Genomic DNA, 86651 nt, shown 5'->3' on the forward strand with positions numbered 1-86651 from the left:
GGGATGATCCGCATCATGGATGTCGACACCGTGTCGCCAGGCTTGAACGGGCCCGGGACCTTGTTGCTTACCGGCTTCACGCTTTGCAGGAACGCCGCGATGGCCATGGCATCGTCCGCTGTGAGATGCGCAAAAGCAGGCCAGGGCATAATCGGCGCCAGGGTGCGGCCGTCCGGCCGCTGGCCAGTCTGGATCGCAGCGACGATCTGCTCCGGGGTCCAGCTGCCGATGCCGGTCTCCCTGTCGGGCGTGATGTTTCGACCGGGAAAGACACCGACGCCAGGTATCTCAAAGCCCACATCCGAGCCGCCAAGAAAGCGCGACATATCGGGTTTGCCGAAGAAGTAGCCGGGCGTGTGGCAGTCGTTGCAGCCGGCGATCGTGACCAGGTACTCGCCACGCGCGACCTGCGCGTCGTCGGCCACGGCGACGTATGATGGAAGGGCGACGACCGAGGCCGTGAGCAATGCGAGACGAACTGACGCTGGAAACATGGTTTTCTCCCTTGGTTGTTCTTGGCTTCTCCTATGACCTTTGTCGTGCTCCCGTCGGGGGCTGCCGTTACGCAGCCCGGCCAGCCGATTGCGGCGCACCTGATCCGCTCTACGTTGCGCCTTACGGTTTGCGGCCGATCACGGCGCCGTTCGCGGCGGGAGCATCGAACCAGACCGTCTCGACGTGCCTGAATCCGGCTTCCTCGAGCCACGCCGAATACTCGGCCGGGGTGTAGTTTCGTCCTTCCGTCTCGATCAGCATGTTGAGGCTCATCAGCGCGGCCAGCGCCGGGCCGGTCTTTTCATCATTGACGAGAAGCTCGCTGATGACGACCGCGCCGCCGCTTGGCAAAGCCTCGAAGGATCGGCGCAGCAGGGCGCGATTCTTCGCCTCGTCCCAATCGTGCATGATCATCGACAGGAGATGCACGTCGTGATCCCCGGGAAGCTGTTCGAAGAAATTGCCGTCCGCGGTCTCGATGCGGTCGGTCAAGCCGGCCTCGGCGATCTTTCCCGCGGCGATCGCGGCGACATGCGGCAAGTCGAACACGGTCGCACGCAGCGCCCCATATTGTTTGCAAAGCTCGATGTCGTACGCGCCCGAGCCGCCGCCGATGTCCAGGAGGCGGCGGAAATGACTGAGATCCACGGCTTCGCCGAGCTTGCGCGCGGTCATCGTGGAAAGCGAATGCATCGCCTCCCAGAAAAGCGCCAGCATCGTAGGATCCTCGCCCTCGAACATCGAGGATTGCACTGCCGGATCCCATGTGGTTGGCCGGTTCGTGCGCAGCGCCTCTGCAAGCCTTCCCCAGCCCGCATAGAGTCGCTTGTCGGCCATCTGCACGAAGCCACCGAAGTAATACGGCTTACCGTTCACGAGATAAGTTTCGCTTAAGGGCGTGTTGCGATAGCGGCCGTCCGTTTTCTCCAGGAGCCCAAGTGCAGCGCAGCCGGTCAACAGCATCTCGGCCGGTCGTTGATGCAGGCCGAGCGCTTCCGCCAAACCGGCAACCGTGACGGCGGCGCCGCTCGCAAGGCGGCTGAAGAGGTCCAACTCGTGCGCGGCGGCCAGAGTCTTGAAGGCCCAGAAACCGGTCGAAAGCGCCATCAGTGGGACAGCGGAAGGAAGCTCTTGCTTGGTGACGATTGGTCGGTCGGCCGCGCGCAGCCCTGTCTCGCCCGGGATCGAACCGGGCTGGTGGGCAAGTGTTGTCGTGCGCGTAGCAGAGCGCTGATGGTTGGGCATGGCACTCTCCCCAAATGTTGACGATTGGTCCGCAGCTTCCGAGCCGCGCGGTGATCTCGACGGCGCGGGTTTCGAAAATGCCGCCGATCGAATGGTCCACCAGCACGCGGCGGCGGCCTTGTGCTCGCAAGGCCGCGCCGATGGGGCGCAATAGGGTCAGCCCTGGCGACCGGCGTAGGATCGGCCCCGTGGTCCGGCAGATCGATGGCATGGACCCGAATGTCCCTCAACAGCTCGGGGGACAAATCCGCGATTGCCCGACCTCTTGAGACGGATAATTGCCAAGTCTTGAGGGCCGCGACTGTGGTTTTCGGCACAGACCAAGGTAGTCGCACGCTCGACGGGTGATGGATTCGAGTCTCCGCTCGAGGCATTTCAGCCTCCCATAGCCGGCCATCCGCTTCTTCCCTTGCCGCCGAAGCAATGGTAAGGAGGCTAGAGGACCGATAGAAGTGCCAATTCATGGATTCTTGGCCAGTCCAATTCCAATTGGCATGACGACACTTGCAAGGCGCTACCGCTAAGCCAGCGCAGGACGCAGGAGGACTGGTGGCAGGCTGAATTCCAGTGCCTGCGTCAGACCAATTCCAGTTGCTGAACAATGACCGCCTTTCACATAAGCCTGGTCGGGCGCAAGAATCTCAGCGGCGAGATTTATCGTCAGATACGGCGCGCCGTTCTGGATCGACGGCTGCGGCCCGGCGACCCTCTGCCGCCTGGCCGCGAACTGGCGCGGACGCTTGCCGTGTCGCGTGCCACCGTGACCGTGGTTTATGAACGGCTCGCCGCGGAAGGGTTCGTGACATCCCGGCAGGGGTCTGGGACGTTCATCAGCGAATTGGTCGTGCCGGCCGGGCGAGAAAAGACCGGACGCCGATCTACCGGCGTGCTCCAGCCACGCCAGATCTGGGAGGCGATAGCCCCACCACCCGCATTCGAGCCGGTTCGGTTCGACTTTCACGCCGGGTTTTGCGATGCTTCGCTGTTTCCGCACGGGGCGTGGCGGCGGTCGGTGGTTTGGGCGCTGCGTTCGGGCGAAGCGACCGCCGGCACTTACGAGCATCCCGCCGGACATCACGATCTCAGGGTCGCAATCGCCAGGCACATAGGCATCTCCCGAGGGATCGGGGCGGCTGCGGACGACATCATTGTCACAAACGGTACGCAGCAGGCACTGGATGTCCTGGCCCGCGTCCTGCTGGCACCGGGCGATGCAATTGCCATTGAAGATCCGGGCTACGGTCCTCCGAGGCATTTGTTCAAGGCCTTGGGTATTCGTGTGGTCGGTGTACCGGTGGATCGCCAGGGCCTGGTCGTTGATGCGCTACCGCGCGGAGTCCGAGCCGTGTATGTCACGCCGTCTCATCAATTTCCGCTTTCGGTGACGATGACGCTGCCGCGCCGGCAGGCGCTGCTGGCCTGGGCCGAGCGAAATAACGCGGCCATCATCGAAGACGACTACGACAGCGAGTTCCGTTTCGGAGGCCGTCCCCTCGAGCCGTTGCAGACGCTCGACGCAAAAGGCCGGGTCATCTACGTCGGCTCCTTCTCGAAGACAATGCTGCCGACGCTTCGGCTGGGCTTCATATTGACGCCGCCATCGCTGCGAGCGGCCGTGCACAAAGCGAAATTCGTCAGCGACTGGCATTCATCGACCCCGGCGCAAGCAGCGCTCGCGCGTTTCATCGATGAGGGCGCCTTTGCGCGTCACATCCGTCGGGTGAACGCGATCTACCGGGAACGGCACCAGATCATCGCGGACGCCATCGCCAATGATTTTGCCGGGCATCTCGAGCTCATCCCATCGACAACGGGGCTCCATCTCACCGCTCTTGCCCGGAAAATGTCGGCGGACCGGATCGCCGAGGTCGCCCGCCGCGCAGCCGATCGCAGCGTCGCCGTCCAGATCCTGTCACGGTTCGCCGTGAACGCCATACCGCGAGCCGGCATCATGCTGGGGTATGGCGCCATTCCGACGCCCCGCATCGAAGAAGGGTTGCATTTGCTGCGCGCCTGTTTCGACAGTGAACCGCCCTGACCTTCGATTTATCTACGCCACGCGTGGTTGAGCTGGCCTGGGTTTGGCCACGGTGGCGAGTACGATGCCGGTGACGATGAAGGCCGCGCCGACCAGATCGTAATCGTGCAAGCCCTCGCCGAGCAGCAGATAGGCTAACACAGCGACGAACACCGTCTGCAGGTAGAGCAGCATGCTCGCTCGGCTCGCGCCGAGCGTTTCCACGCTTTTGTTGTAGAGATAGTACATCAAGGCGCCGCCCGGACCTGCCAGATAGGCGAGCGCGAGAATGCTGTGGACGTCCATGGCGGAGCGTTCGTCGTTGAACAATTCCCACACATGGAACGGCAAGGCGACCAGCGCACCAGCGCCGAGCAGCAGCACGACCATCGGCAGGAGTTCGATGCCGAATTTGGCACGGCGCAAAAGCACGGTGTACAGGCCCCAGCAGAACGCGCTGCCGACGATCCACAGCTCGCCGGCGTTGAACTTGAGTTGCAGCAGCGCCGTCAGGTTGCCGTGGGCAACGATGAAAATCATCCCGGCGAGCGCAACCAGCGCGCCTAGCGACTTCCACAGCCCGAGCGGCTCGCCAAGCACGAAACGGGCGAGCACCATCGTCATGACAGGCGACAGCGCCATGATGATGCCGGCCGTGGTGGCGTCGGTGTCGTTGAGGCCATGGTAGATCATACCTTGGCACAGGGTGAGGCCGATCGCCCCCACCGCGACGACCTCCACGACGCGCGTTCGCAACAGTCCGATCATCGCGTCGTGATGACGGTGCACGATCGGCAGCAGGATGGCGCAGGCAAGCGTCAGCCGCCAGAAGCAGAGGCCCCAGGGTGGCATTTCAGGCGCCACCCATTTGGCCGCGATATAGACGCCAGCCGAAAGCAGCCAGCACAGGACGGCGGCCGGATAGCCGGTCACGGAGGGCACGACCTCGGGTTGCGCGACGTGATGCGCTATCGGCATTGCCTGCATGTCATGCCCTCCCCTTCGATGACGTCGGCCCCATGCGACAATATAGCCTGCGCGGTTGGGTCGTGCATCCGTTTTGAAGGGCGAAAGGAATCCGCACTCGACCGCACGCCTGATACAGGCCCTGTTCCGATCGTGGGGCGCCCGGTGCTCGCTCCCATCCAGGCGCGGTCGAAATGTGAGCGACAGATAGAACCAGTGCACAATTGCGATAAGATGTTTCACCATTTCCGGTTTTCGAGGTCCAATGTCTGAAGTGGACTGGCTCAGCCATCTCTTGCAAATCATCACCGTTACCGGCCAGCTCGAGGTCCGCTGCGCCTACGGTGCGCCGTGGCGCATTGCCTGGAGCAAGGCTGCCGCAAACGAAATTCCCTACCATGTCATCGTCAGGGGCCGGGCCATTTTGGAGGATCCGGACACGAGAGCAGCAAGGGAGCTGGTGAGTGGAGATATTGTGCTGCTGCCTCACGGCGCGGCGCATGTGCTGCACGACGGCAGCGGGCAAATACCAATCCCTACCCAGCAACGGCGGGGGGCTGCCGGATGGATGCTGAGCGAGAATGATGGCCAGGGCGAGCAACTGGATCTGCTGTGTGGGCGATTTTTTATCGCACCACCCCATGATCGGCTGGTCCGCAACTACCTGCCTGCGGATCTGGTGGCGCGGTCCAAGGACGGCGATGAAGAAAACGGCATCGGCTCCGCCTCCAGCCAACTGGCCGGCCTGGTGACGCTGATGCGAATGGAGTCCGCCGGAGACAGAGCCGGAGGACGCGCCATTCTCAACGCGCTTTCTTCGGCCCTGTTCACACTGGTACTGCGCGCGGCGAGCCAATCCGGGAAAGCCCCCGAAGGCTTGTTGGCCCTGGCCGGCAATCCCCGGCTTGCTCCAGCCATTTCCGCGATGTTCGCCGATGCGGCACGGCCCTGGAAACTGCCCGATCTGGCCGAATTGTGCGGGATGTCGCGCGCTACGTTCATGCGCCAGTTCCAGGACAAGCTGGGTCGCTCCGCGCTCGATTTGTTGACCGATCTCCGCATGAGCCTGGCCGCCAACGAGTTGAAGAAGCCGGCGATCAGCACCGAGGCCGTGGCCGAGACCGTCGGGTATCAATCCGTTTCGGCGTTCCGGCGTGTTTTCGCCGAAAGGACGGGGATGACGCCGGGGGAGTGGCGGCGACTGGCGCACAAGGGCGAGTAAGACGCGCGGTCCGGAATCGAGAAAGCGCAATTTGATCCTTTCGCGCATCACATTGAGCTAATTCAGCCTCGAAATAATCATTCTTCCCCGTAGATTAGGCTCCGCAATCACTTGATAAGGGAGCCATCCAATGAACTGCCTCGCCACCACCGGACCCGCAACCCGCGTAGCCGCCCAGATCTTCGCGCAAACCGGGAAGAGCGAAAACGCTTTCGCGACGAATGCCGTCATCGAAACGATCCTAAGCCGCAGCGCCGCCAAGTACTACGATCCCGCTGCCACCCTGAGCGACGACCAAATCCGCGACCTGGTGCGTATCGGCACGTCCGCGCCAACCTCCTTCCACCTGCAGAACTGGCGCTTCATCGCCGTACGCTCGCCGGAAGCCAAGGCACGGCTGCGCCCGATCGCCTGGAATCAGCCGGCGATCACCGATGCGGCCATGACCTTCATCATCATCGGCAGGCTGGCCGATGCCAGCACCGTCCCAGCCCGCCTGGCGCCCGTGGTGGAGGCCGGCATCATGCCGGCGCACCTGGTGCCGGAATGGGAGATCCCCGCTCGCGGTTTGTATGACGATCAGCCGCGGCGCCAGCGCGACGAGGCGGTACGCTCCGCGACCTTTGGCACCGCGGCGATCATCTACACGGCCCGGTCGCTGGGCCTGGGTTCGACGCCGATGATCGGTTTCGACGCCGAGGCCGTGCACCGCGAGTTCGGCCTGGCCGAAGACGAAGTGCCGGTGATGCTGCTGACCGTCGGCCCGGAGCGAGCCGGCAACTGGCCGCAGAAGCCGCGCATGCCGGTGGCCGATGTCCTGGACTTTGCATAATCCCCAGCAACTCCAGATCTTACGGAGACAAGGATGGCAAGAACTGCCGCTCTCGTGGAAGGCGCCGCGCCAATGGCTGATTGCGTGAGAGATCGAAGACCTTCCACGCCCGTAAATTACCCCGAACCAACAAATGTCTGAGGAGACAATTCCCATGAAAGCGATCGTAGTGACGGACCAGGCTGCAGGAACGGCCGGGATGAAGGTGGTGCAGCGGCCCGAGCCGCAGGCGGCGATAAACGATGTCGTCGTCGAGATCCATGCGTCGGGGTTCGTCCCGACCGAGCTGACGTGGCCCTCGACCTGGACCGATCGCGTCGACGGCGACCGGACGCCATCGATCCCCGGGCACGAGCTGGCCGGGGTGGTCACCGCCCTGGGCTACGGTACGACGGGACTGTCGGTGGGCCAGCGGGTGTTCGGCCTCGCCGACTGGTATCGCGACGGCACCCTGGCGGAGTATATCGCTATCGAGGCCCGCAACCTCGCGCCATTGCCGGGCGATGTCGACTTCACGGTGGGCGCTAGCCTGCCGATCTCGGGCCTGACCGCGTGGCAGGGACTGTTTCAGCACGGCCGTCTTCAGGCGGGGCAGAGCGTCCTTGCGCATGGCGCGGCCGGCGCCGTCGGGTCGATGGTGACGCAGCTCGCACGAGAGGCCGGCGCCTACGTCATTGGCACCGGACGCTCTGCCGACCGCCAGAAGGCGCTCGACTTCGGCGCAAACGAATTCGTCGACCTCGAGAACGACGCCCTCGAAGACGTGCGCGGCGTCGATCTGGTGTTCGATGTCATCGGCGGCGACATCCAGAAGCGGTCCGCGGCGCTGATCCGAGCCGGAGGCACGATGGTGACTGTCGTCGGCCCGGCCGAGGCGAGGCCCGTGGATGGCCTGGCGGTCGACTTCGTCGTCGAAGCCGATCGTGCCCAGCTGAGCGAGATCGTCCAGCGGGTGCGGAACGGACGGCTGCGGACGAACATCGGCAAAGTCGCTCCTCTCGACGAGGCGATCGCCGCCTTCAACTCGACCGAGCGACGCGCGGGGAAAACGGTCATCCGCGTTCGCCCGTGAGGTCTTGGGGGAGAGAGGGACGGTTCCTCTCTCCCCGATTTCGTCCAGACGGGCGGCCCCGGATAGGTTGCGAGCAGCGATATCTCATGTCGGCCCCGCCGGTTTCGGTGTCGCATTCTGTTGGCCCGCCGGGCCGCCGACCGGCAGACATACCCAGAATGTTGATTTCGAGGCGGGACGAAGATGTTCGTCCCGCTATTCGAGATACGGCGCCAGTACATCTTCGATCCATTTCATGAATGCGCGGACGCGGCGCGACAGATTGCTGCGATGTGCTACGACGAAGGACACGGGGATCGCCCGGCGACGCAAATCGGGCATGATCTCCACCAGCGCTCCACTCTTCAAGTATTGGCCAATCCCCAGAAGCGGCGCTTGAATCAGGCCAAGGCCGGCGACGGCGGCAGCGTCGTAGGTCTGCGCGCTGTTGACGTGTAGCGCGCCTGGCAACTGACGCGTCGAGTAGCCGTCGCCGTCCGGATATTCCCATCCATGCGGTCTCGCGCCCAGCATCGTCGAAAAATGAATTGTCCGATGTTCCTGGCGCTGGAGGTCGTCCAGCGACCGAGGGACGCCATAGCGCGCCAGATAAGCGGGACTGGCGGCGTTGACCATGCGCAACAGGCCCAGCGGGCGGGCAATCAGCGTCTCGTCTCCGATGGGACCAAGTCGCAAGACGCAGTCAAACCCCTCTTGAACCAGATCGACTTGCCGGTCGGTACTCGACACCTCCAGCTCCAACTCGGGGTGAGCCGCCATGAACTCCGGCAAGGCCGGCACGATCGTCGTGCGCGCCACTTCGGTCGGAAGATCGACCCGTAAGCGCCCGCGAAGCGCCACGCGATCGCCGGCGAACATCGAGTGCAGATCATCGACTTCAGCCAGCAGATCGCGGGCACGGGCATGAAACGCGCGCCCGTCCTCCGTCAGGCGCACGCTGCGCGTGGTGCGGTGCAGGAGCCTGGCACCGACGTCTTCTTCCAGCTTCCGGACCGCCGTCGAGGCCCTCCCCTTCTGGATGCCCAGGCTATCGGCCGCGCGGGTGAAGCTGCCCATTTCCGCTACCGTTATGAAAATGAGGACGTGCTCGAGATTCTGCATTTTCGTACCTCTATTGTTTTTTATAAAGAGAACAGTTGGTTCATTTTCTCGGTGTTTATCACACTCAGGAGGCACAGTAAGTTTCGGATATGGGATCTCCCCATCGGAGAACGACAAGTGTCCGAAACCATGAACCCGCGTCAGGCAGCCGAAACCGTGACCTTGCATCGCGCCCTGTGGGCCGGCCGGATCATGAGCGCGTTTGTCGTTATCGCTCTGGTGGCAGACGGCACCATTCAGCTTTTCGCGCCGGCACAGATCGCGGGCATGTTGCAGGAAACCGGGTTCACGATGGACCTGACCCGTGTCGTGGGGCCGATCATACTCGCCTGCGCCATTCTTTACGCCATTCCGGCCACCGCCGTCCTCGGCGCGATCCTGGTGACGGGCTTTCTGGGCGGTGCCATCTGCGCCCACGTCCGCATTGGTGAGTTGGGATCGCCGCCGGAGATCATTTCCCTGTTTCTGGGCGCGCTGGCGTGGGGCGGCCTCTATCTGCGCGATCCCCGAGTCCGGGCCATTCTACCGCTCATCCATTGAACCAACCGGGGCAGTGCCCTGTCCCTCGACATCAGGAGAAAACACATGTTTCTAGTACTGGGAATCACGGGAAAAGTTGGCGGCGCAACGGCAGAACATCTGTTGGCGCACCGCAAGGATGTACGCGCGCTCGTCCGCAATCGCGAGAAGGCGGCCAACTGGGCGAACAAGGGCGTGGAGCTGGTGGAGGGCGATTGGAATGATCCGGCAGCCATCGAGCAAGCGCTCGGAGGCGTCGAAGGCGCGTTCGTCATGTTGCCCCCTGTCTGGGCGCCCTCGCCCGATTACAAGGAAGCAAAGGGCGTGATTGCAAACTATGTCGAGGCGCTTACCAAGGCAGCGCCGCCGCGCGTGGTTGCGCTTTCGTCGATGGGCGCGAACCGAACCAGCGGGCACGGGGTGATCACGGCCCTGTCGCTTCTGGAGCAAGGTCTTCGCGACCTGAAATCGCCAATCGCATTTGTGCGCGCCGGCGGGTTCTTCGAAAACTTCCTCTACGGCTTGCAGGTCGCGCAGGGCGGAACGCTACCGGTCTACTACAATCCGACAAACCGGAAATCGACCATGGTCGCGACGAACGACATCGGCGCGGAGGTCGCATCCGTTTTGACCGGGCCGGCGTGGTCAGGGCAGCGCGTCATCGAGGTTGGTTCGATGGTCACCGCCGATGACGTCGCGGGGCAGTTGGGTGAAGTCCTCAATCGCGACGTGAAAGCCTTTGCAATCCCGCGTGCACGCTGGGCGGAAGCCTTCGAGCAATTCGGCATCCCCAAGGGCCGCTCCGGACCTGCCGAAGAAATGTTCGAGGCCGTGAACGCGGGATGGATGGACCTCGGCGCCGCGAGTACGGAGCACGTAGCCGGTACGACGCCCGCACGAGATGTGTTCGAGGCTGCACAGAACGCCGCCAAGGCGTAAGTCCGGGAGAGACGGAGACTTCCCGCTTCTGCACCGCACCTCATGTGGTTCAATTTCGCGCATTTGTTTTCGATCTCACTGCTCCCGCTATCCACTGCTTGGATGGCGGTGAGCGAACTGGAGCCGCAGCCCGTAGCCTTTTACGCAGCCGCCTTCTCTCTGGTGAATGCAACCTACATCGGGCTGATCTGGGAGCTGCTCGATCGGCGAAGCAGCGTCAAGATTTCGCCCAAAGTACGCAGGCTCATGCGCGTCCGATCCTTTACGACCTTGGCCCTCTTCGGCGTGGCTGCAATGATTGCGCTGAAGTACCCCCTTGTGGGCTTGGGTCTCTGCATCTGCTGTCTGCTCGGCTATTTGAATCCCGAACCGCCAATGGCTGAAACGCGGCGAAACTGACAAAAGTAGCCTAACTCCGCAGCGTTTTTGCGATTTCACAGCGCTGCTCGCGCATCACACATCAGGGTGTCCCCGTTCCTGCAGCACCCAAGTGTTGCCATCTGGATCCGAGAAGCCCGCGAAGCTGGCATAGTCGCGGTGGTTGGGGTCGAAACCTGGGGCGAACGCCCCACCCCAGCCGTCGATCGGAGCCTTGTGCTTGAGTTCGCTGACTTCGACTCCGCGTTCGAGCAACCGGCTTCGCGCAGTCTCAATATCCGTAACGACAAGATAGATGTTGCGAAGCGACCCTGCGGGCGCGTCCGTAACGCCTCTGCCGAATTGTATTGAGCAGTGGGAGCCAGGCGGCGTGAGCTGGACCACACGGAAGGTGGTGTTCGGCGCATAGTAGACATCGAGCGCAAAGCCGACCCGGTCCACATAAAACCGGAGCGCACGATCGATATCGCTTATCGGCAGTGTGACAACCTCAAGCGATAATGTTCCGAACGCGGCTGTGCCAGACTTCATAGTCCGTCCCCTTCGATTAGCTTACAAATCGATGACTAGATCACGGGTCGGTTGCGAGCAGCAAATGAGAAGGTTGCCGTCGGCCGGCCTTTCAAGCGGTTCAGGCTCATAGGCGATCGCGCCTGATATCAACCCACTTTCGCAGTTGTGACAAACACCGGTTCGGCATGACCACCGGGAGGGAACGTCACAGGCCTCTGCCAGCTCCAGAATGCTCCGGTACACTGAAGGGTTCCAATGGGCGGCTACACCACTTCGAGCGAAGGAGACCAGCGGACCGGCATCGGTGTCGCCTTCCGGCAGATGTGGCGCGCGCCGCTCGCTGGCAACAACACCGGGGTTCAGCGGCTCGCTCCCGTTGAAGATCTCGATACGAACGCGATCCGGGGCGACGCCCGATGCGGCTAGCGCCTCTTTCATGTCTGCCATGAAGTCGACAGGTCCGCAGAGATAGACGTCCGCGTCCTGCGGGATACTGACACTATTGAAGACCAATGATGATAGGTGGCCGGTTGCATCAAAATCGACGCCGAGTCTGTCGACCGGGTCTGGCCTGCTATAGCAGACATAACTGCGACCATGGGGGAGACTGGCCATCAGACGGCGGACTTCGGCTGCAAAAGGATGGTGCCGTCTGTCGCGAGCCGCGTATAGCCAGAGGACCTGCCGCGTGTCCCGGGCTGCCGCCAGCGCGTACAGTATTGCCAGAAGAGGTGTCGCGCCGATGCCTGCGCTGAGCAGTACCACGGGGCTCTGCCCAGGCTGCAATGTAAAGCTTCCGCGCGGCGAGCTTACGTCGACAAGATCGCCTATCCGCACATGATCCCGCAGAAAAAGGCCGGCCGTCCCGTGCGGTTCGATCTTGACGCTGATTCTGTAGCGCTCTTCCGAGAGTGGGCCCGAGAGCGAGTAGCTGCGAAATAGCGCAGCACTGGAACGGGTCGGGCGAAGGCGCAGCACGATATATTGACCAGGTAGAGCGGGCGGGAGCGGCTTTCCATCGGGATGCCGCATCGACAGAGAGACGACGTCCACGGACTCCTGCTCTAGATCAGCCACCGCGAGCGGCTGAAATCCGGGAGCAGCAGGGTGTAACGCGGCTGGCGGAGCGAGCCCGGCATTGCCGCTCTCTACGCCGGTCGATTGGCTGCGCAGCAAAGCCTCAAAAGAACCCCGCCATCCTGGCGAAAGCGCTTTGATCCGCGCCGCGCGCTCCAATTCGACGCGGGGATGTTCCGGTGAATAAAGCAGTGCATTCAGCTCAGCGACGGTTACCCGTTCATTCGCTTCGCCCACCTTGAGGATTTCGTCGCCCGCTCCTACCTCGCCTTCTTGCAGAACTCGGAAGTAGAATCCTGGCCGGCCGCTGGAAGTCAGCAATGCCGGCATTCGGGGCTCGTCCATGCGGATGCCAACCCGGTAGCATGTGACGCGAGGTTGAGTGACCTCGAAAAGCGCGCCTCCAATACGAAATCGATCTCCGATGCAAACTGCATCGTCTGGCAAGCCCTCGACCGTGAAGTTTTCGCCGAACTGACCATAGACGAAGTCGGTCCTGTTCAGGTGCTTCTGCCAGTAGCGATATGATGCGATTTGATAGACGAAGACGGCCCGCTGCTCGCCCCCGTGCCCGGCGAGGTCGCCCTGACCGTCGCCGTCCAAATTCAATCGGCCAACGCGACAACGTCCGGCTACCGGGTTTTTGAAAATGCCGGTGTATACTGTGCGGTCATTCCAAGAGATGTTGCGCGGAAGCCCCACGTTCACGGACAATAGTCGCGCCATGCTCCGCTCCGTTTAATCGCGACCGGTAGCTAGCCGCCGGCAATCATTTCGGGGCCTCCACCAGGTGCCCGCTCCAACTCGGCCACATCGAGATTTCGATCAGGACCGTGAGGGGCGACCGTCTGGCCAGGCTCGAGATGAAGCTGAACGTCGTCGAGGGAGACCGAAACTATGTCCGGCTCAAACGACACAAGGTTGGAAATGCGGCGGACTTCGGGATAGGCGTCGGTGTAGGACCATGCCGCCTGACGAGCGTCGCCAATAGAATAATAGCTGCAGAGCCCTTTGTAGGGACAGAACGTCTGAAGCTTTACCGCTGTGAGGGAGGACTCGTGGATGTCATCACGAGGGACATACCAGCGTGGAGCGAACCCGGATTCGTACAGGCCCAATGGATGCCTGGTATCCGCAACGACGCGGTCGTTGTAGCGGACCACGAGGTGACGAGAACTCTGTCGAATATCTATGCGATGGTATGGGTCGGCAGCATGACCCAGGATTCGTTCGTCTTCTTCATAGAAGGCATCCATGGCGCGCCATGCGAACGCCAATCGTCCCTGGAGTTCTGTTGCATGGGCAGGGAGGTTCGTGTGTTGCCACGCTCCTCTGGCCGCCACGTGTTGCTCGCCTACCCGGACAGTGTACCATGAAGTAGACCCAAGATCAGGATGTTGGGTGATCTGCTCTGTCCGCTCCAACACATGTGCTGAAATGTCGGACTCCGGAAAATAAGCTACCGGGTAGCGGGCGGGTTCAAACAGTAGGAGAACGTCGTCGCTTTCGGCAACCCAAACCCCGCCAAACAATACGCGCATGCGCCGGCGCAGCCGTTCCACATATAACATTCTCTTGGGCAACGCTTCGGGGACGAGAAACCGACCGATGGCTCCCGTCGAGAGAGGACCTTGTTGCCAAGACAGTCCCACTGCTCAGTTCCCGATATCGCGGCAGAGCCGCAAATAGCTATTTGCAACGTAAGTCCGAGAAATTGGTTCCACCACCGATCGCAAACTTCCAGAGCGGCTCGCGCGCTCGGAAATTCGCACCCACTTCGCGGAAGACGGCTAGGCGACTGCAAGCCGGCTGAGGGACGGCCGTTCGCACGCTATATGGGTCGATCAAATCGGCGCGGCGCAGCAGCAATCGGCCATTCAACCACCCCAGCGATTGTCCACTTTGGCAGGCGCATTGCCTATAACCTGCCAGTCCGCTTTCGGCCCCGAAATGCGACATTCACACTCGTCTCGGCAACCGCACCTTCCCGCCCCGCGCTCCCCTCACGCGGTCTTCTGCGTCACCAGCCCCAGTTCCTCGACCATCGCCTGACGCATCAGGAATTTCTGCGGCTTGCCGGTCACCGTCATCGGCAATTCCGTGCGGAAGCGGATGTGACGCGGGATCTTGTAATGCGCGATCTGGCCGGCGCAGAAGGCCTTGATCTCCTGCTCGGTGGCGATCTGGCCGGGCTTGAGCACAATCCAGGCGCAGAGCTCCTCGCCATATTTGGCGTCGGGAACGCCGAACACCTGCACCTCCCTCACCTTGGGGTGTCGATAGAGGAACTCCTCGACCTCGCGCGGATAGACGTTCTCGCCGCCGCGGATGACCATGTCCTTAACCCGGCCGACGATGTTGCAATAGCCCTCGGCGTCGATGGTGGCGAGGTCGCCCGTATGCATCCAGCCGTCGGCATCAATCGCCTCGCGGGTCTTGTCCTCGTCGTCCCAATAGCCCTTCATCACGGAATAGCCGCGTGTGCAGAGTTCGCCCGGCGCACCGACGGCAACGGTCGCGCCATCGGCATCGATGGCCTTGACCTCGACATGGGGATGAACGCGCCCGACGGTCGAGACGCGTTTTTCCAAGGGGTCGTCGACGCTGCTCTGGAAGGAGACCGGGCTGGTCTCGGTCATGCCGTAGGCGATGGTCACTTCGGACATATGCATCAGCGACACCACCTTCTTCATCACCTCGATCGGGCATGGCGAGCCGGCCATGATGCCGGTGCGCAGGGTGGACAGGTCGAAGACGGCGAAATCGGGATGGTCGAGCAGGCCGACGAACATGGTCGGCACGCCGTAGAGGCCGGTGCAGCGTTCCTGCGCCACGGCGTTCAGCGTGGCGCCGGCATCGAAGCCCTCGCCAGGGAACACCATGGTCGCGCCCTTGGTGACGCAGCCCATCGTGCCCATCGACATGCCGAAGCAATGGTAGAGCGGCACGGGAATGCAAAGCCGGTCGTCGACCGTCAACCTGATGGCCGAGGTGACGAAATTGCCGTTGTTGAGGATGTTGTTGTGGGTCAGCGTCGCGCCCTTGGGTGCGCCCGTGGTGCCGCTGGTGAACTGGATGTTGATGGCGTCGTCCGGCTTCAGCCCCTCGGAGATGCGGTCGAGGCTGTCATGCTCGTCGCGCCCCGCCATCGCCAGCACATCGGCGAAATTGAACATGCCGGGCGAGTTCTCCTCGCCCATGCGGATGACGATCCGGAGCGCGGGCAGTTTCTGTGCCCTGAGCTTGCCGGGTGTCGCCATCGCGATCTCCGGCGCCAGCGTCTCGATCATGCCGAGATAATCCGAGGTCTTGAAGCTGGCCGCGGTGACCAGAGCCTTGCAGCCGACCTTGTTCAGCGCATAGTCCAGCTCGGTGAGCCGGTAGGCGGGGTTAATGTTGACCAGGATCAGGCCGATGCGGGCGGTGGCGAATTGCGTCACCAGCCATTCCCAGCGGTTGGGTGACCAGATGCCGACGCGATCGCCCTTTTCGAGCCCCAGCGCCAGGAAACCGGCGGCCAGCGCATCCACCGTGTCGGAAAGCTCGCTCCAGGTGAAGCGCTTATCCTGGCCGACGAAGACGGCGGCATCGAGCGTGCCGTATTTGCCGGCCGTGTCGGAGAACAGTGCGGGAATGGTCTTGTCGAGCAGCGGCACGCCACGCTCGCCCGAGACATGCGCCCTGCCGTCGACGGGCGCGACAAAGACGCTGCCGGCGTACGCGCCGCGTCCGCGCAGATTGGTGGCGTTCTTCAGCTCGTCGAGATTGACCGGCATCGCTCTCTCCTCCCAGGACATCCGAGCCTATCAGCCTGCCGCGATGGTGGAAATCCCGCCGAAGGTAGGGCCAAGGCTTCGAAGACGGGCCGCACCGCCTTCCACGGTCATAAGAATGGCAGGGTCGTGAGAATGGCGCAGAAACGAAAAACCCGCCTCGAAGGGCGGGGGCACAAATCATCACCATAGCGATATTTGTAGCATAGTGGCCGGCACAAAGCAAGAACAAAATTGTCCGCCGCTAGGCACGACGATCGCCGAGGCATGCTGGACAGGCTATCCCTTCACCGAGGCCATGCTGGCCGCTATGTCGCGCAGCATCGCCTCGTCGGCCGTGGAACGCGTCTTTCGCGACGCGACGAGACACGCTTGCGACCGCAGCACGACGCCGTCGGCCAGCACCTTGAGATGGTTGGCGCGCAGCGTCGAGCCGGTGGTGGTGATGTCGACGATGACATCGGCAAGGCCGGCCGCCGGCGCGCCTTCGGTGGCGCCCAGGCTCTCGACGATGCGATAGACCTGGATGCCGTGCTTCTGCGAGAAGAATTGCTGGGTCAGCCGCCAGTATTTGGTGGCGATCCTGAGCCGCCTTCCGTGACGCTGGCGGAAATCGGCGGCGACATCATCGAGGTCGGCCATGGTCTCGACGTCGAGCCAGATGTCGGGCACGGCCACCACGACATCGGCATGGCCGAAGCCGAGACGGGCGACGATTTCGGCGCGCGCCTCCCAGTCGGCGAGGTTCTCGCGCACGAGGTCCTCGCCGGTGATGCCGAGATCGACGGCACCTTGCCCGATCTCGCCCGATATTTCGGAGGCGGACAGAAAAACGACCTCGACATTGTCCATGCCTTCGACGCGGGCGTGATATTTGCGCTCGTCACCGGGCAGGCTGATGGCGAGGCCGGCTTTCGCCAGCACCTCCAGCGCCTGCTCCTTCAACCGGCCCTTGGACGGGATCGCCAGCGTGATCATGGCGCGCGCTCCCGCAATGCCTCGATGCGGTCGAGCCAGACCGAGAAGCCGACGCCGGGGATCGGCGTCTTGGCGCCGAGCAGCGTCAGCAGCCGGTCGTAGCGGCCGCCGCCGGCCAGCGGCCTTTCACCATCTTGCGCCGCGATCTCGAAGACGAGGCCGGTGTAATAATCGAGCGGGCGGCCGAAGGCCGCGTCATAGCGGATCTTTTGCGCCGGCAGGCCATTCGCCTCGACGGCCTTGGCGCGCGCCGCGAACTTTTCCAGCGCGGCTCCCAGCGAAAGCCCGGCGGCACCGGCAAAACTCTCGAGCGCCTGGGCCGCGCCATCGAGCGGCACGTCGATCGCCAGAAAGGTCTTCAGCGCCGCGAAGGCTTCGTTGGACAGCCGCACGCTGCGCAGTTCTGCCTTTTCGATCAGCCGCCGCGCGATATCGGCCGGCGCGCGTCCGGCCGAAGCCGACAGGCCGGCCTGTTCCATGCCGCCGGCTATATGCGCGGAGAGACCGTCCAGATCGCCGTCGAGCACGAGTGCCGCGACCGGGCCGGAGAGCTGGCTGTTGCGCGGCGGATTGGCGAGATCGGCAAGGGCTGCCTCCAGCATCGTCGCCGAGCCGAAGGCGCGGGCGAGCCGCATGCGCCAGCCGCGCGGCAGGCCGAGAGCCGCCAGCACCGCCTCGAAGATGGCCTGGTCGCCGAGCGTGATCGCCAGCGGCTGGCCCGGCAGCGCCAGCGACAGCAGTGCATGCGCGTCGGCCACCGAACGGGCATCGGCAGCGGCCGTGTCGCGGTCGCCGAGATCCTCGATGCCGGCCTGGAAGAACTCGTTGCCGCCTTCGCGGCGCTGGCGGAACACTTCGCCCAGATAGGAGTAGCGACGCGGCGTACCGGCCTGGCTGGCGATATGATCGAGGCAGACGGGAATGGTGAATTCCGGCCGTAGGCAGAGCGTCTGCCCGGTCTCGCTCTCGGTCAGGAAAATGCGGCGGCGCAAATCCTCGCCGGCCATGTCGAGGAAGGGATCGGCCGGCTGCAGCACGGCGACCTCCACCGCATGCGTGTCGCGGGTCGCGAACAGGCCGGCGATGTCGGCCGCGATGGCGGGATAGCGGGAGGTCACAGAGCGCATGGGCGCGAGGCACCCCCCTCTGTCCTGCCGGACATCTCCCCCGCAAGGGGGGAGATCGGCAGCTTCGAGCGCAGCGCCTTTTCTGCCACGACGGAGATTGGCGAAAGCATACGCGACATCCAATCTCCCCCCTTGCGGGGGAGATGGCCGGCAGGCCAGAGGGGGGTGCTCAAGCGCCACCCTTCGCGCGGTCGGCTGCCTGCGCCGCCAGGATCTTCTTCACCTGCGCCACCAGCTCGCTTTCCGCCACCGTGACCTGTGCCGGGCGGGCGGCGCGCCATTCGGCATTATCCGTGATCTCGGCCGACAGGCGCGCGCCTTCGATCAGGTCCTTGATCTGCAATTCGCCCTTGGCGCGCTCGTCGCCGCCCTGGATGATCGCGACCGGACAGCCGCGACGGTCGGCATATTTGAGCTGCGCCTTCATGCCTGCGCCGCCGAGATACATTTCCGAGCGGATGCCTGCGGCGCGCAGTTCGCTGACCATCTTCTGGTAGCGGCCGAGGCTTTCGGTGTCCCTGTCCATGACCAGCACGACGACCGGCGCAATCACGTCGGTGCTGTCGAGCTTGCCGAGGTTCTTCAGCGCCGTCATCAGCCTGGAAACGCCGATGGAAAAACCGGTCGCCGGCACCGGCTCGCCGCGGAAGCGCGACACCAGCCCGTCATAGCGCCCGCCGCCGCCGACCGAACCGAAGCGCACGATCTGGCCATCCTCGTTGGGAATCTCGGCCAGGAGCTCGGCCTCGAAGACCGGGCCGGTGTAATATTCGAGACCACGCACGACGGAGCGGTCCATGGCGACGCGATCTTCGCCGTATCCCGCCGCCCTGACCAGGGCCTCGATGGTCGCGAGTTCGCCAACGCCCTCCTGGTAGACGGCGTTCGCACCGACGCTGGCATCCTGGCCGGCCTGCGCGTTTCGCGCCGTCGCCAGAAGAACCGCCTCGGCTTGCGTATCATTCAGCCCGGCGCCTTTGGCGAAGTCGCCCTCGCCTTCCTTGCCGCCGTCCCAGCGCCCTGGTCCCAAGAGAAGCCGCACGCCTTCCGGCCCGAGCTTGTCGAGCTTGTCGATCGCCCGCAGCACGGTCAGCCGACGACTCGTATTCCCTTCACCTCCGAGGCCGATCGCCTCGAGCACGCCGTCCAGCACCTTGCGGTTGTTGACGCGGATGACGTAGTCGCCGCGCTTGATACCGAGCGCTTCCATCACATCGGCCATCATCATCGCCATCTCGGCGTCGGCCGCGACGCCCGGCGTGCCGATCGTGTCGGCGTCGAACTGCATGAACTGGCGGAAGCGGCCGGGACCGGGCTTCTCGTTGCGGAACACCCAGCCGGAACGGTAGCTGCGATAGGGTTTTGGCAGGCGCTCGAAATTCTCGGCGACGAAACGCGCCGTCGGCGCGGTCAGGTCGTAGCGCAGCGACAGCCACTGGTCGTCGTCGTCCTGGAAGGAGAACACGCCTTCGTTCGGCCGGTCCTGGTCGGGCAGGAATTTTCCGAGCGCATCGGTGTATTCGATCAGGGGCTGGTCGGCGGGCTCGAAACCGTAGAGTTCGTAGACCGAGCGGATCGTCGCCATCATCTTCTCGACGGCGCGGATATCTTCGGCGCTGCGGTCGGCAAAACCGCGCGGCAGCCGCGCTTTCGTCTTTTCCGATTTGTCGGCCATGGATTCGCCCGGTGTTTCGTGTTGCTGAAAACTCAACAGCGTTGCGATTTTCGCAACGGGCGTGTCCTAACCGAACAGGTCCTACCGGGCAAGGCCGGCGGCAGGCGCTGTCTCCATGCATGCGAGAAGGCACGCGGGCGTTCGCCGAAACAAAAACGCACCGAAAATGAAACAATCCCGCCATCGGCGCGGCATCGTGCCGACATAATCGAGGCCGATACAGCGCACCGCAATGGAGGGGTTCGGGACATGATGAGCGCGGTGGAATTTCACGACAACAGGGATGCGGGCGACATGCCGGCACGCCTGCGCGCCGCAGATGTCCATGCTCCCAGCATGATCGGCCAGCCGGCCGGACCGTTCGAGGTACACGCCGATACCGGACCTTCCCTGCGCGACGCATTGGTGACCGGCCTGCTGGTGATCTATCCAACCGTCGCCACCGTGGTCGCGATCGTCGCCGGCCTGTTCCTGGGTAGTGCCAACGGCGCCTGAGGCTATTTCGGCCGTTTGAAAGCCTTCCGCTCCTTCTCGACCTCCTTGCGGCACACACACCCCTGGAGATGATCGTTGACCAGACCCATCGCCTGCATGAAGGCGTAGACCGTGGTCGGGCCGACGAAGGTCCAGCCGCGCTTCTTCAGATCCTTGGAAATGCGGATCGAGACCGCCGTGGTCGGATTGGCGCGCAGATGGGCGAGGTCGACGACCTGCGGCCGTTCCTCCCTGCCGGGTTCGAACTTCCAGAACCAGGCAGCGAGCGAGCCGAATTCATCGGCCATTTCGCGGGCGCGTTTGGCGTTGTTGATGGTCGAGACGATCTTGCCGCGATGGCGGATGATGCCGGCATCGCCGAGCAGGCGCTCGACGTCCTTGTCGGTGAAGGCGGCGACCTTGTCGAAATCGAATCCGGCGAAAGCGGCGCGAAAATTCTCGCGCTTGCGCAGGATGGTCAGCCAGGACAGGCCCGACTGGAAGCCTTCGAGACAGATCTTCTCGAACAGCCGGCGGTCGTCCGCCACCGGGCGGCCCCATTCATGGTCATGATAATGCAGGTAGTCGGGCAGATTGCCGTGCCAGAAGCAGCGCGCGACACCGTCGGGTCCGGCGAGAAGGCCGGTTTTTTCCTTGTCCATGGCGAGAATTCCATTCGTTAACGCGCTGGTTGCGCTGCTTTACCTTGGCTTTACCAGATTCCTGAACGCGGCGGTAACCACACCGAAAGGTTTACCGACAGTTCCGCATTTTACACATTCCGATTCATGTTTCGGTTGCTGTTCCCGCGCCAATGATCGCTGAACCGGGAGGTCGTTTCCACCCGGTTTGTCAGACGATCAAGGTGCTTTCCCGATGAAGAGAGTTTTGTTTCCCGTGCTCGGCGCCGTGGCTGCGTTTGCCGCAGGCGTCACACCTTCCACGGCCGGAGACCGCTATGCCGACAGACCGCCGGTGATGGTGAGCCCCGACCTTTCGGCCCCCTGGGTGCTGCAGCTTGGCCAAGCGCCGGGGATCGTGCGGCAGAACCGGCAGGTCGCGCAGCAGCCGCGCCCGCGTTATGCGCAGCCCGACCGCGTGCAGACGGCAGCCGTGCCGGCCCCGGCCAAGCGCATGGTCGCGCGCCCGCAGATCAATCCGATCTACCTGCCGCAGGAAGTCGCCTATGACGGCTCCCAGAAGCCGGGCACCATCGTCATCGATACGACCCAGAACTTCCTCTATCTGGTCGAAAAGAACGGCAAGGCGCGGCGCTATGGCGTCGGCACCGGCAAGCCGGGCTTCGAATGGTCGGGCACGCACAAGATCACCAACAAGCGGGTCTGGCCGGACTGGCGCCCGCCGGCCGCGATGATCAAGCGCGAGGCCGCCAAGGGGCGCTACCTGCCAACCTACCTGGCCGGCGGCATGGAGAACCCGCTCGGTGCGCGCGCGCTCTATCTCGGCAGTACGGAATATCGCATCCACGGCACCAACCAGCCCTGGACCATCGGCGGCGCCGTGTCGTCGGGCTGCATCCGCATGCGCAACGAGGATGTCGTCGACCTTTATGAACGGGTCGATGTCGGAACCACTGTCGAGGTGATATAATAGTTGCTGCGAATCACCCGATCCGGAAGCGCAGCGCTTCCCGGGATCGGAAGGAATAACGGGGGACGGGCCGTATGGGGATGCGGCCGGTCAGAAAGGGCGGCACGGGAAACCGTGCTGCCCTTTCCGTTTCGGACGAAGCACTGCCGCGCCCGCACGTCGCGCAAAAGGCATGACGGTTCGCATTCGTGCTGCCATTGCCGCTGTTCTTTTGCTATGGCAAGGCAACGCTTACGCCAGAAGAGTCCGATCATGTCACTGTCCGACGACAGCCGCTATCTCAAGGGCGGCCCGGTTGCCCGGCGCATCATCGCCGCCGTGCGCGAGGATGCGGCGATCGCAAGGGCCGAAGGGTTCCCGCCCAAACTGGTGTCGATCACCGTCGGCGATACGGCGGCGGTGGATGTCTATGTACGAAACCAGCGCGCCAAGGCAGAGCTGGCGGACATCGATTTCGACGAACGGCGCTTTCCCGCCACCATCACCGCGGGCGAACTGGAAGCGGCGATCCACGGCCTGAACGCCGATCCGCGCGTTACCGGCATCATCATCCAGCGGCCGGTGCCGGCACATATCCCGATCAGGACGTTGCAGGCGGCGGTGCATCCGCTGAAGGACGTCGAAGGCATGCATCCGGCCTCGATCGGCAACATCGTCTACAACCAGCTCGATCTGGCGCCCTGCACGGCGGCCGCCTCGGTCGAGTTGCTCAAGGAAACCGGCCTCGACCTCAAGGGCCTGGAAGTGGTGATGGTCGGCCACTCCGAGATCGTCGGCAAGCCGATCGCCTTCCTCTTGATGAGCGAAGGCGCGACGGTCACGGTCTGCCACCACATGACGCGCTCGGTCGCCGCGCACGCGCGCCGCGCCGATGCGCTGTTCGTCGCCGTCGGCAAGCCGCGCCTGATCAAGGCCGACATGGTAAAGCCGGGTGCGGCCGTCATCGACATCGGCATCAATTCCGAGACGCTGCCGGACGGTTCCACCCGTATCGTCGGCGACGTCGACACCGACAGCGTGAAGGACGTGGCCTCCTGGATCACTCCGGTGCCGGGCGGCGTCGGTCCGATCACCGTTGCGATCCTGCTGCGCAACACGATGGTGGCGCTCAGCCGCCAGCGCGCGCTCTACGAGGCGACCTACGGCACGATCGACAGGCTGGCGGCCGAATAACGCCGGGCGGCCCCTACTCAGCGGCGATCAGGCCGGGTTCCGCGACACCTTCCGGCCTCGGCCCGCCATAGGCCCAGTCGAGCAGCTTGATCGTATGCACCACCGGCAGCTTCGCGGCAGACGCGATCTGCGTTATGCAGCCGATATTGCCGGTGGCGACGACCGAAGCGCCGGTAGCCTCGATGTTTTTCACCTTGCGGTCGCGCAGCCTGGCCGAAATATCCGGCTGCAGAATGTTGTATGTGCCGGCCGAACCGCAGCACAAATGCCCTTCGCGCGGCTCGCGCACGATGAAACCGGCTTTGGCCAGCAATTCCCTAGGCTGGCGGGTGATCTTCTGGCCGTGCTGCATCGAGCAGGCCGAATGATAGGCGACGACCGTGCCCGGCTTGCGCACCGGTTCGGGCAGGTCGATGGCGGTCAGGTATTCGGTAATGTCCTTGGCCAGCGCGGAGACACGTGCAGCCTTTTCGGCGTAGGCCGGATCGAGCCGCAGCATGAAACCGTAATCCTTGATGGTGGTGCCGCAGCCCGACGCCGTGATGATGATGGCATCGATCCCGCCTTGTTCGATGGCGTGGGTCCAGGCATCGACATTTTGCCTTGCCGAAGCAAGGGCGGCTTGCTCGCGGCCCATGTGATGGACGAGCGCGCCGCAACAGCCCTCGCCCGGCGGCACCACGACCTCGACGCCAAGCCGCGTCAGCAGTGAAATGGTCGTGTCGTTGATGGCGGGATCGAGCACCGATTGCGCGCAACCGGTGAGGATGGCGACGCGGCCCCTCTTCGCCCCCCGCCCGGTATGGGTGCCCGGCGAAGCCATCGGCGATGCTCCCGGGATCGATTCCGGCGCGAGCTTGAGCATTGCGCCAAGCGGCTTCAATGCCGGGATCTTCTCGAACAGGCCGATGAACGGCTTGCCCAGTTTCGCCAATTTGAGCGCGGCGCGAAAACGCCGGGGATAGGGCAGGACGAAGGCCAGCATGGCGCGGGTCAGGCGATCGAGCAGCGGCCGCCTATAGGTCTGCTGGATATGGGCGCGGGCATGGTCGACCAGATGCATGTAATTGACGCCAGACGGGCAGGTGGTCATGCAGGCGAGGCAGGACAGGCAGCGATCGATATGGGTGACGATCTCCTTGTCGGCGGGGCGACCGTTTTCCAGCATGTCCTTGATCAGGTAGATGCGCCCGCGCGGTGAATCGAGTTCGTTGCCCAGCGTCACATAGGTCGGGCAGGTAGCGGTGCAGAAACCGCAATGCACGCATTTGCGCAGAATCTTTTCCGACTCGGCAACATGCGGGTCGGCAAGCTGTGCGGGCGAGAAATTGGTCTGCATCAGGACCTCGACCGGTCAAATTTCCAAATATGAGACCGCCAGAGGCTCAAGCGATCAGCCTCTCGAAGCTCTTTTTCGGCACGGTCACTGGGGTCCATTGCAAAATACGCTCTTCGAGGATTACCCTGCGAATGTTCAATCTCGAGCTCAAACGCGTTCCCTAGAACGACACTTTCCGGGAGATAGCTCCTGTCCTGTGATATGAAGCTATCGGCATCCGTTGAACTAAAATCGACATAGACGCTTTCCCCGGGATTGAGTGCAAAAGGCAATTCCAACGATGTTTCCCGTTTCTCCCAAAGATAGCTCGTCTTAAAAGCTTCAAACCCCCGCGCAGTAAAAATCACAACATATCCTTCATTGGATAATTCACAAATTCCAATCATTATATTATGCACCTCTGTCTTATTTACCGATCTATTACTTATCTTAAATTCTACATGCTCTTCCTCAGCAGCATAGGACCTAGATATCGCAATCTCTAAATATCTTCTTGATCTCTGGAAATTACCTATCTGAATGAAAGCCAAAATAGTGGAAAGCAAAGCTCCATAGATAGCTAAAAGCACCGCGATCATTCTGCCTCCAATGCCGGTATTGCCGGCCCCCCCCTACATCGTGCTGCATCTTAAAGCCCTAGGCCATGCGGCCGGGATTGAGGATGTTCTTGGGGTCGAATTCCTGCTTCAGCCGCTGGCTGAGCGCCGCCAGCGCCGGAGCCTGCGGCTCGAACACCGGCAGGGCGGCGCGGTGCGAAGGAGCCGCGCGCACCAATGTCGCATGGCCCCCGCTATGTTTTCTCAGAAGTCCGCGCAGCAGCGTCGCTTCCGGGTCACCCTCCTCCATGCGCAGCCACACCAGTCCGCCCTGCCAGTCATAGAAGGCGCTGACGGCGGCCTGCATGCGCAGCGTCAAAACCATCTGGTGCGCCTGGGCAGGCGCCATCGAAACACGCCAGACCGGTTTGTCGCTGTTGTCCGCGAAAGGCCTGCAATCGCGCACGTCACGCCACAGGGCAGCCGACGCTTCGCTGGAAATCTCCTCCAGTGGTCCGGCATTTCCGAGCAACGTCTTCAGCGCGGCGATGCGATAGACGACGGAGGGGCCAAAACCTTCCACCCGCAGCAGCGTGGCCGCATCATTGCCGAGCACGCCTGCGGCAACCCGTGCGGCAATCCGCTCCGGCAGGTGCGCGGCGCTCGATACTTCCGCGCTGGAGCCGAGCGCCAGCGCCATCGCCGCGGCGGCCGCATCGTCGAGCAGGCCGCGGACAGCGAGCGTGACCTCGGTCTCGGCCGATGGCAGCACCTTGAAGGTGACGTCGGTGAACACCGCCAGCGTGCCCCAGCTGTTGGCCATTAGCTTGGACAAATCGTACCCGGTGACGTTCTTGACCACGCGGCCGCCGGATTTGAATGCCTCGCCGCGGCCGGACACCACGTTGATGCCCAGGATATGGTCGCGCGCCGCCCCCGCCTTCAGCCGGCGCGGGCCGGAGAGGTTCGCTGCAAGCGCACCACCAAGCGTGCCCTTGCCCGGCTCGCCGCCGAGCAGCGGGCCGTAATCCATCGGCTCGAAAGCGAGTTGCTGGCCGTTTTGCGCCAGCAGCGTCTCGATTTCAGCCAGCGGCGTGCCGGCCTTTGCCGACAGCACCAGTTCGGCTGGTTCATAGAGCGTGACCCCGGCGAGCCTCGACAGGTCGAGCGTGTGCTCGGTCTGCAGCGGACGGCCGATGCCGCGCTTGGAGCCATGGCCGAGGATTTCGAGTGGCGAGCCTTCCGCCGCCGCCCAGGCGACGGTGGAGAGGACTTCGGAAGGGGTGGTGGGAGTGAAGGTGGTCATGGCGCCGATGCGCCATATGCAAATGCGGAAAAGCCGCGTTCCTTCGCGCCCCCCTCTGTCCTGCCGGACATCTCCCCCTCAAGGGGGGAGATTGGATGCCGCGCCGGGTTTCGCCAATCTCCAGCGTTGGCGGAAGGGCGAAGCGACGAAGCTGCCAATCTCCCCCCGTGAGGGGGAGATGTCCGGCAGGACAGAGGGGGGCGTTCAGGCGCTGACATAACCCTCAAAACCTCGGAATGTCCGGAAACGCTAACTCTCCGCGATGCACATGCATGCGCCCCAGCTCCGCGCAGCGGCGCAGTTGCGGGAACACCTTTCCCGGGTTGAGCAGATGATTGGGATCGAAGGCGCATTTGACCCGCATCTGCTGGTCGAGGTCGATCTGGTTGAACATTTCCGGCATCAGGTCGCGTTTCTCGACGCCTACCCCATGCTCGCCGGTCAAGACGCCGCCGACCTTGACGCACAGCCGCAATATGTCGGCGCCGAAACTCTCGGCCTTGTCGAGTTCGCCCGGCACGTTGGCGTCATAGAGGATCAGCGGGTGCAGATTGCCGTCGCCGGCATGGAAGACATTGGCGACGCCGAGCCCGTATTTTTCGGAGAGCTCGCGCATGCCGGCCAGCACGCGCGGCAGTTCCTTGCGCGGGATGGTGCCGTCCATGCAATAATAGTCGGGCGAGATACGGCCGACCGCGGGGAAGGCTGCCTTGCGCCCTGCCCAGAAGCTCAGCCGCTCCTGCTCCGACTGCGAAATGCGGCAGGTGGTCGAACCGTTGCGGATGGCGATCGCCTCGACCGCGGTGATGAGATGATCGACCTCGACGCCCGGCCCGTCGAGCTCGACGATCAGCAGCGCCTCGACATCCAGGGGATATCCGGCATGGACGAAATCCTCCGCCGCGTGGATCGCCGGGCGGTCCATCATCTCCATGCCGCCCGGAATGATGCCGGCGCCGATGATGTCGGCGACGCATTGGCCACCCTGCTCGCTGGTCGGGAAGCCGATCAGCAGCGCACGTGCCGTCTCCGGCTTCTTCAAAATGCGCACGGTGACTTCGGTGACGACGCCCAGCAGGCCTTCGGAGCCGGTCATGACGCCGAGCAGGTCGTAGCCCTCCGCGTCCAGATGCCTGCCGCCGAGCCGCACCACCTCGCCGCTCATCAGCACCATCTCGATGCCGAGCACATTGTTGGCGGTCAGGCCGTATTTGAGGCAGTGCACGCCGCCGGAATTTTCGGCGACATTGCCGCCGATCGAGCAGGCGATCTGGGAAGATGGGTCGGGGGCGTAGTAAAAACCCTCCTGCTCGACGGCGGTGGTGATGCCGAGATTGGTGACGCCCGGCTGGGCGACGACGATGCGATTGGGGAAATCGATCTCGATAATGCGGTTGAAGCGGCTCATGACCAGGAGCACCGCGTCCTCCAGCGGCAGCGCGCCGCCCGACAGCGAGGTGCCGGAGCCGCGCGGCACGACGCGGATGTTGCGGTCATTGCAGTATTTCAGCACGCGCGAAACCTGTGCCACCGTTTCGGGAAGCACCACGACCAATGGCAATTGCCGGTAGGCGGTCAGGCCATCGCTCTCGAAGGCGCGCATTTCGTTGGCCGCGTCGACCACACCCTCGCCCGGCACGATAATGCGCATGTCGGCGACGATCTCGCCGCGCCGGCGCATCGTGGCGTCGTCTGGCTTGGGCATGGCAAGGCCGGACATCGGCAGCCTCATCTCGCGTGACTGGTCAAAATCTTTTACCAGTGAAGGGCGTCGGTTGCAAACCCCGCTTTGACCGAGAGCGGACACGGACGCAACGGACGCCTTCCGTAGCGGCAATCTGCCGCTGGTGCGCTTTATCCTGTGGGAAGTAAAGGCGCGCCTACTCGCCCGGATGTTTCGTCGGCTCGGAATGCATGCGCCGCACCCGCCGCACGCCCCACCAGACCAGCAGGATGGCGAGCGGCACGCACGCCGCCGTGACCACTTCGGGCGCGAAGGCATGGCCGAAGATCGAGGCGCCCTTGGCGACATAGCCGACGAGGCCGACGACATAGTAGGAAACGGCCGCGACCGACAGGCCTTCGACGGTCTGCTGCAGGCGCAGTTGCAACCGGGCGCGATTGTTCATCGAGGCGAGCAGGTCGCGGTTCTGCTTCTCGACCTCGACATCGACCCAGGTGCGCAGCAGCGTGGTGGCGCGCGTCAGCTTGCGCGACAGGTTGGCCTGACGCTCCTCGACCGAACGGCAGGTGCGCATGGCAGGCGCCATGCGCCGCCGCAGGAACCCCGCCCAGGTGTCATATCCCTGTACGGCTTCTTCCTCGAGCGCTTCCAGCCTTTCGCCGACGATGCCGTCATAGGCACGGCTGGCGCCGAAGCGGTAGAGGCTCGACGCCGCGTCGGCTTCCAACTCAGCCGCGAGTTCGGTCAGGTCGGCAAGCAATTTCTGGCTGTCGCGGGTCTCGGCGAGTTTCATCTCCAGCGTGATCTGGGCCAGCCTGTCCTCGATACGGCGGGCGCGACCGGACAAGGCCAGCGCCAACGGCAGGCCGAGCATGGCGAGCGTGCGGTAGGTCTCGATGTCGATCAGCCGCTGCGACAAGGCGCCGGTACTGGCCGGCGTCAGGGCGCGGTCAAGGATCAGCATACGGGTCAGGCCGTCGCCATCCTGGCGGAAATCGGTGACGATTGCTGCATTGCCGCGTTCGACCAGCGAATAGCAGAGGCTGGTCGGATCGAAGCCGGCGATCGACCGCTCGCCCGCCTGCGTCCATTTGCGGATCTCGAGCCGGATGCCTGAAATAACGGTTCCGGGTGGAGAAAATCCGTTGCCGAACGGCGAATCCTCCTGGCCCTTGCCGCCTTCGGCAAGCGGCCCTTCCCACAGATAGGTGGAGAATTCGGTATGCCGCTCCCAGCGCAACGAGCCCTGGCCCCATCTCATGGCGTGATGGCGGGCCTGACGGTCGGGCGCGGCTATGCCGAGCCGGCGCGACAGCTCGGAAAGCACCGAATGATCGACGCCGGCGCCACCCTCGGTCATGAAGGCAAGCTGGATCAGCACACGCGGCTTCTCGACCAGCGGGTGCGGACGGGCATGGACTTCGCCCAGCGCGCCGGGCCGTCCCTCATGCGCCGGAAAGCCGAGCACGCTGCCCTTGGCGCGCGGCTGAAATTCGAGATTGGACGGGTCGTGCGACACGGCTTGTTCCCCGGGTTTCTTTGAACCCTCTTGCAGTTGCGTCCTCTAGAGCCAATAGGCTCCTGACGCAAACAGCAAAGTTTAGCCGAAGACGATATGGGCGCGAGCGGGGAAGCCGACACGCTTCGACCAATTGGATAAATAATTTGACCAATTGGCGACGCTGGCTTTATCTTGCGTGACACCGGTTCAACACTCCCAGGCATGCCGTTGAGCGACATTTTTTCCAGGATCGAGCACTCGCGAACCGCCGACGAGGTGGTGCAGCAGATCGAAAGCCTCGTCCTCGAAGGCGTGCTGCGCACCGGCGACCGGCTGCCTGGCGAGCGCGAGCTGGCACGCCAGTTCGATGTGTCCCGGCCGATCCTGCGCGACGCGCTGAAGGCGCTCGAGGGACGCGGCCTTTTGACGACGCGGCCGGGCGGCGGCACATATGTAGCCGACATCATCGGCCAGCTGTTCACCAAGCCGGTGGCGGACCTGATCTCGACGCATCGCAAGGCGGTGGCCGATTACCTGGAATATCGCCGCGAGGTGGAGGGGATCGCCGCCGAATATGCGGCGCGGCGCGCCACGCCGGAGGACCTGGCCCTGCTCGACCGCATCATGGCACGCATGGACGAAGCGCACCGCACCGGGGATTTCGACGACGAAGCCGAGATCGACGTCGAATTCCATCATGCGATCTGCGAATGCGCGCACAACATCCTGCTCCTGCATACGCTGCGCTCCTGCTACAGGCTGCTGTCGGAAGGCGTGTTCCAGAACCGGTTGCTGGTGTTCACCGTGCCCGGCGCGCGCGATGCGCTGCTAGCCCAGCACCGGGCGATCCACATCGCGGTCAAGGCCGGCGACCCGGCCGGCGCGCGGCAGGCGGCGATGGACCACATGATCTATGTCGAGCGGTCGATGGCGCAAGCCGAGCGCAGCGGCGACTGGCAGCGCGTATCGCGGCTCAGGCTCAGGCAACGCTCTGAAGCCGGCGGTGCCGAACCGGCGCGCAAACGCTCCTGAACGATATCGATCAAGCGGGGACACGATGAGCGACATTCTCACCATTGCCGACCTCAAGGACCTGGCGCGACGGCGCGTGCCCAGGATGTTCTTCGAGTATGCCGATTCCGGCGCATGGACCGAGAGCACCTACCGGGCCAACGAGGACGACTTCCAGAAAATCAAGTTCCGCCAGCGCGTGCTGGTCGACATGAGCAACCGCTCACTGGAATCGACCATGATCGGCGAGAAGGTGGCCATGCCGGTGGCGCTGGCCCCAACCGGCCTGACCGGCATGCAGCATGCCGACGGCGAGATGCTGGCGGCGCAGGCGGCCGAGGAATTCGGCGTGCCGTTCACGCTGTCGACGATGAGCATCTGCTCGATCGAGGATGTCGCGTCGGTGACGAAGAAGCCGTTCTGGTTCCAGCTTTACGTGCTGCGCGATAAGGACTTCGTGCTCGACCTGATCGACCGGGCAAAAGCGGCGAAATGCTCGGCGTTGGTGCTGACGCTCGACCTGCAGATCCTCGGCCAACGGCACAAGGATGTCCGCAACGGACTTTCGGCGCCGCCCAAGATGACGCTGGCCAACATCGCCAACATCGCGGTCCGTCCGCGCTGGTGGATGGGCATGGCCGGCACGAAGCGCCGCACGTTCCGCAACATCGTCGGCCACGCCAAGGGCGTCGGCGACGTGGCTTCGCTGGCGTCATGGACGACGGAGCAGTTCGACCCGCATCTGTCGTGGAAGGATGTCGCCTGGATCAAGGAACGCTGGGGCGGCAAGCTGATCCTGAAAGGCATTCTCGACAAGGAAGACGCATTGATGGCCGCTGAAACGGGCGCCGACGCGATCGTCGTTTCCAACCATGGCGGGCGTCAGTTGGACGGCGCATCCTCGTCGATCATGGCGCTGGAGGAAATCGCGGACGCGGTCGGCGACAGGATCGAGGTGCACATGGATGGCGGCATCCGCTCCGGCCAGGACGTGCTGAAGGCACTGTGCCTCGGCGCCAGGGGCACCTATATCGGCCGGCCGTTTCTCTACGGCCTGGGCGCGCTCGGCAAGGAAGGCGTTACCAAGGCGCTGGAAATCATCCGTAAGGAGATGGACATCACACTGGCCCTGTGCGGAAAACGTCTGGTGACCGACATGGGCAAGGACCAGATCCGGCGCTAGCCAGGTCGGCGACGGCCTGATCACGGAGACAGCGATACGTTGGCAGAACCCGACATTCATTTCCTGGACGCGCGCGGACCGGACGGCATGCGTCTCTACGCAATCGGCGATGTCCATGGCCGGCTCGATTTGCTGGCCGCCATGCATCAGCGGATCGAGAGCGAGCTCGAATGGAAGCCGGCTCGCGACTGGCGCGTCATCCACCTCGGCGACTATGTCGACCGTGGGCCGGACTCCAAGGACGTCGTCGATTTCCTGATCGAGGCGCGCAAACGCGATCCGCGAAACCTGATGCTTGCCGGCAATCACGATCTCGGATTTCTCGATTTTCTCGATACCCCTGACCCGGACGGGCTTTTCATGCGCTATGGCGGGGTCCAGACGGCGCTATCCTACGGTGTGCCCCTCGCGGCCGACGCCGGCTGGTTCGGCAGGATGGAGACGATGAGACGGGGGCATCAGGCTCTGCTCGAAGCAGTACCGCAACACCATATCGATTTCCTGCGTTCGCTACCCTTCTCAATCAGCTTCGGCGACTTCTTCTTCTGCCATGCCGGCATCCGGCCAGGCGTTGCCCTGGAGAACCAGAATCCGCAGGATCTGATCTGGATCCGCGACGTTTTCCACGATCACGCCGGCCTTTTCCCGAAGATCGTGGTGCACGGCCACACGCCCGTTCCCGAGGCGGAGGTCATGGCCAACCGCGTCAATGTCGATACGCTCGCCTGGCAATCAGGCATGCTGAGCGCGCTCGTTGTCGAGGACGCCGACAAACGCATTCTGACAATGACAATAAGGGAAGCTTGAGTGACGCGCGTCGCGGAAACGACGCGAACGGTCCGGCTATTCAGCGCAGCGAAGCGGTGACGCCGTAGCCGTCGACGGCGTTGTGGTTGTTGGCGGCATCGGCCGCATAGATGCCGAGACCGCAAATCACGATGGCGGACATCATGGCAAAGGACAGAAGCGCTGCTTTCACGGACGTCATCTCTTGTTGAGCTTCCTGCATCTGTGCACGAGGCGGTTACCAATGCGTTGAAACCGAAAATACGTCTCAAAGTTTCGACGATTTCGCGCTTCTAGGCACGTTCTGTATCGGCGGTGTGTCGCACGGGCCACACAAAGGTCCGTCGCGGTTGCACCGGTGATGCAGAGCGCGCGCCTTCTAGGATGGCGGGCGTACACAAGCCAAGGACGAAACCGGTTTTCCCCAGGCGGATTCACCGCCGCGTGCCAATTATGCCACGCCCTGGTCCGCAGAGATGATGCTCAGATCGTCGCCACCCATGCGCGGGCGATGGCAAGGCCGGCAGCATCGGCATCCGGTCCGTTACGGGCCATTTCGCCCTCGAGCTTGCCGGCCCAGTCGGGGTGGCGCGCTGCAATGATCGGCGCGAAAGAGGTGCTCCAGTCCTTCACCAGCGGCCGATCGGCCTCGAAGTGGAACTGGAAGCCGTAGACGGCGCGGCCGACGCGGAACGCCTGGTTCTCGGCGACATCATTGCCGGCGAGCCGCACGGCGTTTTCAGGCAGCACGAAGGTGTCGTCGTGCCATTGGAAGATCGGGAACTTTTCCGGAAGCTCGGCCAGCACCGGATCGGCCTTGGCGTCCGGCGTCAGCGAAACGCCGCGCCAGCCGAATTCGTTGGCGCCGCCGATGCGGTTCTCGCCGCCGAAGGCGCGGGCAACCAGCTGGCTGCCGAGGCAGATGCCGAGCACCGCGCGGTTCTTGCCGGCGAAATCGCGGGTCAGTTCGAGCAGCGCCGGAAAATAGGGATATTCCTCATCGGCCAGCGCGTTCTGGCCGCCGCCGAGCACCACCATGGCGTCGTGGCCGTTCGCATCATCCGGCAGCGGATCGCCCTTGTAAGGAAGGCGGATGTCGAGATCGGCACCGGCTTCCGCAAGTGCCGCGCCGACCTGGCCGAGGCCGGTGTTGTCGTAGTTCTGGACCACCAGCACCCGCATCGCAAAACCCTGCTGACGTGAAAACGATGCGACGAGCGATATCATGGCGCCGGCATTTCAGCCAAGATGCGGGCGCGCGGAGAAAACTATGCCACTGCAAAACCGGGTCGATCCGTTCGGCGCTATCCACGCCGTGCCCGAGCGCGGCCTGTTCATGGGCAATCGCGGCATCATCCACGATCCCGAGACCAGGACGCTGTTGAAAAAACGCTGGGCGCTTCACGCCTGGATCATCTGCGTCTGCGACTTCGGCGACGTGCGGCGCGAGCCGATGGGCCGCAACCGGCGACGTGATGATCTATCGGGACCCAAGGCGGGCTGGACGGAACTGTTCTTCCTCGACGAGGTGACGGCGCTGGCGGCGGGCCATCGGCCCTGCTTCTTCTGCCGGCGCGAACGGGCCAGGGATTTTGTGGGTCGCTTCGGCGAAGCCTTCGGCATAACGGAGCCGCGCGCGCCGCAGGTCGACAAGCGGCTGCACAAGGAGCGGCTGGCCGCGGGCGGCAAGCCGCCGGTGGTGGAGGCTGACGAGCTTGCAGGCCTGCCCGACGGCACGATGGTCGAGGGTGGAGGCAATGCCTACGCCTTGCGTCGCGGCAAGGCGCTGCGCTGGTCGTTCGCAGGATATTGCGGAGCGCAGGATTTCAACGACCTCGCTCATCGGTCGCTACGGCTGCTGACGCCGCCGACCACGATCGGGGTGCTGAGGCGAGGCTACGAACCCGTCTGGCATCCTTCCGCCAAGGCTTGACGGCAACCGCCGGCTCGCCCATTCCTCGGCCATGCGCGCCAATTACAAGATGCAACGCCTGTTCGTGCCCGACGATCTCGGGCCGGAGATCGAGTTCGACGCCGGCCACCAGCAGAGCCATTATCTTCTGCATGTGCTGCGGCTTGGCGAGGGCGCCGAGATCCTGTTGTTCAACGGCCGCGACGGCGAATGGTCGGCGGCCATCGCGGCCAAATCCAAGAAGGCGGTGAAGCTGAGGGTGCTGGCGCGGCAACGGCCGCAGCCGCCGCTGCCCGATCTCGTCTATTGCTTCGCGCCGCTGAAGCAAGGCCGGCTCGACTATCTGGTGCAAAAGGCTGTCGAAATGGGCGCCGGCGTGCTGCAGCCGGTCATCACCCAGCACACGCAAGTGGCCAAACCCTCCATCGACCGCTTGCGCGCCAATGTCGTCGAGGCGGCCGAGCAGTGCGGCATACTTGCGGTGCCGCAGGTGCGGGAAGCGGAAAAGTTCGAACGCCTGCTGACCGGCTGGGACACGGAGCGGCGGCTGGTCTTCTGCGACGAGGACGCTTCGACCAACAATCCCCTGCCCGCGCTGCAAGCGGTAAGCGAAAGGAAGCTCGGCCTGCTGGTCGGGCCGGAAGGCGGATTTTCCGATGAGGAGCGCAAGCTGTTGCGCGCTCTGCCTTTCGTTACTGCCATTCCGCTCGGCCCGCGCATCCTGCGCGCCGATACGGCCGCCGTGGCCGCACTGGCGGTGATGCAGGCCACAATCGGCGATTGGTGAGGGTTTCTTCCTCCCCTCTTGTGGAGATGGGAAGAGCCGCATCGTTCAATTCCTGTTGACCTCTGGCTCAGGATTTTTCGCTTGATCGGCTACTGACATTTCGTCCATCTAGCGCCGGCGGTCTTCCGGCCGCCCTGCAGTGCCGCGCGTCGACGCGCAAAGGCCGCTGTAGTACTTTGATTTTGGCGCATATCCCGAAAATCGAGGTCGATTTCGGGATCATAGCGCCGCAGGGGCTTGATGATGGCGCGCGACACAACCGATTTCCGGCCGATCGAAGGCATGGACGAACTCGTCGCGCATCTGGCCGAGGGCAACAAGCCGCGGAACAAGTGGCGCATCGGCACCGAGCACGAGAAATTCCCGTTCTACGTCGACGGCAACGGGCCCGTGCCCTATGGCGGCGAGCGCGGCATACGCGCCATCCTCGAAGGCATGCAGTCAAAGCTCGGCTGGGACCCCATCATCGATGACGGCCGCATCATCGGCCTGGTCGAGCCGACCGGCCAGGGCGCGATTTCGCTGGAGCCCGGCGGCCAATTCGAACTCTCCGGCGCGCCGCTGGAGACGATCCACCAGACCTGCCGCGAGGGCAATGCCCACCTGGCGCAGGTGCGCGAGATCGCCGAGCCGATGGGCATCCGCTTCCTTGGCCTTGGCGGCAGCCCGAAATGGTCGCTGGCCGAGACGCCGAAAATGCCGAAGTCGCGCTACGAGATCATGACGCGCTACATGCCCAAGGTCGGCACCAAGGGCCTCGACATGATGTACCGCACCTGCACGATCCAGGTTAATCTCGACTTCGAGAGCGAGGTGGACATGCGGCGCAAGATGCAGGTGTCGCTGAAGCTGCAGCCGCTGTCGACGGCGCTGTTCGCCAATTCGCCCTTCACGGAAAGCCGGCCGAACGGCTTGCAGAGCTGGCGCGGCGACATCTGGCGCGACACCGACAACCAACGCTCGGGCCTGCTCGAATTCTGCTTCTCGCCCGATTTCGGTTTTGCCGACTATGTCGAATGGGCACTCGACGTGCCGATGTATTTCGTCATCCGCGACGGCCAGTACCACGACATGACGCACGTCACCTTCCGTCAGTTCATGGCCGGGGCCGTCCGCAATGAAATCCCGGACGGATTGCCGACGATGGGCGACTGGGCTAACCATCTGTCGACGCTCTTCCCCGACGTGCGGCTGAAGCGCTTTCTCGAGATGCGCGGCGCCGATGGCGGGCCGTGGCGGCGCATCTGCGCCCTTCCGGCCTTCTGGGTCGGGCTGCTTTATGACGAGGCAGCGCTCGATGCGGCGGAGGCGCTGACCTCGAGCTGGACCTACGGGGAAGTGCTGGCGATGCGCAACGCCGTGCCCGAACAAGGCATTTCGGCGCCGTTCCGCAACGCCACGTTGCGCGACATCGCTCGCGACGTGCTTACCATCTCGCGCATGGGGCTGAAGAACCGCGGCAAGAAGAACCGCGACGGCTATGACGAGACCTCGTTCCTCAACACGCTCGACGAGGTCGTGGCGCGCGGCACCACCAGCGCCGAGGAGATGCTGTCGGCCTACCACACACGCTGGGGCGGCTCGATCGAGCCGGTGTTCATGGAATACGCCTATTGACCCTCGGCTTTGAGGCGGCCGAGCTCCTGCAAAAGCCGCTTCAATCGGCGGTGGAAACGAATTAGGCTTCTCCGGCGGGGATTTCCGGAGGAGAGACCAATGCCTTCCTTGTTCGACATGCTGGCACAAGCTCAGAACGGCAGCGGCATGCAGGCGCTTGCCCAACAATACGGGCTCTCGATGCAGCAGACACAATCTGCGGTGGAGGCGTTGCTGCCTGCCTTTTCGCAAGGACTGAGGCGCAACACCGCCGATCCCTATGGGCTCGGCGCCTTCATGACGGCGATGGCGAGCGGCCAGCACGCCAAGTATTTCGAGGACGCGACCCGGGCCTTCTCGCCGCAAGGCATCAATGAGGGCAACGGCATTCTGGGGCATCTGTTCGGCTCGAAGGATCTGTCGCGCGCGGTTGCCGGCCAGGCGGCGCAAGCGACCGGTATCAGCCAGCAGGTGCTGCAACAGATGTTGCCGGCCCTGGCCTCGATGATGATGGGCGGGCTGTTCAAGCAGACCACCAATCAGTTGGCCGGGGGGCAGATGCAGGCGGCCAGCGGCTTCGGCGCCGCCGGCAGCAATCCGCTGGGCGAGATCATCGAGCAGATGATGCGCCAGGGAGGCGGCCTGGGCGGCGCCCAGGCGCCGGCGCCGCAGCCGAGCCCGCCATCGCAAGACCCGATGGACAACCCGCTTGGCAAGGTGCTGCAGGACATGTTCGGCGGCGGCGTGCCACAGCCGCAAAGCCGATCCCAGCCGCAACCGCAGCAGACACAGAACCCCTTTGGCGACAATCCGCTCGGCAAGGTGCTGCACGACATGTTCGGTGGTGGCGCGCAGCCGCCGCAAGACCAGCCTCAGCCGCAGCAGACCCAGAGCCCCTATGGCGACAGTCCGCTGGGCAAGATCTTCGAGGAGATGCTGCGGCAAGATGGCGGTGTATCAGGCGGCGAGCAGCCGGCGCCGCAGCCCCAAGCTCGGCGGCAGCCCCAGGCGCCGCAGCCGCAGGCCAATCCGAGCGGCAGGCCGACGAACCCGTTCGACGATCTGTTCGGCAAGATGTTCGAGACCGGAGCGCAGCAGCGCGACGACTACCAGAAAGGCATGGAGTCGATTTTCGACCAGTTCAAGCGCGGCATGGATCGGCGGTAGCCGTCGCCCAGGTTTTGGCTTTTGCCTAGTGCAAAAAGAAAGCCCGGTCCTTGGGAGGACCGGGCAGCGTGCAGGCAGGCCGGCGGGGGACCGGCAGGGAGTGGGAAGCCTGCATGAACCTTGGTCGCGCTGACTGATGAAAAGGTTCAGCGAGACCGAAACCCAACCGATCAGGCCACCCTGCGGGCGATGTCCTCGATGGTTTCGACGCGATCGCTGGCGATTTCGCGCAGCATCGCCGTCGGATCGCGGCCAAACGGCACGTCAATGGCGACGTGCAGGTCGGCGCGCGTCAGGCCGATATCGGCAAGCTCGGCGTCCGACATCTCGCCGAGGCGATAGAAGGCACGGCGGTTTTTCCAGGCCTGGTAGACATTGGAGACCGCATTGATCACGCGCGTCGCAACGGCCGGACGCGTGGTGATGCGCGAGGTCTCGGTGGCGAAATCAAACGTAACCATGTCGGTCTCCTTCAGACTCGAATGGGCAAAACCAGGCGATCGGCGCTGGCGACAGCGGCCGTTCCGGCTTCGATTCACATGCCTTCATGTGGACATCAGCAATTTGCCATTGCTCGATTGATTAATCCAACGAATGTTTCTAATCTTAAGCATCAACACTAGTGATGGATCATGCCGATGAAAGCGCCGCTCGATCTCGATCAGTTGCAGACCTTCATCTCGATCGCCGACACTGGCAGTTTCACCCGGGCGGCCGAAGAGGTGCACCGCACCCAGTCGGCGGTGTCGATGCAGATGCGCCGGCTGGAGGAGCGGATCGGCAAGCCGCTGTTCGAAAAGGAGGGGCGCAGCAACCGACTGACGGAGGAAGGGGACAAGCTGCTTTCCTACGCAAGACGTCTGCTCTATCTCAACCGCGAAACGCTGGCCGCCTTCGACGACCGGCGGCTCGAAGGCACCATCCGCATCGGTACGCCGGACGACTACGCCGACCGTTTCCTGCCCGAGATCATGGCGCGCTTCACGCGTTCCAATCCACGCGTCGAACTGACCGTCGTCTGCGAACCGACGCCGGGGCTGGTCGAACACATCAAGCGCGGCAATCTCGACCTGGCGCTGGTGACGCATAACGACGTGCGCGGCCAGTCCGAGGTGGTGCGGCGCGAACCGCTGCTGTGGGTCACCTCGGCCAACCATGCCACGCACGAGCAGGAAACGCTGCCTATGGCCTTTGGCCGGCCAAACTGTATCTGGCGGCGCGCCGCCGTCGACGTGCTTGACCAGCAGAACCGCGACTATCGCATCCTGTTCACCAGCTTTTCCGCAACGGTCATCACCGCCGCGGTGTTGTCGGGCCTGGCGATCTCGGTGCTGCCGGAATGCGCGCTCAGGCCCGGCATGCGGGTGCTGGGCGAGGCCGACGGCTTCGGCGCCCTGCCCGACTGCCGCATCGGCATCATGCGCGGCCAAACCTCGCGGCCGGAGATCGTCGATGCACTGGCCCGGCACATTTCCGAAAGCCTGGACAACATCTCGGTGCCGCTTGGCGAAGAGGCGGGAACGTTCGATTTCGCGGCACTCGCCTTCAGCAAGATGCGGCGAACCAAGCCGAACCAGATCCTGCCGGGCTGGTAAGCGATCAGACGCACCTGAACGCCGACCTGAAAACAGCCAGCTTGACGCCGGCGCGCAACCACCCCCCAATCGGCCGATGAGCGAAGCAGCATCCGAATCACGCAGCAACGCCACCGAATATACGGTGAGCGAAATATCAGGCGCCCTGAAGCGCACGGTCGAGGATGCCTTCGGCAATGTACGGGTGCGCGGTGAAATCTCGGGTTATCGCGGGCCGCACTCCTCCGGCCATGCCTATTTCACGCTGAAGGACGACCGCGCTCGGCTCGACGCCGTGGTGTGGAAAGGCACGATGGGCCGGCTGAAATTCCGCCCCGAAGAAGGAATGGAGGTGATCGCCACCGGCAGGCTCACCACCTATCCCGGCAAATCCAACTACCAGATCGTCATCGACAATCTGGAACCGGCGGGCGCCGGAGCCTTGATGGCGCTGCTGGAGGAGCGCAAGCGCCGGCTGCAGGCCGAAGGCCTGTTCGAGGGGGGCCGCAAGCGGTTGCTGCCCTTCATGCCGCGCGTCATCGGCGTCGTCACCTCGCCGACGGGGGCCGTCATCCGCGACATCATCCACCGGATCAAGGATCGTTTTCCGCTGCATGTGCTCGTCTGGCCGGTGCGGGTGCAAGGCGAAACCGCGGGCGCCGAGGTGACCGCCGCCGTCGCCGGTTTCAACGCGCTGGCAAGGGATGGCACCATCGAGCGCCCGGACCTGCTGATCGTGGCGCGGGGCGGCGGCAGCCTCGAGGACTTGTGGGGCTTCAACGACGAGGCGCTGGCCCGTGCAGTCGCCGCCTCCGCCATTCCGGTGATCTCGGCCGTCGGCCACGAAACCGACTGGACGCTGATCGACCTCGTCGCGGATGTGAGGGCGCCGACGCCGACGGGGGCGGCCGAAATCGCCGTTCCGGTGAAGGCCGACCTCGAAGCGACGCTCGCCAGTCTCGGCGCGCGGCTCAAGGCTGCGGTTTCGCGCAATTTCGAGCGCAAGCGCCAGTCCGTGCGCGCGGCGGCGCGTGCGCTGCCCTCGCCCGATCAGTTGCTGGCGCTGCCACGGCGTCGCCTCGACGAGGCGGCGAACCGGCTCGGGCGCGGCCTCATGGTCTCGACCGAACGAAAGCGCGGACGCTTCCTCGCCCTGAAACTGACGCCGGCAATGCTGTCGCAGCGAATTGCCGAGGCGCGGCGGACCAACGAGCGCAATCTCCTGCGGGCACAGGGTGCGTTGCGCGCGCTGACGAGGGCCCGGCGCGCGGAACTCAATCGCGCCGCCGATCAGTTGCCGAAATGCGCCCGGGCGTCGCTGCAGCGGCTCCGCCAGCAATTGGCGGCGCTGCAGGGCCGCATCACCATAGAGCCCACGGCGCGGCGGCAGCGGACCCAAAGGGATTTCCTGACCGCGCTGACGCGGCGCAGCACGCATGCGGCATCACTGAGGCTGGAGCGGCTGCGCAGTCGCGTCGCCCAGGCCGACCGCTTGCTGGCGACGCTGTCGCACAAGGCCGTGCTGGCACGCGGCTTCGCCCTGGTGAAGGATGCCGACGGCGCCGTCGTCAAGCGTGCGGCGGAATTGTCGGCGGGGATGGCGCTGTCCCTGGAGTTCGCCGACGGGACGGCGGATGCTGTCGCGACCAGCGGCTCGGCGCGGCCACGACCGGCCGCCAAAACCGCGATCAAGGCCAAGGAGCCCGGCAGCCAGGGCTCCCTATTCTGAACCGTGACATGACAGACAATCCGCATCATCACAAAACGCCCTCCGGCAAGCCGCGCGCGCGAAGCTTCGGCATCGGCTTCGACGGCACGCCCGGCCCGTTCAACGCGATCACCGACGTGGCTGGAGTGTCGGTCGGCTATTCCACGCTGATTTCAGGCGACGGCCCGCTCGTCGTGGGCCAGGGACCGGTGCGCACCGGCGTGACCGCGATCCTGCCCAGGCCGCGGGCCGACCTTGCCATACCGGTCTTCGCCGGCATCTTCAGCCAGAACGGCAATGGCGAACTGACCGGCTCGCATATCGTCGAGGAGACCGGCGCCTTCAACTTCCCCATCACCGTCACCAACACGCATTCCTGCGGCGTTTCGCGCGACGGCACGCTGCGCTGGATGAGCAAGGTGCTGCCAGCCGCACTCGACAGCGGCTGGGGACTGCCGGTGGCAGCGGAAACCTATGACGGCTTCCTCAACGACATCAACGGCCACCACGTGACATCAGGGCATGTTGCCGAGGCGCTCGACGGTGCCGCCAGCGGACCGATCGAGGAAGGCAGCGTCGGCGGCGGCACCGGCATGATCGCCTTCGGCTTCAAGGCCGGTTCGGGCACCGCGTCGCGCATCACCGAATGGCAAGGGCGTGCCTATACTGTCGGCGCCTTCGTGCAGGCGAATTTCGGCAAGCGGCGCAATTTCACGCTTCGAGGCCTGTGCGCCGGGCCGGAGCTCGTCGAACCCGCGATCCGCGAAGGCACGCCACGTGCCGAAAAAGGCTCGATCATCGCCGTTATTGCCACCGACGCACCGTTCCTGCCGCATCAGATGAAGCGGCTGGCCCGCCGTGTGCCGCTCGGCGTCGCCATGACCGGCGGCTTCGGCTATCACAGTTCCGGCGACATCTTCCTCGCCTTCTCTACCGCCAATCCCGACGCGGCCCTGGCGCCGCCGGGCCGGATCGCTCGCGCCGAGTTCATCCCCGACAGCGACATCGATCCGTTCTTCGATGCCGTGGTCCAGGGCGTCGAGGAAGCCGTCCTCAATGCGATGGTCGCCAACGAGGACATGACCGGCCGCGACGGCAATTTCGTGCCGGCGCTGCCGAAGGCGTGGCTGAAGGAGAAATTCGGCTGAGACAAATACGCGGACCGAATGGTCCGCGTATTCATACAGGATTGCTCCTGAATTATTCCGCGGCCTTGCTCGCGGCCTGCTGGTGCTCGTCGGCCTCGGCCGCTTCCTCGAGCCGGGAGGCGATGAGTTCCTGGATATCGCCGACTTCTTCCTGGATATCCTCCAGCGGTATGCCGACCTCGGCCGCCTTGGCAGCGCATTCCCTGGCCAGCGTCTCGGCCTGCTTCTCGATCCTGGCGTGGGACTGGCAATGGACTTTTTCGCCAATCCATCCCTGCAAGAATTCGATGGCGTGCTCACTCATATTGCTTTTCCCTGGCGGCGAAGCCGGTTGGTAATCATAAACGTCGGCATCCGGTGAAGGATGCATGTCCCCATTCCAGCCGAGTCGCCACCGGACGGCAAGCCGATGTCGTCCAAGGTCCACAGAGCCAAAGGAAATAGAGGATTGAAGAACATTTTCTGTTTCTGGGGGGGCGGGTATCGTTTGGCGGGAATCCTGTCCCGCCTCGAGAGGCTGCTTCTACTTGCTTCTTACGGTTTTCAGGTCCGTTTGCATCTCAATGGCTGTCACAACAGCTGCCCGATGACGTTACCGTTTCCAGGCACAAGCCATCGAAGCCGCCGCTATATAGTGACATCCCCATGCAATGTCGACTCTCTCCGCCGCCTTGCATGGAAGCCCCGCGAAAGCTGCATAGGTCACCGTGCCGATCAGAAGGTCTCGACCCAGGGCCTGAGCTCGAGTTCCCAGGTCCAGGCGCTGCGGTTCTGGCGATGGATGCCGAGATAGGCCTCGGCGATCGCGTCCGGCGATAGCCGTCGATCTTGCGGGTCGGGAGCCTCTCCCGGCACGGTCGAGGCAATGGCACCATCGATGACGAAATGCGCGACATGGATGTTCTTGGGGGCCAGTTCGCGAGCCATGGATTGCGCCAGTCCACGCAAGCCGAATTTGGGCATCGCGAAACCGGCCGAGCCGGCGAATCCCTTGACGCTTGCCGTCGCGTCGGTGAAGAAGATCGAGCCCGAGCCTTGCAAAAGCAGCCGGTTGGCTGCTTGCTGGCCAACCGGGAAGCCGCCAAAGGCCCCCACCAGCAAGGCCTGCCTGACAGCCTCTGGATCGAGTTCGGCTATCGGGCCGCGGGCGCGTCCGCTGGCATTGAAGACCACGAGCGACAGCGGGCCGGCCTTGTCAGCGACCTCGAACAGGCGCTGCACCGACGCGGCATCGGAGACATCGGTTGCCACGGCTTGGGCGCCGGTCTGCGCCAGCAATGGGTCGAGCTTCTCGATGTTGCGAGCGGCCAGCACGACACGAAAACCTTCCCTTGCGAGAAGGGACGCAAGCGAGGCGCTCAATCCGGATCCCGCTCCGGCAATGACGGCGACATTGGATGTCATGAGCATCTCTCTTTCGCGGTGGTGACTGGATTGGACAGCGTTGCGCCTTCCCAAGTGGAACGCAAGAGAAAGCATTTCCAAGAAAATGGCGTGTCGTCGTGGCGCGCTTCCCAGGCCGCAAAAACTGTTCCCGGCAAAGAAAAATGGCCGGGCGCGAAGACGGCCCGGCCAGAAAGAAGGTCATAACCTTCAGAGGGGAACACCGTTCGGAGGAATGGGAGGAAACCTCGAACGATATTTTTATGTTGAGCCCATTTTCGTGCGCTGGCGACGAATAGAATTCTAAAATTTTGCTGCTCTACAAAAATTTCTACCTGCCGAATGGCTCAGCCTGCCCGGGTCTCGGGCTCAAGCAGATCGGCATAATGACGCCGCGCAACGTCGGGATGGGAGCGCAGCCTGCTCTTCAGCACATTGGTTCCGACATCGCGAAACAGCGGATTGTCGGGATCGCTGGCCGGCCCGCGCGCCTGCGCCGCCAGTTCCTCGGGAAGCTCGAGCAGCGGTACCGTGGCATCGAGCTTGGCGCTGAAGAAGAACGGCACCGAGATGCGTTCGACGCCGGCGGGCGGCGTCACGACGCGATGCACGGTGGCTCTCAAATAGCCGTTCGAGGCGAGCTCCAGCAGCTCGCCGATGTTGACGACGAGCGTTCCGGGAATCGGATCCACGTCCACCCAGCTTCCGTCATAGTCTACCTGCAGGCCCTTGTTGTCGTCCTGGAGCAGCAGCGTCAGGAAGCCGCCATCCTTATGCGCGCCGACGCCCTGGTCGCCGCCGGTCGCTTCGCGGCCGGGGTAGCGCACGATCTTCATGCGATGATTGGGTTCGCCGCCATAGATCGGATCGAAAGCGTCCTCGGCCTGGTCGAGCGACAGCGCGAAGGCCTTGAGCAGACGAATGGCCACGGCCGTCGCCTTCGCCTGCCAGGCCAGCAGCGCCGGCTTCAGCTCCGGCAACGCCGACGGCCACTGGTTCGGCCCCTGCAGCCGCGTCCAAGCAGGAATTCCCGGGCCTTGCGCGATGGGCGGGCGCTCGACGCCGATGTCGAGCTGCTCGCGCCAGTCGGCCTTGCCCTTGGTCAGTTCGCCGCCAGCGCGGGTATAACCGCGGAACTGCGAGGAATTGACCATCTCTATCGACAGCTTGTCGGCTTCCGGCAAGGCAAAGAAACGCCGCGAAGCGGCGAGCGTCTCGCTGATGTCGGCCCATGGGATGCCGTGGCCCGCCAAATAGAAAAAACCGATATCGCGCGAGGCGGAGCGCAGATCCGCCAGAAACGTCCGGCGCTCCGACGCGCCTTGTTCGAGACGGCTCAGATCGAGCACGGGCACTATTCTGGGCATGTCAGCTCCTTTCCGGGTTCTTTCCGGGTGCTGCTTGAAAACTTCGCCCGGAAAACCGGGCCCGTGGATGTGCTGCTCCTTTTCCAGCGGCCGAAGCCGCCATCGATGCCCCAAATCTCACGGAGTTCAGTGCGCCGGGAAAGGAACGATCGGCTTTTCGATGCCGCCGGGACGAACAATTTTTCTATTTGGGCGGGCAGCCTGACGATGAGCGCGATCATTGCGCGAAACAGCGGCGTGTCATTTCAGGCACAGCGCGAAGCTGTCATTGGCCCTTGAACGGCCGCGCGGGAGGCGCGTAACATCGTGGCACTTGAATTTGAGTCTGTTTCATTCGTCCGGGCTAAAGTCCGGATCGGTTTGGATAGGTCCTTGAACACGCAAGCAATCGGCAGCGCGGCGGGGCGCGGCAAATCGTTTGCCCATGTGGCGCAAGCCTCCTGGGGCAAGGGCCCTGGCACCTTGCTGCGTATCATGCGCATGACGCTGCGCCACCCTTGGCAGGTCGCCATCACCATCGTCTCGACCTTCATCGCCGCGACGCTGCAGCTTTTCATTCCGCGCCTGCTGGGACACGCCATCGACCAGGCGCAGGGCGTGGTGGCTGCCGGTGCAAATACCGGGCCGAGCAGGCGCTGTGGAATACGGCGCTGACGCTGCTCGTCGTCAGCATCCTGCGCGGCCAAGGCTGAGCGCTCCTACGGTCAGTTCCGTTCGATGGGGCGGGAAGGGTTCCGGCTGTTCCGGATCACCCTGGCATGAAACAGTCGGTTCCTGACGCATCAGCATCCCGATCCGCAAGGCAGTGAAACTGGGCGAGGACAAACCCACGCTTGTTGCGGCGGAGCAATCCTCTTTGTCTCGGTCCTCAAACGATCAGATCGTCAATTCTGATCGGCAAGTCGCGGATCCGCTTGCCGGTCGCGTGGTAGACAGCGCTGGCGACGGCAGCGGCGGTGCCGACATTGCCGAGTTCGCCCAGGCCCTTCACACCAGCCGGATTGACCTCATGGTCGATCTCCGGAACCAGTATGACGTCAAGGTCCCTGACATCGGCATTCACCGGGACCAGATAATCCTGCAGGTCGCGGTTCACATAGCGGGCATAGCGGGTATCGATCTCGGTCGCCTCATGCAGGGCCTGGCCAATGCCCCAGATCATGCCTCCCATCAGCTGGCTGCGCGCGGTGCGCGTGTTCATGATGCGCCCGGCGGCGAACGCACCGACAATGCGCGGCACACGGATTTCGCGCGTGTAACTGTGGATGTGCACCTCCACGAATTCGGCCCCGAACGCATATTTCACCGAATCCGCGTCGGACTCGCCGCCATGGAATTCCGACTGGCCGGCATAGAGTTTTTTGAGCGCTTCGGGGGTCGAGCCCTTCGGCGCGAATTCGGCATATTCCTCGATGGCGCCTACCTGCATGGCCTTGAATATATCGGCGGTGCTTGCCGACGCCCCGCCCTTGGTGAGGATCCGTCCCTCGTGGAGGTCCAGTTCCTCATTGTGCGAGCCTGCAAGAGGGCCACCCTCCGCGACCGCTGCGGCGAACAATTTCGTGCGCACAGCATCACACGCCTTGAGCACGGCCGAACAGACGCTGGCAGTGGAAATCGAACCTCCCGATACCGGCGCCGGCGGCAAGGCACTGTCGCCCATCTCGACGGCGACCTTGCCGATGTCGACACCGAGACGTTCCGCCGCCATCTGGCCGGCAACGGTTCGCACACCTGTGCCGATTTCATGCGAGCCGCACTGCACGCGCACGTCTCCTTCGGCCGTCAGGCGCACGCGGGCCGCGCATGGCGCGGCCGCGGTCGGGTAGACTGCCGTCGCGCATCCCATGCCGACGAGCCAGTCTCCGTCACGCATCGAGCCGACTTTCGCATCCCGTCTTGTCCAGCCGAAGGCGTCAGCGGCCTGATCGTAGCATTTCATCAGCGACCGGCTGGAGAACGGCTTGCCGCCGATCGGCTCCTTCTGGGGCTCGTTGATCCGGCGAAATTCGATCGGGTCCATGCCGAGTGCGACGGCCATTTCGTCCATGGCGCTCTCGAGGGCATAGACGTAGGGCGTCTCGGGCGGCGAGCGCATATAACCGGGCGTGTTGCGATCCGCCTGCACCAGCGAGACATGCGTCAGCACCGAGCCATAAGCATACATGCGACCGGTGGCCGAAGTCCCGCCGACGACATAGGAATCGGGTCTCGAGGTCACCTCCCAGCCTTCATGGCCGAAAGCAGTGATGCGGCCGTCCTTGCCGGCGCCGATGCGGATGCGGTGCCGGGTTTCGGCCCGATAGGTCTGGGTGCCGAACGCCTGCATGCGGCTGACCACACAGCGCACCGGCCGGCCAAGCCGCCTGGCGGCCACAGCCACGATGGCCGTTCGCGCCGTCATCGGCCCCTTCGAGCCGAATGCGCCGCCTACGTTAGGGCAGACGATGCGCACATTCGCTGGGTCGAGCCTCAATTGCCGCGCCAACTCGACTTTCCAGCCGGTCACGTTCTGGGAGGGCTCGTAAACGGTGAGTTGGTCGCCTTGCCAAACAGCGGTGGTCGAGAACAGCTCTATCGGGTTGTGATGCTGGGTCGGCGTCGAATACCGCGCATCGATCTTCATCGGGGCCGATTCATACGCGGCATCGAAATCGCCGGCCTTGACGTCCTCCTTGAACAACGGGCTTTTGCCGGCGGCGTCGATGGTCTTTGTCCCCGGCATGTCGAAACTGGCGGTCGGCTTTTCCTCGGCATAGTCCGCGCGGATCCTTTGCGCCGCCTCCTCGGCTGCTTCGAAGGTCTCGGCGACCACCAGCGCAATGATCTGACCGTCATGGAAGATCGCCTTGTCATGCAGCGGCCCGATAGAACTCGCGCCGGTATTTCCGAATTTCGGCGTCTCGACCTTGTCGAGGTCGCCATAGGTGACGATGTCGAGGACGCCGGGCACCGAGCGCGCGTCATCCAGGTAAAGCCTGGCGACCTTGCCCTTGGCGATGCTGCTCGTCGCGAGCACGGCGTGCGCAATGTTGGCGGCCGGGAGATCCGCCGCGTATTCGGCCTGGCCGGTCACTTTCAGCCGCGCATCGATACGCGGCAGCGGCTGTCCCATGTTTTCCTTCGGCTGTGGAGCGGCGACGTTCATGATCACACCTTCATGTCACGGGTTTCGAGCAGCCCCCTGATCAAGGTTCGCTTGCCGAGTTCTATCTTGAATGCGTTGTGCCGACGCGGCTGGGCCTCGGCGAACGCGGCTTCGGCGGCCTCGGCCGCCGCTGCCTCGTCGAGCACCTTGCCGCGCAGGATCTCCTCCGCCGCTCTTGCCCGCCAGGGTACGGTCGCCACGCCGCCAAGCGCGATGCGCGCCTCGTTCACGGTCTCGCCGTCGAGGTCGAGGGCGACCGCGGCCGATGCAAGGGCAAACGCATAGGATTGCCGATCGCGGATCTTGAGATAGCGCGAACGCCTGGTCCATGCGCCGGCGGGCACCTCTATGGCGGTGACGATCTCGTCGGGTGCCAGGTCGGTCTCGATGTGAGGGCTGTCCTCGGGCAGGCGATGCAGGCTGGCAAACGGAATCTTTCGCCGCCCGTTGTGGCCTTGGACATGAACCGTGGCGTCAAGCGCGATCAGGGCCTGGGCAAAGTCACCGTGATAGGTCGCGATGCAGTTCTCACTGGTCCCCAGCACGGCATGCTGGCGGTTGAACCCGTCCATCGCGGCGCAGCCCGAGCCTGGCTCGCGCTTGTTGCATGGCCATGAGGTTTCGCGGAAATATTCGCAGCGGGTGCGCTGCAGGATGTTGCCGGCAAGACTTGCCATGTTGCGCAGCTGGCCGCTTGCCGCCAGTTGCAGGCTCTCCGCGATCACCGGATACCGACGCTTGATCTCGGCATTCTCGGCCGCGTCGCCCATCCGCACAAGAGCGCCAAGGCGCAGACCCTCACCATCGGTCTCGATCCGCCGCAATGCCGGTTCGGAGAGACCGTTCAGATCGAGCAAGCGTTCCGGCCGGGCGACGCCGAGTTTCATATAGTCGGCGAGATTGGTGCCACCGGCAATAAACTGCGCGGGGGCTTGCGTCGGCGGATGCCTGGTGGCCGAGCGCGAGGCGACGACGACCGCCGCGGAGAGGCTGGCGGGCCTCTCATAGACGAAAGGATGCATCTCAGGCCCTCCTGATCTGGTCGCGGGCCTGGACGATTGCCGCGACGATGTTCGGGTATGCCGCGCATCGGCAAAGGTTGCCGCTCATATATTCGCGAATGTCGTCCTCTGAACCGGCATGTCCTTCGTGGACGCAGCCGATCGCGGACATGATCTGGCCGGGCGTGCAATAGCCGCACTGGAACGCATCGTGATCGATGAAGGCCTGCTGCATCGGATGCAGGCCGCCATCCGTCGACGCCAACCCTTCGACGGTGGTTACCGCCTTGCCCTCGTTCATCACCGCGAAGCTGAGGCAGGAGAGCACGCGATGGCCATCGACCAGCACCGTACAGGCACCGCATTGGCCATGATCGCAACCTTTCTTCGTGCCCGTCAGGCCGACATGGTCGCGCAAGGCGTCGAGCAGGCTGGTTCGGCTGTCGAGCGCCAGATTGTATGGCTGCTTGTTGATGGTCAGTGTTGTCATGACAGGCTCGTTTGGCTTGGCGGCAGCAGCCGGAGGCTCCTCGGACCTGGCTGTCGAGGCCAGAAGCGGAGTCACCGCAGCCGCGGAGACGGTCGCGGTCATAAAGCTTCGTCTGCTGAGACTGGAGGAGTTTGGGGGAACATGCTCGGACATCGCTGGCTCCGTCGCTCGCTATGTCGCGACCAAACCCCTCATCGGGGCCATTGTTCCGGGCCATCCGCGATAAAACGCACAAGGAAGACGGCTCGCAAGGCAAGCCGCCCGATTTGGATGCAAGGATATGACGGGTCCGTTCGAGACCGTGCCCGTCCTACCCTGGCGAATTTGCAGGCGCGCGGCCGATCCTCTAACAAGGCGCGCGGGCCCTCACTGCTGGCGGGCAATTCCGAGAATATCAAGCGCCTGCGCGGCAGAAGCAATCGGGCGCCCCGTGCGGCCAGCGGCTTCGACGATTGCCGCGACCCGTTCGGCATTGTCGCGGGCGAGGCTGCCATCGGCGTGCCAGAGAGAGTTCTCGAAGCCGACCCGCACGTGCCCTCCCGCCGCGATCGCCGCCGTCAGCGCCAAGGTCTCGCCCCGTCCGAAGGCGCAGACCGACCATACGGCGCCTTCAAGACCATGCGCATCGAGCCCTTCAAGGAAGACATCGAGGTCTTCGGGCCGGCTTTCCTGATCGGCGGCATAGCGTCCAAGGACGAACAGCAGCCGGGGGCTTGTGGGCTCCGCCAGAATGCCTCGCCGCCGCAGATCGATGAAACGGTCGAGATCGGCCCGATCATAGAGAATGTGCTGGACCGCGATGCCTTCCCGACCGGCCCACGCGAAGAAGCGGGCCGGCTCCGCCTCGCCATCGCTGATTATCTCACGCAAGCCGATCGAGACGGAAACCGGATGAAGCGTCCGAACAAGATCCATCTGTTCGCGTGGCGAATAGAGCCCGACCGCTTCGGTCGTGATCTGGATCGCCATGACGCCCTGCGTCCGCTCCCGGATCGCCGCGATGGCATCCCGGTAAAGCGCGGCGTCAAGCGTGTGCCGGCCTGAAGCATCGCGGACATGCGCATGGATGGCGGCGGCGCCGGCAGCGAGACACTGCCTCGCCGTTTCGGCAAGTTCGTCGGCGGTCATCGGCAGAGCCGGATGATCGGCCTTCGTTCTGCGCGCTCCGTTCGGCGCAACCATGATCAGCAACGGCTTCAATTTCATCTCCGGGCCCAATTGGCTCTCCCGCAACGTGGTTTTCCATGCTTCATTTCACCGACTCGCACAGGTAGGACAGCATGAACGCCACCGCCCAAGGGATTTCCGCCTTCGCCACCGCCGCCGAACTCAGCCGCGCGCTCGCCGATGGCAACACATCCTCGACCGAGATCGTCCGGCGCGCGCTGGATCGTGTCGACGTTCATGACAATTCGCTGCATGCGTTCGTCCGGCTGTTTCCTGAGGCTGCGCTCCAGGCCGCCGGCGAAGCCGACGAGCGTCGCAGTCGCGGCGTCTCGAAAGGGCCGCTGGACGGTATCCCTTTCGCGGCCAAGGACCTGCTTGACGTCGAAGGCTATCCGACCCTGGCAGGCTCGAAAGCGCTTGCGGGCGAACTCGCAACCGCCACGGCAACGGCAATCGAACGCCTTGTCGCGGCCGGGATGATCCTGCTGGGCAAGGTGCACACCGTGGAATTTGCTTTTGGCAGTTGGGGGACCAACCCGGTCGCCGGCACGCCCCTGAACCCGCGTGACAGCGCCATCCCGCGCGCGCCGGGCGGATCGTCGAGCGGTTCGGGCGTGGCCGTCGCCGCCGGACTGGTGCCGGTCGCGCTCGGCACCGACACTACGGGCTCCATCCGCAATCCGTCCGCCATGTGCGGAATCGTGGGCCTGAAGACGTCCTTCGGCCTTATCGGGCGCGGCGGCTTGCTGCCGCTTGCCATGTCCTTCGACAGCATCGGTCCCATGACCCGGTCGGTGGAGGATGCAGCCCTTCTGCTGGCCGCGCTCGAGGGTCCCGATCCCGGCGATCCGGCCACCTTTGGCGTGGCGTCGACCTCGCCGCTCGACGGGCTCGAGCGGAGCATATCGGGCCTTCGCCTGCGCATCCCCTCGGCCGTGGACCTTGCCGGCGTAGACTGCGGCATCCTGGACCGCTTCGACTCCACCGTCGCTGAACTGGAGGCGCTCGGTGCCAATGTCGATCGGATGCCGATGCCGCAATCTTACGACACCTACAAGGCCCTGGCCGGCGACATCATGGCCGTCGAAGCCTGGCATCATCTCGGCCGTTACGTGGAACCCGCGGACAGCGGCGTCGGCACGGCGATCCGCATGCGGGTTCTCAAGGGCAGGGAAATCGGCCTCGCCGCTTATCACGAGTTGATTGCAAGGCGCCGAGCCGCGCAGATCGAGTTTCATCGCGATCTCGAAGGCGCCGATGCGTTCCTGACGCCAACGGCGCCGATTACCGCGCCGCCATTGGCCGACATCGATGAGACAACGACGCCGCTTGGGACGTTTACCCGCATGGTGAACCTCCTCGACATGGCAGCGCTCAGCGTCCCCATCGGTCTCGTCAATGGTCTGCCCGCAGGATTGCAGATCGCGGTTCGCCGCTTCCAGGATCCGCTGGCGCTGAGGATCGGGCGGGCGCTAGAGATTCGGCGCGACGGCCTGTTCGAACAGCCGCCGGGCTACGCCACGCCGTAAGCTGCCCGTTCATTCACCGCTCGCATACAGCCAACGTGCGACAAGAGCGTCGGTGTCGGCACCGAAATCCGCGCGCGCGCCTTCGGAAAAAACCGTGCCGTTCTTGACCACATAGACGTAGTCGGTGATGGCAAGCGCGGCGCGAATATCCTGGTCGACCAGCAGCACGGCCTTGCCGAGTTCGCGGGCAAGATCGCGGACGATGTCGTAGATCGTCTCGCTGGTCTGCGGATCGACGCCGGCGGTCGGTTCGTCGATCAGGTAGACCGACGGATCGGCCATCAGGCTGCGTGCGATCTCGACCTGCCGCTGCTGGCCTCCCGAGAGCTGGCCGGCAGGCTGCGCGCGTTTCTCGCGAACGACGGGAAACCGCTCATAGACATGTTCCAGTTTCTCGGTCAGCACCGTCTTCTTCGGCCTGGCATGCCAGAGACCGAGTTTCAGGTTCGATTCGACCGAGAGATGAGGAAAGAGGCTCGGCCGCTGCGGCAGGTAGGCCAGGCCAAGGCCCAGCATCCGGAAGGGCGGGTTTCCGGTGATGTCCACGTCTCGCAGAAGCACCCGGCCGGCACTCGGTTTCAGAAAGCCGAACAACGCCTTGAGAAGCGTCGACTTGCCGGTGCCGTTCGGCCCGACCACACAGGAAATGCTGCCAGGCCAGGCCCTGACCGAAACGTCGCGCAATATGTCGATGTCGCGCGTATAGCCGGCGACAAGGTTCTCGCAGGCGATCAGCGGCGGGGTCGATGGCAGGGAAGCGGTTTCCATTATCGTGCTTCCCGATGCGTTGCGCGGGATCCCGTATAGGCGTGCACGACCTCGGGATTGCGCAGCACCTCGGCGACCGCGCCGTCGGCGATCTTGCGCCCTCGCGCCATCACCATGACGCGCGTTACGACCGACTGGATAGCCTCGAGGTTGTGATCGACAACGACGATGGTGTGACCGTCGCGATTGAGGCTCCTTATGTGCTCGATGATCTCCTCCAGCAGGCGCGGGTGGACGCCGGCGAAGGGCTCGTCCAGAAGCAGCAATCTCGGTTTGAGCATCAGCGCCCGGCCGAGTTCCAGCAGCTTCTGCTGGCCGCCGGAAAGCGCTCTTGCATAACTGTCGGCGAGATGGTCGAGCCTCAGGAAAGCAAGGACCCCACGGGCGCGCTCCTCTGCCGCGGCGCGCCGCTCAGCCGGGTCGGAAAGTGCCGGCACGATGAGGTTTTCCAGCACGGTCATGCGGCGGAACAGGCGGGGAACCTGAAAAGTACGGGCAACACCGCGGCGCGCGAAAAGATTAGCCGGCGAGCGCGCCATGTCGGTACCCTCGACGAGGATGGCACCGCCGTCGGGTTTGAGCGCGCCCGTCACCATGTTGATGGTGGTCGTCTTTCCCGAGCCGTTGGGACCGATCAACCCGACAATTTCGCCGCGGGCCAGGGCAAAGGATAAGCCTTCGACGGCATGGATGCCGCCGAAATGCTTGGCAAGACCACTGACCGAGAAAAAAGCGGTGTCCTTCTCAACCGGCATGGGGTTCCTCGGTGGTAGCAGTTGGAACAGGCGCTTGTTCCCGTGGCCGCGCGCGGAAGCGCGCCCAGTTTTCGACCATCGGATACAGGCCGTTCTGCGCGAAGCGTTGCACCAGGATAAGCGCCAGACCCATCAGCACGAAACGCCATTCGCCGTAGGACCGCAGCGTCTCGGAAAGCAGGAAGACGACGACTGCACCGACCACGGCGCCGGGCAGGCTTTCGATGCCGCCGATCACCGCCATCGCGATAACCAGACCCATCTCCGGCAGGATAGCCATGTTCGGCGTCAGGATGCCGATGAAATGGCCGTAATAAATGCCGGCTATCGCCGCGATCACGCTGGTTACCACGAAGACGAGAATCTTGTAGCGCGTGGTATCCACCCCGCTGGCGCGCGCGGCGCCCTCGTCTTCCCGGATGGCACGTAGAAAAAGACCGACGCGGGTCGCCAACAAGGCATTCATTCCCAATACCGCCAGGACGACGAGCGCAAGGCCGAAATAGTAATAAGGCAGGTCCGATCGACCGGAAAAGAGGCCGGGCACCGGCAAGCCCAGCATGCCGCGTGTGATGTCCTCCTCCGCGACCAGCACGAGGCGGAAGATTTCCGAAATGGCAAGCGTGAAGAGGGCCAGATAAGGCCCGGAAAGCCTCAGGACGAGCGCGCCGATCAGGGCGCCGGCCACGACGGCAAGAGCGATGGCGGCAAGAATGGCAAGCGGCACCGGCATGCCGATCTGGCCAACGAACAAGGCCGAGGCATATCCGCCCAGCGCGGCAAAAGCCACATGGGCGAAGGAGAACTGACCGGCGAAACCGGCAAGCAGCGCCCAGCTCGCGGCAAGCAGCGCATAGTACCAGGCGATGGCGCCGACGTGGGTCCAGTATGGTCCGACGCCGAGCGGCACCAGCAACGCCACCACGAGCAGAATCGCCTGAGCCGATTGCGAGAATGTTGGACGGATCATTGCCGTGCCCCTATTCCAGCCGCAGATGCGAGCGGCCGAACAGGCCGGTCGGCCGGAAGAGCAACGCAATGACGAGCAGCAGCGCTCCGAACGCCTGCGTATAGGCAAGCGCGCGATTGGGATCCGGCAGATAGCCGACACCCAGCCCTTGCACCAGGCCGAGCAGGATGCCGCCGGTAATGCTTCCGCCGACGGAACCCATGCCGCCGAGCACGATGATGATGAAGGCCTGCACGGCCGGCAACTCACCCATCGACGGCGACAGGGCGAAGATCGGCGCGATCAACGCCCCTGCCCCGCCGGCAAGCGCCGAGCCGATGCCGAAAGCGATGGTGTACATGCGGCGTGGATCGATACCGATGACCGCGGCGGACTCGCGGCTCTGGCTCACCGCATCGAGTGCCTGGCCAAGCGAGGTGCGCTTCAGGAAAAGCGTCAGACCGACAAGCAGGACGACGGCAGCGACCGCAGCGATCAGCCGGTCGTAAGGCAGGATCAACGGACCGAGGATCAGCGCTCCTGTCATGAAGGACGGCGGCGCCTTGGCGAAGGGGCCGAAGACGACAAGGCCGAGATTGGTGATCAGAATGGTGAGGCCGAAGGTGACGATAATGGCGTATTCGTCCTTGCGCTCGACCTTGTCGGTATACATCGGCGCTATGACGAGCCTCTCGAAGAGCACGCCGAAGATGAACAGGGCCACCATCGCGCCGGCGACACCGACAAGCGGCGGCGCATGGAACCAGGCGATGATGTAGTAGGACGCATAGCCGCCCAGCATATAGAGCGATCCATGGCCGAAATTGACGACCTTCAACACCGAGAAGACCAAAGTGAGCCCCGCCGCCGTCAGCGCGAAAATGAGGCCGATGACCAGGCCGTTGACGGCCAGGAGGAGGAAATAGCTCATGGGTTCACATCACCTCGTTGTCGGCCGCCTGTCCAGTGAAGCGGCCGCCGGCGGCTATGGAGCCGCCGGCGTGCCGTTCATTTGCCGGGCATGACCTTGTCGGTGGTGGCCCACTTCTTCGGATAGACGATCGCAGCATCCTCCGGCGCCTGGTTCACGGCCGTGTATTGGATGATCGTGAACGGCACGTCGACGAACTGATGGAAAGCCCAGTCGGGAGATTTGGTGGTCGGGAAGGTGTAGGTGGCGTTCACCCCTTCATATTTGATCTCTTCCAGTGCCTTCACGATCGCCGCGCGGTCAGCCGAGCCTGCCTTCTTGATCGCTTCGACGACGACACCGAACGTGTCATAGGCCTCCATGGCCACGCCGGTCGGTGCCCTATTGTAGCGTCCGGTGAACGCCTTCACGAATGCTTTGGCCTTGTCGTTCCATTGCGACTTGGGCTGCGCGACGTTGACGATGAGAAGATTGTTGGCGCATTCGCCGTCGACTTCCCACACTTCCTTCTGCAGCAGACCCGAGGAGCCGATGAGGGCCGTTTCGGCAGTCGGTGCGAGGCCGAGCTGGCAGGCCTGCTTGACCAGCTGATACTGCGCCTGTCCGGCGATCACCATCTGGATCGCATCAGGCTTCGGGCTCTGGTTCATCAGGCGCAGCAGCGCGGGCGTGAAATCCTGCTGGTTCAGGTCGATCGTTGCCAGCGTATAGGGGACGTTCTTGGCCTTCAGCTCATCGGCGATGACCTTGGCCCCGCCCTGGCCGAAGTCCGTGTTTTCGGCGATGATGGCGATGTTCTTGAAACCTTGCTCGACCGTCCAGTCGGCTGCCTTAACGTAAACGAGCGAGTTGGCCGGAGCGAGACGATAGACTTCCGGATACTGCTTGGCCGTGATGGCATCCGCCCATACGTCTGTACCGACCCAGGCGACGCCGTATTTGTGCGCCTCCTCGATTTCGGCGAGGGCGACCGAGGAATGGAATTCGCCGAAGATTGCGGCGACGTTGTCCTTGGTGATGAGCCGAACCGCCGCCGCGCTGCCGTCGGCCGGCTGCCCTTTGGTGTCCTCGTAGCTCACCTTCAGCTGACGGCCGAGCACGCCGCCGGCCTTGTTGACCTCGTCAACTCCGAGCTGCACCGCCCATTGCATCTCCTGGCCGCCGGAATAGTTGCCGGGCGGCGACAGCGGCCCCACCCAGCCTAGCGCGATTGGATCCTCGGCCAGAGCCGGTGCGGCTGCGAACGGCAAGGAAGCCAGCGCGAGTGCCGCCAGCGCTCCCAAATGACTGGATATGGTCTGTTTCATGCGAATTTCCCCTGTTCTTGTTTTCTGATTGAATGAAACACTACGCTCATTTCTGGCAGATTGAAATATTCATTGCAGCTCGTCAACGGCCGGCGTAAATTCGCGCCATGTTGGAACCCGCCTTCCGCTCGCGCCTGCTCGAGAGTTTCGAGACGATGCCGCGCCAGCTTCGCGCGGCGGCGCAATGGGTGCTCGACAATCCGCGTGACGTTGCCCTCCTGTCGATGCGCGTCCAGGCGCAGCGCGCCGGGGTGACCCCGGCATCGATGACGCGGCTTGCCCAGCGCATGGGCTTCGACGGCTACGATAGCCTGCGCGACCTCTACGCCGAGCAACTTCGCCGCGGCGAGAAGGAGTTCTTGGGCAAGGCCGAAGCATTGATGGCGCGGCGGAAGCGCGGAGGAGACGGCGCGCTGGCCTTCGAGCTGGCCGAAACGCTCGAGCGCCATATGGCGAAGCTTTGCGATCCGGCGACGCTGGAGGCGGTGACCCGGGCAGCCTCGGTGCTGGCAGGCGCCAAGCGCATCTATGCGCTGGGCTATCGGTCGAGCTACCCCGTCGCCTGCCATTTCGCCTACGTCTATGGCCTCGCCGGCGGCGCGGTGCGTCTGCTTGACGGCGTCGGCGGAACCGGGCCTGATCCTTTGTGGGAAGCGGGAGCGGGCGACGTGCTTTTGGCGATCAGCGTCAAGCCCTATACGCGCGCCGCCGTCGAACTCGTCGATTATGCACGCAGCCGCGCGCTCGAAATCGTGGCGATTACCGACAGCGTGGTCTCGCCGCTCGTCAACCGGGCGGGCGCCGTCATCATCGTGCCAACCGAGAGCCCGTCCTTTTTCCACACCATGGCGCCGGCCTTTGCCATCGCCGAAACGCTGGCCGCGATCCTGGCGGCCGCCGCCGGCGATCGCGCGCTGGCCGCCATGCGCGACGTCGAACGTCAGTTCGACACCCTTTCCACCCATATCTACGAAACCAGGCAACGGTCATGACGCATATCCTCCATCGCCAGATCCACCACGACTATCCCGTTGCCGTCGGCGGCGATGGCGTCACCGTCATCGACAGCAAGGGACGCCGCTATATCGACGCCTCCGGCGGCGCGGCCGTCTCATGCCTTGGCCATCAGCATCCGGCTGTTCTTGCCGCGATGCATGCCGAACTCGACCGGCTCGCCTATGCGCATAGCAGCTTCTTCACCACCCGGCCGGCGGAGGAACTGGCGGACGAACTTGCCGCTCACGCGCCGGGCGATCTTCATCACGTCTATTTCGTCTCCGGCGGATCGGAAGGCATCGAGACCGCCCTGAAGATGGCGCGGCAATATTTCGTCGAGCGCGGCGAGCCGCAGCGCCGCCGCTTCGTGGCCCGTCAGCAGAGCTATCATGGCAATACGCTGGGCGCGCTTTCGGTGGGAGGCAACGCCTGGCGCAAGGCGCCGTTCGAGCCCATGCTGATCGAAAACCATCATATCGAACCATGCTATGCCTATCGGCATCAGCGGCCGGATGAAGGCAGCGAGGCCTACGGGCTGCGCGCCGCCGATGCGCTTGAGACGAAGCTGCAGGAACTCGGGCCGGAAACGGTCATTGCTTTTGTCGCAGAGACAGTGGTTGGAGCGACTCTCGGCGCCGTGCCACCCGCACCCGGTTATTTCAGGCGCATCCGCGAGATTTGCGATCTCCACGGCGTGCTGCTCATCCTCGACGAAGTCATGTGCGGCATGGGTCGTACCGGAACACTGCATGCCTGCGACCAGGAAGGCGTCGCACCCGACATCATGGTGATCGCCAAAGGGCTCGGCGGCGGCTATGCCCCGCTCGGGGCGGTGCTGGCATCCGACCGGATATTCGATGCTTTTTCGCAAGGCAGCGACTTCCAGCACGGTCACACCTATATCGGTCATCCGCTCGCCTGTGCGGCCGGCCTCGCCGTGCAGCGGGTCATCGAGCGTGATGGTCTGCTTGCCAATGTCGCGGCGCGAGGCGCCACGCTCGAACGACGGCTGCGTGAGCGCTTCGGCAACCATCACCATGTCGGGGACATTCGCGGGCGCGGCCTTTTCCAGGGCATCGAACTTGTCGCGGATCGCTCGGCCAAGGCCCCGTTCGATCCGCGCCTGAAGGTCCATGCCCGGATAAAATCGGAAGCGATGCAGCGGGGGTTGATGGTTTATCCGATGGGCGGCACCGTCGATGGGCGGGCTGGCGATCACGTCCTGCTTGCACCGCCATTCATCGTCGACGACGGCACGGTCGATATTATCGTCGACCGTTTGGGCGACGCCGTCGATGCCGCGATCGGCAGCATTGCGATCTAGCACACGAGACGCTCACCGACCGGGACTATAGTCCGATCGGCATCAGCCCCGACCTGGCCTCACAGTGCCGCGCCAGACCATCGGCGCGTGGCAGGTCAGGCGACTGCCGGCGCCTGCTTCCTCGCGCGAACCGGCGGCCAGTCGCACGGCGTGCGTGGCAATCTCCTCAATCGGCGGCGCAAAGGTCGTCAGCCGGTAGGAAGCCCAGTCAGCCTGCTCGATGTCGTCGAAGCCGGCGACGCAGAGATCGCGCGGGACGTCGACGCCGAACTCGTGGCGCGCCGCGTCCAGAAAACCGCAGGCGATCAGGTCGGTCACGCAGAACGCCGCATCCGGTCGCTGCCGGCCCGACAGCAGGCGCCTTGCGCCTTCTGCCCCAGTCGCATAACCCGTGCGGCCCTCGCGCCACTGGATCACCTCCAGCCGTTCCTTCCGCGCCGCGGCAAGAAACGCCGTCTCGCGCGCCACCAGACTGGGCGTGCCGGCTGCCGACGTCACCAGGGCAGGCCTGGTGCAACCGGCACGAAGAAAGGCGTGAAGTGCCGCCTCGGCGGCGGCGGCGTTGTCCACGCCGATGTTATGCGGCCCGTCGAACCGGTCGTCGCGATTGATCAGGATCAGGCGCTGCCCGTTCTCGAGGCAGGTTCGGATCAGCTCCTGCGGCGGCGTGCCGGACAGCACGATCGTCGCATCGGCACGGTAGTTCAGCGTGTTGCGCAGCGCCTGGTCGACATGGTGGCTGGGGCCCGACGTGTTGAAAACCATGGCCACTTTGCCGGCATCCCTCAGATGCTGTGTCAGCGCCCGCAGGATACGGGCTTGGTAGGGCGTGTCGCCATCGGCGACGACAAGGCAGACGATGCCCGTCGATGCCCGCATCAGGCCGCGCGCCAGGTGGTTGACGTGATAGCCGAGCTGCTCGGCCGCCAGCAGCACCCGCTCGCGGGTTTCTTCCGAAACGCTGGCGCCGGGCGTGAACGTGCGTGATACCGCCGAGCGCGAAACGCCGGCAAGCTCCGCGACCTGCTGGGCACTGGAAAAGCCAATACGGCCTCTTGGCGTCGTCATGCACACTCTCGCTGCGTTTCTCGATTCTTTGCACGCACGTGCAGCATAGCGCAAGCCAGTCACAGGTGTAACCGCTGCCCTTGACACACATGCGTAAATGAAACAGCTTTGCACAGCCGTGCATGAAGCCGGCGCCGGAGGCTACCTTGCCCATTTCTTCGCAGACCGCATCGAAGCTGCCATTGCCTGGACGGACAGCATGAACAGCGTGGCGGTGCGGCCGAAACCGAGCCGGATGTCCGAAGCCGAACTCGACAGGCGCGCCGATGTTTGCCGGCAACTGCTCTTGTCATCGGGAAACATGGCGATGCAGGGCTACAGCCAAATCGACGCCGCGCAGCCTGTGGAGATGAAGGGCCCGCAGGATTTCCTGACCGAGACCGACGGGAAGGTCGAGCATCACATCCGCACGACGTTGGCCGCGGCCTTTCCCGAGGACGGGTTTTTGGGCGAGGAAACCGGTGGCAGCGGCGGCTCTGATCGCATGTGGGTCGTCGACCCGATCGACGGTACGGCGAATTTCATGCGCGGCATTCCGCATTTCTGCGTTTCGATCGCCTTCGTCCAGGACGGCCGCAGCGAGATCGGCGGCATCGCCAATCCGGCCATCGGGGAGGTCTATTTTGCCCGCCGCGGGCACGGTGCGACGCGCAACGGCGCGGCGATCCATGTTTCGCGCACCCAGGCCTTCGACCGCGCCTCCGTGGAGTTCGGCTGGTCGCCGCGGATTCCCAACCGCGACTATCTGGACAAGGTGGCCCTGGTCTGGTCGCTGGGCGCCAATGTGCGCCGCTCCGGTTCGGGGGCGCTCGGCCTTGCCTATGTGGCCGACGGCCGCTCGGATGCCTATGCCGAGCTTCATATCAATGCATGGGACTGCCTGGCCGGATTGCTGCTGGTCGAGGAAGCCGGCGGGCGCGTCAACCGCTTTCTCGACGGCGACGGCATGGCGAAGGGCAATCCGGTGCTTGCTGCGGCGCCGGGTGTGGCGGCGAGATTGTCCCAGGTGATCGGAGTGCCGCTCGACGACGAATAACCAATTCCAGAGAGCATGAAAGGGAGGAATTATCGATGAAAGGTCCATTTGATCGCAGACAAGGCAGGACGTGGCTTGGCCTTGCGGTGCTGGCCATTTTCGGTCTGGCCGGCGGCGCCCATGCGGCGGATCGCAACCTCGTGATGTATTGCGGCGTCGACGAAGCCTGGTGCCGGGCCATGGCCACGACCTACCAGAAGGAAACCGGCGTCAGCGTCGACATGACCCGCATGAGCGCCGGCGAGATCTATGCGCGCCTGCGGGCCGAGAAGGACAATCCGCAAGCCGACATCTGGTGGGGCGGCACCGGCGACCCGCATCTTCAGGCGGCGGAAGAAGGTCTCACCCAGGAATACAAGTCGCCGCAGCTGGCGAACCTGCGCGACTGGGCTTTGAGGCAGGCTGAACGCGCCAAGAACCGCACCGTCGGCATCTATCTCGGCGCGCTTGGCTACGGCTACAACGAGGAAGACCTGAAACAGCGCGGCCTGACGGCGCCGGCCTGCTGGGCGGATCTGGTCAAGCCCGATTTCCAGGGTGAGATCGAGATGGCCGACCCCAATTCCTCGGGTACCGCCTGGACGATGCTGGCGACAATCGTGCAACTGATGGGCGAGGACAAGGCTTTCGACTATCTCAAGCAGCTCAACAAGAACATCGCCGAATACACCAAGGCGGGCGCCGCACCCGCGCTCGCCGTGGGCAAGGGCGAGACGCTGGTCGGCATTTCCTTCCAGCACGACGTCATCAACGCCGCCAAGCAGAACCCGGCCGTCAAGGTGGTCTCGCCCTGTGAAGGCACCGGTTTCGAGATCGGGTCGATGAGCATTGTTGCCGGGGCCAAGCACATCGACGAGGCGCGGAAATTCTACGACTGGGCGCTGACGCCAGACGCGCAGAAACTGGCGGCTCCGAACGGCAGCTACCAGATCCCGTCGAACACCGGCACCCCGGTGCCGCCCGAGGCGCCGGACCTCAGCAAGATCAAGCTGATCGACTACGACTTCGCCAAATACGGATCGTCAGCGGAGCGCAAGCGGCTGTTGAAGAAGTTCACCGATGAGATCCGCAACGGCGGCTGATCTGGTCCGTACGGCCGATCCGCCGGCTGCCTGCGGGGCAGCCGGCGCAACCCCGACCATACCGAAGGAAGATGTCGAATGGCACGGGCTTCGCCCTATCCCATGGCCAATGACCTCCCGGGGCGCAGTGCCGCCGGATGGCTGGCGCTGGCATGGGCGAGCTTCATTGTGCTGCCATGGTACAAAGTCGAAGGCGGCTTGCTTTCCTTTGACTGGCTGGCGCGTCCGGCGGAGGCGGCACCAGCCATCCTGCTGTCGCTGAACGGTCAGCTGTGGCTGCTTCCCTTGATCCTGCCACTTCTCCTGGCAAGCTGGCTCGTCGCGCGCCGGAACCTCCCCGGCCTGGCGGTGGCGGGCGCTGCCGGTCTCGCCTGGCTGGCGGTCGAGGGTTTTTCCATCATCCATTCGGGTTGGGGATTTGCCTGGCTTGGGCATCTCGCCAGTACGCCGGGGCCGGTGCAGCCGGGTCTCGGCTGGGGTGCCGTGCTGTACGCGGTGGCGATGCTGATGTTCATCGCCGAGGCGCTGGCCGCGCGTGGCTGGTGCAAGGGCGACCGTTTTGTCGTCGGCTCGCTGCTGATCGTGATCGCTTCGCTGATCCTGTTCGTGGCTTATCCGCTGTTGTCGATCCTCGCTTCCGCCATCGAGGACAATGACGGCAATGTCGTGCCGGCTCTGTTTGCCGAAAAGCTGTTCAGTGCCAACATCTGGAGCCTGCGCTGCCTCTACGGCGACGGTTCCTGCGGGGTGGCGTGGAATACGGTGGCGATCGCGGTGATGGTGGGATTCTTCTGCACGGCGCTAGGCCTGGCGCTGGCGCTGATTGCGTTGCGCACCAGGCTGCCTGCCAAATGGCTGCTGCGCGGCCTCTCCATCCTGCCGATCATCACGCCGCCTTTCGTCATCGGCCTGGCGCTGATCCTGTTGTTCGGCCGGGCCGGCATCGTCACCAATCTTTTGTCAGAACATCTCGGTATTCCGCGCAGCCGCTGGATCTACGGCATGGCCGGCATCACCATCGCGCAAGTGCTGGCTTTCACGCCGATCGCCTTCCTGGTCCTGGCCGGCGTGCTGCAGGGCGTCAGCCCGAGCATGGAGGAGGCCTCGCAGACCTTGCGCGCCAGCCGTTGGCGCACTTTCAGCACAATCACCTGGCCGCTGATCCGCCCGGGGCTGGCCAGCGCCTTCCTGATCTCGTTCATCGAGAGCATGGCCGACTTTGCCAACCCGCTGGTGCTGGGCGGCAACTTCAACGTGCTGTCGACGGACATCTTCTTTGCGGTGGTGGGCGCTGCGCATGATCAAGGCCGTGCGGCGGTGCTGGCGATCGTGCTTCTGGGATTCACGCTCGCCGCCTTCGTCATCCAGCGCCGCTGGATCGGCAGCCGCAGCTACGTCACCGTCGCCGGCAAGGGCGATGGCGGTGTGCCGGCCACGCTGCCCAAGGGCTTGCGCATCGGCTGCTACGCCGCCGTCGTTCCCTGGTTGCTTCTGACCGTCGTGGTCTATGGCATCATCCTGGGCGGCGGCTTCGTGCAATCGATCGGCCGCGACAACACGCCGACGCTCGAATATTTCCTCACCGCTTTCTCCGTCGAGAAAGGCGTCAATGGCTGGTTCCTGAGCGGGTCGGCCTGGCCGTCGCTGCTGATGACCATCGGCCTTGCGCTGGTGGCGATGCCGTTCACCGCCGCGCTCGGCATCCTGACCGCCTATCTGCTCGACCGGCAGCATTTCGCCGGGCGCACGATGTTCGAATTCCTCGCCATGATGAGCTTTGCCATTCCCGGCACGGTCGTCGGCGTCAGCTATATCCTCGCCTTCAACGTGCCGCCGGTGCAACTGACCGGCACCGGACTGATCATCGTCATCTCGTTCATCTTCCGCAACATGCCGGTGGCGATCCGCGCCGGCCTCGCCAATCTGGGGCAGATAGACAAGAGCCTGGACGAGGCATCGCTGACACTGGGCGCGCGTTCCTTCGCCACCTTGCGGCGGGTGATCCTGCCGATCCTGAAGCCGGCGATCGTGACCGCGATGATCTACAGTTTCGTGCGTGCGGTGACCGCCGTCAGCGCCGTCATCTTCCTGGCGACCGGCCGCTTCAATCTCGCCACCGTCTATATCGTCGGGCGAGCCGATGTCGGCGAATACGGCATCGCCATCGTCTATTCGGCGGTGCTGATCGTCGTCATGATGATCATTCTGATCGCCATCCAGCTGCTGGTCGGGGAACGCCGGCTTGGCCGGCGCCGGGCCGAGGCGCAAGCCGTGGTGGCACCAATCTGATCGGGAGAAGCGTATGGATCAAACGGCGAAGAACGCTGCCCCCGGCGTGGTGGACAGACCGGCAGTGCGTTTCGAGGGCGTCACCAAGAAATACGGCGCCGTCACTGCCGTCGACAATGTCAGCTTCGACATCGCACCGGCCAGCCTGGTGACGCTGCTGGGACCCTCCGGCTGCGGCAAGACGACGACGCTCAGGCTGATTGCGGGGCTTGAGCACGCAAGCCACGGGCGCATCGTAATCGACGGCAAGGACGTCACCTTGCTGTCAGCCGCAGAGCGCGACGTCAGCATGGTCTTCCAGTCCTATGCGCTGTTCCCGCACATGAACGTCATGGAAAATGTCAGCTACGGCCTGCGGGCGACGGGGCTCGGCAAGGTTGAGGCAGCAGGGCGCGCCGCCGAGAAGCTGGCACAGGTCGGCCTGTCCGGCTACGAGAAGCGCCAGCCGAGCGAACTTTCGGGCGGCCAGCAGCAGCGCGTGGCCGTGGCGCGCGCCATCGTGCTGGAGCCGAAGGTGCTTTTGTTCGACGAGCCGCTGTCCAATCTCGATGCCAAGCTGCGCCGGCGCGTGCGCGATGAGATCCGCGGTCTTCAGCAGGACCTCGCGCTGACCGTGGTCTATGTGACGCATGACCAGGAGGAGGCGCTGGCCGTGTCCGATCGCATCATCGTCATGAACGCTGCCCGCGTCGCCCAGGACGGAACCCCGCGCGACCTCTACAACGAACCCAGGAACTCTTTCATCGCCGATTTCATGGGCGACGCCAACCTGCTCGATGTCGAGGTTCTCGCCAGCAATGGGACGAATGCCGAGGTAAAGGTCGGGCCGCTGCGGCTCGACATGCGGCATCGCGGCATCGCGGCGGGGCCGGCGGTGCTGGCCGTCCGGCCGAATGCCGTGCGCCTCGTCGCCGGCCAGCCGGCAGCCGGCGGGATGAGAGGGCGCGTGGTCAAGAGTTCTTATCTCGGCGACCACATGGAATACCGCGTCGCGATAAACGATCCGGCGGTCGAGCTGTTTGCGACGTCGCCGGTCGTCACACCCGCCCTGCCGGAAGGCAGCGTCGTCGCGGTCGATTTCGATCCGGCAAAGATCGTGCTGATAGCGCGCGACAAGTCCTAGCGCACACCGCTACCGGTGCGCCTGATACGAAAATAGTGGTTCTCGACGTTCCATGTCGATGTTACGAATCTCTGTGCATTCCGAATGTGCGCTTGTGACCATGTGTCCTGGCACTTTGGAACTGTGGCGAGCACAGGACGTATTCTTCACGCGGGACCAGACGGTGCACTCGAAGCCGTCACAGGGCCGCAATGGGCGTTTTCGACAGTGGCCACAAGGGAGGAAATACCAGTGAAAGCATCCTATCTCATCTCAGCCGCGCTGCTTGTGGGTACCGCGATGCCAGCGGCGGCAGCCGAAATTTCCGACGGCAAGGTCAAGATCGGCATCCTCAACGACCAGTCGGGTGTCTATGCCGATTTCGGCGGCAAATGGTCCGTCGAGGCGGCCAAGATGGCTGTCGAGGATTTCGGCGGCAAGGTCCAGAATGCGCCTATCGAGGTCATCAGTGCCGACCACCAGAACAAGCCGGACATCGCCTCCAACATCGCGCGCCAGTGGTACGACACCGAGCAGGTCGATGCCATAATGGAACTGACCACCTCCTCGGTGGCGCTCGCCGTGCAGGGACTTTCCAAGGAAAAGAAGAAGATCGACATCGTCACCGGCGCGGCTGCGACCGACCTGACCGGCAAGCAGTGCTCGCCCTATGGTTTCCATTGGGCCTACGACACCCATTCCCAGGCCGTCGGCACAGGCGGTGCCCTGGTGCAGCAAGGCGGCGACAGCTGGTATTTCATCACCGTCGACTACGCCTTCGGCTATTCGCTCGAGGAGCAGACCGCCAAGCTCGTCAAGGATCGCGGCGGCAAGGTGCTTGGTGAAGTGCGCTATCCGCTCGGCTCGACCGACTACTCATCCTTCCTGCTGCAGGCGCAATCCTCCGGCGCCAAGATCGTCGGCCTTGCCAATGCCGGTCTCGACACTTCCAACTCGATCAAGCAGGCGGCCGAATTCGGCATCGTCGCCGGCGGCCAGCGGCTCGCGGCACTTCTGTTCACGCTGGCCGAAGTGCATGGCCTTGGCTTGCAGGCGGCCCAGGGCGTCGTGCTGACCGAAGGCTATTACTGGGATCGCGACGACAAGAGCCGCGAGTTCGCCAACCGCTTCTTCAAACGCACCGGCAGGATGCCGAACATGATCCAGGCCGGGACGTATTCGGCGGTGTCGCAGTATCTCAAGGCCATCGACAAGGCCGGCACCGACGAAACCGAAGCGGTGGCCAAGGAAATGCATTCGATGCCGGTCAATGACGTCTTTACCGCCAACGGCAAGGTGCAGGCCGACGGCTCCATGGTGCACGACATGTACCTCTATCAGGTCAAGAAGCCCGAGGAGAGCAAGAAGGATTGGGACTACTACACCTATCTTGCAACCATTCCGGGCGACCAGGCCTTCATGAAGGCCACGGATAGCGGCTGCCCGCTCGTCAGCAAGTGACGACGGCAACCGCCGCGGCCGTCAGGCCTGACGGCGATGGAGCCGTGCCGCGGGTGGTGCTTTCCGCCCGCGGCCTCAGGCGCGACTTCGCCGGGTTCGTTGCGGTGAAGGATGTCGATCTCGACGTTCATCACGGCAGGATTCACGCCTTGATCGGACCCAACGGCGCCGGCAAGACCACGATCTTCAATCTTTTGACCAAGTTCCTGCAGCCGACCAGCGGCACGATTGAACTGCTCGGCACCGACATAACCCGGACACCGCCGGCCAAGGTGGCGCGGATGGGCCTCGTGCGCTCGTTCCAGATATCGGCGATCTTTCCGCATCTGAGCGTGCTCGACAATGTGCGCGTCGCGCTGCAGCGGCCAGGCGGGCTGGGTTTCCAGTTCTGGCGCCCGCTTTCGGCGCTCGACCAACTGACGCCGCGGGCGCGCGAGCTTCTCGGCACGGTCGGCCTCGACGACGCGGCGCACCGGCTCGCCGGCGATCTCTCCTATGGCCGCAAGCGCGTGCTCGAGATCGCCACCACGCTGGCGCTCGATCCAAAGGTGCTGCTGCTCGACGAGCCGATGGCCGGCATGGGGCACGAGGATGTCAGCATGATCTCCGGGATCATCCGCGCCTTGGCCCGCGATCGGGCCGTGCTCATGGTGGAGCACAATCTGACCGTCGTTGCCGATCTTTGCGACTGGATCACCGTGATGCAGCGCGGCAAGGTGCTCGCCGCGGGCGACTATCCGACGGTCAGCCAGGATGAACGCGTCCGGATAGCCTATATGGGAACCGAGCATGAGTGAGCCGCTACTTGCCGTGCGCGATCTCCATGCCTGGTACGGCGAGGGCCACGCGCTGCACGGCGTCGACCTCGATGTGTTCCGCGGCGAAACCGTGACGCTGCTTGGCCGCAACGGCGTCGGCAAGACCACGACGCTGCGCGCCATCATGGGGCTGATCCGCAAGCGCACCGGCAGTGTCGTCTTCAACGGCAACGACTTGATCGGCCTGCCCTTGCACCGTGTCGCCCACCAAGGCATCGGTTTCGTTCCCGAGGAGCGCGGCATTTTCGCCACGCTGACAGTCGACGAGAATCTGATCCTGCCGCCGGTGGTGGCCAAGGGCGGGATGAGCGTCGAGGAGATCTTCGAGCTCTTTCCCAACCTGAAGGAGCGCCGCAACAGCCCGGGCACCAGGCTATCCGGCGGCGAGCAGCAGATGCTGGCGATCGCCCGCATCCTGAGGACGGGTGTCCGGATGCTGCTCCTCGACGAGCCGACCGAAGGCCTGGCGCCGGTCATCGTCCAGCGCATCGGCGAATTGCTTGCGACGTTGAAGAAGCGCGGCATGACGATCCTGCTCGTGGAGCAGAATTTCCGTTTCGCCGCCCGCATTGCCGACCGCTTCTACCTGATGGAGCACGGCAAGGTGCTGAGCGGGTTTCCGGTCGGCGAACTGGCCGCCCACGACGCTCAACTTCACGAGGTGCTCGGAGTATGATCGCGCCATGACGATGATCTTCGGCATCCCCATCCAGGCCTTTCTCGGGCAGTTGCTGGTCGGGCTGATCAACGGTTCCTTCTATGCGATGCTGAGCCTTGGCCTCGCCGTCATCTTCGGCCTGCTGCGCATCATCAATTTCGCCCACGGCGCGCTTTACATGCTGGGCGCCTTCATCGGTTATCTGCTGCTTGTCCATCTCGGCATCGGCTATTGGCCGGCGCTGATCCTGGTGCCGCTCGCCGTCGGGCTGTTCGGCATTGCGGTCGAGCGTGCAGCGCTCTCGCGGCTCTACCAGCTCGACCCTCTCTACGGCCTGCTCTTCACCTTCGGCCTGGCCTTGGTCATCGAGGGCGTCTTTCGCTATTATTATGGCGTCTCGGGAAATCCCTATGCCGTGCCGGCGCTGCTTGCGGGCGGCACCAATCTCGGCTTCATGTTCCTGCCCAACTATCGCGGCTGGGTGGTGCTGGCATCGCTTCTCGTCTGCCTGGGCACATGGCTTTTGATCGAGAAGACCAGGCTTGGTTCCTATCTGCGCGCCGCGACCGAAAATCCAGAACTGGTCCAGGCTTTCGGCGTCAACGTGCCACTGCTTTTGACACTCACCTATGGACTGGGTGCGGCACTTGCCGGTCTTGCCGGGATCCTGGCGGCTCCCGTCTACCAGGTCAGTCCGCTGATGGGGTCGGATCTGATCATCGTCGTCTTCGCCGTCGTCGTGGTCGGCGGCATGGGCTCGATCCTGGGCGCCATCGTCACCGGCTACATGCTCGGCCTCGCCGAGGGCCTAACCAAGGTGTTCTATCCCGAGGCGTCGAACCTTGTCGTCTTCGTCATCATGGCGATCGTGCTTCTACTGCGGCCGGCCGGCCTGTTCGGAAGGGACGCCTGAGATGAGCGAGCTGACGCTTCAGGAAAAGCGCGCCGCGGCCTCCGTGCGGCTGGAACGCGCGCTGGTGGCGCTGGCGGTATTGGCGCTCATCGCCGCGCCGTTCTTCGTCTACCCGTTCTTCCTTATGAAGATGCTGTGCTTTGCGCTGTTTGCCTGCGCCTTCAACCTGTTGCTCGGCTACACTGGCCTGTTGTCCTTCGGCCACGCGACCTTCTTCGGTGGCGCCGCCTATTTCTGCGCGCATGCCGTCAAGGTATGGGGCTGGCCGCCAGAGGCAGGCATTCTGCTGGGTACCGCCGGCGCGGCCCTGCTCGGGCTGGTCATGGGCTTCTTCGCCATCCGCCGGCAAGGCATCTATTTCGCCATGATCACGCTGGCGCTGGCGCAGATGTTCTTCTTCTTCTGCGTGCAGGCACCGTTCACGCAAGGCGAGGATGGCATCCAGGGCGTTCCGCGCGGCAACCTCTTCGGCATCATCGATTTGAACGCCACGGTCAACATGTACTATGTCGTGCTGGCCATCTTCCTGATCGGCGTCTTCGCCATTTGGCGGATCATCAACTCGCCGTTCGGCATGATCCTGCGCTCGATCCGCGAGAACGAGAACCGCGCCATCTCGCTCGGCTATTCTGTCGCCAGGTATAAGCTCGCCGCTTTCGTCATGTCGGCCGCACTTGCGGGGCTTGCCGGTGCGGTCAAGGCAATCGTGTTCCAATTCGCGACGCTCACCGACGTGACATGGCAGATGTCGGGCGAGGTGATCCTGATGTCGCTGCTTGGCGGCATCGGCACCATGGTCGGGCCGGTCGTCGGCGCCGGCTTCGTCGTCGGCCTTGAAAACACGCTCGCCACCTCAGGCTTTCCGGTGACCATCGCCACCGGCCTGATATTCATGGTCTGCGTGCTCGTCTTCCGGCGCGGCATCGTCGGCGAATTCCATGCGCGGTTGCCCAGGCCGGCGGACGGTGCAAGTGGTTGATATTCATCCCGTGGCCGATCTCCCTGCTGTCTCCAGCCATGTGGTGGGCAGTCCAGTGAGCAACCGGGAATGCAGCCTGGATGTTTATCGAAGCGCCTGCTTTACAGGCAGGTTTGGTAGCGCTACCGTCTCCGTATCGCGTGACCACATGAAGGTTGGAGGGCCGTCGCCGGGAGAGGTCAGCGGTTCCTTCGAAGAGACGTCGCGGGAATCGTTCGGGAGGAGGATCGATGGCGTCTGTCGCGATTAGCGAGGTTCACAAATCATTCGGGACCGTCGAGGTTCTGCACGGCGTCAGCGTGAACATCGACGATGGCGAATTCGTCACGCTGGTCGGGCCGTCGGGTTGCGGGAAATCAACCCTGCTCAGGATGATCGCGGGCCTGGAAAAGATTTCGCGGGGCGAGATTGCGATTGGCGAACGTGTCGTCAACAACGTTGCGCCGAAGGAACGCGACGTCGCCATGGTCTTCCAGAACTATGCGCTCTACCCGCATATGACCGTCGCCGAGAACATGGCATTCTCGCTCATGCTCAAGGGCGTTTCGAAGGCTGAGAGCGGCGCCGGCGTTCAGCGCGCTGCGGAAATTCTGGGGCTGGTGCCGCTGTTGGCGCGCTATCCCCGCCAGCTTTCCGGCGGACAGCGCCAGCGGGTTGCCATGGGGCGGGCGATCGTGCGCGATCCGGCGGTTTTCCTGTTCGACGAACCGCTGTCCAATCTTGACGCCAAGCTCAGGGTGCAGATGCGCGCCGAGATCAAGGAACTGCACCAGCGCCTGAAAACCACGACGGTCTATGTTACCCACGACCAGATCGAAGCTATGACCATGGCGGACAAGATCGTGGTCATGCATGACGGCATCGTCGAGCAGATCGGGCCGCCGCTGGAACTCTACGACAGGCCGGACAATCTCTTCGTCGCCAGTTTCATCGGCTCGCCCGCCATGAATTTGCTGCGGGGCGAAATCGCGACGGACGGGTCGCCGTCCTTTCGGGGCGCGGGCGGAATTTCCGTGCCGTTGGACGCAGCATCGTCCGTCAAAGGCGACGAGCCCGTGGTGCTGGGCATACGGCCCGAGCATTTGCGGCTGTCCGATCAAGGCATTGCGGTCACCATCGCGGTCATCGAGCCGACCGGGTCGGAGGTACAGCTCATCGGCCGGACAGCCGGCGGTGAAGAGATCGTGGCCAACTTCCGGGAACGTCATTCCTTCACGCCGGGCGAAACCATCCGGCTCACCGCCGAACCCGGCCTCATTCATCTCTTCCACGGCGAAACCGGGCAGCGGCTTCAAACGCGCAGCAAGCTGTAGAGACCAAAGGGCAAGAGAAACAAACAGGAGGAACGAGCATGAAATTCACCAGACGTGACGTGATCCGCACGACGGCCGGCGCTGCTGCCGGCGTTTTGGGAAGCCGCTTCGCCGGCTCCCCGGCATTCGCCCAGGAGGGGCTGAAGTACAAGCCGGAGGACGGTGCGAAGCTCAGGCTGCTGCGCTGGTCGCCTTTCGTGCAGGGCGACGAGGACCAGTGGCTGAAAAACACCAAGCGGTTCACCGAAGCGACGGGCGTGGAGGTACGTGTCGACAAGGAAAGCTGGGAAGACATTCGCCCCAAGGCAGCGGTGGCCGCCAATGTCGGTTCAGGTCCGGATCTGATGTTCGTCTGGTTCGACGACCCGCATCAGTATCCCGATAAGCTGCACGACGTGACGGAATTGGGCGAGTATCTGGGCTCGAAATACGGCGGCTGGCACGACGGACCAAAGCAATATGCTACCCGGGAAGGCAAATTCATCGGCTTGCCGCTCGCCACCATCGGAAATGCCATCGTCTATCGGGAAAGCTGGGTAAAAGAGGCCGGCTTTTCGGAGTTCCCCAAGGACACGAAAGGCTTCCTCGAACTTTGCAAGGCCTTGCAGGCGAAGGGGCATCCGGCCGGCTTCACGCACGGCCATGGTGTTGGCGATGGCAACAACTATGCGCACTGGCTGCTGTGGAGCCATGGCGGCCAGATGGTCGACGAGGGCGGCAAGGTGACGATCAACAGCCCCGAGACCCTCAAGGCGATCGAATACGCGCAGGAACTCTACAAGACTTTTATTCCAGGTACCGAAAGCTGGCTCGACGTCAACAACAATCGCGCCTTCCTGGCCGGCGAACTCAGTGTGATCGCCAATGGCATTTCCGCCTACAACACGGCCAAGATCAACAAGGACAATGATCCGAAGCTGGCGGAAATGGCCAAGGACATACGCACCACCAACCTGCCGATCGGTCCTGTTGGCAAATCCGTCGAATTGTTCCAGGTGACCACAGCCGTCATCTTCGACTACACGCCCTACCCCAACGCGGCCAAAGCCTATCTGCAATTCATGTTCGAGGACCCGCAAATGCCGGACTGGATCACCTCCTCGGCGGGCTACTGCTGCCAGACGCTCAAGGCGTTCGACAACAATCCGGTGTGGACAGCCGATCCGAACAATGCCGCTTACGCCAAGGCTTCGGCGACGCTGCGGCCCAACGGCTATGCCGGGCCGCTCGGCTATGCCTCGGCGGCGACCATGGCCGACTATGTCCTGGTCGACATGTTCGCCAAGGCCGTCACGGGACAGGCCACGCCCCAGGAGGCAATGGAAGAGGCGGAGAAGCGCGCAAACCGGTATTATCGCGTTTGATCGACGCCAGCTGAGCCTGGCGGCTCTGCCCCACGCTATCGGACCCTCCGGAAGCGCAGGGCGGTCGCCAGGCCGTTCAATGAGACCCTTGCAGGGAGCCCGCCCCATGGCCGTGCCGTCCGTCGCCGCTCAGCCGCGTTCCTCGATGCTGTCGCGCCTGGCCGAGAGCAGGAATGCGCTTGGCTTCGGCTTCATGCTGCCGGCGGCGGCATTGCTGCTTGTCTTCCTGACCTATCCCCTTGGGCTCGGCGTCTGGCTCGGCTTCACCGATGCCCGCATCGGCCGTCCCGGCATCTTCATCGGCATCGAGAACTATGAATATCTGTGGAGCGACGCCGTTTTCTGGCTCTCCGTCTTCAATACCCTGCTCTACACCGTCAGCGCCTCGATCCTGAAATTCGCGCTTGGCCTCTGGCTGGCGCTCATCCTCAATCAGAATCTTCCCTTCAAATCGTTCTTCCGCGCGATTGTCCTGTTGCCGTGGGTGGTGCCGACGGTGCTGTCGGCCATCGCCTTCTGGTGGATTTACGATTCGCAGTTCTCGATCCTGTCCTGGGCACTCCAGCAGATGGGCCTGATCGACCATCGCATCAATTTCCTCGGCGATCCGGAGAACGCGCGTGCTTCGGTGATCGCGGCCAATGTCTGGCGCGGCATCCCTTTCGTGGCCATCACGCTGCTTGCCGGCTTGCAGACAATCCCCCAATCGCTTTACGAGGCCGCCACGCTCGACGGCGCCAGCCGCTGGCAATTGTTTCGCCATGTGACGCTGCCGCTGCTCACCCCTATCATAGCGATCACGATGACGTTCTCGGTGCTGTTCACCTTCACGGATTTCCAGCTGATCTATGTGCTGACCCGCGGCGGACCGGTAAATGCCACCCATCTGATGGCGACGCTGTCGTTCCAGCGCGGCATTTCGGGCGGCCAGCTCGGCGAGGGCGCCGCGATCGCGGTCGCCATGATCCCATTCCTCCTTGCCGCAATACTGTTCAGTTATTTCGGCTTGCAACGCCGTAAATGGCAGCAGGGGGGCGGAGACTGACATGGCTGCGACCAGGAAGACAAAACAGCCGCAGCTTGACGAAGGCGGCATGGGCTATTTGCAGAGCGTGCCGCGCCGTGTGGTGACGGTCTATCTCCCCCTGCTCGTGTTCGTCATCGTGCTCTTGTTCCCGTTCTACTGGATGACGATCACAGCGGTTAAGCCCAATGTCGAAATGACCGACTATGCCAATTTCAACCCGCTCTGGGTCGTGCATCCGACATTGGAGCACATCCGCTATCTTCTCTTCGAGACGTCCTATCCGGGCTGGCTGCTCAACACGATCATCATTTCGACCGCCGCCACTTTCCTGTCGCTGATGGCGTCGGTTTTCGCGGCCTATGCGATCGAGCGGCTGCGGTTCTCCGGGGCACGGCAGGTCGGCCTCGCGGTGTTCCTCGCCTATCTCGTGCCGCCCTCGATACTGTTCATCCCCTTGTCGGTGATGGTGTTCAACCTCGGGCTTTACGACACACCCTTCGCGCTCATCCTCACCTACCCGACCTTCCTGATCCCCTTCTGCACCTGGCTGCTAATGGGTTACTTCCGCTCCATCCCCTTTGAACTGGAAGAATGCGCGCTCATAGACGGGGCAAGCCGCTGGCAGATCCTGAGCAAGATCGTGCTGCCCCTGTCGGTGCCTGGCCTGATCTCGGCGGGCATATTCGCATTCACCCTGTCATGGAACGAATTCATCTATGCCTTGACGTTCATTCAGTCGTCCGAAAACAAGACCGTGCCGGTCGGGGTGCTCACCGAACTCGTACGCTCCGACGTCTATGAATGGGGTGCCCTGATGGCGGGCGCGCTGATCGGATCCCTGCCGGTCGTCGTGCTCTATTCGTTCTTCGTCGAGCACTACGTCTCCTCGATGACCGGCGCGGTGAAGGAATAGCGCCGTCCTGATGCCGCGGGCGATTTTCCTGGAATGCCCTAGCCCAGGCTTTTGCCGTAGCGGGCAAAGCTTTCGGCCAGGACAGTCGTGCTCGCACCGGCCCGTTCGGGCCGTTTGTAGATGCCGCCTTCGACGCGGATCGGCTCCTCGAAGTGATCCTTGATCCAGGGGATGTATTCGAGGATCGTCGATGCAGGATGCCAGTAGCTCAGATGCACATGCACCTGGCTCATCTCCCCTGCATGCGGAACGACGGGAAGCCGATGCGCCAGTGCCAGGTCCGCGACCTGGATGTATTCGGTTATTCCTCCGAGCCGCGTGACGTCCGGCTGGACGTAGGCGACGGCTCCTGCATCGACGAAGGAGCGGAACGCGTCGATCGTGTAGAGCTGCTCGCCGAGCGCGATCGGGATCGATGTATTGCGCGCGAGCGTCGCGTGGCTGGCGACATCGTCATACCAGAGCGGCTCCTCGAACCAGTAGATATCTAGGTCGCGCGCCAGCGCGCAGAACCGCTGGCAGGTCGGAAGATCCCACTTGCCGTTGCCGTCGATTGCGATCCGGATCCTTGATCCGACACGTTTGCGCACAGCCGCCAGGCGCTCGACGTCGATATTTGGGTCGTCATGGCCGACCTTGATCTTGATGCGTGTGAATCCATCCTCCTCGACGGCTTTCGCGGAGCCGCGCAGCAACGTGTCCAGGTCGAACGAAATCCAGCCGATATCGGTATTGTAGGCCTCCAGGGCATCGGTGCGCGCGCCGCCGAGATAACTCCACAGCGGCAGGCCCGCCCATTTCGCCTTCAGATCCCACAGCGCGATATCGATTGCAGCCAGCGCCAGATGCGTGATGCCGGCCCGACCGACCCATTGAAGCGAAGGATGGCGCGCAAGCCTGGTCCATAGGCGCTGATGATCCGAGGCGTCTTCGCCTACCAGAAGCGGCGCGTAACACTCGCCGATGCAGGACGTTATCAGCCGGTCGGCGGCCAGATGGGCATGCGTGCCGGTGAAGCCATAACCTTCCAGCCCATCCGTGGTCACGATCTTCGTACCCACGACACCCCAATGGGTGATGCTGTGGGTCGAGTCCGAAATGGAGTCCGAGGTGAGTGGAAGATGGAGAATGAACGGGCGGACGGAGGCGATTTTCATCTATGACCCTTGGCGGATATGAATTTGTCAATGAAGGAGCTGCGAGAGGAATTCGCGTGCCCGCTGATGCTTCGGGGCTGCGAAGAACTCCTTCGGCGTGGCCTCCTCGAGTATCCGGCCCTTGTCCATGAAGACGACCCGGTCGGCCACCTGGCTGGCGAAGCCCATTTCGTGCGTCACGCAGATCATCGTCATGCCTTCGGAGGCCAGCGAGACCATGGTGTCTAGCACTTCCTTGACCATTTCCGGATCGAGAGCCGAGGTCGGTTCATCGAAGAGCATGATCTTGGGCTGCATGCAGAGCGCGCGGGCGATCGCGACGCGCTGCTGCTGGCCGCCGGAAAGCTGGGACGGATACTTGTCCGCCTGATCTGCGATCCGTACCTTGTGCAACATCTCCAGCGCTCTCTCCGAAGCGTCCTTGCGGGATTTTCCGAGCACGCGGACGGGCGCCAGCGTACAGTTCTCGATCACCTTGAGATGCGGGAAGAGGTTGAACTGCTGGAACACCATGCCGATGTCCCGGCGCGGAACCATACGTCCGTGGGACTTCTCGACCAGCGGTTTGCCGTCGATTTCCACCGAGCCTTGCTGCAGGTCTTCCAAGCCGTTGATGCAGCGGATCAAGGTCGACTTGCCTGAGCCCGACGGCCCGCAGACGACAATCTTTTCGCCCTTCGCCACCTCAAGGCTGACGTGATCGAGCGCCTGAAACCCGCCGAACATCTTCACCGCGTCGCGCAGTTTCACAAAGGCGCTGCCGTTGGCGTCCATGAATTCCTCCTTGTTGCGAGGTTGACTTGTAACCCGAAAGATCGAAATCAGAAAATAAAAAATTTTCTATTTTTAATTTTTCTGTTGCACCGAACCGGAACCTGACCGATGCTTGGGCCATGAGCATGATCAAGACAACATTGGCCGAGCAGGCCTACCAGGAGCTGCGGTCGCGGATCGTCGGCGGCAGGCTGGCAGGCGGGCAACGCCTGTTGCCAAACGAATTGGCGGCGGAACTGGGCATCAGTCCCACGCCTGTCAAGGAAGCCTGCCTGCGGCTGGAGGCGGACGGGCTTCTCGTCAATTCCTCGCGGCGCGGCATGGTGGTCCGCAGCTTCAACGAGGAAGCCGTCGAGGAATTATACGCGGCCAGGACACTGCTCGAGAAAGGGGCCGTGGAAGCAGCCTTCGACGCAGGACGGCTCGATGAGGCGCTGCGGGTGAAGCTCCAGGACAGCCTCGAAAACCACAGGCGCTTCGCCAAAGGGTCGTCGCTCGACGATCTGGCGAAGGCGCTCTCCCATGACCGGGCCTTCCACAGTTCGCTCGTCGGCGCCGCGGGGATACCGATGATCTCCGAGGTCCACTCCCGCATTGTCGGCCAGACGCATACGGTCTTCGTCTCGATTCCAGGCGATTACAGCCGCTCGGTCGAGGAGCACCAAAATATTCTCGATGCCATCATCGCCGGCAAGAAGAGCCAGATCCTCGCGGCGCTGCAGCGACATCTCGAGAGAAGCCGGCAGAACACCTTGCGCCAGGTGAAAGTCCTTGCGCGAGCGATCGAACCGAACCTTGTTTAAAGACCGGGGACGAGTGTGGAGTACCTAGATTTTTCCGGGACATTCGCGCGCGGCGACCTGTTCGTGCACGCCGCCATGCTGACCGTCGGCCTGTCGGCCGCCGCGCTGGTTCTGGGCATGTGCGTCGGCATCGTCAGCGCCCTGATGAGACTTTCGAGCTCGAAAGTCCTCTCCTCAATCGCGGCCGCCTATGTGGAGATCATCCGCAACACGCCGTTTCTGGTGCAGATCTATATCGTCTATTTCGGCCTACCCTCGATCGGCATCCGCATTTCCGAAGTGACGGCGGCCATCCTCTCCCTGACGCTCTACGCGGGCGCCTATATCACCGAGATCGTCCGTGCCGGTATCCAGACGATCGGCAAGGGACAGCGGGAGGCGGCGCACACGCTTGGCATGTCACCGTATCTCACCTTCCGCTATGTCGTTCTGCTGCCGGCGATTTCAGCGATCTTCCCGGCACTGACCAGCCAGTTCATCCTGATCATGCTGGCGTCCAGCGTCGTTTCCGTCATCTCCGTCCCGGAACTGACCGGCGTCGCCAATGATGTGCAGGGCCTGACCTTCCGAAGCCTGGAAGCCTATCTCGTGGTCGCGGCCATCTACCTTGTCCTGACGGCTGCATTCAAAGGCGTCTTCGCACTGATTGAGCGTGCCCTCTTCTCCTTCCGCTTTGCAGGGCGATGACGATGTTCCAGACATTCAATCTCCATCATGTCGAGTTTCTGCTGCAATGTGCGACGTGGACGGTCGTCCTCTCGGGAATTGCGCTTGCAGGCGGGGCCATCGGCGGATCGATTATCGCCCTCATGCGCCTCTCCCGTTTCGCCTGGCTGCGCTGGATCGCACAGGCCTATATCTATGTCATCCAGGGAACGCCCCTGCTCGTCATTCTCTTCATCGCCTATTTCGGCGTCGCCAATCTCGGCTATGACCTTCCGGCGATCTACGCGGCCGGCCTTGGATTTACGCTCTACAGCAGCGCGTTCCTCGGCGAGATCTGGCGCGGGTCGATCCAGTCGATCAACAAGGGGCAATGGGAAGCGTCGTTCGTGCTGGCGCTTGGCTGGCGGCACACGATGACCGACGTCATCATCCCGCAGGCGCTTCGCGTCGCCATTCCTCCGACGGTCGGCTTCTCCGTTCAGGTCGTCAAGAACACCGCGCTTGCTTCGGTCGTCGGCTTTATCGAACTGACGAGAGCAGGACAGATCGTCTCCAGCGCCACGTTCCAGCCGCTGCCCGTCTATCTGACGGTCGCAGCCATCTACTTCGGCATCTGCTCCATACTGTCCCATGCCAGCCGCCGCCTGGAGCGCCGCCTGCAGCAGGCAGCCAACTGAAGATCCGGTTCATCACACCAGGGAGGAAAGTATCATGCTATTGAAGAGACTTGCTGTCGGGGTCGCCGCGATGCTGGCGATGATATTGCCCGCAAAGGCCGAGAGCACGCTGGACGCCATCGTGCAGCGCGGCACTATCAATGTCGGCGTCGGCCTTGGAACGCCGCCTTATGGCCTGATGGACAGCAGCATGCAGCCCGACGGCTATGACGTGTCCGTGGCAAAGGCAATCGCCCGCGATCTCGGCGTCAAGGTCAACATCGTCGACACGACGGCAGCCAACCGCATCCCGAACCTGACTTCGGGCAAGCTCGACATCGTGATCTATTCGTTCTCGATCACCGCCGAGCGCGCCAAGGCCATCGCGTTCACCAACACGTACTATGTCGACCAGCAGGTCTATGTCGGTCCCGCCGACCAGCCGATCACCAAGATCGAGGATCTGGCGGGCAGGAAGATCGGCGTGACGCGGGCCAGCACGAACGACATCGTCATGACCAAAAAGGCCGTCGAAGGCGCACAGATCCAGCGCTATGACGATGACGCGTCGACATCCCAGGCGCTGTTCGCAGGCCAGGTCGAAGGCATCGTGACCAGCGGCGCGCTTGCCCGCGCCGTCGAGGAGCACGATCCCAACCTCAAGAAGCAGTTCGTCGTGGCGCAGGCGCCGATGGGCATAGGCCTGCGCCGCAACGACCCGGACTTCCTGCACTGGCTGAACACGGAGCTCTTCATGCTCCAGTCTACAGGTGAGCTGCAGGCCCTGCAGAAAAAATGGATGGGTGTCGAAGTCGACCTGCCCCGCTTCTGAGAATGACTGGATCCGGGACTCCCCCGGATCCACACATGCCGCTGCGATCGGTTTATCGAAGGTTTTTCCATGAAAATCACGGATGTGAAGGTGCGCTGCTGCCAGCGCAAACCAGGCGATTTTGCCGCCAGCGCGTTTCGAACCGGGGATTTCGCGAAGTTCGAATTTCTCACCGTCACCATGGCGACGGATACCGGGCTCGAGGCAACCGCCTTCGGGTTCGCCGGTCGTTCGGCGGCGGGCGCCGGCAGGCTGATTGCCGACACGCTGCGTCCGTTCTTCATCGGCCGCGACCCGCTCGACCGGGAAAAGGCATGGCACGATTTCCGGGTGGCCGACCGCTGGTGGGGCCACTTGCCGATCTATGCCTACGGACCATTCGACACCTGCCTCTGGCTGCTGTCGGCCACCGCCGCCGGGCAGCCTCTCTACAAATATCTCGGCGCCTTCCGCGAGCGCGTGCCGGTCTATGGCAGCTCGATGATCCTGTCGGGACCGCAGGACTATGTGAAAGAGGCGCTGCGCGCCAGGGCCGAAGGGTTGCGGGCCTACAAGCTCCATACACCCGGTCTCGATCTCGACTACGATATCGACGTCCATCGCCAGGTCCGCGCCGCCGTCGGGCCGGATTTCACGCTGATGTCGGATCCGGTCTCGATGTTCAATCTCGAGCAGTCGATCCGCTTCGGTCGCGAGCTGGAAAGGCTCGACTTCTACTGGCTGGAAGAGCCTTTATACGACGAGGACGTTCATTCGCTGCGGGAGCTCGCACGCACGCTCGAAATCCCGCTCGTCGGGACAGAAGTCCTTGCGAAGCACCCTTACAGCATCGCCGAATGCATCTCGACGCGTGTCGTCGATCGCGTCCGGGCAGACGTTTCCTGGACGGGCGGCGTCACGGGCGTCATGAAGACGGCCCGCCTCGCCGAAGCCTTCGGCGTCAATTGCGAGATCCATACCGCCATCTTCCACCCGATGGAGATCGTCAACCTGCATTGCGCCGCGGCGATCAAGAACTGCGACTTCTTCGAAGTGCTCTATCCAATGGAGAACTTCGCCTTCGGCCTCAAGCAGCCGCTGCCGATCAAGGACGGCTACGCCGCGCCGCCGTCAGCCCCCGGCCTCGGGGTCGAGATCGACTGGGATGCCATCGACAACAGCACGATCTGTGAGGCCTGAGCGCCATGATGAAAGCTGTCTGCCTCGAGGAACCCGGCAAGATCTCGCTGGTCGAATTGCCCGAACCAAAACCGGGCCCGGGCGAAGTCGCGGTGCGGATGGAGTATGTGGGGTATTGCGGTTCCGACCTGACGTCGTTTCGCGGCCTCAATCCGCTGATCTCCTACCCGCGCGTCCTGGGCCATGAAATCTCCGGCACCATCTCGGCGCTCGGCGACGGCGTCAGCGCGCTTGCGGTCGGCCAGTCCGTGACTATTCTTCCCTATTTCAATTGCGGCAGGTGCCATGCCTGCCGCCTTGGCAGGCCGAACGCCTGCAAGGACAACCGGACGATGGGCGTCCAGCGCGAGGGCGCGATGGCCTCGATCATCGTCGTTCCCGCGGGCAAGATCATTCCGGTCGAGGGCATGCGCCAGCGGGACCTCGCGCTGATCGAGCCGCTTGCCGTCGGCTTCCATGCCGTCCGCCGCTCCGAGCTTTCGGCTGGAGAAACCGTCGTCATCCTTGGCTGCGGCGTCATTGGGCTCGGCGCCTTGCTCGGCGCTGTCAGGCGGGGCTCACGCGTGATCGCAGTGGACCTTAGCGCCGACAAACTCGCCGTTGCCAAGGTGCTCGGCGCCACTGACACCATCGATGCGTCGCGCGAAGATGTCCTGGCGCATGTCCTGGAACTGACCAGTGGGGACGGTCCGCAGGTCGTCATCGAGGCGGTCGGCGCGGATGCGACCTTTCGGCAGGCGATCGATCTCGTGGCGTCCTGCGGCCGGGTCGTCTATGTCGGCTACGCCAAGAACAAGATCGCTTACGACACCAAGTTCTTCCTGCTCAAGGAGATGGATATCCGCGGGTCGCGCGGCTCCGAGATCGCCGATTTCCACGATGTTATCGGCTATCTGAAGCAACATCGGGACGCCGGCGACCGCATCGTCTCACGCGTCGTGCCAATCGAGGAAGCCGGTGCGGCCATGCAAGCCTGGGACAAGAACCCCGGAGGCTTCACCAAGATCGTCGTCCGGATCGAAGCGAAGGAAGACGCATGAGCATCAAGGATATCTTCGGGCTGGAGGGGCAGCATGCGCTGGTGACCGGCGGCGGAAGCGGTCTCGGCCTTGCGATCGCCACCTGTTTCGTCGAAGCCGGCGCCAAGGTGACGATCGTCGGCACCAACGCCGCGAAGCTCGCTGCCGCCTGCGAGACGCTGGGGCCTTCCGCCACGAGCCATGTCTTCGACGTGACCGACACTGCCGGTGCCACGGGTTTCGCCAGCGAGGTGGCAAAAAAATCCGGACGCGTCTCGATCCTCGTCAACAATGCCGGCAACACGGTCAAGAAGCCGCTCGGCGAGATGAGCGTCGAGGCTTTCAATTCGGTGCTGAACGTCCATGTCGGCGGCGCCTTCGCCCTCTCGCGCGCCTTCCTGCCGCAGGTGACGGAAGCAAGGGGCAGCATTCTTTTCACCGCCTCGATGAGCTCTTTCCTCGGCATTCCCAACGTGATCGGCTATTCGGCGGCGAAAGCCGCCTATGTCGGCATGGTGAGGGCGCTCGCGACCGAACTTGCGCCCAGCGGGATACGCGTCAACGGTGTGGCACCAGGCTGGATCGACACCGCGCTTCTACGCCAGGCCACCGCAGCCGATCCGGAAAGGGCGCGCAAGATCAACAGCCGCATTCCCATGGGTCGTTTCGGCGAGGGCGCCGATATCGGCTGGGCCATGACCTATCTCGCCTCACGCGCCTCAGCCTATGTGACCGGCCATATACTGGTGGTCGACGGCGGCGCGCTGCACGGCTTCTGACACCATAGTTTTTCGAGGGAGAAAACAGATGACGACCGATACTGACAAGGCGATCTTCGAAGTCATCCGCAAGGAACTCTTCACGGCCGTCGTCGGCGACGTGCTCGATGTAATGGGCCACCGCCGGCAGTTCCTGCCGGCCGGGATCGTGCCGTTGCAGCCGGAGATGAAAGTCATCGGCCGCGCGATGCCGGTGCTGGAGGCGGACGTGTTTTCCGGCGGTTCGCCGGATGCGCACGGTCCGCTCGCGAACAAACCGTTCGGCCTCATGATGGAAGCGCTGGACAGCCTGACGGAGAACGATGTCTACATCGCCAGCGGCTCCTCCTTCCGCTACGCGCTGTGGGGCGGGCTGATGTCCACCAGGGCCCAGAAGCTGAAGGCTGCCGGCGCCGTCCTCAACGGCTATATCCGCGACTCCTGGGAAATCGAAAAGCTCGGCTTTTCGGTCTTCTCGCGCGGCATCTATGCCCAGGACCAGGGCCCGCGAGGCAAGGTGATCGACTATGGCTGCCCAATCGAGATCGAAGGCATCCTGGTAACGCCCGGCGACCTGATCTTCGGCGACCGCGAGGGCGTGCTTGTGATCCCGCGCGAGGCGGAAAAGGAAGCGATCGAGCGCGCGATCGAGAAGGTCAGCACAGAGAACAAGGTCGCAACCGCGATCCGCGATGGCATGAGCGCCTGCGAAGCCTTCCGTACCTTCGGCGTCATGTGAGCCGACGATGGACGATCCTCGTCTGCTCCTGCTCTGCGATCACGACAATGTGCTGGTCGCCTGCCGGCGCATCGAAGCCGGAGAGACCATCATCGTCGGCGGCGAGCCGCGCATTCTGGTCAAGGCCGTGGAGCTCGGCCACAAGCTGGCGCGGCTGCCGATCGCCCCGGGGATGAAGGTCATCAAATACGGCGTCCCGATCGGCTCGGCGACGCGGTCGATCGGACCCGGCGAGCACGTCCATATTCACAATCTGAAGAGCGACTACACCAAAACGCACGTAATAGCGGAGACCGGATCATGAACGGCGAACAGTCCACCATCCTCGGCTATCTCAGGCCGGACGGTCGCAAGGGCATCCGCAACATTGTGATCGTGGCCTATCTGGTAGAGTGCGCGCATCATGTCGGTCGCGAAATTGTCTCCCATTTCCGCGGCAGGGACGTGCATCTGATCGGCTTTCCAGGCTGCTTTCCCAATCCCTATGCGCAGCGGATGATGGAGCGTCTGTGTACGCATCCCAATGTCGCCGCGGTACTGCTGCTGTCACTGGGATGCGAAAGCTTCAACAAATTCTCGCTCGCCCGCACCGTCGAGGCAAGCGGACGGCCGGTGGCCACGCTGACGATCCAGGAAAACGGCGGTACTTTGTCGACGATTTCCGACGGCATCGAATGGGTCGGGCAACGCCTGCAAGAGCTGGGCGCGGTCGCGAGAGTGCCAATGGATGCGAGTGAACTTATCGTCGGCACGATCTGCGGCGGGTCGGACGGCACCAGCGGCATGACCGGCAATCCCGCCGCCGGCCTTGCCTTCGATCGACTGGTCCGTGCGGGAGCAGCCTGTATTTTCGAGGAGACCGGCGAGCTGATCGGCTGCGAAGAGATCATGGCGAGCCGTGCCGTGACGCCTGAACTCGGCGTCGAGCTGCGCGCCTCCGTGGCAAAGGCAGCGCAATACTACGCGACGCTAGGCTATGGCAGTTTCGCTCCGGGCAATGCCGATGGCGGCCTATCCACCATCGAGGAGAAATCGATGGGTGCCTATGCCAAATCGGGCTCGTCGCCGATTTCGGGCCTCATCAAGCCGGGCGACATTCCCCCTGGCGGCGGACTCTACCTGATGGATGTCGTGCCGGACGGGGACGTGCGTTTTGGCTTCCCCAACATCTCGGACAATGCCGAGATCGTGGAGCTCATCGCTTCCGGTTGTCACCTCACGCTCTTCGTCACCGGCCGCGGTTCGGTCTCGGGGTCGGCGGTCGCACCGGTCATAAAGATCTGCGCCAATCCCGAAACATACCGTCGCCTGTCGGGCGACATGGACGTCGATGCCGGACGTATCCTCGAAGGGGCCGCCACCTTGTCGGATGTCGGCGACGAAATCTTCAATCTGGTTCTTGCTGTCGCCAATGGCCATGCGACGAAATCCGAACAACTCGGGCACCGCGAATTCATCCTGACCTACAAGACTTTCGAACCGATCGGTCCCGCATGTCTGCCGGGCGCACAGCCAAAGGCTGGTCACCGAAGCTGAAGCCGCCGACGTTTGCCGTGTGCCTGCGAGCGCTGTTTGCGTCTGTGCTGAAGCGGCGCGATCCTTGACCAGCGCAGGAGCAAATGCATGGCGGGCCGAACAATCTGGCGACAAGCTCACTCGTTTTGTTTGAAGCGCGGCACGCCGAAACGGATTCATGCGAGCCGCTTAGGTCTTGTTTTGCATGTCGCTACATCGAACCGAGGTTGCTTGGGCAACGTGCATTGGAAACGAGGTGCGCAAAAAAGGGTCGCGGCAAACCAGCATTGGGCTGGCGGCTCGCAACCGCCTCACCCCCATGCGGACAATTCAAATCAGCGGGCCTGCGTCAGCCATACGCCGCTTTCTGATATCTGGGGGAAGCGTCTTCTCGTTTTGGCGAGGGTTCTGTTCCGCCGGCGCGAATGAGCTGCCTGCCTGATCCGAAAAAAACAGCTTCCAGCGGCCCGGGCGGAACGCTACCCGGCTCTTCTGTGCCGCGGGATGGTCGACGGGCAGCTCGATCTCGACGCGCTGGCGTTCGCCGCCGATCTCGAGTTCCACCCGGCGGGTGCCGGCGACGCGGCGGCTGGCGACCACCGTGCCGGCGATGCAGCCAGAGCAGCCGCTCAGCAATTCGACGTCGTGCGGGCGGAAGTACAGCCTGGCATTGCCGCTGGCGGCGTCCGGCGCCGACAGCCCGATCGGGCGATCGGCGAGCCAGACCTCGCCATTCTCGACCTTGACGGGAAGCGAGCTCGATTCGCCGATGAAGCCATAGACGAAAGGCGAGTTCGGCCTGTCATAGATGTCGTCGGCGGTGCCGACCTGCTCGATGCGGCCCTGGCTCATCACCACGACGCGGTCGGCAAGCTCCAGCGCCTCTTCCTGGTCGTGGGTGACGAAGACGGTGGTGTGGCCGGTGGCGTCATGGATGTCGCGCAGCCAGCGGCGCAGTTCCCGGCGCACCTGCGCATCGAGCGCGCCGAA

Annotated in this window: 84 protein-coding genes (1 of these 84 only partly in view); 48 read left to right on the forward strand and 36 right to left on the reverse strand. The window is 63.6% G+C overall.

Annotated features, from left to right (window positions below):
* On the reverse strand, positions 1–494 hold the 5' portion of the coding sequence (locus tag FJ426_RS14585; protein WP_140498540.1) for a cytochrome c. Its footprint begins 34 nt before the window's first position; 494 of the gene's 528 nt are visible here — the first part of the coding sequence; the start codon lies at positions 492–494; its stop codon lies beyond the left edge, outside the window.
* Positions 495–615: 121 nt separating this feature from the next.
* A complete protein-coding gene (locus FJ426_RS14590) occupies positions 616–1740 on the reverse strand; it encodes an acetylserotonin O-methyltransferase (RefSeq protein ID WP_224519069.1) in 1125 nt (374 codons plus the stop codon).
* A gap of 601 nt (positions 1741–2341) precedes the next feature.
* Here FJ426_RS14590 and FJ426_RS14600 point away from each other — a divergent pair.
* Complete coding sequence (locus FJ426_RS14600; RefSeq protein ID WP_140560415.1) at positions 2342–3778, forward strand: PLP-dependent aminotransferase family protein; 1437 nt, start codon at positions 2342–2344, stop codon at positions 3776–3778.
* A gap of 12 nt (positions 3779–3790) precedes the next feature.
* Here FJ426_RS14600 and FJ426_RS14605 read toward each other — a convergent pair whose 3' ends face one another.
* Positions 3791–4744 (reverse strand): EamA family transporter, encoded by a 954-nt coding sequence (locus FJ426_RS14605; protein WP_140498350.1) that lies wholly within the window; start codon positions 4742–4744, stop codon positions 3791–3793.
* 244 nt (positions 4745–4988) lie between these two features.
* Between FJ426_RS14605 and FJ426_RS14610 the strand changes: the two genes are divergently transcribed.
* From FJ426_RS14610 to FJ426_RS14620, 3 genes are all read left to right on the forward strand, one after another.
* Positions 4989–5945 (forward strand): AraC family transcriptional regulator, encoded by a 957-nt coding sequence (locus tag FJ426_RS14610; protein WP_140498351.1) that lies wholly within the window; start codon positions 4989–4991, stop codon positions 5943–5945.
* 130 nt (positions 5946–6075) lie between these two features.
* Positions 6076–6777 carry a nitroreductase family protein gene (locus FJ426_RS14615; RefSeq protein WP_224519068.1) on the forward strand — a complete coding sequence of 234 codons (702 nt, stop codon included), beginning with the start codon at positions 6076–6078 and terminating at the stop codon, positions 6775–6777.
* 154 nt (positions 6778–6931) lie between these two features.
* Positions 6932–7849 carry an NADP-dependent oxidoreductase gene (locus FJ426_RS14620; RefSeq protein WP_140498352.1) on the forward strand — a complete coding sequence of 306 codons (918 nt, stop codon included), beginning with the start codon at positions 6932–6934 and terminating at the stop codon, positions 7847–7849.
* A gap of 195 nt (positions 7850–8044) precedes the next feature.
* Here the strand turns inward: FJ426_RS14620 and FJ426_RS14625 are convergent, their stop codons facing one another.
* Complete coding sequence (locus FJ426_RS14625) at positions 8045–8950, reverse strand: LysR family transcriptional regulator (RefSeq protein ID WP_140498353.1); 906 nt, start codon at positions 8948–8950, stop codon at positions 8045–8047.
* Positions 8951–9067: 117 nt separating this feature from the next.
* Here FJ426_RS14625 and FJ426_RS14630 point away from each other — a divergent pair, with 117 nt between their 5' ends.
* From FJ426_RS14630 to FJ426_RS14640, 3 genes are read left to right on the forward strand one after another with little or no spacing between them, the layout of a single operon-like run.
* Positions 9068–9490: a DoxX family protein gene (locus FJ426_RS14630; RefSeq protein ID WP_140560414.1), complete on the forward strand. Its 423-nt coding sequence runs from the start codon at positions 9068–9070 to the stop codon at positions 9488–9490.
* 45 nt (positions 9491–9535) lie between these two features.
* Positions 9536–10408: an NmrA family NAD(P)-binding protein gene (locus tag FJ426_RS14635; protein WP_140498355.1), complete on the forward strand. Its 873-nt coding sequence runs from the start codon at positions 9536–9538 to the stop codon at positions 10406–10408.
* 42 nt (positions 10409–10450) lie between these two features.
* Positions 10451–10807 carry a hypothetical protein gene (locus FJ426_RS14640; protein ID WP_181172752.1) on the forward strand — a complete coding sequence of 119 codons (357 nt, stop codon included), beginning with the start codon at positions 10451–10453 and terminating at the stop codon, positions 10805–10807.
* Positions 10808–10861: 54 nt separating this feature from the next.
* Here the strand turns inward: FJ426_RS14640 and FJ426_RS14645 are convergent, their stop codons facing one another.
* The 7 genes from FJ426_RS14645 to hisS all read right to left on the reverse strand — a co-directional run bounded on the left by FJ426_RS14645 (position 10862) and on the right by hisS (position 19929).
* Entirely contained in the window at positions 10862–11317 is a 456-nt protein-coding gene (locus tag FJ426_RS14645; RefSeq protein ID WP_140560413.1) for a VOC family protein, read from the reverse strand.
* 21 nt (positions 11318–11338) lie between these two features.
* The gene (locus tag FJ426_RS14650; protein WP_140498357.1) at positions 11339–13102 is read right to left on the reverse strand and encodes an MOSC and FAD-binding oxidoreductase domain-containing protein; all 1764 of its coding nucleotides are present in this window, start codon (positions 13100–13102) and stop codon (positions 11339–11341) included.
* Positions 13103–13131: 29 nt separating this feature from the next.
* A complete protein-coding gene (locus FJ426_RS14655; protein ID WP_224655866.1) occupies positions 13132–13947 on the reverse strand; it encodes a DUF427 domain-containing protein in 816 nt (271 codons plus the stop codon).
* Positions 13948–14379: 432 nt separating this feature from the next.
* Positions 14380–16152 carry an AMP-binding protein gene (locus FJ426_RS14660; protein ID WP_140560411.1) on the reverse strand — a complete coding sequence of 591 codons (1773 nt, stop codon included), beginning with the start codon at positions 16150–16152 and terminating at the stop codon, positions 14380–14382.
* Between the two features lie 276 nt (positions 16153–16428).
* Positions 16429–17127, reverse strand: coding sequence for an ATP phosphoribosyltransferase (gene hisG, locus FJ426_RS14665; protein ID WP_140560410.1), 699 nt, complete (start codon positions 17125–17127; stop codon positions 16429–16431).
* Complete coding sequence (locus FJ426_RS14670; protein WP_140560501.1) at positions 17124–18245, reverse strand: ATP phosphoribosyltransferase regulatory subunit; 1122 nt, start codon at positions 18243–18245, stop codon at positions 17124–17126. The genes hisG and FJ426_RS14670 overlap by 4 nt, the downstream gene beginning before the upstream one ends.
* A 178-nt stretch (positions 18246–18423) precedes the next feature.
* Positions 18424–19929: a histidine--tRNA ligase gene (gene hisS / locus FJ426_RS14675; protein WP_140560409.1), complete on the reverse strand. Its 1506-nt coding sequence runs from the start codon at positions 19927–19929 to the stop codon at positions 18424–18426.
* A gap of 249 nt (positions 19930–20178) precedes the next feature.
* On the opposite strand from hisS, the gene FJ426_RS14680 reads away from it, so the two are divergent.
* Entirely contained in the window at positions 20179–20424 is a 246-nt protein-coding gene (locus tag FJ426_RS14680; RefSeq protein WP_140560408.1) for a hypothetical protein, read from the forward strand.
* Positions 20425–20426: 2 nt separating this feature from the next.
* Here FJ426_RS14680 and FJ426_RS14685 read toward each other — a convergent pair whose 3' ends face one another.
* Entirely contained in the window at positions 20427–21065 is a 639-nt protein-coding gene (locus tag FJ426_RS14685) for a DNA-3-methyladenine glycosylase I (protein ID WP_140560407.1), read from the reverse strand.
* 214 nt (positions 21066–21279) lie between these two features.
* Here FJ426_RS14685 and FJ426_RS14690 point away from each other — a divergent pair, with 214 nt between their 5' ends.
* Positions 21280–22014, forward strand: coding sequence for a L,D-transpeptidase (locus FJ426_RS14690; RefSeq protein ID WP_140560406.1), 735 nt, complete (start codon positions 21280–21282; stop codon positions 22012–22014).
* A 252-nt stretch (positions 22015–22266) separates the two neighbouring features.
* Complete coding sequence (locus FJ426_RS14695) at positions 22267–23187, forward strand: bifunctional 5,10-methylenetetrahydrofolate dehydrogenase/5,10-methenyltetrahydrofolate cyclohydrolase (RefSeq protein ID WP_140498366.1); 921 nt, start codon at positions 22267–22269, stop codon at positions 23185–23187.
* Positions 23188–23200: 13 nt separating this feature from the next.
* Here FJ426_RS14695 and glcF read toward each other — a convergent pair whose 3' ends face one another.
* From glcF to FJ426_RS14725, 5 genes are all read right to left on the reverse strand, one after another.
* Positions 23201–24526 carry a glycolate oxidase subunit GlcF gene (gene glcF, locus FJ426_RS14700; RefSeq protein WP_140560405.1) on the reverse strand — a complete coding sequence of 442 codons (1326 nt, stop codon included), beginning with the start codon at positions 24524–24526 and terminating at the stop codon, positions 23201–23203.
* A complete protein-coding gene (locus tag FJ426_RS14705) occupies positions 24526–25104 on the reverse strand; it encodes a hypothetical protein (RefSeq protein WP_140560404.1) in 579 nt (192 codons plus the stop codon). Before FJ426_RS14705 ends, glcF begins: the two co-directional genes overlap by 1 nt.
* Positions 25105–25162: 58 nt before the next feature.
* Entirely contained in the window at positions 25163–26368 is a 1206-nt protein-coding gene (glcE, locus tag FJ426_RS14710) for a glycolate oxidase subunit GlcE (RefSeq protein ID WP_140560403.1), read from the reverse strand.
* 223 nt (positions 26369–26591) lie between these two features.
* A complete protein-coding gene (locus FJ426_RS14720; protein WP_140560402.1) occupies positions 26592–28088 on the reverse strand; it encodes an FAD-linked oxidase C-terminal domain-containing protein in 1497 nt (498 codons plus the stop codon).
* A gap of 160 nt (positions 28089–28248) precedes the next feature.
* Positions 28249–29571, reverse strand: coding sequence for a DUF3422 family protein (locus FJ426_RS14725; RefSeq protein WP_140498370.1), 1323 nt, complete (start codon positions 29569–29571; stop codon positions 28249–28251).
* Positions 29572–29781: 210 nt separating this feature from the next.
* Between FJ426_RS14725 and FJ426_RS14730 the strand changes: the two genes are divergently transcribed.
* Genes FJ426_RS14730 through FJ426_RS14740 form a run of 3 tightly spaced genes read left to right on the forward strand, consistent with a single transcriptional unit; the run spans position 29782 to position 32554 of the window.
* Positions 29782–30585 carry an FCD domain-containing protein gene (locus FJ426_RS14730; protein ID WP_140560401.1) on the forward strand — a complete coding sequence of 268 codons (804 nt, stop codon included), beginning with the start codon at positions 29782–29784 and terminating at the stop codon, positions 30583–30585.
* Positions 30586–30610: 25 nt separating this feature from the next.
* Positions 30611–31747, forward strand: a complete 1137-nt coding sequence (locus FJ426_RS14735; RefSeq protein ID WP_140498372.1) for an alpha-hydroxy acid oxidase — start codon at positions 30611–30613, stop codon at positions 31745–31747.
* A gap of 39 nt (positions 31748–31786) precedes the next feature.
* A complete protein-coding gene (locus FJ426_RS14740; RefSeq protein WP_140498373.1) occupies positions 31787–32554 on the forward strand; it encodes a metallophosphoesterase family protein in 768 nt (255 codons plus the stop codon).
* A 40-nt stretch (positions 32555–32594) separates the two neighbouring features.
* Here the strand turns inward: FJ426_RS14740 and FJ426_RS31605 are convergent, their stop codons facing one another.
* Positions 32595–32735, reverse strand: coding sequence for a hypothetical protein (locus FJ426_RS31605; protein WP_181165325.1), 141 nt, complete (start codon positions 32733–32735; stop codon positions 32595–32597).
* Positions 32736–33016: 281 nt separating this feature from the next.
* On the reverse strand, positions 33017–33715 hold the full coding sequence (locus FJ426_RS14750; protein ID WP_140498543.1) for a type 1 glutamine amidotransferase: 699 nt from the start codon (positions 33713–33715) through the stop codon (positions 33017–33019).
* Between the two features lie 88 nt (positions 33716–33803).
* Here FJ426_RS14750 and FJ426_RS14755 point away from each other — a divergent pair, with 88 nt between their 5' ends.
* From FJ426_RS14755 to FJ426_RS14770, 4 genes are all read left to right on the forward strand, one after another.
* Positions 33804–34466 (forward strand): hypothetical protein, encoded by a 663-nt coding sequence (locus tag FJ426_RS14755; protein ID WP_140498375.1) that lies wholly within the window; start codon positions 33804–33806, stop codon positions 34464–34466.
* Positions 34467–34497: 31 nt separating this feature from the next.
* Positions 34498–35232, forward strand: a complete 735-nt coding sequence (locus tag FJ426_RS14760) for a 16S rRNA (uracil(1498)-N(3))-methyltransferase (RefSeq protein WP_140498376.1) — start codon at positions 34498–34500, stop codon at positions 35230–35232.
* A 243-nt stretch (positions 35233–35475) separates the two neighbouring features.
* On the forward strand, positions 35476–36849 hold the full coding sequence (locus FJ426_RS14765; RefSeq protein WP_140498377.1) for a glutamate--cysteine ligase: 1374 nt from the start codon (positions 35476–35478) through the stop codon (positions 36847–36849).
* Between the two features lie 99 nt (positions 36850–36948).
* Positions 36949–37995, forward strand: a complete 1047-nt coding sequence (locus FJ426_RS14770; RefSeq protein ID WP_140560400.1) for a DUF937 domain-containing protein — start codon at positions 36949–36951, stop codon at positions 37993–37995.
* A gap of 170 nt (positions 37996–38165) precedes the next feature.
* Here FJ426_RS14770 and FJ426_RS14775 read toward each other — a convergent pair whose 3' ends face one another.
* Positions 38166–38456 carry a DUF1127 domain-containing protein gene (locus FJ426_RS14775; RefSeq protein WP_140524803.1) on the reverse strand — a complete coding sequence of 97 codons (291 nt, stop codon included), beginning with the start codon at positions 38454–38456 and terminating at the stop codon, positions 38166–38168.
* Positions 38457–38633: 177 nt separating this feature from the next.
* On the opposite strand from FJ426_RS14775, the gene FJ426_RS14780 reads away from it, so the two are divergent.
* The 3 genes from FJ426_RS14780 (at position 38634) to FJ426_RS14790 (ending at position 42425) form a co-directional block, all read left to right on the forward strand.
* Positions 38634–39590 carry a LysR substrate-binding domain-containing protein gene (locus FJ426_RS14780; RefSeq protein ID WP_140498380.1) on the forward strand — a complete coding sequence of 319 codons (957 nt, stop codon included), beginning with the start codon at positions 38634–38636 and terminating at the stop codon, positions 39588–39590.
* Between the two features lie 76 nt (positions 39591–39666).
* A complete protein-coding gene (gene xseA / locus FJ426_RS14785) occupies positions 39667–41298 on the forward strand; it encodes an exodeoxyribonuclease VII large subunit (RefSeq protein WP_140560398.1) in 1632 nt (543 codons plus the stop codon).
* Positions 41299–41306: 8 nt separating this feature from the next.
* Positions 41307–42425 (forward strand): P1 family peptidase, encoded by a 1119-nt coding sequence (locus FJ426_RS14790; protein ID WP_140560397.1) that lies wholly within the window; start codon positions 41307–41309, stop codon positions 42423–42425.
* Positions 42426–42477: 52 nt separating this feature from the next.
* Here FJ426_RS14790 and FJ426_RS14795 read toward each other — a convergent pair whose 3' ends face one another.
* The 3 genes from FJ426_RS14795 to FJ426_RS14805 all read right to left on the reverse strand — a co-directional run bounded on the left by FJ426_RS14795 (position 42478) and on the right by FJ426_RS14805 (position 45175).
* Complete coding sequence (locus tag FJ426_RS14795) at positions 42478–42729, reverse strand: DUF768 domain-containing protein (RefSeq protein ID WP_140498383.1); 252 nt, start codon at positions 42727–42729, stop codon at positions 42478–42480.
* A gap of 410 nt (positions 42730–43139) precedes the next feature.
* Positions 43140–43829: an SDR family NAD(P)-dependent oxidoreductase gene (locus FJ426_RS14800; protein WP_140560396.1), complete on the reverse strand. Its 690-nt coding sequence runs from the start codon at positions 43827–43829 to the stop codon at positions 43140–43142.
* Between the two features lie 326 nt (positions 43830–44155).
* Positions 44156–45175, reverse strand: coding sequence for an isopenicillin N synthase family oxygenase (locus FJ426_RS14805; RefSeq protein ID WP_140560395.1), 1020 nt, complete (start codon positions 45173–45175; stop codon positions 44156–44158).
* Positions 45176–45238: 63 nt separating this feature from the next.
* On the opposite strand from FJ426_RS14805, the gene FJ426_RS14810 reads away from it, so the two are divergent.
* Together FJ426_RS14810 and FJ426_RS14815 are read left to right on the forward strand one after the other, a co-directional pair.
* Positions 45239–45454, forward strand: a complete 216-nt coding sequence (locus FJ426_RS14810) for a hypothetical protein (RefSeq protein WP_140498386.1) — start codon at positions 45239–45241, stop codon at positions 45452–45454.
* A 93-nt stretch (positions 45455–45547) separates the two neighbouring features.
* Positions 45548–45829 carry a hypothetical protein gene (locus FJ426_RS14815; RefSeq protein WP_224619155.1) on the forward strand — a complete coding sequence of 94 codons (282 nt, stop codon included), beginning with the start codon at positions 45548–45550 and terminating at the stop codon, positions 45827–45829.
* A gap of 214 nt (positions 45830–46043) precedes the next feature.
* Here FJ426_RS14815 and FJ426_RS14820 read toward each other — a convergent pair whose 3' ends face one another.
* The 4 genes from FJ426_RS14820 to FJ426_RS14835 form a co-directional block, all read right to left on the reverse strand.
* Complete coding sequence (locus tag FJ426_RS14820) at positions 46044–48323, reverse strand: xanthine dehydrogenase family protein molybdopterin-binding subunit (protein WP_140524807.1); 2280 nt, start codon at positions 48321–48323, stop codon at positions 46044–46046.
* A gap of 2 nt (positions 48324–48325) precedes the next feature.
* Positions 48326–49345: a xanthine dehydrogenase family protein subunit M gene (locus FJ426_RS14825; protein WP_140825239.1), complete on the reverse strand. Its 1020-nt coding sequence runs from the start codon at positions 49343–49345 to the stop codon at positions 48326–48328.
* Between the two features lies 1 nt (position 49346).
* A complete protein-coding gene (locus tag FJ426_RS14830) occupies positions 49347–49967 on the reverse strand; it encodes a (2Fe-2S)-binding protein (protein ID WP_140498389.1) in 621 nt (206 codons plus the stop codon).
* A 213-nt stretch (positions 49968–50180) separates the two neighbouring features.
* Positions 50181–51014, reverse strand: a complete 834-nt coding sequence (locus FJ426_RS14835; protein ID WP_246675546.1) for a 3-keto-5-aminohexanoate cleavage protein — start codon at positions 51012–51014, stop codon at positions 50181–50183.
* Positions 51015–51094: 80 nt separating this feature from the next.
* Between FJ426_RS14835 and FJ426_RS14840 the strand changes: the two genes are divergently transcribed.
* Entirely contained in the window at positions 51095–52510 is a 1416-nt protein-coding gene (locus tag FJ426_RS14840) for an amidase (RefSeq protein ID WP_140560392.1), read from the forward strand.
* A 9-nt stretch (positions 52511–52519) separates the two neighbouring features.
* Here FJ426_RS14840 and FJ426_RS14845 read toward each other — a convergent pair whose 3' ends face one another.
* From FJ426_RS14845 to FJ426_RS14865, 5 genes are all read right to left on the reverse strand, one after another.
* Entirely contained in the window at positions 52520–53278 is a 759-nt protein-coding gene (locus FJ426_RS14845) for an ABC transporter ATP-binding protein (RefSeq protein WP_140498392.1), read from the reverse strand.
* Positions 53278–54033, reverse strand: coding sequence for an ATP-binding cassette domain-containing protein (locus tag FJ426_RS14850; protein ID WP_140515007.1), 756 nt, complete (start codon positions 54031–54033; stop codon positions 53278–53280). The genes FJ426_RS14845 and FJ426_RS14850 overlap by 1 nt, the downstream gene beginning before the upstream one ends.
* Positions 54023–55003 (reverse strand): branched-chain amino acid ABC transporter permease, encoded by a 981-nt coding sequence (locus FJ426_RS14855; RefSeq protein WP_140560391.1) that lies wholly within the window; start codon positions 55001–55003, stop codon positions 54023–54025. Before FJ426_RS14855 ends, FJ426_RS14850 begins: the two co-directional genes overlap by 11 nt.
* A gap of 10 nt (positions 55004–55013) precedes the next feature.
* A complete protein-coding gene (locus FJ426_RS14860) occupies positions 55014–55913 on the reverse strand; it encodes a branched-chain amino acid ABC transporter permease (RefSeq protein ID WP_140524813.1) in 900 nt (299 codons plus the stop codon).
* A 77-nt stretch (positions 55914–55990) separates the two neighbouring features.
* A complete protein-coding gene (locus FJ426_RS14865; RefSeq protein ID WP_140560390.1) occupies positions 55991–57220 on the reverse strand; it encodes an ABC transporter substrate-binding protein in 1230 nt (409 codons plus the stop codon).
* Between the two features lie 107 nt (positions 57221–57327).
* On the opposite strand from FJ426_RS14865, the gene FJ426_RS14870 reads away from it, so the two are divergent.
* Together FJ426_RS14870 and FJ426_RS14875 are read left to right on the forward strand one after the other, a co-directional pair.
* On the forward strand, positions 57328–58212 hold the full coding sequence (locus FJ426_RS14870; RefSeq protein WP_140515002.1) for a MurR/RpiR family transcriptional regulator: 885 nt from the start codon (positions 57328–57330) through the stop codon (positions 58210–58212).
* Positions 58209–59540, forward strand: coding sequence for an aspartate aminotransferase family protein (locus FJ426_RS14875; protein ID WP_140560389.1), 1332 nt, complete (start codon positions 58209–58211; stop codon positions 59538–59540). Before FJ426_RS14870 ends, FJ426_RS14875 begins: the two co-directional genes overlap by 4 nt.
* A gap of 42 nt (positions 59541–59582) precedes the next feature.
* On the opposite strand, the gene FJ426_RS14880 is transcribed toward FJ426_RS14875, so the two are convergent.
* Positions 59583–60608: a substrate-binding domain-containing protein gene (locus tag FJ426_RS14880; RefSeq protein ID WP_140560388.1), complete on the reverse strand. Its 1026-nt coding sequence runs from the start codon at positions 60606–60608 to the stop codon at positions 59583–59585.
* A gap of 235 nt (positions 60609–60843) precedes the next feature.
* On the opposite strand from FJ426_RS14880, the gene FJ426_RS14885 reads away from it, so the two are divergent.
* The 13 genes from FJ426_RS14885 (at position 60844) to FJ426_RS14945 (ending at position 75563) form a co-directional block, all read left to right on the forward strand.
* Complete coding sequence (locus tag FJ426_RS14885) at positions 60844–61644, forward strand: inositol monophosphatase family protein (RefSeq protein WP_181168461.1); 801 nt, start codon at positions 60844–60846, stop codon at positions 61642–61644.
* Positions 61645–61679: 35 nt separating this feature from the next.
* Entirely contained in the window at positions 61680–62726 is a 1047-nt protein-coding gene (locus FJ426_RS14890; RefSeq protein WP_140560387.1) for an ABC transporter substrate-binding protein, read from the forward strand.
* A gap of 78 nt (positions 62727–62804) precedes the next feature.
* Positions 62805–65015: an iron ABC transporter permease gene (locus tag FJ426_RS14895; protein WP_246675547.1), complete on the forward strand. Its 2211-nt coding sequence runs from the start codon at positions 62805–62807 to the stop codon at positions 65013–65015.
* Between the two features lie 13 nt (positions 65016–65028).
* Entirely contained in the window at positions 65029–66138 is a 1110-nt protein-coding gene (locus tag FJ426_RS14900; protein ID WP_140560386.1) for an ABC transporter ATP-binding protein, read from the forward strand.
* A 231-nt stretch (positions 66139–66369) separates the two neighbouring features.
* The gene (locus FJ426_RS14905) at positions 66370–67578 is read left to right on the forward strand and encodes an ABC transporter substrate-binding protein (protein ID WP_140560385.1); all 1209 of its coding nucleotides are present in this window, start codon (positions 66370–66372) and stop codon (positions 67576–67578) included.
* The gene (locus FJ426_RS14910) at positions 67575–68375 is read left to right on the forward strand and encodes an ABC transporter ATP-binding protein (RefSeq protein WP_181167435.1); all 801 of its coding nucleotides are present in this window, start codon (positions 67575–67577) and stop codon (positions 68373–68375) included. Before FJ426_RS14905 ends, FJ426_RS14910 begins: the two co-directional genes overlap by 4 nt.
* A complete protein-coding gene (locus FJ426_RS14915; protein ID WP_140552372.1) occupies positions 68368–69072 on the forward strand; it encodes an ABC transporter ATP-binding protein in 705 nt (234 codons plus the stop codon). Before FJ426_RS14910 ends, FJ426_RS14915 begins: the two co-directional genes overlap by 8 nt.
* A gap of 7 nt (positions 69073–69079) precedes the next feature.
* A complete protein-coding gene (locus FJ426_RS14920; protein WP_140514993.1) occupies positions 69080–69967 on the forward strand; it encodes a branched-chain amino acid ABC transporter permease in 888 nt (295 codons plus the stop codon).
* A 1-nt stretch (position 69968) separates the two neighbouring features.
* Positions 69969–70946 (forward strand): branched-chain amino acid ABC transporter permease, encoded by a 978-nt coding sequence (locus tag FJ426_RS14925; protein ID WP_140560384.1) that lies wholly within the window; start codon positions 69969–69971, stop codon positions 70944–70946.
* A 230-nt stretch (positions 70947–71176) separates the two neighbouring features.
* Positions 71177–72259: a sn-glycerol-3-phosphate ABC transporter ATP-binding protein UgpC gene (ugpC, locus tag FJ426_RS14930; RefSeq protein ID WP_140560383.1), complete on the forward strand. Its 1083-nt coding sequence runs from the start codon at positions 71177–71179 to the stop codon at positions 72257–72259.
* A 38-nt stretch (positions 72260–72297) separates the two neighbouring features.
* Positions 72298–73623, forward strand: coding sequence for an ABC transporter substrate-binding protein (locus tag FJ426_RS14935; protein ID WP_140560382.1), 1326 nt, complete (start codon positions 72298–72300; stop codon positions 73621–73623).
* A 106-nt stretch (positions 73624–73729) separates the two neighbouring features.
* Entirely contained in the window at positions 73730–74668 is a 939-nt protein-coding gene (locus tag FJ426_RS14940) for a sugar ABC transporter permease (RefSeq protein WP_140498409.1), read from the forward strand.
* Position 74669: 1 nt separating this feature from the next.
* Positions 74670–75563 (forward strand): carbohydrate ABC transporter permease, encoded by an 894-nt coding sequence (locus tag FJ426_RS14945; RefSeq protein ID WP_140560381.1) that lies wholly within the window; start codon positions 74670–74672, stop codon positions 75561–75563.
* Between the two features lie 38 nt (positions 75564–75601).
* On the opposite strand, the gene FJ426_RS14950 is transcribed toward FJ426_RS14945, so the two are convergent.
* Together FJ426_RS14950 and FJ426_RS14955 are read right to left on the reverse strand one after the other, a co-directional pair.
* Positions 75602–76720: a mandelate racemase/muconate lactonizing enzyme family protein gene (locus FJ426_RS14950; protein WP_140560380.1), complete on the reverse strand. Its 1119-nt coding sequence runs from the start codon at positions 76718–76720 to the stop codon at positions 75602–75604.
* Between the two features lie 27 nt (positions 76721–76747).
* Positions 76748–77494: an amino acid ABC transporter ATP-binding protein gene (locus FJ426_RS14955; RefSeq protein WP_140498412.1), complete on the reverse strand. Its 747-nt coding sequence runs from the start codon at positions 77492–77494 to the stop codon at positions 76748–76750.
* Positions 77495–77613: 119 nt separating this feature from the next.
* On the opposite strand from FJ426_RS14955, the gene FJ426_RS14960 reads away from it, so the two are divergent.
* The 10 genes from FJ426_RS14960 to FJ426_RS15005 all read left to right on the forward strand — a co-directional run bounded on the left by FJ426_RS14960 (position 77614) and on the right by FJ426_RS15005 (position 85682).
* Positions 77614–78297 (forward strand): GntR family transcriptional regulator, encoded by a 684-nt coding sequence (locus FJ426_RS14960; protein ID WP_140498413.1) that lies wholly within the window; start codon positions 77614–77616, stop codon positions 78295–78297.
* A 15-nt stretch (positions 78298–78312) separates the two neighbouring features.
* The gene (locus tag FJ426_RS14965; RefSeq protein WP_140498414.1) at positions 78313–78984 is read left to right on the forward strand and encodes an amino acid ABC transporter permease; all 672 of its coding nucleotides are present in this window, start codon (positions 78313–78315) and stop codon (positions 78982–78984) included.
* A 2-nt stretch (positions 78985–78986) separates the two neighbouring features.
* Complete coding sequence (locus FJ426_RS14970) at positions 78987–79640, forward strand: amino acid ABC transporter permease (RefSeq protein WP_140498415.1); 654 nt, start codon at positions 78987–78989, stop codon at positions 79638–79640.
* Positions 79641–79674: 34 nt separating this feature from the next.
* Entirely contained in the window at positions 79675–80451 is a 777-nt protein-coding gene (locus FJ426_RS14975; protein WP_181165309.1) for a transporter substrate-binding domain-containing protein, read from the forward strand.
* Positions 80452–80520: 69 nt separating this feature from the next.
* Positions 80521–81630: an enolase C-terminal domain-like protein gene (locus FJ426_RS14980; RefSeq protein ID WP_140558634.1), complete on the forward strand. Its 1110-nt coding sequence runs from the start codon at positions 80521–80523 to the stop codon at positions 81628–81630.
* 8 nt (positions 81631–81638) lie between these two features.
* A complete protein-coding gene (locus FJ426_RS14985) occupies positions 81639–82670 on the forward strand; it encodes a zinc-binding alcohol dehydrogenase family protein (protein WP_246674946.1) in 1032 nt (343 codons plus the stop codon).
* Complete coding sequence (locus tag FJ426_RS14990; RefSeq protein WP_140514976.1) at positions 82667–83428, forward strand: SDR family oxidoreductase; 762 nt, start codon at positions 82667–82669, stop codon at positions 83426–83428. The genes FJ426_RS14985 and FJ426_RS14990 overlap by 4 nt, the downstream gene beginning before the upstream one ends.
* Before the next feature lie 28 nt (positions 83429–83456).
* On the forward strand, positions 83457–84146 hold the full coding sequence (locus FJ426_RS14995; RefSeq protein ID WP_140498420.1) for an RraA family protein: 690 nt from the start codon (positions 83457–83459) through the stop codon (positions 84144–84146).
* A gap of 7 nt (positions 84147–84153) precedes the next feature.
* Positions 84154–84450, forward strand: a complete 297-nt coding sequence (locus FJ426_RS15000) for a UxaA family hydrolase (RefSeq protein WP_140560379.1) — start codon at positions 84154–84156, stop codon at positions 84448–84450.
* Positions 84447–85682, forward strand: a complete 1236-nt coding sequence (locus FJ426_RS15005; protein WP_140560378.1) for a UxaA family hydrolase — start codon at positions 84447–84449, stop codon at positions 85680–85682. The genes FJ426_RS15000 and FJ426_RS15005 overlap by 4 nt, the downstream gene beginning before the upstream one ends.
* Positions 85683–85991: 309 nt before the next feature.
* On the opposite strand, the gene FJ426_RS15010 is transcribed toward FJ426_RS15005, so the two are convergent.
* Positions 85992–86651 (reverse strand): TOBE-like domain-containing protein (locus FJ426_RS15010; RefSeq protein WP_181176938.1); only part of this gene is annotated, 660 nt, incomplete at its 5' end.

The organism is Mesorhizobium sp. B2-6-4 (genome assembly GCF_006441495.1).
Taxonomy (GTDB): Bacteria; Pseudomonadota; Alphaproteobacteria; order Rhizobiales; family Rhizobiaceae; genus Mesorhizobium.

What these genes read in the sequence shown, in the direction of transcription:
- FJ426_RS14660 (WP_140560411.1), bottom strand. Translation starts at nt 16,152, where the DNA reads ATGCCGGTCAATCTCGACGAGCTGAAGAACGCCACCAATCTGCGCGGA.
- FJ426_RS14825 (WP_140825239.1), bottom strand. Translation starts at nt 49,345, where the DNA reads ATGCATCCTTTCGTCTATGAGAGGCCCGCCAGCCTCTCCGCGGCGGTC.
- FJ426_RS14750 (WP_140498543.1), bottom strand. Translation starts at nt 33,715, where the DNA reads ATGCGGGTGCTGGTGGTCCAGAACTACGACAACACCGGCCTCGGCCAG.
- FJ426_RS14800 (WP_140560396.1), bottom strand. Translation starts at nt 43,829, where the DNA reads ATGACATCCAATGTCGCCGTCATTGCCGGAGCGGGATCCGGATTGAGC.
- FJ426_RS14915 (WP_140552372.1), top strand. Translation starts at nt 68,368, where the DNA reads ATGAGTGAGCCGCTACTTGCCGTGCGCGATCTCCATGCCTGGTACGGC.
- FJ426_RS14780 (WP_140498380.1), top strand. Translation starts at nt 38,634, where the DNA reads ATGAAAGCGCCGCTCGATCTCGATCAGTTGCAGACCTTCATCTCGATC.
- FJ426_RS14775 (WP_140524803.1), bottom strand. Translation starts at nt 38,456, where the DNA reads ATGGTTACGTTTGATTTCGCCACCGAGACCTCGCGCATCACCACGCGT.
- glcE (WP_140560403.1), bottom strand. Translation starts at nt 26,368, where the DNA reads ATGACCACCTTCACTCCCACCACCCCTTCCGAAGTCCTCTCCACCGTC.
- FJ426_RS14600 (WP_140560415.1), top strand. Translation starts at nt 2,342, where the DNA reads ATGACCGCCTTTCACATAAGCCTGGTCGGGCGCAAGAATCTCAGCGGC.
- FJ426_RS14970 (WP_140498415.1), top strand. Translation starts at nt 78,987, where the DNA reads ATGTTCCAGACATTCAATCTCCATCATGTCGAGTTTCTGCTGCAATGT.
- FJ426_RS14845 (WP_140498392.1), bottom strand. Translation starts at nt 53,278, where the DNA reads ATGGAAACCGCTTCCCTGCCATCGACCCCGCCGCTGATCGCCTGCGAG.
- FJ426_RS15000 (WP_140560379.1), top strand. Translation starts at nt 84,154, where the DNA reads ATGGACGATCCTCGTCTGCTCCTGCTCTGCGATCACGACAATGTGCTG.
- FJ426_RS14705 (WP_140560404.1), bottom strand. Translation starts at nt 25,104, where the DNA reads ATGATCGCGGTGCTTTTAGCTATCTATGGAGCTTTGCTTTCCACTATT.
- FJ426_RS14790 (WP_140560397.1), top strand. Translation starts at nt 41,307, where the DNA reads ATGACAGACAATCCGCATCATCACAAAACGCCCTCCGGCAAGCCGCGC.
- glcF (WP_140560405.1), bottom strand. Translation starts at nt 24,526, where the DNA reads ATGCAGACCAATTTCTCGCCCGCACAGCTTGCCGACCCGCATGTTGCC.
- FJ426_RS14840 (WP_140560392.1), top strand. Translation starts at nt 51,095, where the DNA reads ATGAACGCCACCGCCCAAGGGATTTCCGCCTTCGCCACCGCCGCCGAA.
- FJ426_RS14635 (WP_140498355.1), top strand. Translation starts at nt 9,536, where the DNA reads ATGTTTCTAGTACTGGGAATCACGGGAAAAGTTGGCGGCGCAACGGCA.
- FJ426_RS14850 (WP_140515007.1), bottom strand. Translation starts at nt 54,033, where the DNA reads ATGCCGGTTGAGAAGGACACCGCTTTTTTCTCGGTCAGTGGTCTTGCC.
- FJ426_RS14865 (WP_140560390.1), bottom strand. Translation starts at nt 57,220, where the DNA reads ATGAAACAGACCATATCCAGTCATTTGGGAGCGCTGGCGGCACTCGCG.
- FJ426_RS14925 (WP_140560384.1), top strand. Translation starts at nt 69,969, where the DNA reads ATGAGCGAGCTGACGCTTCAGGAAAAGCGCGCCGCGGCCTCCGTGCGG.
- FJ426_RS14625 (WP_140498353.1), bottom strand. Translation starts at nt 8,950, where the DNA reads ATGCAGAATCTCGAGCACGTCCTCATTTTCATAACGGTAGCGGAAATG.
- FJ426_RS14950 (WP_140560380.1), bottom strand. Translation starts at nt 76,720, where the DNA reads ATGAAAATCGCCTCCGTCCGCCCGTTCATTCTCCATCTTCCACTCACC.
- FJ426_RS14875 (WP_140560389.1), top strand. Translation starts at nt 58,209, where the DNA reads ATGACGCATATCCTCCATCGCCAGATCCACCACGACTATCCCGTTGCC.
- FJ426_RS14720 (WP_140560402.1), bottom strand. Translation starts at nt 28,088, where the DNA reads ATGTCCGGCCTTGCCATGCCCAAGCCAGACGACGCCACGATGCGCCGG.
- FJ426_RS14890 (WP_140560387.1), top strand. Translation starts at nt 61,680, where the DNA reads ATGAAAGGTCCATTTGATCGCAGACAAGGCAGGACGTGGCTTGGCCTT.
- FJ426_RS14755 (WP_140498375.1), top strand. Translation starts at nt 33,804, where the DNA reads ATGCCACTGCAAAACCGGGTCGATCCGTTCGGCGCTATCCACGCCGTG.
- FJ426_RS14615 (WP_224519068.1), top strand. Translation starts at nt 6,076, where the DNA reads ATGAACTGCCTCGCCACCACCGGACCCGCAACCCGCGTAGCCGCCCAG.
- xseA (WP_140560398.1), top strand. Translation starts at nt 39,667, where the DNA reads ATGAGCGAAGCAGCATCCGAATCACGCAGCAACGCCACCGAATATACG.
- FJ426_RS14960 (WP_140498413.1), top strand. Translation starts at nt 77,614, where the DNA reads ATGAGCATGATCAAGACAACATTGGCCGAGCAGGCCTACCAGGAGCTG.
- FJ426_RS14695 (WP_140498366.1), top strand. Translation starts at nt 22,267, where the DNA reads ATGTCACTGTCCGACGACAGCCGCTATCTCAAGGGCGGCCCGGTTGCC.
- FJ426_RS14900 (WP_140560386.1), top strand. Translation starts at nt 65,029, where the DNA reads ATGGATCAAACGGCGAAGAACGCTGCCCCCGGCGTGGTGGACAGACCG.
- FJ426_RS14980 (WP_140558634.1), top strand. Translation starts at nt 80,521, where the DNA reads ATGAAAATCACGGATGTGAAGGTGCGCTGCTGCCAGCGCAAACCAGGC.
- FJ426_RS14650 (WP_140498357.1), bottom strand. Translation starts at nt 13,102, where the DNA reads ATGGCGCGACTATTGTCCGTGAACGTGGGGCTTCCGCGCAACATCTCT.
- FJ426_RS14690 (WP_140560406.1), top strand. Translation starts at nt 21,280, where the DNA reads ATGAAGAGAGTTTTGTTTCCCGTGCTCGGCGCCGTGGCTGCGTTTGCC.
- FJ426_RS14895 (WP_246675547.1), top strand. Translation starts at nt 62,805, where the DNA reads ATGGCACGGGCTTCGCCCTATCCCATGGCCAATGACCTCCCGGGGCGC.
- FJ426_RS14610 (WP_140498351.1), top strand. Translation starts at nt 4,989, where the DNA reads ATGTCTGAAGTGGACTGGCTCAGCCATCTCTTGCAAATCATCACCGTT.
- FJ426_RS14940 (WP_140498409.1), top strand. Translation starts at nt 73,730, where the DNA reads ATGGCCGTGCCGTCCGTCGCCGCTCAGCCGCGTTCCTCGATGCTGTCG.
- FJ426_RS14685 (WP_140560407.1), bottom strand. Translation starts at nt 21,065, where the DNA reads ATGGACAAGGAAAAAACCGGCCTTCTCGCCGGACCCGACGGTGTCGCG.
- FJ426_RS14820 (WP_140524807.1), bottom strand. Translation starts at nt 48,323, where the DNA reads ATGAACGTCGCCGCTCCACAGCCGAAGGAAAACATGGGACAGCCGCTG.
- FJ426_RS14770 (WP_140560400.1), top strand. Translation starts at nt 36,949, where the DNA reads ATGCCTTCCTTGTTCGACATGCTGGCACAAGCTCAGAACGGCAGCGGC.
- FJ426_RS14935 (WP_140560382.1), top strand. Translation starts at nt 72,298, where the DNA reads ATGAAATTCACCAGACGTGACGTGATCCGCACGACGGCCGGCGCTGCT.
- FJ426_RS14680 (WP_140560408.1), top strand. Translation starts at nt 20,179, where the DNA reads ATGATGAGCGCGGTGGAATTTCACGACAACAGGGATGCGGGCGACATG.
- FJ426_RS14855 (WP_140560391.1), bottom strand. Translation starts at nt 55,003, where the DNA reads ATGATCCGTCCAACATTCTCGCAATCGGCTCAGGCGATTCTGCTCGTG.
- FJ426_RS14590 (WP_224519069.1), bottom strand. Translation starts at nt 1,740, where the DNA reads ATGCCCAACCATCAGCGCTCTGCTACGCGCACGACAACACTTGCCCAC.
- FJ426_RS14920 (WP_140514993.1), top strand. Translation starts at nt 69,080, where the DNA reads ATGACGATGATCTTCGGCATCCCCATCCAGGCCTTTCTCGGGCAGTTG.
- ugpC (WP_140560383.1), top strand. Translation starts at nt 71,177, where the DNA reads ATGGCGTCTGTCGCGATTAGCGAGGTTCACAAATCATTCGGGACCGTC.
- FJ426_RS14605 (WP_140498350.1), bottom strand. Translation starts at nt 4,744, where the DNA reads ATGCAGGCAATGCCGATAGCGCATCACGTCGCGCAACCCGAGGTCGTG.
- FJ426_RS14805 (WP_140560395.1), bottom strand. Translation starts at nt 45,175, where the DNA reads ATGCCCAGAATAGTGCCCGTGCTCGATCTGAGCCGTCTCGAACAAGGC.
- FJ426_RS14760 (WP_140498376.1), top strand. Translation starts at nt 34,498, where the DNA reads ATGCGCGCCAATTACAAGATGCAACGCCTGTTCGTGCCCGACGATCTC.
- FJ426_RS14640 (WP_181172752.1), top strand. Translation starts at nt 10,451, where the DNA reads ATGTGGTTCAATTTCGCGCATTTGTTTTCGATCTCACTGCTCCCGCTA.
- hisS (WP_140560409.1), bottom strand. Translation starts at nt 19,929, where the DNA reads ATGGCCGACAAATCGGAAAAGACGAAAGCGCGGCTGCCGCGCGGTTTT.
- FJ426_RS14765 (WP_140498377.1), top strand. Translation starts at nt 35,476, where the DNA reads ATGGCGCGCGACACAACCGATTTCCGGCCGATCGAAGGCATGGACGAA.
- FJ426_RS14990 (WP_140514976.1), top strand. Translation starts at nt 82,667, where the DNA reads ATGAGCATCAAGGATATCTTCGGGCTGGAGGGGCAGCATGCGCTGGTG.
- FJ426_RS14795 (WP_140498383.1), bottom strand. Translation starts at nt 42,729, where the DNA reads ATGAGTGAGCACGCCATCGAATTCTTGCAGGGATGGATTGGCGAAAAA.
- FJ426_RS14880 (WP_140560388.1), bottom strand. Translation starts at nt 60,608, where the DNA reads ATGACGACGCCAAGAGGCCGTATTGGCTTTTCCAGTGCCCAGCAGGTC.
- FJ426_RS14955 (WP_140498412.1), bottom strand. Translation starts at nt 77,494, where the DNA reads ATGGACGCCAACGGCAGCGCCTTTGTGAAACTGCGCGACGCGGTGAAG.
- FJ426_RS14830 (WP_140498389.1), bottom strand. Translation starts at nt 49,967, where the DNA reads ATGTCCGAGCATGTTCCCCCAAACTCCTCCAGTCTCAGCAGACGAAGC.
- FJ426_RS14945 (WP_140560381.1), top strand. Translation starts at nt 74,670, where the DNA reads ATGGCTGCGACCAGGAAGACAAAACAGCCGCAGCTTGACGAAGGCGGC.
- FJ426_RS14870 (WP_140515002.1), top strand. Translation starts at nt 57,328, where the DNA reads ATGTTGGAACCCGCCTTCCGCTCGCGCCTGCTCGAGAGTTTCGAGACG.
- FJ426_RS14995 (WP_140498420.1), top strand. Translation starts at nt 83,457, where the DNA reads ATGACGACCGATACTGACAAGGCGATCTTCGAAGTCATCCGCAAGGAA.
- FJ426_RS15005 (WP_140560378.1), top strand. Translation starts at nt 84,447, where the DNA reads ATGAACGGCGAACAGTCCACCATCCTCGGCTATCTCAGGCCGGACGGT.
- FJ426_RS14735 (WP_140498372.1), top strand. Translation starts at nt 30,611, where the DNA reads ATGAGCGACATTCTCACCATTGCCGACCTCAAGGACCTGGCGCGACGG.
- FJ426_RS14620 (WP_140498352.1), top strand. Translation starts at nt 6,932, where the DNA reads ATGAAAGCGATCGTAGTGACGGACCAGGCTGCAGGAACGGCCGGGATG.
- FJ426_RS14645 (WP_140560413.1), bottom strand. Translation starts at nt 11,317, where the DNA reads ATGAAGTCTGGCACAGCCGCGTTCGGAACATTATCGCTTGAGGTTGTC.
- FJ426_RS14655 (WP_224655866.1), bottom strand. Translation starts at nt 13,947, where the DNA reads ATGTTATATGTGGAACGGCTGCGCCGGCGCATGCGCGTATTGTTTGGC.
- FJ426_RS14975 (WP_181165309.1), top strand. Translation starts at nt 79,675, where the DNA reads ATGCTATTGAAGAGACTTGCTGTCGGGGTCGCCGCGATGCTGGCGATG.
- FJ426_RS14985 (WP_246674946.1), top strand. Translation starts at nt 81,639, where the DNA reads ATGAAAGCTGTCTGCCTCGAGGAACCCGGCAAGATCTCGCTGGTCGAA.
- FJ426_RS31605 (WP_181165325.1), bottom strand. Translation starts at nt 32,735, where the DNA reads ATGACGTCCGTGAAAGCAGCGCTTCTGTCCTTTGCCATGATGTCCGCC.
- FJ426_RS14860 (WP_140524813.1), bottom strand. Translation starts at nt 55,913, where the DNA reads ATGAGCTATTTCCTCCTCCTGGCCGTCAACGGCCTGGTCATCGGCCTC.
- FJ426_RS14885 (WP_181168461.1), top strand. Translation starts at nt 60,844, where the DNA reads ATGTCCGAAGCCGAACTCGACAGGCGCGCCGATGTTTGCCGGCAACTG.
- hisG (WP_140560410.1), bottom strand. Translation starts at nt 17,127, where the DNA reads ATGATCACGCTGGCGATCCCGTCCAAGGGCCGGTTGAAGGAGCAGGCG.